Here is a 114,801-nt window from a genome sequence, read left to right as displayed (position 1 = left end):
CGTCGGCATCGGTGACATGTCCGGTGACGTGTTCGGCAACGGCATGCTGCTCAGCGAGCACATCCGCCTGGTCGCCGCCTTCGACCACCGGCACATCTTCATCGACCCGAACCCGGACTCGGCGACCTCCTACGCCGAGCGGCGCCGCGTCTTCGAGCTGCCGCGCTCCAGCTGGGCCGACTACAACGCCGAGCTCATCTCGGCCGGTGGCGGCGTGTTCCCGCGGACCGCCAAGGCCATCCCGCTCAACGCGCACATCCGCGAGGCCCTCGGCATCGAGGGCAAGGTCTCCAAGATGACGCCGGCCGACCTGATGAAGGCGATCCTCAAGGCGCCGGTCGACCTGCTGTGGAACGGCGGCATCGGCACGTACGTGAAGTCGAGCGCCGAGTCGCACGCGGACGTCGGCGACAAGGCCAACGACCCGATCCGCGTCGACGGCGCCGACCTGCGCGTCAAGGTCGTCGGCGAGGGCGGCAACCTGGGCCTGACCCAGCTCGGCCGGATCGAGTTCGCCCTGCACGGCGGCAAGATCAACACCGATGCCATCGACAACAGCGCGGGCGTGGACACCTCCGACCACGAGGTGAACATCAAGATCCTGCTCAACGGCCTGGTCACCGAGGGCGACATGACGGTCAAGCAGCGCAACAAGCTGCTCGCCGAGATGACCGACGAGGTCGGCCACCTGGTGCTGCGCAACAACTACGCGCAGAACACCGCGATCGCCAACGCGCTCGCCCAGTCCAAGGACATGCTCCACGCCCAGCAGCGCTTCATGCGCCACCTGGTCAGGGAGGGCCATCTCGACCGGGCCCTGGAGTTCCTGCCCACCGACCGCCAGATCCGCGAGCGCCTGACCAACGGCCAGGGCCTGACCGGCCCGGAGACGGCCGTACTGCTGGCGTACACGAAGATCACGGTCTCCGACGAGCTGCTGCACACCTCGCTGCCCGACGACCCGTATCTGCGCACCCTGCTCGACGCGTACTTCCCGACCGCGCTGCGCGAGAAGTTCGCCGAGCAGATGCACAGCCACCCGCTGGCCCGCGAGATCATCACGACCGTCCTCGTCAACGACACGGTCAACACGGGCGGTACGACGTACCTGCACCGCCTGCGCGAGGAGACCGGGGCCTCCCTGGAGGAGATCGTCCGGGCGCAGACCGCGGCCCGCGCGATCTTCCGCTCGGCCGCCGTGTGGGACGCGGTGGAGGCCCTCGACAACCGGGTCGAGGCCGCCGTGCAGACCCGTATCCGGCTGCACTCGCGGCGTCTCGTCGAGCGCGGCACGCGCTGGCTGCTCAACAACCGGCCGCAGCCGCTCCAGCTCGCCGAGACCGTCGAGTTCTTCGGCGAGCGGGTCGAGCAGGTGTGGTCGCAGCTGCCGAAGCTGCTGCGGGGCGCGGACCTGGAGTGGTACCAGCGGATCTACGACGAGCTGTCGGGCGCCGGCGTCCCGGACGAACTCGCCACGCGCGTGGCCGGGTTCTCCTCCGCCTTCCCCACGCTCGACATCGTCTCCGTGGCGGACCGCAACGGCAAGGAGCCGCTGGACGTCGCCGAGGTCTACTACGACCTCGCCGACCGGCTGCACATCACGCAGCTCATGGACCGCATCATCGAGCTGCCCCGCGCGGACCGCTGGCAGTCCATGGCTCGCGCCTCCATCCGCGAGGACCTCTACGCGGCCCACGCGGCCGTGACCGCGGACATCCTGGCGGTGGGCAACGGCACCTCCACTCCTGAGCAGCGCTTCAAGGCCTGGGAGGAGAAGAACGCGGCGATCCTCGGCCGGGCGCGCACCACCCTGGACGAGATCCAGAGCTCGGAGACGTTCGACCTCGCCAACCTGTCGGTGGCCATGCGGACCATGCGCACGCTGCTGCGAACGCATTCGTAGGCCGTACGAGCTCGTAGTGCGGTACGAGCAACTGGGCGCCCCGGGCCGGGAATCGGCTCGGGGCGCCCTTTTCTTGGCTTGCTTTAGGCAAAGGGAAGGGCCACGAATTACCGTTTCCCGCTAAGAGTTGTGACGTGAATGCGTGGGTGGTCGGCGGCAGCGGTGCCGTGGTGAATTTCGCCGTCTTCAATGTGCTGCTGCACGGTCTCGACGGGCAAGCCCTGGTGGCGACGGTGCTCGCGAGCGTCATCGCCGTGTTCACGAACTACCTGGGCCTGCGGCTCCTCGCCCACCGCGACCACGTGGCGGGCATCGGCGAGGGGCCCACCCTGTTCTTCGCCTTCCGCGGGATCGGAGTGGTGATGGAGAGCGGCCTGTTCTACGTCGGCTATCACGGCCTCGGCCTTCACGGACCGCTCGGGTCGAACGCCGTGAAGGCCGTGTCCCTGGTGCTGGCGTCGGCTTTCCGGTTCCTGGTCCGCCGCACGTGGGCGGTGCCGCACGAAGCGCTCAGCCGCTCCTAGACGGTGACCTTCGGCTTCGGCTTGGCCTTGGGCTTGGTGGGTGTCTTGTCGCCGGTGAAGGCCTCGTACTCCTTCAGGACGTCCTCGGTGGGGCCGTCCATGCGCAGCTCGCCGCGCTCCAGCCACAGCACCCGGTCGCAGGTGTCGCGGATCGACTTGTTGTTGTGGCTGACCAGGAACACCGTGCCGGCATGCTTGCGCAGCTCGCGGATGCGCTGCTCGGAACGCTTCTGGAAGGAGCGGTCGCCGGTGGCGAGGGCCTCGTCGATCAGGAGGACGTCGTGGTCCTTGGCGGCGGCGATGGAGAAGCGGAGCCGGGCGCCCATGCCGGAGGAGTACGTGCGCATGGGCAGGGTGATGAAGTCGCCCTTCTCGTTGATGCCGGAGAAGTCGACGATCTCCTGGTAGCGCTCCTTGATCTGCTCGCGGGACATGCCCATCGCGAGGCCGCCGAGGTAGACGTTGCGCTCGCCGGTGAGGTCGCCCATCAGGGCCGCGTTCACGCCGAGGAGGGAGGGCTGGCCGTCGGTGTAGATGGCGCCGCTCTCCACGGGGAGCAGGCCCGCGACCGCCTTCAGCAGGGTCGACTTGCCGGAGCCGTTGGTGCCGATGAGCCCGATGGCCTCGCCCTTGTAGGCGACGAACGACACCTTCTTGACCGCGTGCACCTTGCGGACGCCGGACGCCTTCTCGGTCTGCTTGCGGCGCATGATCCGGTTGAGGGCGGCGGTCGCGGAGCCCTTGCCGGCGCCGGTGCCGTTGACGCGGTAGACGATGTCGACGTTGTCGGCGATGACGGTGGGGGCGTTCGTGTCGATGACGGTGGGAGCGTTCGCGTCGATGACGGTGGGGAAGTTCTCGTCGATGTTCTCAGCCACGGCCGTACGTCTCCTCAGCCTTCCAGAAGTAGATGAAGCCGCCGACTCCGGCGAGCAGGGCCCAGCCCGTCGCGATCAGCCACACGTGGGCGGGCAGTTGGCTGGAGTGGAAGCTGTCGATCAGCGCGAAGCGCATCAGGTCGATGTAGACCGCGGCCGGGTTGGCCTGGAGGACGGGGACCACCCACGACGGCCAGTCGCTGTGCTTGCTGGCCAGGTGCTCGATGCTCCACATGACGCCCGAGACGTACATCCAGGTGCGCAGGACGAACGGCATCAGCTGCGCGATGTCCGGGGTCTTGGCGCCGAGCCGGGCCATGACCATCGAGACGCCGGCGTTGAACACGAACTGCAGGACCAGCGCCGGGACCGCCAGCACCCAGGACACCGCCACCGGCACCCCGAAGCAGAGCAGGATCACGGCCAGGGCGCACATGGAGAACAGCAACTGCTGGAGCTGCTGGAGGCAGAACGAGATCGGCAGCGCGGCCCGCGGGAAGTGCAGGGCGCGCACCAGGCCGAGGTTGCCGGAGATCGCGCGGGTGCCCGCCAGGATCGAGCTCTGCGTGAACGTCCAGATGAACACGCCCGTCACCAGGAACGGGACGTAGTCCGGCACGCCCTTCTTGGTGCCGAGGAGCACACCGAAGATGAGGAAGTAGACCGCCGCGTTGAGCAGCGGGTTCATCACCTGCCAGATCTGGCCGAGCTTCGCCTGGCTGTACTGGGCGGTGAGCTTGGCGGTCGAGAACGCGGTGATGAAGTGGCGCCTGGCCCACAGCTGCCGGATGTACTCGGGCAGGGTCGGGCGGGCACCGCTGACCGAGAGACCGTGGCGGGCGGCGAGGGCCGCGAGGTCGGCCTCGACCGGGGGTGCCGGTGCCGAGGGCGGTGTGTGGAGGACCTGGCTCACATCCGCTGCTTTCACTTGGGGGGTACGGAAGGGGTCGGCGCCCGGCGTTTCCTTACGCTTCTCTTTGCGTTCTCTTACGTCGGGACGGGACCGTATCGTCGCAACGTGAGCGTAGGCCGATTCGACGTCGGAACGCAACCGTTTCGTCGTAACGCCCTATGCTGGACGGCATGACGACGAACGCCGACGAGCCTCAGACGCGTCCGCGCCGCCGGGCGCCCGCCGGAGCGGCCGTCCTGCGGGAGGATGTGACGGAAGCCATCCGGGCGGCCGTCTTCGAGGAGCTCGCGGCGGTCGGCTACGCGCGGATGTCCATCGAGGGGATCGCGCGGCGGGCGGGCGTGGGCAAGACGGCGGTGTACCGCCGCTGGCGTTCCAAGCTGCATCTGGTGCTGGACGTGGTGTCGGCGCTCGCCGTGCAGGGGCTGCCGGCTCCGGACACGGGCGCGCTGGAGAGCGACCTGCGGCTGCTGTACGAGCTGACGTCCCGGGCGCTGCGGCATCCCGTGGCCTCGCAGATCCTGCCGGACCTCCAGGCGGAGGCGGCGCGCAATCCCGAGATCGCGGAAGCCGTGCAGAAGGCGCTGCGGGACGGGCAGGAGGGCGTCGCCAGCAAGATCATCGTGGCGGCGGAGCAGCGCGGTGAGGTCCGGGTGGGCCCCGACGACGAACTGGCCCTCGACCTGATCTCCGGGCCGCTGTACTGGCGCTCGGTCGTGATCCGCAGCCCGAAGCTCCCGAAGGGCTACCTGGACGCGCTGGCGCGCTCCACCGCGGCGGCGATCAAGGCGCTGTAGGTGCGGTGGGTGCGGTGGGTGCAGTAGGTGCGGTAGGTGCTACAGGCGCTGTAGGTCTCGGCGCCGGGGGTGTCCGGCCGCCCAGAGCCGCCGTGTGAGGTCCGCCAGGTCCGGTGTGCGCAGGGTCCGCCCGGCGAAGCCGGGCAGCGGGACGTGGAGCGCCTCGGTCCAGCGTTCGGGGACGGCGCCCAGCCCGTGCACGGCTCCCGCCAGGGCCCCGGTCACCGCGGCGACGGTGTCCGTGTCGCCGCCGAGGTCGATCGCGGCGCGTACGGCGTCCTCGTAGGAGGAGGTGGTGCGCAGGGCCCACACGGCCGAGCCGAGGCAGGGCCAGACGGCGCCGTTGAACTCGGTCGCGTGGTCGGGGTGCCAGTCGGGGGCGAGGACGGTGGCGTAGCGGGCGCGGTGGTCGGGGTGGACGGCGGCGAGGGTGGCCGGGAGCGCGGCCAGCGGGTCGGCGCCGGAGAGGGCGACGCGGATCGACTCGTGCAGGACGGCGGTGCCTTCCCAGGCGGCGCGGTCGCCGTGGGTGAGGGCGGAGAGCCGGCGGGCGGCGGCCATGGTGGCCTCCCGCCCCTGGCGCGCGAAGTAGACGGCGGAGGGGGCCGCCCGCATCAACGCACCGTTCCCCGCCGCCCGTTGGTTCGTCTGGAAGTGCAGGGCGGCGGCCAGGTCCCAGGGATCGCCGCTGGTCAGCACGGCTTCTGTCTGCAAGCCGATGTCCTTCGGCTCCGCCGCCGCCCAGCGCCGGAACCGGTCGAACACGTCCGGCGGTTCGAGGCCGCCGCACTCCAGCAGCGACTCCGCCGTCAGGACGGCCAGCTGCGTGTCGTCCGTGGCCTCGCCGGGGTCCCAGCCGCCGCCCCCGCACATCTCGCCCCCGTGCCCCGGCCGCGGGAAACGCGCCGAGAAGGCGCCCTCGGGGCCGAACTCGAAGGGCGCGCCCAGCGCGTCCCCGACGGCCGAACCGATGACACAGCCAAGGGCGCGGTCGAGGGCGGGATCGGGAGTGCGGTCGGGGGCGGTCTCGCCGAGGTCGGTCATCCGGGCAGGCTAGCCGGGCGGCGGGCCGTTGGGGCTGGGGGCTGGGGGCTGGGAGCTGGAAGCCGGGGTCGGGCGGCGGGCCGCCGGGCCCGGGCGGCCGGTCGTCCGGGGCCGGGAGGCCGGTCGTCCGGGGCCGGGAGGCCGGCCGTCCGGGGCTGGGAGGCCGGCCGCCGCGCTCAGTCGCGGGCCGCCTCCGGGTGCAGTCGTACCCAGCCCTCCCAGGCCGACGTGATCATGTCCTGGACGTCGTGTCTGGCCTTCCAGCCGAGTTCCGTCGTGATGCGGTCGGCGGAGGCGACCACGCGGGCCGGGTCGCCGGGGCGGCGGGGGTGAACGGTCGGGGGGCGGTGATGGCCCGTCACGGCGTTGATGTGGTCGATCATCTCGCGGACGGAGACGCCCTCGCCGCGGCCGATGTTGAGGGTGAGGTCGCGGCCGGGGGCGGAGCGCAGCGCGCGGGCCGTCGTCACGTGGGCCTCGGCCAGGTCGACCACGTGGATGTAGTCGCGGACACAGGTGCCGTCCGGCGTCGGGTAGTCGTCGCCGAAGATGCGGGGGGCCGCGTTCTCCGTGAGCTTCTCGAAGACCATCGGGACGAGGTTGAAGACGCCCGTGTCGGCGAGGGCGGGGGTGGCCGCGCCCGCCACGTTGAAGTAGCGCAGGGAGGCGGTGGCGAGGCCTGTCGCCCGGCCCGTCGCGCGGACCAGCCATTCGCCCGCCAGTTTCGTCTCGCCGTACGGCGACAGCGGCACGCACGGCGTCTCCTCGGTCACCAGCTCCACGTCCGGCATGCCGTACACCGCCGCCGAGGAGGAGAACACGAAGGACGGCACCCCGGCCGCGGTGACCTGCTCCAGCAGGACGCGCAGGCCTTCCACGTTCTCCCGGTAGTAGTGCAGCGGCAGGTCGACCGACTCGCCGACCTGCTTCTTCGCCGCCAGATGCACGACCCCGGTGACCGCGTGGTCGGTCAGCGCGCGCGCCACCCGCTCCGCGTCCAGCGTGGAGCCGACCACCAGCGGCACCCCGTCCGGCACCCGCTCGGCGATCCCCGTCGACAGGTCGTCGTACACCACCGTGCGCTCGCCCGCCTCGGTCATCGCGCGCACGACGTGTGCCCCGATGTATCCGGCGCCGCCGGTGATCAGCCAGGTCATGTACGGCCGTCCCCTCGTCAGGTGGAGCATGGTGGAGCTGCTGTCAGTCAACCAGGCGCGGCACCCCGCCGGGGACGCCTGTGGATCTGTCCTGTGAACGCGTGTGAGCGGGCAGCGGTGCCCGTCCGGCGGCCGTGGTGCGCCACAGCCGGGTGTACGACAGTGCCGCCGCCCACACCAGCAGGCCGTTGCGGACGACCATCAGCGCGCAGCCCGTCCAGGTCGCCGCCGCCACCTCGGCGTACAGCACCGGGTACACCACCGCACTGACCGCCGTCGCCGCCACGATCAGCGCGGCGACCGGCCGCTGAGCGGTGTGCCGCGAGGTCAGGCACACGGCCGCCAGGCCCAGCAGCCAGATCATGTACTGCGGGCTGATCACCCGGCTGGTGACCGTGAACAGGAGTACGGCCGTGAGCGCCGCGTCGCAGGGGGTCGTCGGGGTCCGGTGCCGTGCCCGCACCCGCCACCACAGCAGGAGTGCGAAGGCGACCGCCGTGGCGGCCAGCGAGGCGTGCGCGACGAGGGGCACGTACGGGCCCGTGTACTCCAGCGCCCCGTACTGGTAGCGGACCGTGCCCGGCCAGTCGGCGTGGGTCGCGAGGCCGAGGGCCGTGCCGCCCAGCGACTCGATCTGTATGCCCCGCCCGCCCTGTTGGCGCAGGAACGCGAAGCTGTTGTCGAAGCGGGCCAGCAGGACGGCCAGGGCAGCCGCTCCCGTCAGCGCCGCCCACCGCCCCACCGACCGCGTCGCACGGCCCGGCTCCACGCCCAGCAGCACCAGCACCGGCCACACCTTCACCAGCGCGCCCAGCGCCGCGAACGCGCCGCACGCACGCGTGGAGCGCGGCAACGTCAACAGCGCGATGACGGCAAGGGCGGTGACCTGCACGTCGTAGCGGGCGAGCGGGACGTGGAGGAGGAGCGGGAGGCCGCCGGTCCACAGGGCCGCGCCGCGCAGGCTGCGCCCCGGACGCGTGCCCGCGCGGGACAGCGCGTACGTGATCGCCGCGTCGGAGAGGAGCGTCAGGGCCACGAACGCCCGGAAGTACGTCAGGCCGGGCAGGAGGGCCGGGGACAGCAGGACCGGGGCCGCGCCCGGCGGGTACTGCCACAGCGGGTCGTGCGCGGGGAAGGCGCCGGCGGACAGGACGCCGTACCAGTGGCCGTACAGCCGCCACACCTCACGGGCGACGCCACCGCCGCCCAGCAGCGGCAGCGTGTCGTGGGCGAGCAGCCACAGCATCAGGGCGCGGGTGGCGAGCCAGGCGGCGCCGAGCCGGAGCAGGGGGCGGTTCATCACGGCGGATCGTAAGCCGTACGAATGCCTCATTCACGCCCATACGTGCGCGTACGGGGTGCGATTCGCTCAGGCCTTCTCTTCCAGCGCCGCCGCGTCCAGTGCCGTCGTCAGCTCGTCCAGCCGGGACCGCAGGGCCCGGATCTCGTCGACGTCGAAGCCGGTCGCGGCGGCGATGCGGCGGGGCACCTGGAGGGCGGACTCACGCAGGGCCGTGCCCTCGTCGGTGAGCCGTACCTCCACCGACCGCTCGTCGCGCGCGCTGCGCTCCCGGCGGACCAGGCCGGCCGCCTCCAGCCGCTTGAGCAGCGGCGAGAGGGTGCCGGAGTCGAGGCGCAGGTGCTCGCCCAGCTTCTTGACCGGCAGGTCGCCCCGCTCCCACAGGACCAGCATCACCAGGTACTGGGGATACGTGAGCCCCAGGTCCTTGAGGATCACGCGGTAGACGCCGTTGAAGGCGCGGGACGCGGCGTGCAGGGAGAAGCAGATCTGCTGGTCGAGGCGGAGCCAGTCGCTCGTGGGCGTGGTCATGTCTCCAGAATAGCTCGTGGACTCAATTTAGTTGTGTGCAATTGAATTGTGTGCTCTACTTGTGGTCGTCGGTTCGAGGCCCCCGGGTCGCGAACACCGAGTCACGACCTCCGAGAGGACTGGTTTTCCATGGACGCGCTCTACACCGCTGTCGCCACCGCCACCCACGGCCGCGAGGGTCGCGCCGTCTCCAACGACGGCAAGATCGACCTCCCGCTGAGCATCCCGGTGGAGATGGGCGGCAACGGTCAGGGCACCAACCCCGAGCAGCTCTTCGCCGCCGGTTACGCCGCCTGCTTCGGCAGCGCCCTCGGTCTCGTCGGCCGTCAGGCCAAGGTCGACGTCAGCGACGCCGCGGTGACCGCCGAGGTCGGCATAGGCAAGCAGGGCGAGGGCTTCGCCCTCCAGGTGACGCTCCGCGTCGAGCTGCCCGACAGCGTCGACGAGGCCACCGGCCGCAAGCTCGTCGAGACCGCCCACCAGGTCTGCCCGTACTCCAACGCCACCCGCGGCAACGTCGAGGTCGAGCTCGTCATCGAGTAGTCGTCGGGCATGCGCGAAGGGCCGGTGCTGACCGCACCGGCCCTTCGCGTTTTCTCAGCGGCCGGGCCGCCCGGCCGGACGCCAGGTGGACGGCCGGGTCGGGGTGGGCCGGGACGGGCTGGACGGCATACGGACTCCGGTGGCGAGGGGTCGGTCAGATGTTCTCGGTGAGCGCGGCGGCGGGCGACGCCGGCCGCGGCACCGTCGTCAGCGGGGAGTGCCCCAGTTCCGCCGCCGCGGACGGCACCGGGTACCGCTCGGCGAGCGGCACCACCGGCGGCAGCTCCGTCTCGCCCAGCACGACACGGCGTACGACCCGCTCGGCGGCGCGCCCGTCGTCGTACGGGCAGAAGCGCTCGCGGAACGCCGAGCGCAGCTGGGCGGAGCGGGAACCGCGCCAGTGCCCGGTGGCGAAGATGTCGATCAGCTCGTCCTCGCTGCGCGCGACCGCGCCCGGCGGGAAGGAGCGCAGGTCGAAGTAGGTGCCGCGGGCCGCCTCGTACGCCGCGTAGTCGTCGTCGGTGGCGTGGATCACGATCGGCCGGTCGAGGCCCGCGTAGTCGAACATCAGGGACGAGTAGTCGGTGACCAGGGCGTCCGAGGCCAGGCAGAGGGACTCCACGCTCGGATGACCGGTGACATCGAGGACCCGGGCCGAGTCGGCGGCGAGCGGACCCTCGTAACGGTGGTGGGCGCGGGCCAGCACGACGAAGCGGGGGCCCAGTCGGCGCAGGACGCGGTCGAGATCGAGAGTGGCGCGCTGGGTGCGGCGGTAGTCGCGGTGGGTCGGCGCGTACAGGATCGCGACCGTCCCCTCCGGGATGCCGAGCCGCTCGCGCAGCCGTCGCACGTCCTGCGAAGTGGCCCGCTGGAACACGTCGTTGCGGGGGCTGCCGTACGGAAGGGTGGTGTAGCCGCCGGGGAAGACGCGCTCCCAGGTCAGGGTGGAGTGCCGGTTGGCGGACAGGACGTAGTCCCACTTGTCGACGTCGTCGAGGAGGGCCGTGACGTCCATGTCCTGTGCGGCGGCGGGGTGTTCGAGGAGGTCCAGGCCCATGTGCTTGAGGGGCGTGCCGTGTCGGGTCTGGACGACGGTCTGGCCGGGGCGCTTGACCAGGCGGGGGTCGAACTCGGCGTTGCCGACGAGGTACTTGGAGCGGGCCAGCGCCGTCCAGTAGGCGGCGGTGCCGGGGCGCAGCCGGCGGGTGGCGGTCGGGATCGTGTGATGGTGCTCGGGGGCGGCGATCCACGCGGTGCGGATGTGCGGGGCGAGCTCGCGGAACGCCGACTCCAGGGCGCCCGGGTCGCCGCCGTGGCCGCGGTCCCCGTACGCCGAGAAGACCGCGCGGTCCTCGTGCAGCGGGAGGCGAAGCTGGACGCGATAGTGGAGCCGGAGGGACGCGGTGCGCAGGGCGCCGGCCAGGCGGGCGGTGCGGGCCGTGGTCCGGTGGCTGAGCCTCTTGGCCAACTCCAGCGCGCGGTAGACGCGGTGCAGGTTCAGTCGGACCAGGGTGTGGCGCAGGCGTGCGCGCAACGGCACCCGGTGGCCCGGGGCGCGGTAGCGGCGGTAGTGGTCGCGGGCCCGGCCCAGGAACTCGGCGCGAGCGGCCCGCGGCAGCCGGTGCCGGTCGGTGAACACCGCCGTCAGCCGGTCGACCATGCGGCGGAACAACACGGGCCGCCACCGGCCGAGTTCGGGGTGCTGGTCGAGGAACGCGAAGAGCCGGTCGTACTGGTCGAAGAGTTCGAAATGATCGCGGGTGTCGGTGACGCGCCGCTGCCGGTGGTGCACACACACCCGGTCCAGCGTCGCGATCGTCTCCGCCGTCATCAGGACCGGACACGTCCAGGGCGTGTCCTCGTAGCGGCCCGGCGGGAAGCGGAAGCCCTCGCGCTCCACGAACTCCCGGCGGTACACCTTGTCCCACACCACCGTGGTCGCCCGCAGCAGCCCGGGACGGTCCTCCAGGCGGAACGGCGCCGGACCCTGCTCGGTGAGCAGGAGCGCCGGCGCCGTCCGGGCGGTTGCGCCTCGCCAGTCGACGATCGCGTGGTCGTGGACCAGCACGTCCGGCTCGCCCGTCTCCTTCAGCCGGTCGGAGATCGCCCGCAGCGCGTCCGGGGTGAGGGTGTCGTCGCCGTCGAGGAACACCACGTAGTCACCCGTCGCCACCGCGAGACCGGCGTTGCGCGCCGGGCCGGGCCCCCGGTTCTCGGCGAGGTGGACCGGCCGCACCCGGGGGTCGCGGGCGGCGAACTCGTCGACGATCTCCCCGCAGGCGTCCGGCGAGCGGTCGTCGACGGCGATCAGCTCCAGATCGGGGTACGACTGGGAGAGCACCGACTCCAGACACTCGTGCAGATACGCCTGAACCTGGTACGCGGGGACGATGACACTGAACCTGGGCAAGGCACATCCATGGGGGAGGGGTCGGCGCGGGCGTACGGCCCCGGGAACGGCCGGTGCGGTGACTTGGTTACGTCCCTTGCGGCATACGGGGGATTCCGGGGGAACGCGAAGGGGCGGACCGCTGCCGGCCCGCCCCTCGAAGGCGTCAACGCGTGTGCCGTACGCGCTACTTGACCGCGCCCGCCATGACGCCGGACACGAACTGCCGCTGGAACGCGAAGAACACGATCAGCGGGATGACCATCGAGATGAAGGCGCCGGTCGCCAGGATCTCGATGTTGCTGCCGAACTGCCGTACCTGCTGCTGGAGGGCGACCGTCAGCGGCTGCGAGTCGGCGTTGGTGAACACCAGCGCCACCAGCATGTCGTTCCACACCCACAGGAACTGGAAGATGCCCAGCGAGGCGAGCGCGGGTGCGGCGAGGGGCAGGACGACGGTGGCGAACAGCCGCGCCTCGCCCGCCCCGTCCAGGCGCGCCGCCTCCAGGAGCTCCCTCGGGATCTCCGCGAAGAAGTTGCGCAACAGGAAGATCGCGAACGGCAGTCCGAAGCCGACGTGGAAGAGGACCGCGGCGATGATGTCGCCGAAGATCCCGAGCTCCCGGAACAGCACCGTCAGCGGGATCAGCGCCACCTGCACCGGCACCACCAGCAGCCCCACCACGACCATGAACCAGGTGTCGCGGCCCTTGAAGTCCATCCACGCGAAGGCGTAGCCCGCCATCGCGCCGATGAGCACCACCAGCAGGGTCGCCGGGACCGTGATCCACACGGTGTTGAACAGGGAGTCGGTGATCGTCTCGTTCTTCAGGAGGGTCTCGTAGCTGTGCGCGGTCAGCTGGCCCGGTGCGCTGAACACCTTCCACCAGCCGGAGGCGGCGATGTCGGTCGGGTCGCGGAACGACGAGACCAGCAGCCCGAAGGTCGGCACCAGCCAGACCAGCGCGATACAGATCAGGAAGATCCGCAGAGCGCCGCCGGCCGCCGAACTCGCCACCCGGGAGGCGAGGGAACGCTTGGCGCGCACGGTCGTGTCGAGAGTGGTCACCGCTCACGCTCCTTCCGCAGCCGGCGCAGATTGACCCACATCACCGGCAGGACGAGCAGCAGCAGGATGACGCCGATCGCGCTGCCGATGCCGTAGCTCGCGCCGCCGCCGAAGGACGACTGGAACAGCTGGAGCGCCAGCACGTTGGCGTCGTCCATGGTGGGCTGCGGGGCGATGATGTAGACCAGGTCGAAGATCTTCATCACGTTGATCATCAGGGTGACGAGGACGACGACCAGGACCGGCGCCAGCATCGGCACCGTGACCTTTCTGAACACCTGCCACTCGTTGGCACCGTCCACCCGGGCCGCCTCCAGCAGATTGCGGTCCACGCCCGCGAGGCCGGCCGCGATCAGGATCATCGCGAAGCCCGCCCACATCCACACGTACGCCCCGATGATCGCCGGGGTGACCAGGGTCGGGCCGAGCCAGTCGATGCCGTTGTAGGGGGCCGCGAAGTTCGAGCCGGGCAGCCGCAGTTGGGCGCCGTCCGCCTCGCCGGGCAGATGGAAGGTGCCGTCGGCGCCGCTCGTCGTCGAGGCGACGACCTCGCCGTCCTTCACGGCCTCGATCTTCACGCCCTTCAACGCCTTCTCACCGGGATCGATCCGGCCCTTCGTGCCACCGCCGCCCAGCTTGAAGTCCAGCCACACCGTGCCGTCGATGCCCTCGCCGGTGGCCGCCTTGGCGTCCTCGGGGCTGCCGGGGAGCCGGTTCGGGGCGATGCCGACCAGCGGCAGCAGAGCCGGGGTGCCCGCGTGCACGGTGCCGGTCGACGTGAACGAACCCCCGCCCGAGGCCTTCAGGTCGCTCACCGCCGCGTTCGGCCGGGCCTTCGGATAGACGGACGAGTCCACGAACGCGTCGTGCACGCTCGTCACCACCGCGTTCGCGACGCCCTGGTCCGGGTCCGCCGCGTACACCAGCCGGAAGATGATGCCCGCCGCCAGCATCGAGATCGCCATCGGCATGAAGACGATCAGCTTGAACGCCGTGCCCCAGCGCACCCGTTCGGTGAGCACCGCGAAGATCAGGCCGAGCGCGGTGACCACGGCCGGGGCGACCGCGACCCAGATCGCCGTGTTGCGTACGGCCGTCAGGGTCGCGTCATTGCTGAAGATGTCGCCGTAGTTGCCCAGACCCACGAACTTCGAGCCGTCGGCGTCGTAGAGACTGCGCCAGATCGAGTACCCGATCGGGTAGACCACGAGCGCGCCGAGCAGGACCAGCGCGGGCAGCAGGAACAGCACCGCCACCCACAGTCTGGTCCGCGTCACGCTCTTGCGCGGAGACGCGGAGGGCGTCGGCAGTGCGCCGGCGCCCTCTGCCGAGTTCGCCACCGAGGCCATCGGCGTCAGCTCGACCCGTAGGCCTTGGCCGCGTCGGCCTCCAGCTTTTGCTGGGCGCCCGCGACATCGCCCGGGTTGCTCAGGAAGTCCTGGAGGTCCTTCCACTCGCCGGTGCCCTGGGTGCCGCCGAAGGCCGCCGGGGCCTGGTCGGACATGTCGAACCGGAAGTCGTCACCGGCGTCGATCAGCGCCTTGGCGATCTGCCGGGTCACGTCGTCCTTGTACTTGCTCTGGTCCATCTCCTTGTTGGGGGAGAGGATGCCGCCCTGCGCCGCCCAGATCTCGGCCGCGTCCGTCGAGGCGAGGAACGTCAGCAGCGCCTGCGCGCCCTTGCCGTCCTTCAGCGCCACGGCCACGTCACCGCCGCTGACCACGGGGGAGTCGGCGCCCACCGCCGGGAACGGGAAGACCTTGGCGTCCGTGCCCACCTTCGCCTTGGTGTCGGCGTTGATGTTCGCGGTCACGAAGTCGCCCTCGAAGACCATCGCGGCCGGGGTGTCACCGGTGAAGGCCTGGGTGACCGACTTCGGGAACTCCGTGTCCAGCGCGCCCTTGCGGCCGCCCGCGAGCAGCTCGTCCTTGCCCCACAGCTCGGCGAGCGTGGTGAGGGCCTGCTTGACGGACGGGTCCGTCCACTTGATCTTGTGCTGGGCGAGCTGGTCGTACTTCTCCGGCCCCGCCTGGGACAGATAGACGTTCTCGAACCAGTCCGTGAGCGTCCAGCCGTCGGCGCCGCCGACCGACACGGCGGGCGAACCGGCGTCGGAGAGCGTCTGCGCGGTGGAGATGAACTCCTTCCACGTCTTCGGCGTCTCCGTGATCCCGGCCGCCTCGAAGGCCGCGGTGTTGTACCAGATCAGGGACTTGTTGGCGGCCTTCGCGTACACGCCGTACTGCCGGCCGTCGACCGCCCCGAGATCCCGCCACCCCTGCGAGAAGTTCTTGTCCAACTGGGCCTTGGCCTCCGCCCCGAGGGGCTTGAGCCAGTTCTTCTGCGCGAACTGCTTCAACACGCCGACCTGCGGCAGGAACGCCACGTCCGGCGGCTGACCGCCCTCGATCTTGGCGCCGAGGAAGGTGGAGGTGTTGTTGCCGGTCGGTACGAACTTCACCTTCGCGCCGGTGCGCTTGGTGAACTCCTTCAGGACCTGGGTGAAGTTCTCCTGTTCGGCTCCGGTCCAGACGGCGGCGACCTCCAGGGTCTGGCCGTCGAGCTTGGGGAGGGTGACGGAGGTGTCGGTCCCCGTGCCCTTGCTTTCGTCGTCGCTTGCCTTGTCGTCGTCTCCGCCGCACGCGGTGAGCACGAGGGCTCCCGCGAGGAGGGCGGCTGCCGTCGCCGCGGCCCTACGTGTCCGGTATGTGCTCGTGCTGCGCATCACTGCCCCGTTCTTCGTCCTCGTCGAACGTCGAGCGCTGTCCCGTGGGCTCTGGTCTACGCCGGGGGCATGGGGTCGGCAAGACCGCGTGCGGTGTCAAGTGGGAGATCGTTGCGCCGTCGTAACGCTGCGTTCCGGCAAAGGCGCTAGAGGAGGGACGGCACCTCCGTGGCCGCGACCTCCCGGGCCGCCCGCTCCAACGCGCTGGCCAGCAGGGCCAGGTCCGTCGGGCCGTTCCCCAACTCGCGTACCGGGCGCCGGGTCGGTGGGTCGCCCATCCGCTGCCAGTCCAGGGGGACCACGGTCGGCCGCAGCGTCGCCGTGCGCGGGATGCGGCCGGTGACCCGCCCGCCCTGGAACGCGGTCGTACGACCGTCCGCCCAGGTCAACCGGCCACGCCCCGGCGCCGGTTCGTCCGGCCCCGCCGTCACCGCGTCCAGCACGATCCGCAGCGGCGCCCGCCGCGCCGGTTCCGACTCCGCCGTACGGCCGCCGGAGGCCGCCGCCGCGACCAGATGGACGCCGAGCCGCTCGCCCTCCCGCGCGACGGCTTCCAGGGCCCGCATCACCGAGCCCGCCGACGGTCTGCCGGGGGAGCCCAGCGGGGGCGAGACCAGCGCGTCGAGGTCGTCGACGACGACCACGAGGCGGGGCAACGGGGGCGCCGGCTCGGTGCGTTGACGGGCCGCGCCCGGGCGCAGGCGCATCGTGGAGCTGGGCGGGCTGTCCAGGTCGCCGGTGCCGGCGGCGCCGCGCTGGGCGACCATACGGCCCGACAGCTCACGGCCGGTGTGCCACTCGGCGAAGTCGGACCGGCCCAGCAGCTCCGCCCGCCGCTTCAGCTCGGCGCTCAGCGACTGCGCGAACTCCCGCATCCGGACGGGGTCGTTGGCGGCGAGGTGGGTGGTCACATGCGGTACGTCGGTACAGACCCGCAGCCCTTCCCCGTGCCCCGCGCCCGCGCTGACGCCGTCCCGGCCGTCCATCAGGACGATGCTCAGCCGGTCGGGACGCTCGGCCGCCGCCAGCGAGGCGACGACCGCCCGCAGCAGTTCCGTACGGCCGCTGCCCGCCGGTCCCTCGATCAGCAGATGCGGGCCGTCCGCCACGAGGTCCGCGCCGACCGGCCCGCGCGGTCCGGCGCCGAGCACGGCCCAGGCCCGTCCGCCGAGCGCCTCGGGGTCGTCCGCCGCGGCCGCCCAGCGGGCCATCAGCGACGCCGGGGTGGCCCTGGCCAGCCCCAACTCGTCCAGCAGTCGGGCCATCTGGGGCAGCGGCGCGGACACGCGCGCGTGCCGCTCCGCTCCGACCCCGTCCGTGCGCAGCGGGGCGAGCGCCCGCGCGAACCGCTCCGCCCAGGCGGGGGAGACGGCGTCGACGGCGGCGACGGTGCCATGGCCCACGGGGCCGGCCGGGGGCTCGCCGGCGGAGGCGTGGTCGCCGGTGACCCGCGCGACCCGCAGCAGCCGCAGGGCCGTCGCGACATCGCCGCTGAGCAGCGCGACCGCCCCGCACGCGCGGAACGTCGGCGCCGCCGTGCACGCCGCCTCGTACGTCTCCGTCACCGGCGACGCGGGCGAGGCGGGTGACGTCTCGGCGAGGCACAGCACATGGATCCCGGCCCGCGGCCCCTCCAGCGCCAGCCGCGCCACGGCCTCGCGCACATCGGCGCCGCCGGGGTCGCCGTCCACGACGAGGACGGTGTACGGCCCCGCGAAGCCGCTCGCGTCGGCGGTGTCGTCGTCCTGCGCCCAGGAGGGGCGCCGGGGCGCCACCGCCGGGGGCGGTGCGGGCGCGTCCTCCAGGCGTCTGAGCAGCTCCTCCGTGCGCGCCGTCGCCTGTTCGCGGTCGTAGGCGAGGAGGAGACGGCAGTCCTGGCCGTGGCCCGGGCGCAGATGCGGGAGCCAGCCGAGCCAGGACCACTCGGCGGCGCGCTCCGCGGCCGGGCGGGAGCGGTCCGCACTGAGCAGGACCATCTCCAGGGTGTCGGGGGAGTGCAGCGCGGCGAGCTGGGCCAGCACCGCGCGGGCCAGTCCGGCGAGCCGCGCGCGGGGGCCGGCCAGCCCCAGCGAGCCGACCTCGCGCAGATCGGCGGTCACCGGGACCGCGGGCAGCAGCCCCGAGCCGTCGGGCGCCGCCCGGTCGGCCGTGCCCAGCCGCGCCGTCAGCGCCTCCGGATGCCCCGGGCCGCGCTCCCACAGCCGGGGCCCGGGGCCCAGGGCCGTCAGCAGCAGCGCCGCCGGGTCCGGCCAGGTCTCCGGCAGCTGGGACGCACCGGCCACGGCCTCCGTCACCGGGTCGGCCCTCTCCTCGTCGTACGCCTCGCTCCGGTCCGTCGCCACGCTCTGCTCGCCGCGCCCGCCGGCCAGCCGCCGTGCCCACGCGCCGAGCCCGCCGCGCTTGCGCAGGCCCTGCGGTACGTCGGTGCCGCGCAGGGGGGTGCCCTTGCGGCGGCCGCCGTCGGGAAGGTCCGCGGCGTCATCGATCCGGGCGTGCTCGGCGGAGTCGGCGCCCCGGCGGGAAACGCCGCCGGGGGACGGGTCGTCGCCGGACGGGCGGTGCTGTGACGGGCTGCCGTGGGGCGCGGGGGCGCCGGACGGGCCGTGCTGCGCGGGGCTGCCCTGGGCCCGGGAGGCGGCGGTACGGCCGCCCCGCGCCGGGTCGGCCGACGTCCCGCCGCGGGCCTGGGCGGGGTCGGAGGGGGAGTGGTTCCCTCTCGCGCCGCCGAACTCCCCGCCCCGCGGGGTGCCGGTGCCGGAAGGGTCGCCGAAGGCTGTCGGGTCCTCCAGGGCGCCGCCGCGGGTGTCGCCCGCGCCCAGCCGGCCCCCGTGCGTCCCCCCGCTGTCCCCCGTGTCCGGCCGGGCAGCCGCCGGCGCCGAGCCCGAGGCTCCGGTGCCCGCGCCGCCGCGTGCCGCGTCCGCCACGCCGGACACGCGGCGTCGGGAGCCCTTGCCGCGCGTCTCGTACGGCAGCGCCCCCTCGCTCTCGATCCGGGGCGCGCCGCCCTGGCCCGGTACGACGGCCTCCTCGGCGCCGGTGCGGCCCTGGCCCTGGGTGGCCCACCCGGTCGTGCCGGTGGTACGCCGGGTCGGGCCGGTGGGGGCCGTCGGGCCACCGGTCGCGACCTCGTCGTCCGTCGGCGCCGGTACGCGTACGTGCCCTTCGCCGTCCGGGGCCGTGCGCAGCCGGGAGCCGGGGCCGCCGGGGGGCGCGAGGCGGAGCGCCGACTCGCCGATGCGCAGGAGGGCGCCCGGTGGGAAGCGGACCGGACGGGTGCCCACGCGGGTGCCGTCCAGGACCGTGCCGTTCGTGGAGTCGAGGTCGGCGACCGAGACGCGGCCGTCGCCGGCGACCGTGACCGCGCAGTGCAGCCGGGAGACGTCCGGGTCGTCGAGCGGGACGTCGGCGTCGGCGGAGCGGCCGATCTCGACCCGGCCGCCGTGCAGGAGATGGACGCCGCCCGCGTCGGGCCCGGCGACCACGTCGAGGCGGGCCGGGGCGTCGTCGACCTCGGGGTGCGGCTCGGGGTCGCTGGGGGCGCCGAGGGACAGCACCGCGCCGTCGGTCAGCGGGGGCTCGCCGAGGGTGCAGCGCTGGGCGTCGAGCCGCTCGGCACCCGCGTAGAGCACGGGCTGGCCGGAGCCGGGGGCGCCGTCGCCGGAGACCGCGGAGGCGAGCGCGGAGGTTATCGCCGCCAGGGCCGTCCCCGCAGGGGCCGTGACCAGCACGTCGCGGCTCGGGGTGCGGCCCCGGGCCGCCTCGGCGGGCGGGGCCAGCGGGTCTACGACGGTCAGCCGGATCTGCATCGCCGTCAGCGGTCCCTTCTGCCCGGGCGCGGATAGTCCCCCACCCCACACGAGCACATCGGCCAGTACTGAAGGCATCCTCGCACCTGCCACTGACAGTCTGCCCGCCCCCCGGCGGCAAGTGATCTTGATTGGTCAGCTCTGCCCCCAAAAGTGCCTGACCAAGGCCGCGCCGGTGATCACTTGAGATCGGTCACGTACGACTGTGGCAACCGGTCGACCGGGTCGAGCGTCTTTCCTTCGAACAACCACGGGAACCGGTAGGTAAGACGCACAGAAAGACGACAGGCTGCTCCTACGGGAGGCGGCACTACAGTGGGTCGGAACATACGCAAGCAAGCTCGGAACATACGCAAGCAAGCAGGGAGCGCATGACGTGCGGCCGGTAGGCAGCAAGTACCTCCTCGAGGAGCCGCTCGGACGCGGCGCCACGGGCACCGTGTGGCGCGCCCGGCAGCGCGAGGCCGCGGGCGCCGAGGCGGCCGTCCAGGGGCAGCCCGGTGAGACCGTCGCGATCAAGGTCCTCAAGGAGGAGCTCGCGAGCGACCCGGACATCGTGATGCGGTTCCTGCGGGAGCGCTCCGTCCTGCTCCGGCTCACCCACCCCAACATCGTCCGGGTCCGCGACCTGGTCGTCGAGGGCGATCTGCTGGCCCTGGTCATGGACCTGGTCGACGGTCCCGACCTGCACCGCTACCTCCGCGAGAGCGGCCCCTTCAGCCCCGTGGGCGCCGCCCTGCTCACCGCGCAGATCGCCGACGCGCTCGCCGCCAGCCATGCCGACGGCGTCGTCCACCGCGACCTGAAGCCCGCCAACGTCCTGCTGAAGCAGAACGGCGGCCAGATGCACCCGATGCTGACCGACTTCGGCATCGCCCGGCTGGCCGATTCACCCGGTCTGACGCGCACCCACGAGTTCGTCGGCACGCCCGCGTACGTCGCCCCCGAGTCCGCCGAGGGCCGCCCGCAGACCTCCGCCGTCGACATCTACGGCGCCGGCATCCTGCTGTACGAGCTGGTCACCGGCCGCCCGCCGTTCTCCGGCGGCTCGGCCCTGGAAGTCCTTCACCAGCACCTCAGCTCGGAGCCGCGCCGCCCGTCCACGGTCCCCGACCCCCTCTGGACGGTCATCGAGCGCTGCCTGCGCAAGAACCCCGACGACCGGCCCAGCGCCGAGAACCTCGCGCGCGGCCTGCGTGTCGTCGCCGAGGGCATCGGGGTGCACGCGAACTCCGCGCAGATCGCCGCCGCCGAGAACGTCGCCGCGCTCCTCGCGCCCGACCCCGCCCCGGCCGCCGTACCGGGCTCCGCCGACCCCACCCAGGTGCTGCCGCACGGCGCGGGGGCGTACGACCCGAACGCCGCGACCAACGTGCTGCCGCACGTGGGCGCCGCCGACCCCACCGCCGTGCTCCCCAACCGGGGCGCGGCCGACCCGACGGCCGTCATGCCGCCGGTGCCGCAGGGCCAGCCCAGCGGACCCGGCCCCGAGGACCCGCACCCCTGGCAGAACCAGCTGCGCGCCGCCCGGGACCGCAACGAGCAGACGCAGGTCCAGTACCTCGACCCCAACCAGGACCCGCTGCGCCGCCGCCCCCAGCGGCAGGTCGCCCGCCCGCAGCAGCAGCCGCGCCCCCAGCAGCGCCCGCAGCCCCAGCAGGGCTACGGCGGCTATCCGCAGCCCCAGCAGCAACAGCAGCCGCAGCGGTACGCCCCGCAGCCGCAGCCCCAGCAGCCTCCGCAGCGGTACGCGCCGCCGCCGCCCCAGCAGCCGCAGCAGCCTCAGCGCGAGCCCCGGCAGCCGCGCCAGCGCAGCGCCAACCCGATGAAGATCCCCGGCCTTGGCTGCCTCAAGGGCTGCCTGTTCACGATCGTCATCCTGTTCGTCGCGGGCTGGCTGATCTGGGAACTGAGCCCGCTCCAGGACTGGATCGGCACCGGCAAGAGCTACTGGCAGCAGATCGGGGACTGGATCGGGACGGTGTCCGGGTGGATCGGTGACCTGGGCGGCGGTTCTTCCGGGCAGTAGGGCCTCGGGCCGCCCCTGGTGAGGGCAGGTCTGTTGATTTGTCGACACCCAGCGGGTGATTTCGGCCTCCGCGGTGAAGGTCGGCTCTTCGGACGCGTATTTTTGTCGCCAAGTCGCGTCGGTAGGAGCAGCCTTGGCACGGAAGATCGGCAGCCGGTACACCGCCCACCAGATCCTGGGGCGGGGCAGCGCCGGCACGGTGTGGCTGGGCGAGGGGCCCGAGGGCCCCGTCGCCATCAAGCTGCTGCGCGAGGACCTCGCGTCCGACGAGGAACTGGTCGGACGGTTCGTGCAGGAGCGCACGGCGCTGCTCGGCCTGGAGCACCCCAACGTCGTCTCGGTCCGTGACCTGGTCGTCGACGGCAACGACCTCGCGCTCGTCATGGACCTCGTCCGCGGCACCGATCTGCGCACCCGTCTCGACCGCGACCGGCGGCTCGCCCCCGAGGCCGCGGTGGCGATCGTCGCCGACGTCGCCGACGGGCTCGCGGCCGCCCACGCGGCGGGCGTCGTGCACCGCGACGTCAAACCGGAGAACGTCCTCCTCGACATGCAGGGCCCGCTCGGCCCCGGCGGCTCGCACCGCGCCCTGCTCACCGACTTCGGCGTCGCGAAGCTGATCGACACCCCGCGCCGGACCCGCGCCACGAAGATCATCGGCACGCCGGACTACCTGGCGCCGGAGATCGTCGAGGGACTGCCCCCGCGCGCGGCGGTGGACATCTACGCGCTGGCGACCGTGCTGTACGAGCTGCTGGCGGGCTTCACGCCGTTCGGCGGCGGGCACCCGGGCGCGGTGCTGCGCCGCCATGTGACCGAGACGGTGGCACCGCTGCCCGGCATCCCCGACGAACTGTGGCAGCTCATCGTGCAGTGCCTCGCCAAGGCACCGGCCTCCCGGCTGCGCGCCTCCGAGCTGGCGGCGCGGCTGCGGGAGCTGCTGCCGATGCTGGCCGGGATGCCGCCGCTGGACGTCGACGAGCCGGACGCGGAGGACGACGAGGCCGAGGAGGCCGCGCTGCCGGCGGAACCGGCGCCGAACTCGGGGTCGCCGGTGCGGCGGGGAGCGGTGCCGCTGGTGCCGGGGGCGAAGCCGGCCGACTCCAACCGGGACACGCACACCTCGATGCGGGTGCCGGCGCCCGATGAGCTGGCGGGCGGTGCGCGCGGGACGGCGCGGGTGCCGCGGGCCGTCGGGGCGCCGCGGCCGGGGTCGGCGCGGAACCGGGCGACCACGCGGCGGCGCCGGGTGGTGGTGAGCGTGGCGGCGGTGGTGCTGGTGGCCGCGGCCGGGGTCGGTACGTGGGCGGCCGTGTCGGGGGACGACGCGGGGGCGACTCCGCAGGACACCAAGAACTCGGCGCCGGTCTCGCCGTGACGGGCGGCCGCGCCGGACGGGCTGACGGGTGGCCGGGCGAGGTCGGTTGCCACAGCCGTTAGGCTGGAGGCGTGGCAGTCGTCGACGTATCCGAAGAGCTCAAGTCCCTCTCCTCGACCATGGAGTCGATCGAGGCCGTTCTGGACCTCGACAAGCTGAGGGCAGACATCGCCGTGCTCGAGGAGCAGGCGGCCGCGCCGTCCCTGTGGGACAACCCGGACGAGGCGCAGAAGATCACCAGCAAGCTGTCCCACCTCCAGGCGGAGGTGCGGAAGGCCGAAGCCCTGCGCGGACGGATCGACGATCTCTCCGTGCTCTTCGAGATGGCCGAGGAGGAGGACGACCCGGACACCCGCGCCGAGGCCGAGTCCGAACTCGCGTCCGTCAAGAAGGCGCTGGACGAGATGGAGGTCCGCACGCTCCTCAGCGGTGAGTACGACGCCCGTGAGGCGCTCGTCAACATCCGCGCCGAGGCCGGTGGCGTGGACGCCGCCGACTTCGCCGAGCAGCTCCAGCGCATGTACCTGCGCTGGGCCGAGCGGCACGGCTACAAGACCGAGGTCTACGAGACGTCGTACGCCGAAGAGGCCGGCATCAAGTCGACCACCTTCGCCGTGCAGGTGCCGTACGCCTACGGGACGCTCTCCGTGGAGCAGGGCACCCACCGGCTCGTCCGGATCTCGCCCTTCGACAACCAGGGCCGCCGCCAGACCTCCTTCGCCGGTGTCGAGGTGCTGCCCGTCGTCGAGCAGTCCGACCACGTCGACATCGACGAGTCCGATCTGCGCATCGACGTCTACCGGTCCTCCGGGCCCGGCGGCCAGGGCGTCAACACCACCGACTCGGCGGTGCGCATCACGCACCTCCCGACCGGCATCGTCGTCTCCTGCCAGAACGAGCGCTCGCAGATCCAGAACAAGGCCACGGCCATGAACGTCCTTCAGGCCAAGCTGCTGGAGCGGCAGCGCCAGGAGGAGCGGGCCAAGATGGACGCCCTCAAGGACGGCGGCAGCTCCTGGGGCAACCAGATGCGCTCGTACGTCCTCCACCCGTACCAGATGGTCAAGGACCTGCGGACGGAATTCGAGGTCGGCAATCCGCAGGCCGTGCTCGACGGCGAGATCGACGGTTTCCTCGAAGCCGGAATTCGCTGGCGCAAGCAGCAGGAGAAGTAACCGGCAGGCAGTCGGCAGAGATTTATCGACAAGGCAACTACCGCTTCCGAGGCGGTAGTTGCCTTTTCTATGACCGGATGTCTGGGTTTTACATCACACTCACAGGTTCCATCCCCCGGCAAAGAACCCGTACCCGGACATCGCGTACGCAACGGCCTTGACGTTGCTTTGAAAAATGGGAAGGGTAAAGCGTGGCATGCGTATCTCTGGGGCGCATGTGAACCGGGGGAGAGTCGAGTACCGCCACCCCCGTTGATCACGGCCCCGAGCGCCGCCTCACTGACGATGAGCTACTGGGGGTAGCAACCTTATGACCAAGAAGACGCGGATCCGGATCGCGCGCATAGCCGCCGGTGCCGTGATCGCGGCCGGTGCCTCGCTGACTGCCGCCGGCGCCGCTTCCGCGCTGGACATCGGCGTGAACGTGGACGAGAGCGGCGTCGGCGTCAACGTCGACACCGGCCTCGGCGACGACCCCACGGACCCGCCGACCGAGCTGCCGACCGACCCGCCCACCGAGCCGACGGAGCTGCCGACGGAGCCCACCGAGGAGCCGACGGAGCCCACGGAGGAGCCCACCGAGCCCACGGAGGAGCCCACCGAGCCGACCGAGGAGCCCACCCAGGACCCGACGGACGAGCCGACCGCGGACCCGACCGACGACGGCGGCAACGGCGGCGGTAACGGAAACGGCAACGGCGGCGGCAATAACGCCGACCCCGACGGCGGCTCCGACACCTCCGCGCAGGAGGAGGGCACCTCCGCCCTCACCGACACCGGCTCCGACACCACCGCCCAGGGCGGCGGCGACGAGCTCGCCGAGACCGGTGCCGGCCAGACCGCCTTCCTGCTGGTGGGCGCCGCCACGATGATCGCCGGCGGTATCGGCTTCCGTGTCCTGCCGCGCCTCATGGGCGGCCGCGGCGGCGCCGTCGCCTGACGGTAGCCGTACGCACGCGCAGCGTGCGCCTGCTCGCACGACGAGAGGCCCGGAGCGTGTCCTTCGCTCCGGGCCTCTCGGGCGTCCGTACCGGTGCTACGCGGTCTGGTGCGCCAGCAGTGCCACCGCCGCGATCAGCACCGCGAGCAGGGCGATCAGCGTCATGGGGTTGAGCTGCGCGAACGGGTTCTCCTGCGAGAGCCGCTCGCGGTTGGCGCGGCACACGGGGCAGCGGCCCTCATTGACGGGCGCCGCGCAGTTCGCGCACACCAGCCGGTCGTACGTCATGCGCTCGCCCTCCTCATACCGGTTCTCTCCACAGAACGCTCCCGGGGCGGAGAACGTTCCCCCTCCACTGTGCCAGGTTCCCTCGGAATCGGCTCGGGCGCTGTCGGATGGGTGGGCACAAAAGGCACAACAGGCGCGCAACCGCAACCTGTGCCTGCGCTCACACACCCGGTTCGCGTATGGTCACGCTCATCTACCCCCGGCTACCCGTGGTGCATCCGTGATCCGATTCGACAACGTCTCCAAGGTCTACCCCAAGCAGACCCGCCCCGCACTCAGGGATGTCTCCCTGGAAGTGGAGAAGGGTGAGTTCGTCTTCCTCGTCGGCTCCTCCGGCTCCGGGAAGTCCACCTTCCTGCGGCTGATCCTCCGCGAGGAGCGGTGCAGCCACGGGCAGGTGCACGTCCTGGGCAAGGACCTCGCACGCGTCTCCAACTGGAAGGTGCCGCAGATCCGGCGCCAGCTCGGGACGGTCTTCCAGGACTTCCGCCTGCTGCCCAACAAGACGGTCGCGGAGAACGTGGCCTTCGCACAGGAGGTCATCGGCAAGTCCAAGGGCGAGATCCGCAAGTCCGTGCCGCAGGTGCTCGACCTCGTCGGGCTCGGCGGCAAGGAGGAGCGGATGCCGGGCGAGCTGTCCGGTGGTGAGCAGCAGCGCGTGGCCATCGCACGGGCCTTCGTCAACCGGCCCAAGCTGCTGATCTGCGACGAGCCCACCGGCAACCTCGACCCGCAGACCTCCGTCGGCATCATGAAGCTGCTCGACCGCATCAACCGGACGGGCACGACCGTGGTGATGGCGACGCACGACCAGAACATCGTGGACCAGATGCGCAAGCGCGTCATCGAGCTGGAGCAGGGCCGCCTCGTCCGTGACCAGGCGCGCGGCGTCTACGGCTACCAGCACTGACCGCGACCGTCCACGGAAAGGCCTGACCCACCCGCCATGCGCGCCCAGTTCGTACTCTCCGAGATCGGTGTCGGTCTCCGCCGCAACCTGACGATGACGTTCGCCGTCATCGTCTCCGTCGCCCTGTCACTCGCCCTGTTCGGCGCCTCGCTCCTGATGAGCGACCAGGTCAGCACCATGAAGGGCTACTGGTACGACAAGGTCAACGTCTCGGTCTTCCTCTGCAACAAGAGCGACGCCGAGTCCGACCCCAACTGCGCCAAGGGCGCGGTGACCGACGACCAGAAGAAGCAGATCCTCGCCGACCTGGACAAGATGTCGGTCGTCGAGAAGGTCACGTACGAGTCCCAGGACCAGGCGTACAAGCACTACAAGGAGCAGTTCGGCGACTCCCCGCTGGCCGCCTCCCTCACGCCGGACCAGATGCAGGAGTCGTACCGGATCAAGCTGAAGGACCCGGAGAAGTACCAGGTCGTCGCGACCGCCTTCGACGGCCGGGACGGCGTGCAGTCGGTGCAGGACCAGAAGGGCATCCTCGACAACCTCTTCGGCCTGCTGAACGGCATGAACTGGGCGGCGCGCGCGGTCATGGCGCTGATGCTGGTCGTCGCGCTGATGCTGATCGTCAACACGGTGCGCGTCTCGGCGTTCAGCCGACGGCGCGAGACCGGCATCATGCGCCTGGTCGGTGCCTCGGGCTTCTACATCCAGGCCCCGTTCATCATGGAGGCCGCGGTGGCCGGCCTGATCGGCGGCGGCGTCGCCTGCGCGTTCCTGGTGGTCTCCCGCTACTTCATCATCGACCACGGCCTGGCCCTCTCCGAGAAGCTGAACCTGATCAACTTCATCGGCTGGGACGCCGTCCTGACGAAGCTTCCCCTGATCCTGGCGACCAGCCTGCTGATGCCGGCACTGGCGGCGTTCTTCGCGCTGCGCAAGTACCTGAAGGTGTGACGCATGCCAAGAGGGCCGTGCGGTCAACCGACCGTGCGGCCCTTCGCGTTGTCCTAGACTCACCCGCATGTCAGGCCGTGAGCTGTTCTGTCAGCCCCGCCGTATCGGCCGCGGGGCGGCTCTGACGTTGGTGTTCGCGAGTGTGCTGGTCGCGGGGGCGGCGACGGGGTCGTTGCCGGGGCCCGACCGGAAATCCTCGCCCGACGCGGCCCGTTCGGCCGCGCCCGCCGGGCATCACCAGGACGTGGCGCAGGCCGCCGAGGAGGCCATGGCCGACGGCAAGTCCCCCATGGAGGCCGCCGAGCGGGCCGTCAGCCGCAGCGGTGACCGGTGGGGGGCGGTGTACTCCCGTGGGGAGTACGAGGAGTTCGAGGAGGCCCTCGACGGTGAGTACACCGGCGTCGGGTTGTGGGCGCGACGGGAGCGGGACGGCCGGATCGAGGTGACCAAGGTGCGGGCCGGGTCGCCCGCCGCCGGGGCCGGGATCCGCGCCGGGGACCTGGTGCGCAGTGTCGACGGGGCCGATGTCGACGGACGGCCCGTCACCGAGGTCGTCTCCTTACTGCGCGGTGACGCCAAGGATGCCGCCGCCGGGACCGCGGTGACGCTGGGGCTGGAGCGCGGCACGCGCGCGTGGACCGAGACCCTGCGGCGCGCCCGGCTGTCCACCGACTCGGTCACCGTGCGAAGGCTCACCGACCGGATCACCGTCATCAAGATCGACTCCTTCACGAAGGGCTCCGGCGGCGCGGTGCGGGCCGCCGTGCGGCAGGCGCCCGCCGGTGCCGGGATCGTCCTCGACCTGCGCGGCAACTCCGGCGGACTCGTCACCGAGGCCGTCACCGCCGCCTCCGCCTTCCTCGACGGCGGTCTCGTCGCCACCTACGACGTGGACGGCGAGCAGCAGGTCCTGCACGCCGACCCCGGCGGCGACACCACCAGACCCCTCGTCGCGCTCGTCGACGGCGGCACCATGAGCGCGGCCGAACTGCTCACGGGCGCGTTGCAGGACCGGGGCCGGGCCGTGGTCGTGGGCTCCCGGACCTTCGGCAAGGGCTCGGTGCAGATGCCGAGCCGGCTGCCCGACGGGTCGGTCGCCGAGCTGACCGTCGGCCACTACCGCACCCCCTCCGGCCGGGGCGTCGACGGCAAGGGCATCACCCCGGACCTGGAAGCCGACGAGCAGGTCGTCGAGCGGGCGGAGACCGTCCTCAGCGGCCTCGGCCCCGAGTAGCGGCCGACCGGGCCCCGAAGAGCGGCCGACCGGTGTCCGGGCCGTAAACGACTTCCCCCGCACCCCCTCCGTAGTGCGAAAATGGACGGCACTATGAGCAAGGGAATGTACGTACCGAAGGAGTCCCAGCCCAAGCAGGGCGGGGCGGCCGCCAAGGGCCGGGACGGCGAGAAGGGCGGCAAGAAGAAGATCGTCGCCCAGAACAAGAAGGCCCGGCACGACTACGCGATCATCGACACCTACGAGGCCGGCATCGTGCTGACCGGCACCGAGGTGAAGTCGCTGCGCCAGGGGCGGACGTCGCTGACCGACGGCTTCGTCCAGATCGACGGGGGCGAGGCGTGGCTGCACAACGCCCACATCCCGGAGTACGCCCAGGGCACCTGGACCAACCACTCCGCGCGCCGCAAGCGCAAGCTGCTGCTGCACCGCGAGGAGATCGACAAGCTGGAGTCCAAGTCCCAGGAGACGGGTCACACGATCGTGCCCCTCGCCGTGTACTTCAAGGACGGCCGGGCGAAGGCCGAGATCGCGCTCGCGCGAGGCAAGAAGGAGTACGACAAGCGCCAGACCCTGCGGGAGAAGCAGGACCGTCGGGAGTCGGACCGGGCGATCGCGGCCGCCAAGCGGAAGCAGCGGGGCCAGTAGGGCGAGCCCCCTGGGAATACGGTGGCATCGGCGTGCGTTGGTCACGTACGATGGCATCAACACCGGCCACGGTCGGTGTGCGCATTGAAAACACAACATGGGGATGATCGGTTTCGACAGCGGATGTCGAAGCAGGGGAAGCGTGTCGAGGAAGCGGCCATGATCTCGTAAACCACAGGCCGAAAAAAATAATCGCCACTATCAAGAGCGATTCTCCCAAGGCGACGCAGTTCGCCCTCGCTGCCTGATTTCAGGTAACTAGGCAACTGCCCCTTACTTAAGGGAGTGTCAGCCCGGGGCTGTTCCCGACCCGGTTCCTGGCATCAGCTAGGGGACTAAACCTTGATCCCGGTCACGGGGTGAAGAGGGAAATCAAACAGTGACTGGGCCCGTTCCGGACTTGTCTGGGTGATCCGGAGGGCCGAGAAACTCGTACCAGACTGCACACGGAGAAGTCCTGATTCCGCACCGTTGGACGCGGGTTCGATTCCCGCCATCTCCACTCGCCCAGACCGATGGGCACCCCATGTGGGCTCAGCCCCGCTGCTCCTGAGCAGCGGGGCTTTGTCATGCACGCTTGGCCATGGTGGGGTGGGCGGATGCCTGCCGTCATACGCGTCCTTCCCGCACTCGCCGGTGCCGTCCTGCTCCTCGCCGCCTGTGGTTCCGAGCAGGCCTCGCCGGGAGCCGAGCGGACGGAGGGGGCCCCGAAGGCCCCGGTCGGCGGCGAGTCGTTGTGCCGGTCCCTTCCGGTGCCCTCCGCCGGCGGGCCCGACGAGGACGGCCTGACGATCACCGGTCTGTATGCCTGGGGGACGGGGAGCGAGTGCGCGAGCGCCGACTACTCCGCCGCCTTCGAACTCACCAACCAAGGGCCCAGGAAGGCGACTTACACGGTCACCTTCGGGTTCCTGTCCGCGTCCGGCGGCTCGGTGGACAACGTCGAGCGGACCGTCGAGGCGGTCGCGTCGGGGGCCACCGTCAAGGACGTCGTGGCCATGTCGGCGATGGCGGCCGCGGAACCGCCCCAGGTGACGGGCGTGAAGGTGATCAAGGTGCGCAGCGTGCCCACCGCCGAGGCCTCGTCCGCCTCGGGCCCCTGCCCGGCGTCCGGGGTGCACCTCTACGCCGATGAGGGCGACGCCGCCATGGGCCTGCGCGTGGTCGGCCTGCACCTCGTCAACTGCGGCACCGACCCCTACGAACTCAACGGCTACCCGCAGCTCGAACTCCTCGACGAGGACCACGAGAAGGCCGACGGCGTGCGGATCCTGCACGGCACCGACGCGATCAGCACCGGCGCGGGCGGCGGAGGCAGCCCGCGGCCGGTCGTGCTCAAGCCGGGCGAGGCCGCGCGGACGACGCTCGCGTGGCGGAACACGACCCTGGCCGGTGACGCCGTGAACGCGCCGTACGTCCGCGTCCGCCCGAAGCCCGGCGCCGCACCCGTGACGGTCGTGCCGGAACTGGACCTCGGGACGACGGGCCAACTCGGCGTGGGCCCCTGGGAGAGGGACGAGTCGTCCTCCCGCTGAGCCGCGAACCACCATGGCGGACCGGCCCGTTGTGGTGTGCGGCCCCATATCGAGGGGTCGTTCACGCTTCTACGGTCCCTGCCCATGACACACACCAGAGCCGCAAGCCTTCTCGCCGTCCTCACGGCGCTCCTCGCCGTCCTGCTCACTCCCACACCGGCGTCCGCCGCGTCCCTCCAGGAGGTCACCGGGTTCGGGACCAACCCGGGGGCGCTGCGGATGTTCCGGTACGTGCCCGACGGGCTGCCCGCCGGGCGGCCGGTCGTCGTCGCGCTGCACGGGTGCACACAGAACGCCTCCGGGTACGGCACCGGCAGCGGGTGGACGCAGCTCGCCGACCGGTGGGGGTTCTCCGTCGTGCTGCCGCAGCAGCAGAGCGCGAACAACTCCTCGCTGTGCTTCAACTGGTTCCAGACCGGGGACATCACCCGCGGCCAGGGCGAGGCCGCGTCCGTCGCGCAGATGGTGGACCGGCAGGTCGCGGACGTCTCCGGGGGGCCGGTGTACGTCACCGGGCTGTCCGCCGGGGGCGGGATGGCCGCCGTGCTGATGGCCGCGTACCCGGAGAAGTTCACGGCGGGCGGGATCGTCGCCGGGCTGCCGTACGGGTGTGCGCAGGCCGCCGGATCGCCGTACGTGTGCATGTACGTCGGGGCCACGCAGACCGCCGCGCAGTGGGGTGACCGGGTGCGGGCCGCCCGCCCCGGGTACACCGGGCCCTGGCCGACGCTGGTCGCCTTCCAGGGCACGGCCGACTACACGGTGAAGCCCGTCAACATGACCGACCTGGTCAAGCAGTGGACCAACGTGCAGGGCGCCGACCAGACGGCGGACGTCAGCGACACCGTCGCCGGGTATCCGCACCAGACGTACAGGAACGCGGGCGGTGCCGCCGTCGTCGAGACGTACAGCATCACCGGGATGGGGCACGGGCAGCCCGTCGACCCGGGGAGCGGGAGCGGGCAGTGCGGGACCGCCGGGGCCTACCTCCTCGACGTGAACCTGTGTGCCGCGTATCGGATGGGTGCCGCGTGGGGGCTGGACGGCTGAGAGGCGTTCTGGTGACGGGCGCCGGCATCCGGAATGCTCGGCCGGTATGAACTCCCACAGAGGCAAGTGGACTTGGGCCGTGGCCGGGGTGCTCGTCGCCGCCGTCCTCGGACCCGGTGCGCAGGCCGGGGCGGACTCCGACCGCTCCGGCCTGTCCGAGGCCATCGACACCGTCCTGGGCGATCCCCGGATGGAGGGCGGGGTGGCGAGTGTCGTCGTCGCCGACGCCGACAGCGGTGAGCTGCTGTACCAACATCTGCCGAGTACGCGTCTGATGCCCGCCTCCAACACCAAGCTGACCACCTCGGCCGCCGCGATGGAGATCCTCGGGCCCGGCCACCGGTTCACCACCGATGTGCTGGCCGACGGCCGGCGCCACGGGTCCGTGCTCCGCGGGGACCTGTATCTGCGCGGCACCGGGGACCCGACCCTGCTCGCCGCCGACTACGACGAACTCGCGGCCCAGGTCGCCGCCGCCGGGGTCACCCGCGTCCAGGGGCGGCTCATCGCCGACGACACCCGGTTCGACGCCCAGCGACTCGGCCGCTCCTGGGCCGCCGACGACGAGTCCTCGTACTACTCCGCGCAGATCAGCGCCCTGAGCGTGGCGCCGGACACCGACTACGACACCGGGACCGTCATCGTGACGGTCGCGCCGGGCGCTGCGGCCGGGGACGCGCCGGTCGTCACCGTCACGCCCGACACCGGCTACGTCGACATCGACGTGCGGGCCACGACCGTCGCCGCCGGGGGCGCGAACGACCTCACCGTCGAGCGGGTGCACGGCAGCAATGACATCGTCGTGAGCGGTACGACGCCGGTGGGCGGCTCGGGGGCCAAGGAATGGGTCACGGTCTGGGAGCCCACCGGGTACGCCGCCGCCGTCTTCCGGGACGCGCTGAAGGCGCACGGGGTGAAGGTCACGGGCCCGACCCGGCTGGGGCGTCGGACCCCGGACGGCGCGACGGAGTTGGGCAGCCACTCCTCCATGCCGCTGAAGGACCTGCTCATCCCGTTCATGAAGCTGTCCAACAACATGCACGCCGAGATCCTCACCAAGACCATGGGGTACGAGGTGTCGCAGCAGGGCAGTTGGAGCGCGGGGCTCGCCGCGATCAGCGGCTATCTCAAGGGCGTCGGCGTCGACGCGGCCAAGGTGCGGCAGGTGGACGGTTCCGGGCTGTCCCGGATGGACACCTTCCCGGCCGGCCAGTTCGTCAGGCTGCTGCGCGCCGTGCGCGCCGAGCCCTGGTACCCGGACTGGAAGCGCTCGTTGCCGGTGGCCTGCGCTCCGGACCGGTTCGTCGGCGGCACGCTGCGGTCGCGGATGTGCGGTACGGCCGCCGCGCTCAACGCCCAGGCCAAGACCGGGTCGTTGACGGGCGCCTCGGCACTGTCCGGGTACGTCACCGGTGCCGACGGCCGCGAGCTGGTCTTCAGCATCGTCCTCAACAACTATCTGGCGTCCTCCGTGAAGCCGTTGGAGGACGCCATCGTGGTGACGCTCGCGAAGTCCACGGCGGAGGCCGCCGCCCCGGTCGAGCCGAAGGCGGCCCGGGGCGACGGCCTCGAGTGCGCGTGGCGCAAACCCGCGCTCTGCTGACGTGGCGAGCCGCCTCAGCGCAGACTGAACGTCGACAGGCGCAGACCCGCCCCCTTCAGCACCAGATAGACGTCGGTACGGCCCTTCGCCGCCCGGGACAGGTCGGCGGTCACCGTCTCGTAGGTGTACGGGGAGGCGGTGCCGCCGAAGGTCGCCGTGCCGGCGAGGGTGCCGGTCGGGGAGCCGAGCCGTACCTCGACCGTGCCGGACGAACCGGCCACGCGAGCCGTGAACTGCGCGGCACCGGTGCCGAGTCGGGCATCACCGAACTTCAGCCACGCCCCGTCGGACGCCGCCGACACCGCCGTACCGCGCTCCTTGGACTCGTCGACGAGGTGGGTGCGGTCGTAGTCGTCGAAGTTCTCGGCGCGGGTCGTGCGGGTGAGGTCGCGGGCCGGGATGGTCTCGCCGGCCACCTTCCAGGTGGTGCGGGCGCGGATGTCGGCGGAGGAGGCGCCGGCCAGGACGTCGTAAGTGCCCTTCTCCGTGACCCACTTGGAGCGGGTGACGTCCCAGTGGGCGAGGTCCTTCGGCGACAGCTTCAGGCGGACCGTCTTCGTCTGGCCCGGCTTCAGCGCGACCCGCTGGAAGGCCTTCAGCTGCTTCAGCGGCTGCTTGTCGCGGGAGACGCGCTGGTGGGTGTAGAGCTGGACGACCTCGTCGCCCGCGCGGCCGCCGGTGTTGGTGACCTTCACCTCGAAGCCGTCGGCCGTCCTGCGCAGGTCGCCGTAGCGGAAGGACGTGTAGGAGAGGCCGTAGCCGAACGGGTAGAGGGCCTGGCCCTTGAAGTACTGGTAGGTGCGGTCGGACTTGATGATGTCGTAGTCGAGGATCGACGGGAGGTCGGACTCGGAGCGGTACCAGGTCTGGGTGAGGCGGCCGGAGGGGTTGGCGTCGCCGTACAGCAGGTCCGCCAGGGCGTTGCCGGTCTCCTGGCCCGCGTGGGACGTCCACAGGAGCGCCGGGACGTCCTGCTGGAGGGCGCCGAGGGTGGTCGGGTAGCTGTTCTCGACGACCACGACGGTCTTCGGGTTGGCCTTGCGGACCGCCTTGACCAGGGCTTCCTGTGCCGGGGCGAGGCCCATGTCGGTGCGGTCGTGGCCCTCGCGGCCGTTGATCGACGGGGTGGAGCCGACCACGACGACCGCCGCGTCCTTGCCCCGCACCGCGGCCACGGCCTCGTCGACGCCGCTGCGGACGACGTCCTTCGTGTAGTGCGCGGCCTGCTCCTTGGAGACCAGGCCGAGGGTGCCGTCCGCGCCGGTCGGGCCGACGTAGACCGGGTTCGTCCACCAGGACTCCTCGGTCTCGTAGCCCGCGTAGCGCAGCAGATAACTGCCGTCGGCCTGCTGCTCCAGCTTGAACTGCTGCTGGACGAACCAGCCGCCGGGCTGCGTCTGGTCGTCGGCGAATCCGGACCAGTTGTAGCCGACGTACTTGCCGCTGACCGCCGAGCGCAGGGTCACCACGCCCGCGCCCCAGTCGGAGACGTCGAACTGTGCCGGTGCGGTGGGGGTTTGGGCGGTCTCCTTCAGGAGGGCGTCACCCGTGGTGATGTACTTCCCGGTCGCCGTGTTCTTCAGCGCGATGCGGTCGACGCCCTCGCTGGTCGCCACGTCGGTGCCGAGTTTCGCCGCGATGCCCTTCGCCGGGGTGACGGCGTAGGGCAGGGTGCCGGAGTACCAGTCGGTGTAGAGGGTGTCGGCGAGGGGGCCGACCACGGCGATGTCCTTCTGCGACGTCTTCAGCGGCAGCGTGCCCGACTGGTTCTTGAGCAGCACCGCGCCCTCGGTCGCCGCCTTGCGCGCCAGCCGCTGGTGGGCCGGGCTGTTGATCACGGACTTGTCGATCGAGCCGTACCTGCCGCCGCCCGGGTCGAACTCGCCGAGCCGGACGCGGACGGACAGGATGTGCCCGGCCGCCTCGTTCACGTCCGCTTCCTTCAACAGGCCCTTTTCCAGCGCCGACTTGACGGCGCCGGTGGTGACCGAGGAGTCCGCGTCGTTGTCCGTGAAGCTGTCGATGCCGGCCTTGATCGCGGCCGCGTCGCCCTCCATCACGCTCGGGTAGTACTTCTGGTCGCCGTGGAGGTTGCCGGGTCCGGCGGCGTCGGTGACGTTGAGGAGGTCGTGGGAGGACCAGCTGCGGACGAGGTCGTTCAGGTCCGGGTTCACCGTGTTGGGGCGGCCGTTGACGAGGTTGTACGACGACATCACGCCCGTGGCCGCGTCCGCCTCGATGGCCGGTTTGAAGGCCGCCTCGTCGTACTCCTTCGCCACGCGCGGGCGCAGTTCGGAGTCGGTGGTGGTGCGGTGCCACTCGTTGTTGTTGGCGAGGTAGTGCTTGATGGTCGGGGCCGTCTTGAGGTGGTCGGGGTCGCCGCCGGTCAGGCCCTCGCCGTACGCCGTGGAGAGCGCGCCGGTCAGCTGGGGGTCCTCGCTGTAGCCCTCCTCGTTGCGTCCCCAGCGCGGGTCGCGGAGGGGGTTGACCACCGGCGCCCAGAGGTTGAGGCCCCAGCCGGCGGGGCGTTCCTGCTGGAAGCCGCGGGCCTCGTCGCCGACCGCCGAGCCGACCTGTTCAAGGAGGGCCGGGTCCCAACTCGACGCAAGGCCGATGGCCTGCGGGAAGACGGTGGTCTCGCCGAGCCAGGCGACGCCGTGCAGGGCCTCGGTGCCGGTGCGGAAGGACGGGATGCCGAGGCGGGGGATGGCGGGCTGGTACTGGTGGAGGAGGGAGATCTTCTCGTCGAGGGTCAGCCGGCCCAGGAGGTCGTCGACGCGCTGGTCCACGGTCAGGGACGGGTTCCGGAAGGGGTACGCGGGGTCGTCGGCGTGCGCGGGGACGGTGGCGCCGAGCCCCGCCACCAGGGCCAGCGCCACCACGAGCGTGGATCTACGTCTCCTGCTGCCTCTCATCGAGCGGCTCCTTCGAGTAGGTCCTTGCATCAACGGGGGTCATCTCAGGGCGTGTTGCGCGGTGCCGTGCTCGCGCGTTCCGTCATCCGGGGCGGCAGCAGCGTGGCCTCGGGCGTGGTCTTGGCATCGAGCTTGCGCATCAGCAGCTCCACGGCCCGCTCGCCCACCTCGGCGGACGGCAGGGCGACCGAGGTGAGGGGGACGCGGAGGTTCTCGGCGAGTTCGTCGGGGCAGATGGCGGTGACGGACAGATCGGTGGGGACGCGCAGACCGAGCTGCTCGAAGGCGTCGACGAGCGGCTCCAGGACCGCCTCGTTGTGCACGACGACCCCGGTCAACGCGGGCTGCTCGCGCAGCAGGTGCTCGGCGACCTCGCGGGCCGCGGCGGGGGTGGCCTCGCAGGGATGGACGGAGGAGGCGAGGTGGCCCCGGGCGGCCGCCGCGGTGAAACCCTGGACCACGCGCTGGGCGAACGCGGTCTGGCGGACGTAGACCTCGGGCGGCGAGCCGACGAGGGCGACCACCCGGTGGCCCAGCCTGGCCAGATGCTCCACGCACGCCTCGCCGGCCGCCTTGAAGTCGAGGTCGATGCAGGTCAGGCCCTCGGCGTCGGAAGGGAAGCCGATCATCACCGACGGCCGCTCCAGGGAGCGCAGCAACGGCAGCCGGGGGTCGTCGAGTTGGACGTCCATGACGACGAACCCGTCCACCAGTGCGGTGTCGGCGACCCTTCGGAGGCCCTCCTCGCCCTCCTCCTGGGTGAGGAGCAGCACGTCGTGGTCATGGCGCCGGGCGGTCGTCACCACCGACACCGCGAACTGCATGACGACCGGGACGTGGATGCCGGCCCGTAAGGGCACGACCAGGGCCAGCACGTTGGACCTGCTGCTGGCCAGGGCGCGGGCGCCGGCGTGCGGGCGGTAGCCGAGCCGGCGGATGGCCGCCTCGACGCGCTGCCGGGTCTCCTCGGAGATGGGGCGCTTGCCGCTGAGGACGTAGGAGACGGTGCTGGGGGAGACACCGGCGTGCCGGGCCACGTCGGTGATCTTCACCATCAGTCCAGCTCCAGCGAGAGGAACCCGGTGCCGGCCTGCGCCCGCACGGTCCGCTCCCCGGCCGCCAGCCCCCACGGCGCCGACGGATCGCTGCACGACGCCCGCAGGGTGTCCCCTTCGCGTACGACGGTGAAGGCGACCTCCCCGACCCGGACGACCACCCGGTCGCCCCGCCGCAGCCGGTAGGCGTGCAGGGTCACCCCGTCGACGTGGTCGTAGTCGGGCCGGTCGGCCACCGCGCCCACCGGGATCACCGCACCCGGCCGGACCAGCAGCGGCACGCTCTGGAAGCCGTGCTTCTCGCGCACCCAGCGCGGCCCGGTCACCGTCTCGCCGGTCAGGTAGTGGGTCCAGGTGCCCTCGGGCACGTAGTACGCCACCTCCCCGCCGTCGGAGAACACGGGCGCCACCAGCAGGTCGGGGCCGAGCATGTACTGCCGTTCCAGATGGGCGCACGCGGGGTCGTCCGGGAACTCGAGGACCATGGCCCGCATGACGGGCGTGCCCTCGGTGTGGGCGGTGCGGGCGGCCTCGTAGAGGTAGGGCATGAGGCTGAGCTTCAGCCGGGTGAAGTGCCGCAGTACGTCCACCGACTCCTCGTCGAAGAGCCACGGGACGCGGTAGGAGGAGCTGCCGTGCAGCCGGCTGTGGGAGGACAGCAGGCCGAACGCCAGCCACCGCTTGAACAGGGCGGGGGTCGGTGTGCCCTCGAAGCCGCCGATGTCATGGCTCCAGAAGCCGAAGCCGGACAGTCCGAGGGACAGCCCGCCCCGCAGCGACTCGGCCATCGACTCGTACGTCGCCTCGCAGTCGCCGCCCCAGTGCACCGGGAACTTCTGGCTGCCGGCCGTCGCCGAGCGGGCGAAGACGACCGCCTCCTGCTCGCCGCGGTGCTTGCGCAGCACGTCGAAGACCGTCCGGTTGTAGAGGTACGTGTAGTAGTTGTGCATCCGCTCCGGGTCGGAGCCGTCGGCCCAGGCCACGTCCGTCGGCACCCGCTCGCCGAAGTCCGTCTTGAAGCAGTCCACCCCCTGCGCGAGCAGCGCCTCCAGCTTGCCCGCGTACCAGTCACGGGCGGCCGGGGAGGTGAAGTCGACCAGCGCCATGCCCGGTTGCCACAGGTCCCACTGCCAGACGCTGCCGTCGGGCCGCTTCAGCAGATGCCCGAGCGCCTTGCCCTCCGCGAACAGCGGGGAGCGCTGGGCGATGTACGGGTTGATCCAGACGGAGACCCTGAGATCCCTGGAGTGCAGCCGGGACAGCATGCCCGCCGGGTCGGGGAAGACCCGCGGGTCCCACTGGAAGTCGCACCAGTTGAACTCGCGCATCCAGAAACAGTCGAAGTGGAAGACGGACAGCGGCAGTTCACGCTCCCGCATGCCCTCGATGAACGACGTCACCGTCTCCTCGTCGTACGACGTCGTGAACGACGTCGACAGCCACAGGCCGAACGACCAGGCGGGCGGCAGCGCGGGGCGGCCGGTGAGGGCGGTGTACTTGCGGAGGATGTCCTTCGGCTCCGGGCCGTGGATGACGTAGTACGTCAACTGCTGGGTCTCGGCGCTGAACTGCACCCGGGACACCGCCTCCGAGCCGACCTCGAAGGAGACCTTGCCCGGGTGGTCGACGAAGACGCCGTAGCCGGCGTCCGTGAGGTAGAACGGCACGTTCTTGTAGGCCTGTTCGGTGGCGGTGCCGCCGTCGGCGTTCCAGATGTCGACGACCTGGCCGTTCTTCACCAGCGGGCCGAAGCGTTCGCCGAGGCCGTAGACCGAGGTGCCGACGGTGAGGTTCAGCTGCTCGCGCAGGTAGTGGGCGCCGTCCGCGTCCCGCATGATGCCCATGCCCTTGGGGCCGCTGGAGGTGAGCGTGCGGCCCTCGGCGAGGAACTCGACGTGCCAGGAACCCGTGCGGGCCACCCGGACCGACAGCGCGCCGGAGGTGAGGGTCGCGTGCTCCTCGTCGTACTCCGTGTGGACGGAGAACTCCTCTTTGCTCACGTCGAACTGGGGTCCGCGCGGCTGCTCGCCCTCGAAGTGGGTGAAGGTGAGGCCGATGACGTCCGGCATCGGGGAGTGGGCGCTGATGGTCACGACCGGTCCCTTCAGCAGGTCGCCGCGGTGGCGGATGGGCTGCGTGGGCGCGTGGATCTCCAGCGCCCCCTCGGCGGCGGTGACGTCGAGGACCTCGACCGGGTGGGCCGCGGTGACGCCCTCGCGCAGCAGCCAGTAGCCGTTGGTGAACTTCATGTGGGGGTTCCTTACTTCACGGCTCCCACGGCGATGCCGCGGGTGAGCGTGCGCTGGAAGAGGAGGAAGAACACGATCGCGGGCAGCACGCCGAGCAGGGCGGCCGCGTTGGTCATCGTCGCGTCCATCAGACGCTGGCCCTGGAGGACGCCGAGGGCCACCGACACCGTCTGGTTGTCGTTGGAGATCAGCATGACCAGGGGGAGCAGGAACTCGTTCCAGGTCCAGATGAAGAAGAACACCGCCAGCACACCGAGGGTCGGGCGGCTCACCGGGACGACGATCCGCCACAGGATCTGCCACTTGTTCGCGCCGTCGATCCGGGCGGCCTCGATGATCTCGCGTGGGAACTCGCCGAGCACGGAGGAGAGGAGATACGTGCCGAACGCCGCCTGGATGACCGTGAACACGATGATCACGCTCAGCCGGGTGTCGTACAGGCCGGCCTGCTTGCTCAGGTAGTAGACCGGGTAGACCAGCGCCTCCTGCGGCAGCATGTTCGCCAGGACGAAGAAGGCGAGGACCCAGGTGCGGCCCCGGACCCGGCCGACGCCGATCGCGTACGCGTTCAGGACCGACAGGGCCACCGCCAGGATCGCGACGAAGCCGCTGATCAGCAGGGAGTTGAAGAGCTTCTGGCTGTAGTCGACGCGCTCCCAGAAATCCTTCAGGCCGTCGACGTAGAAGCCGTCGGGGAAGCTGAGCGGGCCGTTCTGGCTGTACTCCGCCGGGGACTTGAAGGCGTTCAGGGCGACGATCAGGAACGGCACGATCATGAAGAGGGCGGCGACGCACAGGGCGATGAGGACGGGGTAACGCCTAAGCGCGGTGCTCATGCTCGTTCCTCCGCGCGGGTCTGGAGTTTCAGGCCGATGAGGGAGAGCGCCAGGATGATCACCGTGAGCACGGTGGAGATCGCGGCGCCGTAGCCGACCTGCGTCTTCTCGAAGAACGTGGTGAAGGAGAAGTAGGAGGGGACGTTCGTCGCCCCGCCGGGGCCGCCCTTCGTCAGGACGTACACCGCCCCGAACACCTTCAGCGCGGCGACCGTGCACCAGGTCAGCACGACGTAGATCTCCGGGCGGATCTGCGGCAGCGTGACGTGCCAGAAGCGCCGCCACCAGCCGGCCCCGTCCAGCTCGGCCGCCTCGTGCAACTGCGGGTCCACGCGCTGGAGTCCGGCCATGAAGACGACCAGCGGGAAGCCGATCTGCACCCACACCATCACGCCCATCACGCTGTAGAGCGCGAGGTCGGGGTCGCCGAGCCAGTCCTGCTGCCAGGACCCGAGGCCGACGGCCTTGAGCAGCGCGTTCAGCGATCCGTTGTCGGGGGCGAGGATCCAGCTCCAGACGATGCCCGCGACGGCGATCGGCAGCACCTGCGGAAGGTAGAAGCAGGCGCGCAGCACGGCCACGACCTTCGAGCCGAAGTGCTTGCCGATGTAGTCGAACAGCGCGGCGGCCAGGACCAGTCCGACCGCCGTCGGTACGGCCGCCATCGCGACGACCATGAACAGGCTGTGCCGGAAGGACGCCCAGAAGTCGGAGTCGTCCATCAGCTCCCGGTAGTTGGCGAGCCCGGTCCAGCTGGGGGAGCCCACGCCCTGCCAGTCGGTGAAGCCGACGTACGTGTTCATCAGGAACGGGACGATGATCACGGCCAGGAAGGCGAGAACACCGGGGAGCAGGAACAGGGCGTAGGAGTCGCGGCGGCGGGGGCGACCGGCCGGTGCCGCCTTGCCGGTCACCCCGCGCTTCTCGACGGTCATCGTCATTGCTTCGGCGCGCCCTTGTCATAGGCGTCCTGGAGGGCGTCCAGATAGCCGTCCGGCTTCTCGCTGTCGGTGATCAGCTTCTGGGTCTGGGAGACCAGGACGTCGTAGTAGCCGGGCACCGGCCAGTCCGGGTAGAAGGCCAGGCCGTCGCGCTGGGAGAGGGCGTTGAAGTTGTCGATGAGCGTCTTCGACTTCGGGTCGGTGATCGCGCTCGCGTCGGCGGCGACCGGGACACCGCCCTTGTTGCCGAGCAGGTTCTGGATCTTCTTCGACATGGTGATGTCGATGAAGTCGTAGGCCAGTTCCTTGTTCTTGGCGCCCTTGGGGACGACCCAGATGTTGCCGCCGGAGCCGGGGCTGAGCTGCGTGTCGGGCCACAGGAAGGTGCCCCAGTCGAACTTCACCTCGTCGATGAACCGGCCGTACCACCAGCTGCCGGAGAAGAAGATCGGCGACTTGCCCTGGATGAAGGAGACGCCCGCGTCCTCGGCCTTGGTGCTGCTGGAGGTCTTGGCGATGTAGCCCTTCTTCACCCAGTCGGCGAAGGTCTCGGCGGCGTAGGTCCAGGCGGGGTCGTGGAAGTCGGTCTTGCCCTTGTAGAGCTGGTAGGAGTCGACCCAGGCGCGGTCGGCCTTCGACAGGGCGAGCTGGTAGAGGTACTGCTGGGCCGGGTACTCGGCGCCGGCGTTGGCCAGCGGGGTGATCTTGTTCTGGACGAACTTGTCCATCGCGGCGGTCAGTTCGTCGAACGTCTTCGGCTCGGCGATCCCGTACTTCTTGAAGAGGTCCTTGTTGTAGTACACCATCGTGTACTCGGCGTAGTTGGGCACGCCGTACCACTTGCCGGAGCCCATGACCCCGTTGGTGTCGTACACGCTGGTGGTGCGGACGCTCGCGCTGAGCTTCTTGTCCCAGCCGCGGGCCTTGGCCTCCTGCGTGAGGTCCGTGAGCAGCCCCTGCTTGGACAGCAGGCCGGCGCTCGCGTTGCCCTTGAGGTACTCCATGACGTCGGGCGCGTCGGAGGAGTTGAGGACCATCGGGGCGGTCTTCTGGATCTGCTCGAAGCCCTTCTCCTCGAACTCCACCTTCACGCCCGGGTGGGTGGCCTTGAACTCCTTGATCGCCTCGTTCCAGGCCTGGCCCATCGCGCTGTTCGGGCCCTCGTAGTGCCAGAGCTTGAGTGTCTTGCCGTCTCCCGAGGACCCGCTGTCGGAGTCCCCGCAGGAGGTCAGGAGCAGTGCTCCGGCGGTCAGGACCGCCGTCGCCACCACACGCCTTCGTGTTGTCAACATCCCGTGCCTCCAGGGGGAGTCGGAGCCGGATGGCTCTCCGGGTCGTTCTTGGGGCGTCGCATCGTCGAACCGTTTCGACGACTTATGTCGAAGCGCTTCGACGATGGAAGGTATGTGCGGGCTGTGGACGAGTCAATGGATCGCGCGAGAATTGCCGGGACCGCGCTCGCCGGCAGGGGGAGACGACATGGCGATGACGACCGAGGCGCGCGAAGCGCCGACAGTGACCGCGAACCCCGTGCTGGGTTCGATGAACGACCTGCTCACAGACCCGCTCGGCACCTACGAACGGGCCCGCCGCGACCACGGTGACGTGGTGCGCTTCCGGGCCGGGCCGCCGGGCCTGCGGGCGGACATCTACGCCGTCTTCTCGGCGGAGGGCGCACAGCAGGTGCTGGCCGGGCAGGCCGCGAACTTCCGCAAGGACAACGTTTTCTACGAGGAGTTGCGCGGCTCCATCGGCAACGGGCTGCTCACCAGCCAGGACGAGACGTATCTGCGGCAACGCCGGCTGGTGCAGCCGCTGTTCACCCGGCGGCGGGTGGACGGATACGCCGGGCAGGTCGCGGCCGAAGGGACGGCACTGGCCCGGGAGTGGCGCGAGCGGGACGGGGGTGTCGTCGAACTCGTCGCCGAGATGCACCGGTTCGCGTTGCGGATGGTCGGGCGGATCCTGTTCGGCACGGACATGGAGAAGGCGTTCGACGTCGTCGAGCGCACGCTGCCGCCGCTCCAGGCGTACTCGCTCAAGCGGGGCCTGTCCCCGGTCAAGCCGCCCCGTTCCTGGCCCACCCCGGCCAACCGCCGGGCGGCCCGGCTGCAAGGCGAGCTGTTCGCGCTGTGCGACGAGATCATCGCCAGCCGGCGGGGTGGCGGGGGCGGGGTGGACGACCTCGCCAGTCGGCGGGGTGGCGGGGGCGGGGTGGACGACCTCGCCAGTCGGCGGGGCGGCGGGGGCACGTCGGACGACCTCGCCAGTTTGCTGGTGCACGCCCGCAACGCCGAGGACGGCAGCCTCGACGCCGACGAACTACGGGAGCAGGTGCTGATCTTTCTGGTCGCCGGGCACGAGACGACCGCCACGGCGCTGGCGTTCGCCCTGCACCTCCTCGCCCGGCATCCGGACGAGCAGCGGCGGGTTCAGGAGGAGGTCGACGAAGTGCTGGGTGGGGGGCGGGTGCCGACGGCCGCGGACATGGCGGCGCTGCCCCGGCTCACCAGGGTGGTCAAGGAGGCGATGCGGTTGTATCCGTCGGCGCCGGTGATCGGACGGCGGGCGGTCGGCGACGCGTCGATCGACGGCGTGCGGATTCCTGCCGGGGCCGACGTGATCGTCTGTCCGTGGGTCACTCATCGGCATCCCGCGTACTGGGCCGAGCCGGAGCGGTTCGATCCGGACCGGTTCCTGGCGGAGGCGGAGGCCGGGCGGCCGCGGTATGCGTGGTTCCCGTTCGGGGGCGGGCCGCGGGCTTGTATCGGGCAGCACTTCTCGATGCTGGAGTCGGTGTTGGGGATGGCTGTCTTGCTGCGTGACTTCACGTTCGAGGATGTGGAGGCGGGGGAGGTGCCGGTGGGGGCTGAGGTGACGTTGAGGGCCAGGGGGGCGGCGCGGGTGCGGATCAGTTCGCGGGGGTGAATGTGGTTTCGCGGGTGCGGGTGCGGGTGCGGGCGCCGTCGTGGCTGGGCGCGCAGTTCCCCGCGCCCCTTCAGGGCGTCGCTGTCAGCGAAATCATCAAGGCGAGGGACGCTGCTGTGAGCGGTACGCCGTATGCCGCCGTTGCCGATAGGTGCTCGGTGATCCAGCCGCCTGCCGCGCTGCCCGCTGCTATGCCGCCCAGCAAGCCCGTCACCGCGAGAGTCATGCCCTCGTTCAGGCGGCCTGTCGGCGTGCGGTCCTGGACCAGTGTCATCGTGGTGACCATCGTCGGAGCCGTTGCCATGCCCGCGATCAGCAAGGCGCCCGCGAGGAGGAGCAGGGAGCCCGTGGTGGCCGCCGTCAGCAGGGGCAGGGTCAGGAGGGCCGTCATCGCGGCCAGGCACCACGGCTGGCGGGTCTCGGGTCGGCCGTGCGGTTTCAGTGCGCCGAACGCCAGGCCCGCCGCGCACGACCCCGCAGCCTGAAGGCCGAGGACGACCCCGGCCGCCGACGCATGGCCGCGCGCGTCCGCGAACGCGATCGTGACGACCTCCATGGAGCCGAACACCGCGCCCATGGCCAGGCAGCAGAGAAGGAGCGGGGGCATTCCCGGCGCCCGTAGCGGTGCCTTCGTGCGGGTCTGTTCCTGGACCGGCGGTTCCGTCGCGCGCTGGGCCGTGAACAGGAGCATGCCCGTCACCAGCAGTGCGGCCGCGACCAGCGTGCCCGCCTCCGGGAAGAGGGTTCCGCACAGCAGGGCCGCGAGCACCGGGCCCAGCATGAAGCAGAGTTCGTCGGCGGCCTGTTCGAAGGAGTTCGCGGTGTGCAGGGACGTGTCGTCGCCCTTGAGGAGGTGGGCCCAGCGGGCCCGGGACATGCCGCCGATGTTGGGGGTCGTGGCGGTGGCGGCGTACGCGGCGAACAGGGTCCAGACCGGGGCGTCGTAGCGCACGCAAAGGAGGAGGGCGAGTGAGCCGAGGGCCGCGAGGAGCGTGGCCGGTACGGCGACGCGGGCCTGGCCGTGGCGGTCGATGAGGCGGGCGGTGAAGGGGGCCAGTACGGCCGTCGCCGCGAGGCCCGTCGCGGTGACGGCGCCGGCGAGGGCGTACGACCCCCGCGTCCCGGCGATCATGACGACCGCGCTCACGCTGAACATGCCCATGGGGAGCCGGGCCAGCAGGTTGCCGGCGGTGAAGGCGCGGGTGCCGGGGTGGGTGAAGAGGCGGCGGTAGGGGCCGGGTGCGCGGGGTGGGCGGGGGGTGAAGTCGGCGATGACCAGGGTTTCGCCGGTGGTGGTGAAGAGCGGGCGGTGGGTCGGTTGCGGCATGGGTCCACCGTCGCCGGTGAGTGATCTTGCGGTCCAACACCTTCTGTGCGGTGATTGACGCACTGCTGTTGTCAATCGCCGTGGGCGTTGTAGGTTCACCGGATGCCCGGACCCGTCCATCTCGATCCCCGTCTGCTGCGCGCCTTCCTCGCCGTCGCCGAGGAACTGCACTTCACCCGCGCCGCGGCCAGGCTCTACGTCGCCCAGCAGGCGCTCAGCCGTGATGTACGGCGGCTGGAGCGGGAGTTGGGTGCCGAGCTCTTCGTGCGGACCACCCGGCAGGTCACGCTGACCGGCGACGGGGAGCGGCTGGTGCCGCACGCGCGCCGGGTGCTCGCGGCGCAGGACGAGCTGATCGCCGCCTTCGGACAGGCTCGGCCGCTGCTCGTCGACGTCAACTCGCCGGGGCTCGGCACCGGGAGCCGGGTGTTGCGGCGGGCCCGCGAACTCGCCCCCGAGCAGGAGCTGATGGCCCGCTACGAGAGCGGTCTGACGGGCGCGGCGGCCGATATCCTCGCCGGTCGTCTCGATGTGTCGTTCGGCCGGTTCGCCGGGCTGGACCCGGCGCTGCGCTCGGGTCTCGACCATCTGCTTGTCCGTCTCGAACCCATGGCCGTCGTGCTGCCCGAGGACCACCGGCTGGCGGCGCTGGACGCGGTGCCGCTGGCCGAGCTGGCCGGCGAGGAGGTGTACGCCGGGGCCGGGAATCCCCGGACGCCCGAGTGGACCGACCTCGCCCGGCACCTGTTCGAGGGACGCGGGATCGAGGTGGCGTCACCCGCGCCGATGGCGGTCGGTCACGAGGAGTTCCAAAGGATCATGGCGAAGACGAGGACCCCGATTCTCGCCGTGGTGGACTTTCCGGCCATGCCGTCGACCGTGTTGCGCCCGTTGATCGATCCCGTGCCGCTGTCGCCGGTGTCCCTGGTGTGGCGAAAGGGGCTGGTGCACCCCGGTTTCGATGCTCTTCGGCGTGCGGCGGTCGAGCTGGCGGCGGCGGAGGGGTGGCTGAACCGGCCCGCCGATGGGTGGTTTCCGGCCATCGACAAGGCGGTCGAAAATGTCCACAAGTGACACACGGCAAACACGCCTCCCTCGTGTGCGCTACATTCGTGGCCTGAGCACCGTGTGATAAAGGGGGCGCTCGGGCCGGGTGGGGGCCTGGTTCGGCCGACGGGTGCCCGGAGTCGTATGCGCACCCGGAACTGTCCCGTGGGGGGATTGCGTGCGCGAGAACAAATGGCGGGAAGACGCCCAACCGGAATGGCCCGATGCGGCATCCGGGGGCGGGGAGTTCCCTGCGACGGGCAGCGGCACCCAGGCGCTCCCGGAGACGAGAGGAACCGAAGTCCTCGCGTCCGGGGACGAGACCGAGGCGCTGTCGAAGTTCCCGTTTCCGGCCACCACCCGGCCGCCCGCGGGGCCGGTCTCCGAGCCGCTCGTCGGATCGCCAGGGGGACCGACGGCCGAGCCGTTCGGCGGACCGTCCGCGGGGCCGATCGCCGAGCCGCCCGCGGGATCGCTCTCCGAGCCGCTCGTCGGACTGCCCGGGGGACCGCTCTCCGAGCCGTTCGGCGGGCCGTCCGTCGAGCCGAGCCCCGACGCCCCCGCCTTCCGTGACCCGTGGGACCCGAGCGGTGCCGTCGGCGAGACCGGGGGCGAGGCCGGGGGCAACGCGCACGACCCGCACGAGGTGACCGTCCAGCTGGACGCCGTCGCCCTGCGGGCCGACCACCGTCTCGTCGGCCAGGCCGGTGGCGGCGCCGTCGGTGACGCCGACGGCTCCGACGGGCCCGTGTTCGTCGACGAGTCGGGCCGGCGCAGCCGCAGATTCCGTCGTATCGGCATCTTCGTCGGCATCGCCTGCGCGATCTACGCCGTCGTCATCGTCGCCACCATGCTCTCCGGCAACTCCAACGCGCCCTGGCTGCCCGTGCCGGGCCAGGAGGGCCAGGAGGCCGGGCAGGTGGAGACCTCGCCGCTGCCCACCGACTCCGTCGCGCCCACCGACGCCACCGGCGTCACGCCCGGCGTCTCGCCGACCCCCGGCGACGGCACCGCCCCGTCGCCGGGCGCCAGTGCCACCGCCCCCGGTGCCTCCGCGACCGCCACCACCCCGGGCGCGTCCGCCGACCCGAAGCCGACGCCGACCAAGACCGCCACCAGCCCGGTCACCCGCCCCTCCGTCTCGGCGAAGCCCACCGACGAGCCCACCACCAGCTCGCCCGACCCGTCGCTCACCCCGTCGACCACCCCGCCCGGTCCGTCCGACTCCCCGGCCGGCGGCACCGGCACCGGCACGGACAACCTCGCCGACGGCGCGGACAGCGCGCCCGGCCTCTCCACCGCACCACCCCTGGAGAACTCCCTCTGATGGCCTCCCGCTCAAGCCGTCCCGGGCCCGCGACCGGAGCCCGTGACGGCTCCCGTCGCCGTCTGCCCCTGCGCCTGCTGCTGCCGCTGCTCGTCCTCGTCGCGATGACGGCGATGCTGATGCTGCGCGGCTACGTCCACAGCGAGATCCTCGCCGACTACCGGGTGGCGCCCGCCACGGCCAACGACAAGGTGCCGCAGGACATCCTCAAGGGCGGCCCGGTCATCGACACCCGCAGCGGCCGCAGCACCACCATGACCGTGCCGGACGACAGTGTCGTGCTCACCTTCGACGACGGCCCGGACCCGACCTGGACCCCGAAGGTGCTGGACACCCTGAAGAAGAACGACGCGCACGCCGTCTTCTTCATCACCGGCACCATGGCCTCCCGCTACCCCGACCTCGTCCGGCGCATGGTGGACGAGGGCCACGAGATCGGGCTGCACTCCTTCAACCACCCCGACCTGTCCTACCAGTCGAAGAAGCGCATCGACTGGGAGCTGTCCCAGAACCAGCTCGCGCTCGCGGGCTCGGTGGGCATCCGCAGCTCGCTGTTCCGGCCGCCGTACTCCTCCAAGGCCGCGAACATGGACAACAACTCCTGGCCGGTCACCCAGTACATCGGCAGCCGCGGCTACCTCACGATCGTCAACGACACCGACAGCGAGGACTGGCGCAAGCCGGGCGTCCAGGAGATCGTCCGCAACTCCACGCCCAAGCCCGGCCACGGCGCGATCGTCCTGATGCACGACTCCGGCGGCGACCGCCACCAGACCGTCCAGGCGCTGGACCAGCTCCTTCCCCAGCTCAAGGCGAAGGGCTACAAGTTCCAGAACCTCACCGAGGCCCTCAACGCGCCGAGCGCGCACACCCCGGTCACCGGTGTGGAACTGTGGAAGGGCAAGGCCTGGGTCCTCCTGGTCGACGCCTCCGACCACGTCACCGGTGTCCTCGTCGTCTGCCTCGCGGTCATCGGCTTCCTCGTCCTTGCCCGCTTCGCCCTGATGCTGCTGCTCTCCGGCATCCACGCCCGCCGCACCCGCCGCCGGGACTTCCGCTGGGGCCCGCTGCCGGTCACCGAACCGGTGTCGGTGCTGGTGCCCGCGTACAACGAGGCCAAGTGCATCGAGAACACCGTGCGTTCCCTGATGCGCAGCGAGCACCCCATCGAGGTCATCGTCATCGACGACGGCTCCAGCGACGGCACCGCCCGGCTGGTGGAAGGGCTTCAGCTGCCCAACGTACGCGTGATCAGACAGCTCAACGCGGGCAAGCCCGCCGCCCTCAACCGGGGTCTGGCCAACGCCCGTCACGACCTGATCGTGATGATGGACGGCGACACCGTCTTCGAACCGGCCACCGTCCGCGAACTCGTCCAGCCCTTCGCCGACCCGCGCGTCGGCGCCGTCGCCGGCAACGCCAAGGTCGGCAACAAGGACACCCTCATCGGTGCCTGGCAGCACATCGAGTACGTGATGGGCTTCAACCTCGACCGCCGGATGTACGACGTCCTGCAATGCATGCCGACCATCCCCGGCGCCGTCGGCGCGTTCCGCCGCTCCGCCCTGGAGCGGGTCGGCGGGATGAGCGACGACACCCTCGCCGAGGACACCGACATCACCATGGCGATGCACCGGGACGGCTGGCGGGTCGTCTACGCCGAGAAGGCCCGCGCCTGGACCGAGGCGCCGGAGTCCGTCCAGCAGCTGTGGTCCCAGCGCTACCGGTGGTCGTACGGCACCATGCAGGCGATCTGGAAGCACCGCAGGGCGCTGGTGGAACGCGGTCCCTCGGGGCGCTTCGGCCGCGTCGGGCTGCCGCTCGTCTCCCTCTTCATGGTCGTCGCGCCGCTGCTGGCGCCGCTGATCGACGTGTTCCTCGTCTACGGCCTGGTCTTCGGGCCCACCGACAAGACGATCCTCGCCTGGTTCGGCGTCCTCGCCGTCCAACTGGTGTGCGCCGGTTACGCGTTCGTCCTGGACCGAGAACGTCTCACCCCGCTGATCTCGCTGCCGCTCCAGCAGATCCTCTACCGCCAGCTCATGTACGTCGTGCTGCTCCAGTCCTGGATCACGGCGCTCACCGGCGGCCGGCTGCGCTGGCAGAAGCTGCGCCGCAAGGGCGGCGTCTCCGCCCCGCCGAGCGCGCCCGCCGGACGCCGGCAGGTCATGGACGGGAGGCCCGTCTGATGAGCACGCCGTACCACCCCTCCTTCTCTTCACCGCAGAAAGCCGTGGACGTGACCGTTCCCCTCGTGCCGACCGTCCCCGAGCAGCCCCAGCCCCCGGCCGCCGCCCGGCCCAAGGGCCCCGTCCGCGACCGCTACTTCGACCTGCTGCGGGCCCTCGCCCTGTTCCGGGTGGTCCTCTACCACCTGACCGGCTGGGCCTGGCTGCCGCTGGTGTTCCCGTCCATGGGCGTGATGTTCGCCCTCGCCGGCAACCTCATGGCCCGCTCGCTCAAACGCCCGGCCGTGCAGGTCATCAAGAGCCGCGTCCGCCGGCTGCTGCCGCCGCTGTGGCTGCTGGGCGTCGTGGGCGTCACCGGCATGGTCGTCCAGGGCTGGGGTCCGTCGGACGACGGCCACCCGGGCTGGTGGTGGCTCCACCTCGTCTACTGGGTCCTGCCGTTGAGCGACCCGCCGTACGCCGAGGGCCTGCCCGGAGTGCACGGCTACCTCGCCGAGAACTGGGCCGTGGACCTCGCCGGACCGCTCTGGTACATCCGCGCCTACCTCTGGTACGTCCTGCTGTCGCCGTTCCTCCTCAAGGCGCTGCGCGCCCTGCCGGTCGCCACCGTCCTCGCGCCGATCGTGCTGTCGGCCGCCTTCGAGTTCGGCTACATCACGCTGCCCGGTGAGCGCATCCCCTCCGCCCTCACCGACTTCAGCACCTTCGGCGCCTGCTGGATCCTCGGCATGGCCCACCAGGAGGGCATCCTCAAGCGACTGCCGCGCTATGTCGTCCCGTCCGTCGCGCCCGCCATCGCCCTGCTCGGCCTCTGGTACGCGACCAAGCACGACTTCTCCCAGGGCAACGACCTCGACAGCATGCCCTTCGCGCAGGCCCTGTGGTCGCTGGGCACGGTCATGATCCTGCTGCACGTCAGCCCGTCCTGGTCCGAGTGGCCGGGGCGGCTGAAGCGCTTCGACCGGCCGATCACCCTGCTCAACTCCCGTGCCGTGACGATCTATCTGTGGCACAACACCTGCATCGTGGTCGCGATGACGATCTGGGACCGGCTGTGGGGCATCGACCTGATGTGGCAGCACTTCTCCTGGTTCCTGGAGAGCCCGTGGCCGGTGCTCGTCTTCACCTGGATCCTCATCGGCAGCTGCATCGTCTGGTTCGGCTGGGCGGAGGACCTCGCCGCCAAGCGCAGGCCGCAGCTGTGGCCGGACGGTTCCCAGGGGAAGCGGACCCGCGCCAAGTCCGGTTCCCACCGGGCCTGATGACGCACTCTCAATTGAGCCTCAAATAAACCCTCAATTGCAGCTCAAGCATATGGATCAGCCTCAATTGAAGCTCAGAACACCTGAGTAGCTCTCGCTCGCGGCCATGACCCCGTGGAAGGATCATGCCTGCGCGGCAACGCCGAAGGGGAAAGGCGGAACCGTGCCCGGTGCAACGCCAGGGTAATTCACGGTAATTCGCCTTTTCTCTATTCGGCCCGCATGTTTCGTCATGCCCGCGCATTGTTGAGAGTGACGATGAAGAGACAGATATGGGCTACGGTCGCCACTGTGCTGATGACCGTGAGCCTCGGGGTGATTCCCGCATACGCCGCCACGGACATCTCGACCACGGCGACGGAATCCGACCCGATCGATCCGCCGCTCTACGACGAGACCGCCGACGGCGGCACCGTACGCGTCAATGTCGTCACCGAGGACCGCGGAGATATCGCCACTGCGGCGAGCGCCGGTGAGACGGTGCTGTCCTTCAAGACGCTGCCCGTGGTCACCCTGGAGGTGGACAAGGGCGGCCTGGACGAACTGGCGGCCCAGCCGGGCGTCGTCAGCGTCACCGAGGACGAGCTGGTCGCGCCGTCGCTCGACGAGAGCGTGCCGATCATCGGCGGCGACAAGGCCATCGCGGCCGGAAAGACCGGCAAGGGCAGCGCGATCGCGATCCTGGACACCGGGGTCGCCGCCGGCCACCCGTTCCTGAAGGGCCGGGTCACCACCGAGGCCTGCTTCTCGCCCGTCGACGCCAACTACGGCGCCACCAGCCTGTGCGGGAACGGCGCGGCCACCCAGGAGGGCACCGGCGCCGCCAACGCGAGCACCTGCGCAGCCATCGCCGAGTGCGACCACGGCACTCATGTCGCCGGTATCGCCGCCGGTGACGGCACCGGCCTGAGCGGCGCCCCCGCCACCGGTGTGGCCCCGGGCGCCGACATCGTCGCCATCCAGGTCTTCTCCAAGCTCGACTCCACGAAGTACTGCGGCGCCACCAACCCCTGCATCCGCAGCTTCACCAGCGCCCAGATCGCCGCGCTGGAGAAGGTGCTGGCGCTCAAGCAGGCCGGCACCCCGATCGTCGCCGCCAACCTCAGCCTGGGCTCGGCGAGTTACTCCACCGCCTGCACCAAGGACGCCCGCAAGACCGTCATCGACAGCCTCTACGAGGCCGGAGTCGCCACCGTCGTCGCGGCCGGCAACAACGGCAGCCCCACCGCGGTGACCGCCCCGGCCTGCGTGCCCAACGCGGTCTCGGTCGGCGCCACGACCGACGACGACCAGATCGCCTCCTTCTCCAACCACGGCCCGCTGCTCGACGTCCTCGCTCCCGGCAACGGCATCATCTCCTCGGTCCCCGGCGGCGGTTACGACTCCATGAGCGGCACCTCCATGGCCACCCCGCACGTCGCCGGTGCCTTCGCCGTCCTGCGCCAGGCCTACCCGGACAAGACCCTCGCCGAGCTGGAGGCGCTGCTGAAGTCGACCGGTACGCCGGTCACCGACGAGGCGGGCGTGACCGTCCCCCGGATCGACGTCGGCAAGGCGGTCGGTGCCGCGACGCCCCAGCCGGACCCGGCGCCCGCCGACACCACCCGCCGTACGAAGATCCTCAACGACGCCTCGTACGCCATCCCGGACCTGGGCACCGTCCGGTCGCCGATCACCGTCTCCGGGGTCACCGGCAACGCGCCCAAGACCCTCCAGGTCTCCGTGGCCGTCACCCACGAGTGGCTCGGTGAGGTGAAGATCGACCTGGTCGCCCCCGACGGTCAGACGTACGCCCTGAAGGCCACCAACGGCACCGACCCGGGCGGCACGCTGACCAAGACGTACACGGTCGACGCGAGCGTCTCCCCGGCGAGCGGCACCTGGAAGCTCCAGGTCGCCGACAAGTCCGCCGGCGGCACCGGGACCATCGACGACTGGGCGCTGACGTTCCCGACCCCGTTCGCGAGGACGACCGCCGCCGCCGTCCCGGACGCGGCCACCCTCACCTCCGAGATCACCGTGGACGGCGTCACCGGCAACGCCTCCGGCGCGCTCCAGGCGTCCGTGAACGTCACCCACGAGTGGCTCGGCGAGGTGAAGATCGACCTGGTCGCCCCCGACGGCCGGACGTACGCCCTGAAGGCCACCAACGGCACCGACCCGGGCGGCACGCTGACCAAGACGTACACCGTCGACGCGACCGCCTCTCCGGCCAACGGCACCTGGAAGCTCCTCGTCGCCGACAAGTCGGCGGGCGGCACCGGCACCCTGAACAACTGGTCCCTGACCTTCCCGTCGATCGAGAGCCAGTCCACGTACGCGATCCCGGACGCGGGCACGCTCCAGGCGCCGATCACGCTGACCGGCATCTCCGGCAACGCGCCGAAGACCCTGAAGGTCTCCCTCAAGCTCACCCACGAGTGGCTCGGCGAGGTGAAGATCGACCTGGTCGCCCCGAACGGCCTGGTCTACGCGGTGAAGGCCACCAACGCCACGGACCCGGGCGGCACGCTCACCAAGGTCTACACGGTCGACGCGAGCGCCTCCCCGATCGCCGGCACCTGGAAGCTCCAGGTCGCCGACAAGTCGGCGGGCGGGACGGGCACGCTGGACGACTGGGCGCTGACCTTCTGACCTGACCGCACCACCGAAACGCCCGGCCGGGATGACCCGGCCGGGCGTTTCGTTCTGCGCTGCGGCGAACTAGCTGTTCGTGCCGTGCTTCCACTCCTCGGCGAGCAGTCCGAGGACCACCTCGTCCATGAACTCGCCCAGCACCCAGGCCGAGGAGCGCAGGACGCCCTCGCGGACGAAGCCGTTGCGCTCGGCGGACCGCAGCATCCCGACGTTGTCCGGCAGCGTCTCGACCTGTAGCCGGTGCAGGCCCCGCACGACGAAGCCGTAGTGGCACAGCACCGCGACCACGTCGGTGCCGTAGCCCTTGCCACGGGCGGACGGCAGCAGGCCGAGGCCGACGTGCGCGCACCGGTGGTGGGTGTCGATGCCCCACAGCGTCGCCGCGCCGACCAGCTCGCCGCTCTCCAGGTCCACCACCGAGAACGGGAGGTTCTCCTGGTCCGTGGGATCCACCACGAACTTCCCGTCGGTGGTGCTGGGCGGGAGCGGCCGCCACGGCCGGCCGTCGGCGCGCGAGGTGGTGACCACGTCGTCGTAGAGCTCGGCCTGGAGAACCGGGATGTCGTCCTCGTGCCGGGCCCGGAGCCCGACCTTGCTGCCTCTAAGCATGCAGGCTTCTTATCGGGCCGGACCGGCCTGCGGCAAACCGTTTTGCACGCGCGTTCGAGCATGGAGGTGCGCACGGTGGAGGTGCGCACGGTGGAGGTGTGCACGGTGGAGGTGCGCACGGTGGAGGTGTGCACGGTGGAGGTGCGCACGGTGGAGGTGCGCCCGATGGATTGGCGCCCGATGGATTGGCGCACAGAAAACCGGCAGAGCCGGCCGCACCGAGCGAGAAGCTCGACACGACCGGCTCTGCCGGTGCGGGACGGGAGGGGCCTACTTCAGGTAGCCGCCCTTGAAGCCGCTCTGGTCGGCCCAGATGCGCTCACGGGCGTCCCAGGAGAACCCGGACCACTTGCCCTGCCAGATGGTCTGCGCGGTGGCGTTGTTCGCCGGGTCGGCGGAGATCCACGTCTGGACCGGGCTGTTGGAGAACTCGGCGAACGGCACGAAGTTGCGGTGCGAGGCCCAGCCGCCGTAGACCTTCACGACACGGGACGAGGTCGTGCGGTAGTTGACGCCGATCTTCACGGTCGTCACCTTCACGCCGAAGATGGTGTCGGAGACGGAGTACCAGGCGCTCCGGTCGTAGTACCGGGCGCTCGGGTCGGCGAGCTCCTCGTCGGTGGTCGGGGGCGTCTCGGTCTCCTCGACGGCGAGGGTGGCCTCCAGGACGACGTCGCCGTCCGCGGCCTCCTTTCTCGTCTCGGTGGTGTAGTGCTCCTCGTCTATGGACTCGATGTCGGAGACGTCCGAGATGAAGTCGCCCAGCTCCTGGCCGCGCTGAGGATCGTTCAGCAGATCGACGAACTGTTCCTTGTCGCCGTCGGAGAGCGCCGAGTACTGGTCCAGGGTCTCCTGCGCGTCCGAGTCGCCGAGCTCCACCTGCTCCACCAGGTAGGCCTCGTAGGCCTCGGGCGTGGTGCCGGTGGTGTCGTCGGCGAACGCGGACCCCGGCAGGGCCGCCATCGTGATGGCCGCCGCGGTGGCGACGGCGATCCCGACGAGCCGCTGACGGTTCATCTTCGACGTGGTACGCATATCTACTGCCTCCGTTACGTGAAATGAGTACACGAACTGAAATAAGCAGTAGGGAAAGCGCGATGATTCGCCCCCCTACAAGCGATTCCGCCTTTCCCCTTCGGCGTTCTCGCTTGCCTTGATCCTTCCGCACGGAATGGGGGCGCGGGAAGCTCAAATGGCCTTTCCTGAGGATCAATTGAGCTTGCGGGGAACTCAAGTCGGTTTACTTGAGGCGCAATTGAGCTTTCCGCGGTTACTTCTTCGCGAGCCAGCGGCCGAGCAGGATCACGCCCGTGACGAGAGCGGCCGCGACGACGGCGATGACTATCTTCATGCTGGTGTCCATGACGCCGAACATGTCCTGTCTCCTTATGACTTGGGGCGGTAGCTGAGCAGATCACCCGGCTGGCAGTCCAGGACCTCGCAGATCCGGGTGAGGGTGGTGAAGCGGATCGCCTTGGCGCGCCCGTTCTTGAGGACGGACAGGTTGACGTTGGTGACGCCGACGCGGTGGGCGAGTTCGGTGACGGTCATCCCGCGCTCGCTGAGGAGCCTGTCGAGATGGACCTCGATGTCGTGGCCCTCGTGCTCGTCCTCGGCCATCAGACGACCCCTTCGAGGTCCTCGCGCATGGCGGCGCCGGCGCTGGTGATACGGGCGAAGGTGAGGAGGCCGAGGCCGGTGAGGATGAGCAGGTAGGGGGTGGACCACATCTCCAGCCAGGAGGCGGCCGAGAAGGTCTCTACCGTGGTCAGCTCGGCGAGGACGGCGGCCTTGAGGTTGGACTCGATCAGCTCGGCGACCACGCTGCCGGCCAGCAGCCACCAGCCGAGCACCCGCATCCGGGAGGCCGTACGCGTGGTGTAGATGCCGTCGCGGGCGGCGCCCTTGAGGAGCTGGTGCAGCAGGAAGAGGCCGCCGATCAGCAGCACTGCCGAGGGCAGTGTGCTGAACTCGTCCATGAGGTGCAGGGACATGCTGGGGGAGTCCGCGCAGTAGTGGGGGATCGTGTCGACCGACACCCCCTTCTCGGGGAAGAAGCGCTCGGCGCCCGTAGATCCGGACATCGAGTCGTCGGTCATGCAGACGAGGCCGCCGCCCCAGCCTCCGTGCACGGTTCTGAAGACGACCCCCAGCGTCACCAGCGCCAACAGCACCCGCAGCGCTATCGACACCACCGTCGCCATCGGCTCCAGCATCTTCCGGTCCTCGGACATGGTCCCCCGCCTCACTTATCGTTTTTCGATGTATCGAGTTTCGATGTTATCGAGAAACGATAAGCCCCGCAAGCGACTGCGCCCCCGCACCGGAACAGGTGCGGGGGCGCAGTCGCAGGGCGGTTGACCGGGCGTCAGAACCTCACGACGAAGTTCCGCACCGTCCCGGTGTCACCCGTGGCCACGTCGTCGACGCGGAGCTTCCACCAGCCGTTGACCGGCAGATCCGTGGCGTCGACCGTGTAGACCTTCTGCAGGGTCCCGCCGGGTTCCTCGCCGTTGTCCTTGAGCAGGTGCATCGAGCCGTCCGGCGCGATCAGGTCGATCTTGAGGTCGCCCAGGTACTTGTGCTCGACGTCCACGTACACCTTGAGCTTGCCGGAGCCGACGCCCGACAGACCGTCCGCCTTGGTCCAGATCTCCGTGTAGTTCTTGTCCGGGATGGCCTTCACGGTCTGGTTCTCGTACGACGGGAAGCCGAGCGACCAGCCGGTGAGGGTGCCCGTCGAACCGGTCGCGGAGTCGGTGACCTTGAGCGTCCAGGTGCCGTTGGCGACCGCGTCCGTGGCGTCGACGCCGTACGTCGTCTGAAGGGTGCCGCCGGCCTCGGAGCCGTACGGCTTGAGGGTGTACGACTTGCCGTCCGGGCTGGTCAGGGCGAGCTTCAGGTCACCGATCCTGGTGTGGGTGAGGTTCGCGTAGACCTGGAGCGGCCCGGCCGCGTTGCCGTCGATCTGGGAGACGGCGATGGTGGAGCTGAGGGTGCCGGAGTCCGGGATGGTCTGGGCGGTGGTGTTCTCGAACGGCGTCGGGAAGATCAGCGACCAGGTGGTCAGCGTGCCGGCGTCCCCGTCGTCCGTGTCGGTCATCCGCAGCTTCCACTCGCCGTTCGCGACCGAGGCGGAGGCGTCCACGGTGTACGTGGCGATGATGTCATCGGCGCCGTCGGAGGCGCTCGCGGCCTTCAGCAGGTGGGTCGTGCCGTTCGGCGCGATCAGCTCCAGCTTCACGTCACCGCGGAAGGCGTGGGTGATGTTGACGTACGCCTTGAGGTTCTTCGGCGCGTTGCCCGGGTATTCGGCGACGGTGATCGGCGAGGTCACCGCGGTGCCGGTGGCGCCGGTCGGCGCGTCCGGGATGGCGACGTCCTTGTCGTTGTCGACCTGGAAGGCGCGCGGCTTCTTGTCCGCCTCGGGCTTCGGCTCGACCGCGGCGACGGCCTTGGCCACGTCGATCCGGGGTACGGTCACGCCCGCCTCGTCGGTGACCGGCTTGCCGGTGGTGGCGAGCAGCGAGATCAGGCTGGCCAGCCCCTCGGTCGGGTAGGCCTGGCGGAGGACGGCGAGGGCACCGGCGACGTGCGGGGTGGCCATGGAGGTGCCGCTCTTGGAGTCGTAACCGCCGCCGGGGACCGAGGAGATGATGCCGTTGCCGGGGGCGAGGACGTCGAGCAGCGGGCCGTGGTTGGAGAAGGAGGCGATCTGGTCGTCGTCGGTCGTGGCGCCGACCGAGACCGCGTTGGGCACGCAGGCCGGGGCGGTCACCGCGGTCGCGCTGCCGTTGTTGCCGGCCGCGACCACCGTGGCGACACCGGCGGCGTAGAGCTTGTCGATGGCCGCGGCGCGGGCGTCCTTGGTGCAGGCGGTGGAGTAACTCGCGGAGCCCAGGCTGAGGTTGGCGGCGACGATCGGGGTGCCGGCCTGCTTGAGCGCCAGCACCTTCTCCAGCGCGGCGATCTGGGCGCTGGTGAAGCTGCGGATGCAGGGGTTGGTGGTGCCGCAGTACTTCGTGGAGTCGAGCTTGGAGAAGACCTGGATGGCGACGATGCCCGCGTCCGGGGCGACACCGGTGGCGGGGGCGCCGCTCAGGCCGGTGCCGTCACCGGCGGCGATACCGGCGACATGAGTGCCGTGGTCGCAGCCGTCGAGGGTGGCGCAGGCGCCGGCCGCGGAGTTGGCGGCGCCGGTGCCCTCCTGGGCGGCGGCGCCGTTCCCGCACAGGCTGGTGGCGCCGTAGGCGGCGTCGATCGGCGAGAAGCAGGCCTCGGCGACGATCCGGTCCTTGAAGAACGGGTGGTTCGTGGCGACCCCGGTGTCGATGATCGCGATGTCGCTGCCCGCGCCGGTCTTGCCGGCCTTGTGCGCGGTGTCGGCGCCGATGACTGGGATGCTCTGGTCCAGCGAGGGCGCGGAGAGCCCGTCCTCGGTGACGCTCACGACGCCGTCCTGGGCGGCGAGTTCGGCCAGCCCCGACCTGTCGACGCGCAGGGTGACGAGGGGCAGGGTGGCGAAGGACTGCAACGTGTCGCCGACGCTCGCCGCGCCGGCGAGGTCGGCGCGGGTCTCGGTGACGACGTTCACGCGGACGGTGTCGCCGTCGGCGGTCTCGTCGTAGAGGGGCGGGTCGATCGGGTCGTCGGCAGTGGTGGCCGTCGAGGTGGTGGACGTGGAGTCGGTGGCGTGGGCGGGTATCGCGCTGAGGGTGGCGGCCATCACGGACGTGATGACGGCAGCCCAGATCCGTCTGGTCATGTCGCTCTCGAGGTGAGGGAATGCCGGCGCACAGAAAAGGCACCGGAGGAAGGGAAGAGAAGAAAAGAAAAGAGAGAACTGCCTGCGGACGTCACGCACTTGGCGTGTTCCGTCGGGAGGCCGTAGGGGAAAGCGGCGGCAGAGCCGACCGCAGCGGCGGAGAAAGACGGATCCGCTTGATCACCGCAGACCCTAGGCGAGCCGTGATCACCCCGGCAAGACCCGGATATCCGGAGCAAGTGCCTCCGCGCGGTTGCTCCGGCAAAAGGTGCGGGCTCACCCTGTAAGCGCAACTGAACGTCCCTGCACGTGAGTTGCTCACGCCAGCAAAACGGAGGAGTCTGCTTCCACTTTCTCGCCCGCCCTGGAACACCTCACGCACCCCACCCGTCGCTCTGGTGCCCGCTCCGAGCCCCCGCTACCGTGGCGCTGCCCGCACCACCACCGAGAGACCGACGAAATTGAGCCAGGAACCCGCCCTCGCCCCGCCCGCCGCAGCCGCGCCGGTGTTCGGGCTGGTCACGCCCGTGGACTGGTACCGCATGCCGCTCCAGCCGCGGGACCGCCGTGAGGCGTCCATCGCCGCGCTGATCAGACGGCAGTTCGCCGGCGTCGACGACCAGCCCGTCCTGCGCCGCAAGGCGGAGGAACAACTGCGCGACACCGCCGAGGCCGGCGTCGAGCAGGGCGGCGTCGTGCTGTACCTCTCCTTCCTGGAGGTCGGCGGCATCCCGCTGTCCGCCTCGCTGCTGGTCTCCCGCCTGCACCAGAGATTCGACGCGCTCGACGCCGTGGCCGCGCTCGCCGGCTCCGGCGAGGCCGGGCTGACGAAGCTGCCCGCGGTGGGGCGGGCGGCCCGGTTGGTGCGGCGGGAGCAGTCGAGGCAGTCGCGGAAACTGGGGTCGGAGTTCCAGGACACGGTCGTCGAGTACTTCGTACCGGTCCCGGGCCGCGACGAGGTGCTGATGCTCACCTTCAGCACACCGCTGGAACCGATCGCCGACGCCATGGTGGAACTGTTCGACGCGATCGCCGGAACACTGCGCTGGCAGCGGCAGGACGACACGGGGGATGACGAGACATGGGCGAACGACTGAGGGTCTCCACGGACGACCTGGAGACGGCCGGCACCGGACTGCGGACGGTGGCCACCGAACTCGAAGGACTCGACAAGCTGATGGACCAGTACGACCGCCGCACGGTCGGCCACCAGCAACTGCACGAGCGGCTCCAGGACTTCTCCGACGGCTGGGACGACAACCGCAAGAAGATGATCGAGGAGATCCAGGGCCTCGGCCAGGTCGCCCACGAGTCCGGCAAGGCGTACAAGGAACTCGACACCGCGCTCTACAACGCGCTCATCGGCAAGGGGAAGAAGAAGTGACCCGCCCCGCCGACCCCCGCTGGGAGGTGCTGGGGGAGAGCGGCGACCCGGTCCCCGGCGACGTCACCGACCTCAAGGCGCTCTCCCGCCGCTTCGAGGCCACCGCGAAGACCATCACCGAGACCGCGGCCGCGCTGCGCCGCCTCGGCAACCAGGAGAGCTGGGACTCCGAGGCGGGCCGCGCCTTCGCCGACAAGGCGAACGACACCGCGAAGACGGTGAGCAAGGCGCACGACCGCTACGCCGACGCCGCGTCCGCGCTGAAGACGTACTACACCGACCTGGAGACCATCCAGGAGGACGCCGACAAGCTGCTGCGCGCCGCGGAGACCAAGGCCGGCGACCTGAGCAAGGCGAAGTCGAGCGCCGAGAACCCTCCCAAAGGCACCGAGGACGCCGACCAGAAGAAGCTCGACAAGAAGGTCACCGACCTCCAGGACGGCCTCGCCGACCTGCGCGGTCAGCTCGCGGACGTCAAGCGGCGCCACCAGGAGGCCGGCGACAAGGCCGCCAAGAAGATCCACGACACCACCGAGGGCGACGGCCTCAACGACTCGTGGCTGGACGACCTGCGCGACGCCCTGAAGATCATCAGTGACATCACGGGGGCGATCGCCGCGGTCTGCGGCATCCTCGCGCTGCTCGTCGGCTGGATCCCGGTCATCGGCCAGGCGCTGGCGGGCGTGCTCGGCACGATCGCGCTGGTGATGACCGTGATCTCCCTGGTCTGCCACGTCCTGCTGGCCATCAACGGCGACGGCTCCTGGGGCGACGTGGCCATGGACGCCCTGGGCCTGGCCACCTTCGGCATCGGCCGGGTCTTCTCCGCCGGTTCCAAGCTCGCCGCGACCGTCGGACGCAGCCGCGTGTGGGCGGCCGCCGACGACTACGTCCGTGCCTGGAACCGGGGCATGAACTCCGCCGCCCGCCGCCGCCTCGTCGAGGCGATGGTCGGCCCGCGCGCCGGGGCGAACGGCGCCGGCGCCCTGCCCGACGTCTCCCTCGCCGCCGCCTTCAAGGGCCTGCCCCGCTCCTTCGCCGACGACCTCGGCACCATCCGCGGCAACTGGCGCGACCTCTTCAAGGTCGGCGACAACCTCACCGCCGCCCGCAACGCCTACAACACCGCCGGCGCCCGCGGCCTGGCCAGCATGTACGTCGGCCCCGGCATGGTCGACGAACTCGGCCGCATGAAGAACATCGACCCGACCGACCTGAACTTCATCGGCACCCCGGACGCCTTCAAGCAGGCCCTCTCCTACAACTCCTGGGCCCTCGGCGCCACCGGCACCGGCGCCGGCTCCGACACCAACAGCTTCATCGGCCTGTTCGGCGGCGACGAGGACATCGACGTGACGGGCCCGGACGCGTCGCTGGCGGGTCGGTGACCCGCATGGCGACCGACTGGACCGAGTGCCGCGTGGACCTGCCCGCCCCGCACAACTGGCTGGTGCTGGACCTGCGCACGGAGGACCCGGAGACCTGGGCACGGCAGGTGGCCGGGGAACATCTGGCGCAGGGCACAGGACCGGACCTGTACGACGCCTTCGCCACGGACGTCCTCTGGTACTGGGGTGCGGCCCGCCGCCAGAACGCCCTGTGCGCGTCCCTGCTCACCCCGCCGGACGCCCCGGTCCTGGCGAGCTACACGGTCCGCGAGGTGAAGGTCCCGCCGGAGGCGGCGACGGTCGCGGCCCTGCGCGCGGAGGTCGGACAGACGGAGGGCCCGTTCTTCGGCACCCAGCTGCTGGAGGAGGTGGACCTCCCGCTGGGCCCGGCGCTCCGCGTCCAGCGCATGGAGCCCACGGCCCCCGAGGCCGCGTCCGGCGAGATCGTGGAGGGCGTCGCCCACTACGTCCTGCCCACCCGCTTCACGGGCACGGCACTGGAGTGCCGTCTCCTCTGGAGCTCCCCGGGCCTCGGCGAGGCGCTGGCCAAGATGGCCGACGAGCTGGCGGAGTCACTCCGCCTGACGTGACCGCCGCTTGATCGGAGGCTCCCCGAGCCCGAACCGCTCCCACGGCAGCATCGCGAGCGGCATCCAGCTGAAGCCGACGGCGAAGACGCCGAGGACGTTGACGAGCCCCTTGGGCAACACCCAGCCGAGCTGGCTGACCAGGAGGGCGACGACCAGCAGATACACGTCGAAGACGAGCACGGCGAGGATCTTCCGCAGGGCGGCCCCGAGACCGACCCGCTCCTCGCCCCCCTTGAACATCCCGAAGACGATCACCGGCACCATCAGCCCGGTGACGCCCCCGACGGCGATCCCGCCGATGACGAAGGCGATCCGCCCGTCCTCCGGCACGACATCGGACAGCGGCGCCCGATCCACCGCGTCCCCGAGCAGCGCCACGGCCGCGTACACGCCGAGCGCCATGGCCGCCAGCACGACGACGACACCGACCCCGAAGGCGACATTTCCGGCAACAGAGCGCCGCGCACCGGACTGCGTCGCGCGCGGCCCCTCGGCCCTCGACTCGGCGGACATGGACTCTCCCATTCCTCTGCGGGGTCCGGTAGAGGATAGCCGCGCGGCGGTCCGTCGACATCAGCCGATACCGATGCGCTTCTGCCAGTAGTCGTTGGCTCCGACGACCTCCGTTCCGGGGCCCGTCCCCGCGGTCTTGCTGCCGACGTAGAACCGTACGGAGCCGTTGGGCCGCACGGCCCAGATGTCGGGAGTGCCGTCACTGTTGGCGTCCGGCGTGCCCATGAGCAGCGGAATGTCGGTGCTGAACCAGCCGGAGGCGCCGTACTCGGTGTCGACGCCGCCCGAGGAGTTCGCCGCGGACGCCAGCGAGTCGAGATCGGTCCCGCCACCGGCGGCGGCGATGCCCTTGCGGAACAGCAGGCGCCCCGATGCGTCGGTGCGGTAGATCATGTCGGCGACACCGTCCCCGCTGACGTCCATGACGGTCACCAGGTCCCGGCTGGTCCATCCGGTGGCGGACAGGCGGATCGCCTGGTCGACGGTGGCCCCGTGGTACCCGGTGAAGGCCCACAGCTCGTCGCCTGCGGTGGCGAAGAAGTCGGTACGGCCGTCGCCGGTGATGTCGCCCGCCGCAAGGATCTGGGTGAGGACCGAAGGGCTCGGGGCCCCAGCGGGGAGCAGGATCTCCTGCCGCCGGTCGATGTTGACGGCGCCGTAGCCGTCGCCCGGGTAGACCCAGAGTCTGCTTCCGAACCGTACGACGAGGTCTTGGAGGCCGTCACCGCCGTAGATGTCGCCGTTGTGGGTGATCAACGCCCCCTTGAAGTGGCCCTTGGGCGCTGCGACAAAGGGCGGTAGATCGTCGGTGCCGTTGTCATCGTCACCGGGAACCGGGGCTTCAGCGGAGATGCGCGTACGTACAACCTGACGGTTGATGACCTGCATACGTACTATGTACTCGCTGGGCAGACGCCGGTTCTCGTTCACAACAGCAACTGCAACTCGCTCACGCGTGCACAGTCCGACGATGTTGCGAATTTCTTGGGGTACACGAAGACCAAAATGAAGTCTGCAGGCGGGGCCCCAATTTGGGAGAACAAGAAGGCTGGAGGTGGTCAACCTCGATATATCACCTACGATCGGACCGGGCATAACAAGCAGGCGGTATTCAAGGGTGCCAGCTTCCGTAATCCTTTCCAGTCGACGAAGGATTCGGCTCGGGACGGAACGTATGGGCTGGATGTATCCCCGACAGGAGAGGTGTTGGGTCTCAAGTGGCTAGCCAAATGACAGCCGAGCTAGTCGTCAGCCCGAGCGACCAGCATGTGCGCGCCTCCCTGGCAGAGGCGCCGGCCTGGAGTGCCTACGCGGCGGATTTGCGGAGGTTGCTCAACGTGGTGATCGAGGAATGCGGAGCTGACCATCTTGAGGTCAGTGAGCTGCTGGTCAGCGAACCGCTCCCTGACCGGTACTGGAGGCTCCGCAACGGGATGCAGGCCAGCCCGGCGGAGGCGATAGATCTCGCTGAGCGGATGGCGGCTGGGTTCGGGCCGTACTGCCGACTGATCACGCCGGGGCGGCTTCGCGTCGAGTCGGGATGGGATGGGGCCATCCATCTCTCAATGGATCCAGCGGTAGCCAATTCGCTTACCGGGCTCACTGGCGACAACCTGTCTCTTGAGTGGCGCACATCGGAACCGGACCCGGAGGAGGAACCAAGACTTGTCGATGGCGTCGTGGATGACGAGTTTTGGGACTCGGTTCGAGCGGCGGCTGATGGGCTAGTGCTCTTGTGCGAGCGCTGGGCGCACGGCGCTTACGGCTGCCGATGGTTCCGGGTGACTGCGGGAAATATGACGGAGGTGGCACAGGTTGTACGGTCTCGCTCGCTCCTCTGCGTCGTCGCAAACCCGGACCTGCGGCTCGATGCAGGGCTATTGGACGAAGATTTCACTGCGTTCGAAGCCCCGCTCACGCCTGGCCAACTTATTTACCGCGCCCACCCAGGAGGGGCCGATAGTCTCGCCGAAGTAGCTGGCAGGGGATTTTCGTTCATGCTGGCGGATGCGGCCTTGGCTGGGTGGTGCGCCGTGGTGCCGGATTCAGATGGCGTAGTCAGAGCAGCATGGGAGAGCCCTGGTGAGGGGTGAGGCGGAGTAGCAGCTCTCTCAAGGAATAGCCGATTCGCGATCGAAGTGATCGGTTATCCCGCCTCGGAGGGTGGCGTCTCGTCGCCTTCCGAGGCTACCGGTAGGGTCACGGTCGGGGATTTCTCAGAATAATTCCCGATGGACCTGATCTTCTGGACGGTGGCTGACTACTCTCGAAGTTGGGAGAGAGCCCTGAGGGAGCTTGAGGCGAGCGACAATTCGACCTCGTGCCTCATCTCTTCGATCACAGACCCGGAGACCGCTAACTTCATCTTCTGCTGGCCCATTTACCGGGAAGGGGAATCTGTCCACGTGCAAAATTCGATCATCTTCCTGGATGGCCTCGAAGAAGAGTTCAATCCGCAAGAGCCTTGGCGATATGTGGAGGCTCGGAGTTTGGTTGACGAGGACGGGAACCAAATTTCTGAGTGGTCGACGACCGTCTCTGAGGTGCGGCGGTTCCGCGAGTCCATCGGGGGCCAGTAGCTCACGTACACACGCAAATCTGAAGCCCCGCCAGGCAGTGCCCGGCGGGGCTTCAGCGTGCCGTGACGGCAGTAGTTGACGGCAACGTCAGCGGACGGGGGCCGCGCAGAGCGGTGGTGCGTCGCCATCGTCGGGCTTGCCGGTGATCTCGGCGGGGTTGCGGAGGGCGTGGCCGAGGAGGTCGATGGCGTCGCGCTGGAGACGGAGCCGGACGTGGGCGTAGACGGTAGCGGTGGCGCCGATGTGGGCGTGGCCCAACAGTTCCTTGATCACGACGAGTTCCACTCCTTGTTCCAGGAGGAGGGTGGCCGCCGAGTGGCGGAGGTCGTGGAACCGGATGCGGCGGAGTCTGGCCCGGCGGAGCAGGGCGTTGAAGTGGCGGGTGAGGGTGGACCTTTCGACCGGGGCACCGTCGGGGCTGGTGAAGACGTAGCCGCTGTCCTTCCAGCCCGTCCCCGCCGCTTCGCGTTCCTGGAGTTGTCGGGCGCGGTGCTGTTTGAGAGAGCGCAGGCACGGCGTCGGTAGGGCGATGCGGCGTTCGGAGGCCCGGGTCTTGGTGGGCAATGTGGTGAGTCCGCCCGTGTTGGTGCGCTGGAGGGTGCGGCGGATGGCAGTCGTGCTCCGGTCGAGGTCGAGGTCTTCCCAGCGCAGGCCGAGGAGTTCGCCTTTGCGGAGTCCAGTGTGGAGCGCGAGTTCGAACAGGGCATGGAGCCGGTGTCCGCGGGCGGCTGTGAGGAACTGGCGGGCTTCGTCGGTGGTGAGGGGTTCGAAGCGTCGGGGGCGGAGTGTGCCGGTGCGGCTGTTGCGGGCGACGTTGCGCGGGATCTCTTCCTCGCGGAGAGCGTGTTCAAGTGCGGATTGAGCACGGAGTGGATGTAGGTCAGTGTCAGCGGAGAGAGCCGCTTGGAGCAGCATGCTCCGACGGCGCAGCAACGGGGTTCATTACGCCGGGCGTCGATGCCGCGCCAGCAGCACTGGCAGGTGGTGCGGAGCTGGTTGAGCCGGGTGCGGACGTCCTTGGCGGTGAGCTTGGCGAGCTTCTTCTTGCCCTGGCCGGGGACGAGGTACCGGTTCACGCAGGCCGTGTAGCGGGTGTGGGTGTTCTCGTGGAGCTGGTGGACGCCGACGTTCTCCAGCCAATTAGGTCAGGTACGCGGACACGCTGCCTTGCGCGGAGAGTACGGGGAGGCCGCGGTTGCTGGCGGCGATCTTCGCGGTGAGTTTGGCCAGGGCACCCGGTGATCGGGTTCCGCCCGTCGCGGTCGAGGCCGAGGGTGGGCGGGGGCTGCTGCTCGTCCAGGAGTACGCCGACTCCTGGGGTGGGTGGGCTCTCGGCGACGGGTTGCTCGATCGGGGGGCCGGGAAACTGCTCTGGTTCGAGGTGGGTGGGAGGTAGGCCGGGCGCTGAATCGGCTCTCACGAAGGGTCCAAGGCCCCCGTGTCCAGCACCTTCGTCGGCGGCTTCACGTCCAAGGGCTTGTTGAAGGCGCCGTACGTGGTCGTCGTGTGGAAGTCCGTCCCCTTGTACACGACCTTCAACAGGTACGGCTTGCCCTCCGTCGCCACGTAGAACGTGTACTTCCCCGTCCGCACCGACTTGTCCGTCACGATCACCGCGATCGCCGCCTTGCCGTCGACCTCGGTCGGCTCGCCCCTCTTCGCCGTGCCGAAGGAGGAGAAGTCCCGGGGACAGGCGGCCAGCCCGTCGCCCGGCTCGGCCTTGCTCGTGGGGGTCTTGATCCAGGTGTTCTGGGGTCCGCTCATGGGCTTGTCCGACCACCACTCGATGTACGCGCGGTTCGGGCGGACGTAGTCCGTCTTGCCGATCCGGATCTGTTCCAGGGCGGCCTTGTTCCAGTTCCAGGTGGTCTTCGAGGTGCACCTGCTGTGGAGGTCGGTCGTGATGCGGCCGGTGAAACCCTTGCCCTCCGGGTTGGTGGTCGTCCCCTCGACGGTCACGGACGTCAGCCCGCTCATCGTCTTGTTCGCCTCGTCGAGGATCTCCTGACCGGAGCGCTTGTCCTCGCCGCCGCCTGAGCACCCGGCCACCAACAGGCACGCCAGCACCGCCACCGCTCTACTTCGCACAGTCCCCCCACAGATCACACGTGACCCAGAGATTACCGGCATGGGTGCGCACGCCAAGATCCCGTAAACCGCGGGGGACAGCGGTGTCCCCGTGGCATACGGCATGCGAGACTGCCCCGGTTGCGGAAGTGAACGGGGTGGCCCGAAGGGGCCGGTGGGGAGCGGGACGGCGATGAGCAAGCGGCAAGTGCAGAAGATGCTGCGGCTGATGGCGAGCGGCGAGCCAGTCGAACTCACCAGCCCCATGGCCTCGGTGAAGAAGCTCGCCCGACTCGCCTTCATCGCCCAGCAGTTCGGGTACGAGTACGCCGACGTACGCCAGGGCGGCGGCCGCAACAACGCCCTCGTCATGCTCCTCGTCCCCGACCCCAGCCCGCAGGCCCGCGCCCGCGCCGCGCAGAACTGGGCGCAGTATCCGAACGCCGGTGACGGGGTTTCCGTGCCGCCCCTCGTCCCCGACGCCTTCGAACTCCTCAAGGCCCGGATCAACTTCGACCTCACCGGACAGGCCAAGAAGCGCCTGGGCTACGCCGTCGCCGGTGCCAGCGTCGCCTGCCTGGTCCTCGCGTACCGCTTCGGCGGCCAGTCCGAGGACTTCGTTGCCGCGGCCGTCATCTGGGTCGTGCTCCTCGCGGTGATCGGCGTCGGCTTCGTCGTCAACGGCAAGCGCAACGTCAAGTTCGCCGGCCGGCTCCAGGCCGCCGGGTTCATGCCGGTCACCGACGAGGGCGGGCGGGTGCGGTATCTGCCGCCGGGCGCTCAGGTGCCGGGGCAGGCGAATCCCTTCGCCGCCGGTCCGTACGGTCAGCAGCCCCAGCCCGGGTACGGTCAGCAGCCGGGGTACGGCCAGCAGCCCCAGCCCGGGTACGGTCAGCAGCCGTACCCGCCTCAGCCCGGCTACGCCCAGCCCCAGCCCCAGCCCCAGGCCTACGGCTACCCCCAGCAGCCCCCGGCCGCCCCCGGCCCGTACGCCCCCCAACAGCCCTACCCCCACCAGCAGCCGTACCCGCAGCAGCCGCAGGCCCCGCAGCCCTACCCCCAGCAGAACCCCAACTGGCAGGCGCCTCAGGGCTGACCTCGGGGGTGACCTCCGGGGGCGGCCCGCGCCGCTGGGAGCCGTTCGTAACAAAGGGCCGCAAGTACCTCTCATCCCGCCCACCCGCCGGGTGAGAGCAAAGTTCCCTTCCGGTCACTCACTGCCACAGCGAGGAAACGCGCCCTCCCTACCTTCGGGAACCAGCCGCTCAGAGAGCCCCGAGCCCCGAAGCACCGTGGAGGCGTCATGACAGCCCCTAGCACAGCCCCCGCACCCCCGAGCAGGGGCGGCCGCTGGATCCAGCAGTGGGATCCGGAGGACGAGACCTTCTGGAACGAGACGGGAGAGAAGGTCGCCCGCCGCAATCTCCTCTTCTCCGTGCTCTCCGAGCACATCGGATTCTCGATCTGGACCATGTGGTCCGTGCTGGTGCTCTTCATGGGCCCGGAGTACGGCCTGACCCCGGCCGACAAGTTCCTGCTGACCTCGATGGTCACGCTCGTCGGCGCCGTCGTCCGCGTGCCGTACACCTTCGCCGTGGCCCTCTTCGGCGGCCGGAACTGGACCATCGTCTCCGCCGGGCTCCTGCTCGTCCCGACCATCGCGGCGTTCACCGTGATGGAGCCGGGGACCTCCTTCTCCACCTTCCTGCTGGTGGGTCTGCTGGCCGGCATCGGCGGCGGCAACTTCGCCTCCTCGATGACCAACATCAACGCCTTCTTCCCGCTGCGTAAGAAGGGGTGGGCGCTCGGCCTCAACGCGGGCGGCGGCAACATCGGCGTCCCGGTCATCCAGCTGATCGCCCTCGCGGTCATCGGCGCCAGCGGCGGCCCGCGCGTGCTGCTCGGGATCTACATCCCGTTCATCGTCGTCGCCGCCGTCCTCGCCGCGCTGTACATGGACAACCTCGCCACGGTGAAGAACGACACCGGTGCCGCCATCGACTCGGCGAAGGACGGCCACACCTGGATCATGTCCTTCCTCTACATCGGCACCTTCGGCTCCTTCATCGGCTTCTCCTTCGCCTTCGGCCAGGTGCTCCAGGTCCAGTTCGGCCGTACGCCGCTCCAGGCCGCGTACGTCACCTTCATCGGCCCGCTGCTCGGCTCGCTGATCCGGCCGGTCGGCGGCTGGCTCGCCGACAAGTACGGCGGCGCGAAGATCACCCTCTACAACTACGTCGGCATGGGCGCCGCCACCGCCGTCCTGGTCTTCGCCAGCATGCAGAAGTCGCTGCCGCTGTTCACCACCGCCTTCGTGGTGCTGTTCGTCCTCAGCGGGGTCGGCAACGGCTCGACGTTCAAGATGATCCCCGGCATCTTCCACACCAAGGCCCTCGCCAAGGGGCTCCAGGGCGACGAGGCCGTCGCCTACGGCCGCCGGCTCTCCGGCGCCTCCATGGGGCTCATCGGCGCGGTCGGCGCGCTCGGCGGCGTGGGCATCAACCTGGCCTTCCGGCAGTCGTTCCTGTCGAACGGCTCCGGCACCGGCGCCTTCGTCACCTTCCTCGTCTACTACGCCCTCTGCTTCGCGGTGACGTGGGCCGTATACCTTCGCCGCACGGCCGCCAAGACGGAGGCGACGGCTGCCGCCGAGACGAAGCCCCAGCTCAGCTACGCCGAGGTGTGACGTAACACCGGCGCAATGAAGCCGAACCGAGCCTGTCACGCGCCGTTGACAGGCTCGGTCGGCATGCAGGTGCCGCCACACCCGGTGTAGGTGCTAACGACTCGACTGCGGGACGAGAGTTATGTACGACGAACAGCAGCGACCAGAACAACACGGCCCCCTGGCCGGCTTCACCGTCGGGGTGACAGCCGCGCGCCGGGCCGACGAGCTGGGCGCACTGCTGCAGCGACGGGGAGCCGCCGTCCTGCACGCACCGGCCCTGCGGATCGTGCAGCTCGCCGACGACAGCGAGCTGCTCGCCGCGACCAAGCAGGTCATCGACGACGTACCGGATGTCGTGGTGGCCACGACCGCGATCGGGTTCCGGGGCTGGATCGAGGCCGCCGACGGCTGGGGGCTGGGCGAGGACCTGCTCGAGCGGCTGCGGGGCGTCGAGGTGCTGGCGCGCGGTCCCAAGGTGAAGGGCGCGATCCGGGCCGCCGGGCTGACCGAGAACTGGTCGCCGTCGTCCGAGTCCATGGCCGAGGTGCTGGACCGGCTGCTGGAGGAAGGTGTCGAAGGGCGCCGTATCGCCGTCCAGCTGCACGGCGAGCCGCTGCCCGGTTTCGTGGAGGCGCTCCGTGCCGGGGGAGCGGACGTGCTCGGGGTGCCGGTCTACCGGTGGATGCCACCGGAGGACATCGGCCCGGTGGACCGCCTCCTGGACGCCACCGTCTCCCGGGGCCTGGACGCCCTGACCTTCACCAGCGCCCCCGCGGCGGCGTCGCTCCTGAGCCGGGCCGAGGAGCGGGGCCTGCTCCCAGAGCTGCTGGCCGCCCTCAACCACGACGTCCTCCCGGCCTGCGTGGGCCCGGTGACGGCCCTTCCCCTCCAGGCCCGCGGCGTCGACACCGTCCAGCCCGAGCGCTTCCGCCTCGGCCCGCTCGTCCAGCTCCTCTGTCAGGAGCTCCCGGCCCGGGCCCGCATCCTGCCCATCGCCGGCCACCGCGTCGAGATCCGCGGCCACGCGGTCCTCGTCGACGGCGCCCTGCGCCCCGTACCACCGGCCGGGATGTCCCTGCTGCGCGCGCTGTCCCGCCGGCCCGGCTGGGTGGTCGCCCGCGCGGAACTCCTGCGGGCCCTGCCGGGCGCGGGCCGCGACGAACACGCGGTGGAAACGGCCATGGCCCGCCTCCGTACGTCCCTCGGCGCCCCGAAGCTCATCCAGACGGTGGTGAAACGGGGCTACCGCCTCGCCCTGGACCCGGCAGCCGACGCCAAGTACGCGGACACGTAGAAGTCGGCGAGGTCACCCGCCGACGCTCGCCCCGGTCGCCGACACCGAGGCCGCCGACGCGTAGGACCGCCCCCGCACCAGCAGCGCCCTCGCCAGGAACCCCACCGCCACCGTCGACAGCACCGACCGCACCACGTTCCACGCCACCCACGCGTCCTCGAAGTCGGTGCGTGCGGCGGTCGGGTCGGTGGACGTGTCCAGGGCGTTGTTGAGCGGGATGTTGAAGGCGACCGTCACCAGGAAGGCGAGGGCGTACGCGGCGAGGGCCGCCCACACCCACCGGCGGTGCGGCTCCCCGCGGCCCTGCCACGCCGCCACCCCGGTCAGCAGCAGCGCCCCGAGGAAGCTCAGCATGAACACCGGGTTCTGGATGACGTCGTTGATGTTCCGCATCACCTCGACGTAGACCCGGTCGTCGCTGCGGGCCAGCCCCGGCATCACCGCGCACGCGAAAACGTAGAACGTCCCCGCGATCAGCCCCATGGCGACCGTGGCCGCCCCCAGTACCCCGCCCGTCGTCCCGCTTCGCTTCGTCATGTCCTCCAGTCAACGGGCCCGGAACCGCCGCTGACATGGCCGAGACGCCCAGCCCCATACGCCTGCGTCCACGCGCCTCCGGTACGAGGACTTCCGGCGGCGCGGACGGGAGGGCACTGTGAGAGGGAACCGTTTCTCCCGGGACCGTTTCTCCCGACCGTTTCTCACGGCACCCCTAGGCGGTGACAGGCACATGGCACTTGATACGGCCGCGGCCCCGTACGAGCTGCGGTTCGACGCCGGACGGATCTGCCTCGATCTCCTCGCGACCACCCACCCCGTCGAACGGCTCGACTCGGTCGAGGTGCTGTGCGCCTGGATCGTCGCTTCCGGGCTGGTCCCGGCGGACACCCCCCTGACGCACGCCGGCGTCTCCTGGCTGGTGGGCTTCCGTGAACTGAGGGGCCGCCTGGGACAGTTGGTGCGCACGGGGTCCGCCGGTACGGACATCGCGCTCGCCCGCGTCAACGAGCTCGCCCGGGTCGCGCCCCCGGCCCCGCGCGCCGTGTCGGCCGAAGACGGCACGCTCGTACGGCGATTGGACGGCCCACCCGAACTGGCCGCGCTGCTCGGGGCGATCGCCCGGGACGCCGTAGAGCTGCTCACCGATCCGCTCGCGCGGGCGGGGCTGAGGCAGTGCGCCGGCGACAACTGCCCGATCGTCTACCTGGACACGTCACGGGGACGCAGGAGGCGCTGGTGCTCCAGTGAGGTCTGCGGGAACCGCGAAAGGGTCGCCCGGCACCGCCGTCGAGCGGCCCTCGCCCGCGCTTGAGGGGGTCACGGCGGAAGCCGGGAGTCCGTTATGCGGCTTCTGTGGAGCGGGCGTCGAAGTGATTTCGATTACACGCCGTTTACTCCGGCCGCGTCCCGGGCAGCCGAGCCGATCTTGCCGATGTGGTGGAAATGTAAAGATCGCACGGTGGGAATGTGCGTGCATGTCCCCCCTCGTCACGTCACCCGGAAGAAAACTGTCACGTCACTTTGAACACTCAACGGCCCACGTCCGTACCCCGTGTTGAGCGACCGGTCGGGGGAACCCCCGGACATCGGAGGTGGGCGTGCGCAAGGATTCCGTCGTGGCCAATGAACGTGGATCGAGGGCCCGACATCGCATGTCCCAGCCCTCGGAACCTGATGAGGAGCTCATGCGTGCTCTGTACAGAGAGCACGCGGGACCCCTGCTCGCGTATGTGCTCAGGCTGGTCGCCGGAGACCGGCAAAGAGCCGAGGACGTCGTGCAGGAGACGCTGATCCGTGCCTGGAAGAACGCCGGTCAGCTCAATCGAGCGACCGGATCTGTACGCCCCTGGCTGGTGACGGTCGCCCGGCGCATCGTCATCGACGGCCACCGAAGCCGGCAGGCCCGGCCGCAGGAGGTCGATCCGTCGCCGCTGGAGGTCATCCCCGCGGAGGACGAGATCGACAAGGCGCTGTGGTTGATGACGCTGTCGGACGCGCTCGACGACCTGACTCCCGCCCACCGGGAGGTGCTCGTCGAGACGTACTTCAAGGGGCGTACCGTCAATGAGGCGGCCGAGACGCTCGGAATACCCAGCGGCACCGTCCGCTCGCGGGTCTTCTATGCCCTGCGGTCGATGAAGCTGGCACTGGAGGAGCGGGGGGTGACGGCGTGATGAGTGTTTACGGGGGAAACCAGGGATTCGGCACAGGTGGTTCGGGTATGTCTGGTGCTATGCAGGGATCACCGGTGCCGAGCGAGCACGAGACCGTCGGCGCCTACGCCCTCGGGATCCTCGACGACGCCGAGGCAACCGCTTTCGAGATGCATCTCGCCGGATGCGAGTGGTGCGCCCAGCAGCTCGACGAACTCGCCGGGATGGAACCGATGCTGGCCGCGCTCGCGGACCTGCCCGGGACCGGATCGCCGGCGATCGGTGAGTCGCTGTCCGCCAAGCCCAGCCCGCGGTTGGTGAACAAGCTGGTCGACGAGGTCGCCGAACGCCGCGCCCAGAAGCGCCGGCGAAGCTTCTACATGGTCGCCGCGGCCGCCGCGCTGATCATCGGCGGTCCGCTGGTCGCCGTGGGAGCGACGGGCGACGACTCGGGTGGGAACGTTTCTGCGCACACCACCGTCAGCCCCGCCAAGGAAGCCTTCGACGTCATCAAGGACAAGGTCACCGCGACCGACCCCAGCACCGACGTCACCGCGACCGTCGCGGTGGAGAAGAAGGACTGGGGCACCCACGCGGTCCTCCAGCTGAAGAACGTGACGGGTCCCGAGAAGTGCTCCCTGATCGCCGTCGGCAAGAACGGCGAACGCGAGACGGTCACCTCCTGGTCCGTCCCGAACTGGGGCTACGGCATCCCGAACGCCAAGTCGGAAGAGGCCAAGCAGCCCCTCTACGTCCACGGCGGCGCGGCCTTCGACCCCAACCAGATCGACCACTTCGAGGTCATGACCTTCGACGGCAAGAAGCTCGTCCAGGTCGACGCGTAGAACGCGTGACGGCCGACGCGTAGCTTCCACCGGCCCCCTTCACTTAGGGTTGACGGCTGCCCAGCACGTCAGAAGGGGGCCCGGTGGCCGCTCAGGCTCAGCAGGAAACCGCGGTCGATCCGGATCACGACTCCGTTCGTGACCGGGAGATCAGCGTCGAACAGGACCATCTCGACCGGGTCTACCGGCGCCTTGAGGAGAAGATCCACGAGGCCGAGTTCCTCATGAACGACGCGGCCAAGCGAGGCCAGGTCGGCACGCCCGGCGCGCTCGCCGAGCGGGACGCCCAGGTCTTCCGGGCCGGCGTCCACCTCAACCGCCTCAACAACGAGTTCGAGGACTTCCTCTTCGGCCGGATCGACCTCCTCCTCGGCAAGGACGGCAAGAAGGGACCCGACGGCGCCTACACCGCCGTGGAGCCCGCCGAAGGCGCCGTGCGGGAGGACAACACCGCCGACATCGCCGAGACCCTGCACATCGGGCGCATCGGGGTCCTCGACTCCGAGTACGCCCCGCTCGTCATCGACTGGCGGGCCCCGGCCGCCGCCCCCTTCTACCGGTCCACCCCGGTGGACCCGGGCCGGGTCGTGCGCCGCCGGGTCATCCGCTCCAAGGGCCGCCGCGTCCTCGGCGTCGAGGACGACCTGATGCGCCCCGAGCTCAGGGCCTTCCTCGACGGCCACGAACTGCCCGTCATCGGCGACGGCGCCCTGATGGCCGCCCTCGGCCAGGCCCGCAGCCACACCATGCGGGACATCGTCGCCTCCATCCAGGCCGAGCAGGACCTGGTCATCCGCGCCCCCGCCGCGTCCGTGACGTACGTCGAGGGCGGCCCGGGCACGGGCAAGACGGCCGTCGCCCTGCACCGCGCCGCCTACCTCCTCTACCAGGACCGGCGCCGCTACTCGGGCGGCATCCTCATCGTCTCGCCCACGCCCCTGCTCGTCGCCTACACCGAGGGCGTCCTGCCCTCCCTCGGCGAGGAGGGCCAGGTCGCCATCCGCGCCATCGGCTCCCTCGTCGACGGCGCCGAGGCCACGCTGTACGACAGCCCGGCCGTCGCCCGCGCCAAGGGCTCGTACCGCATGCTCAAGGTCCTGCGGAAGGCGGCCCGAGGGGCGCTGGAGACCAGGCCGGCCGCCGGACAGCTCACCCTCGGCGAGGACGAGAGCCGTCCTTCGGAGGCGCCGACCCGCCTCCGCGTCGTCGCCTTCGGCCGCCGCCTGGAGCTGGAGTCCGCCGAGCTGGACCGCATCCGGCAGAGCGCCCTCGGCGGCACCGCGCCCGTGAACCTGCTGCGCCCCCGCGCCCGCAAGCTCCTCCTGGACGCCCTGTGGGCGCAGTCCGGCGCGGCCGGCCGGCACACCGACCCCGAGCTCGCCGCCGAGCTGCGCTCCTCCTTCGACGAGGACGTCAGCTCCGAGGACGCCTTCATCGACTTCCTGAACGCCTGGTGGCCCGAGCTCACCCCGAAGGACGTCATGGCGGCCATGGCCGACGAGCGGCGGCTGGGCCGCTGGGCCCGGCGCATCCTCAACCCCGGCGAGGTCCGCAGGGTCGCCCGCTCGCTGAAGCGCGACGGGTACTCCGTGCACGACATCGCCATGCTCGACGAGCTCCAGGCCATCCTCGGCACCCCGGCGCGCCCCCGGAAGAAGCGCGAACTGGACCCGCTCGACCAGCTCACCGGCCTGGAGGAGCTGATGCCGGTGCGCGAGGAGTCGCAGCGCGAGCGTGCCGAGCGGCTCGCCCAGGAGCGCACCGAGTACGCCCACGTCATCGTCGACGAGGCGCAGGACCTCACGCCGATGCAGTGGCGCATGGTCGGCCGCCGCGGCCGGCACGCCACCTGGACGGTCGTCGGCGACCCGGCCCAGTCCTCCTGGTCCGACCCCGACGAGGCGGCCGAGGCCCGCGACGAGGCCCTCGGCACCCGTCCCCGCCGCCGCTTCCAGCTCACGGTGAACTACCGCAACCCGGCCGAGATCGCCGAGCTGGCCGCGAAGGTACTGGCCCTGGCCATGCCGGGGTCCACCTCCCCCTCGGCCGTCCGCTCCACCGGGGTGGAGCCCCGCTTCGCCGTCGTACGGGACTCGCTCGCGGCCACCGTCCGCGCCGAGGCCGCCCGCCTCCTCGACCTCGTCGACGGCACCGTCGGTGTCGTCGTCGCCATGCAGCGCCGCGAGGAGGCCACCCGCTGGCTCGCCGGGCTCGGCGACCGGGTGGTGGCCCTCGGCAGCCTGGAGGCCAAGGGCCTGGAGTACGACGCCACGGTCGTCGTCTCCCCGGCCGAGATCGCCGACGAGTCCCCGGCCGGCCTGCGGGTGCTGTACGTCGCCCTCACCCGGGCGACCCAGCAGCTGACGATCGTGTCGGGCGACCGTGACCAGCCGGACGGGACCGGGGTGCCTGACCTGCTGAGGGATTAGCGCTCGAAGAACTCTCGAGACGGGAATGGCCTTACGGGATCCGTTTGTTAGCCTGGGTGTGGCACCGGCCCGATCCAAGCCCCCGGGCCCAACCTTCGTCCCTTAGAGGGACCACTTGCCGCGAGGCGAGCATGGCGGGTCGGTGTCACTGAGCGGAAGAAGAGGTCCACGTCACGGAAAACGTGACGTGGGCCTCTTTTGCTGTGAACACAACGATCGCAATCCAGCGCGGCTAACGCCTACTCATCAGTAGGTGCGACGATCGGACGGCATACAGCGTCACGTTGAAAGCAGAGGAAGTCGGCCATGGCAACGGCGCCCAGCGTCTCCTACTCGATGACGGTCCGGCTGGAGGTGCCCGCGAGCGGAACCGCGGTCTCCCAGCTCACCGGGGCCGTCGAGTCCCACGGAGGCTCGGTGACCGGCCTCGACGTGACCGCCTCCGGCCACGAGAAGCTCCGGATCGACGTCACCATCGCGGCCACCTCCACGGCGCACGCCGACGAGATCGTCGAACAGCTGCGCGGCATCGAGGGCGTCACGCTCGGCAAGGTCTCCGACCGTACGTTCCTGATGCACCTCGGCGGCAAGATCGAGATGCAGTCCAAGCACCCCATCCGCAACCGCGACGACCTCTCGATGATCTACACCCCGGGTGTCGCCCGCGTGTGCATGGCGATCGCCGAGAACCCCGAGGACGCCCGCCGCCTCACCATCAAGCGCAACTCCGTTGCGGTCGTGACGGACGGCTCGGCCGTGCTGGGCCTGGGCAACATCGGCCCCAAGGCCGCGCTGCCGGTCATGGAGGGCAAGGCGGCCCTCTTCAAGCGGTTCGCCGGCATCGACGCCTGGCCGATCTGCCTGGACACCCAGGACACCGACGCGATCGTCGAGATCGTCAAGGCGATCGCCCCCGGGTTCGCCGGCATCAACCTGGAGGACATCTCCGCCCCCCGCTGCTTCGAGATCGAGGCGCGCCTGCGCGAGGCCCTCGACATCCCCGTCTTCCACGACGACCAGCACGGCACCGCGATCGTCGTCCTCGCCGCCCTGAAGAACGCACTTCGCGTCACCGGCAAGGCAATTGAGAACATCCGCGTCGTCATGTCCGGCGCCGGCGCGGCCGGTACGGCCATCCTCAAGCTGCTGCTCGCCGCCGGTGTGAAGAACGCCGTCGTCGCCGACATCCACGGCGTCGTGCACGCCGGCCGCGAGGACCTCGTCGACGCCGCCGCGGACTCGCCGCTGCGCTGGATCGCCGACAACACCAACCCCGAGGGCCTGACCGGCACGCTGAAGGAAGCGGTGCGCGGCGCCGACGTCTTCATCGGCGTCTCCGCGCCCAACGTCCTCGACGGCGACGACGTGGCCGCGATGGCCGAGGGGGCGATCGTGTTCGCGCTCGCGAACCCGGACCCCGAGGTCGACCCGGCAATCGCCCGGCAGACGGCGGCGGTTGTCGCCACCGGCCGCTCCGACTTCCCGAACCAGATCAACAACGTGCTGGTCTTCCCGGGTGTGTTCCGCGGTCTGCTGGACGCCCAGTCCCGCACGGTCAACACGGACATGATGCTGGCCGCCGCGACGGCCCTCTCGGACGTGGTGAGCGAGGACGAGCTGAACCCGAACTACATCATCCCGTCCGTCTTCAACGACAAGGTCGCGGGCGCGGTCGCCGGTGCGGTGCGCGAGGCGGCGAAGGCGGCGGGCGCCACCGCCTGACCCGGGCGCCGGGGCCCGGTGACGCCGGGCACCGCGGGCCGTTGTCGTAGCCGTGTCGTACTGTGCAAGGGCTGTGGGTGGTTGTGCGGCTTGTGAGCATCACCACCACGGCCCCTGCATCGGCGCGTCGCGGAACCCCTGGCCGACGGCCGCCCGTTAGGTTGGCGGGCACGCTCAGGCCTTTCGTGTGACTCCCTAGGGTGTTCTCACGACTCCTACGGGTGCCGGATTGGCTTTCCCGCCGCAGGTAGGGGCAGGATGCGTCTCTGGGCGCGGCGCATCGGCAAACGACAGCGCCCAACATGCGGCTCCGCCGCGTGGCACGCCTCAACGGCAAGAAGAACACGGGAGTAAGAACATGAACCGCAGTGAGCTGGTGGCCGCGCTGGCCGACCGCGCCGAGGTGACCCGCAAGGACGCCGACGCCGTTCTGGCCGCTTTCGCCGAGACCGTTGGCGAGATCGTCGCCAAGGGCGACGAGAAGGTCACCATCCCCGGCTTCCTGACCTTCGAGCGCACCCACCGTGCCGCTCGCACCGCGCGCAACCCGCAGACCGGCGACCCGATCCAGATCCCGGCCGGCTACAGCGTGAAGGTTTCGGCGGGCTCCAAGCTCAAGGAAGCCGCCAAGGGCAAGTAAGCGAAAGCGCTCCGCTTTGAGCGCCGGGTAACTGCGGGCCGTCCTTCGGCCGACGGGACCGCCGTGGCTGGTCGCGCAGTTCCCCGCGCCCCTGAGGGGCGCGCCGCTGTCAACGCCGATGGGGCGGTCACCCGGACTCGGGTGACCGCCCCATCGGCGTTCGTACGACTGCCTGTTACCCGAGCGCCTTGCCCGGCAGCTCCACCTTCGCGCCCAGCTCCACGAGCTTCTCCATGAAGTTCTCGTAGCCGCGGTTGATCAGGTCGATGCCGTGCACCCGCGAGGTTCCCTGGGCCGCGAGGGCCGCGATGAGGTACGAGAAGCCGCCGCGGAGGTCGGGGATGACCAGGTCGGCGCCCTGGAGCTTGGTGGGTCCGGAGACGACCGCCGAGTGGAGGAAGTTGCGCTGGCCGAAGCGGCAGTCGGAGCCGCCCAGGCACTCGCGGTACAGCTGGATGTGAGCACCCATCTGGTTCAGCGCGGAGGTGAACCCGAGCCGGGACTCGTACACCGTCTCGTGGATGATCGACAGACCCGTGGCCTGCGTCAGCGCGACCACCAGCGGCTGCTGCCAGTCCGTCTGGAAGCCCGGGTGCACGTCGGTCTCGAGCGCGATGGACTTCAACTGGCCACCGGGGTGCCAGAAGCGGATGCCCTCGTCGTCGATCTCGAAGGCACCGCCCACCTTCCGGTAGGTGTTGAGGAACGTCATCATCGACCGCTGCTGGGCGCCGCGGACGTAGATGTTGCCCTCGGTCGCGAGCGCGGCGGAAGCCCAGGACGCGGCCTCCAGGCGGTCCGGCAGGGCCTTGTGGGTGTAGCCGCCGAGCGAGTCCACACCGGTGATGCGGATCGTGCGGTCGGTGTCCATCGCGATGATGGCGCCCATCTTCTGCAGAACGCAGATGAGGTCCTCGATCTCGGGCTCCACCGCGGCGTTGGACAGCTCGGTGACGCCCTCCGCCAGCACGGCCGTCAGCAGCACCTGCTCGGTCGCGCCCACCGACGGGTACGGCAGCCGGATCTTCGTACCGCGCAGCCGCCGCGGCGCCTCCAGGAACTGCCCGTCCGCACGCTTCTCGATGGTCGCGCCGAACTGCCGCAGCACCTCGAAGTGGAAGTCGATGGGACGGCCGCCGATGTCACAGCCGCCGAGGCCCGGGATGAAGGCGTGCCCGAGGCGGTGCAGCAGCGGACCGCAGAGCAGGATCGGGATACGGCTGGAACCCGCGTGGGCATCGATGTCAGCGACGTTGGCGCTCTCGACGTGCGTCGGGTCCATCACCAGCTCGCCGGGCTCCTCGCCCGGACGGACCGTCACACCGTGCAGTTGCAGCAGACCGCGTACGACACGCACGTCACGGATGTCCGGAACGTTGCGCAGTCGACTCGGCCCGCTGCCCAGCAGGGCGGCGACCATGGCCTTCGGTACGAGGTTCTTCGCACCGCGGACACGGATCTCGCCCTCCAGCGGGGTTCCGCCGTGGACAAGCAGTACGTCGTCATTGCCGTTGACGGTCATGTATCTCGCGTTCCGATTGGTGGGGCAGGGGCCAGAAGGGAAAGGGTAATCGCCGTCCACCCCCCTTCCGTAAGCCCAAGTACCGCCCAGCTACGTCATAGCTGTGTCACAACACCCACCGTTCGCTCACGGGTACATGGGGTCACCGGCCCGGCCGTGCGCCGGGCATGCCTCTTTCAGCCCTGAGCTGCATTCCCTCCCGTCCCCGCATTGCCTCCCCCTTCGAGGGGAAGATGCGGGATCATGTCTGGCATGACCGAGGTGTCCTCGCTCACAGGGCGGTTGCTCGTGGCAACGCCCGCCCTGGCGGACCCGAACTTCGACCGTGCGGTGGTGCTCCTTCTCGACCACGACGAGGAGGGCTCCCTCGGTGTCGTCCTCAACCGGCCGACCCCGGTGGACGTCGGCGACATCCTGGAGGGCTGGGCGGACCTCGCCGGTGAGCCCGGGGTCGTCTTCCAGGGCGGCCCGGTCTCCCTCGACTCGGCGCTCGGGGTCGCCGTCATCCCGGGCGGCGCGTCCGGTGAGAGAGCCCCGCTGGGCTGGCGCCGGGTGCACGGCGCGATCGGCCTGGTCGACCTGGAGGCCCCGCCGGAGCTGCTCGCCTCGGCCCTCGGCTCCCTGCGGATCTTCGCGGGGTACGCCGGCTGGGGCCCCGGCCAGCTGGAGGACGAGCTGGTGGAGGGCGCCTGGTACGTCGTGGAGTCCGAGCCCGGTGACGTGTCCTCGCCGTCCCCGGAGAGACTCTGGCGCGAGGTCCTGCGCCGCCAGCGCAACGAGCTGGCGATGGTGGCCACGTATCCGGACGACCCTTCGCTCAACTGAAGGGTGTGACCTTAAGTACCCTGGCTTTCATGAGCACTCTTGAGCCCGAGCGCGGGACTGGTACGGGGACCCTCGTAGAGCCGACGCCACAGGTGTCCCACGGCGACGGCGACCACGAGCGCTTCGCCCACTACGTCCAGAAGGACAAGATCATGGCGAGCGCCCTCGACGGCACCCCCGTCGTGGCGCTGTGCGGCAAGGTGTGGGTGCCGGGCCGCGATCCGAAGAAGTACCCCGTGTGTCCCATGTGCAAGGAGATCTACGAGTCCATGGGCGCCGGCGGGGACGGCGACGGCAAGGGCGGCGGCGACAAGTAGGTCCGTCTGCCCGGCTGAGTCCCCCTGAGGCCTCCAGGCGCGTTTCGGCGTGCCTTGGGGGCCTTTGTGCTGTCCGCCGTTGCACGGGGTGCGTCGGCCGGTCACGAAGTGGTTGAGACCTCTTGTGGGCATGTTCATGGAGTCCCTAGCCTCCGTTGTGCAGAGCGAAATCGCCATTGCATATGTTGCAACGCACTTCGGAGGCCCCACTCCATGAAGCTCTCCCCCCGGCTGACCGTCCTCCTGACCGCCCTCGCCCTCACCGCCTGCGCACCCCAGACCTCCTCCAACTCCTCCTCCGACAAGGACGACACCTCCGGCACCCTGCGGGTCTGGCTCTTCCAGGAGGTCGGCAACACACCCAAGGAGAAGGTCGTCGACTCCGTGGTCGCCGCCTTCGAGAAGGCCCACGACGGCACGAAGGTCGAGGTGGAGTACATCCCGGTCGACACCCGCGCCCAACGCGTCAAGGCCGCCTTCAACGACCCGGCGTCCGCCCCCGACGTGATGGAGTACGGCAACACCGACACCGCCGGCTATGTGAAGGACGGCGGACTCCTCGACGTCACCCGGGAGTTCGGCGCCTGGCCCGAGGCCAAGGACACCGACCCCACGGCGAAGGCGTCCGTCACGGTGGACGGCAAGGTCTACGGGGCGCCGCTCTACGTCGGCGTCCGCGCGCTGTACTACCGCACGGACGTCTTCAAGGAACTGGGACTGCAACCGCCCCGGTCGATGACCGAGTTGGCGGCCACGGCCCGCAAGATCCGGTCCGCGAAGCCCGAGTTGTACGGCCTGGTCGTCGGCGGCGCCTACACGTACGGCGCGATGCCCTTCGTCTGGGCCGACGGCGGTGAGATCGCCACGGCCGAGGGCGGCTCGTACACCTCGGCGATCGACGGCGCGGCGGCCCGGAAGGGCATCAAGGCGTACACGTCCCTGTTCTCCGACGACAACTGTCCCGCCGCGAAGTGCGCCGGCTTCGGCGGCAACGACACGGTCTCCGCGTTCGCCGCGGGCAAGGCGGGCATGGCGATCGGGGGCGACTTCAGCCACGCGGCGGTCGAGGCGGGCAAGGTGAAGGGCAAGTACGCGGTCGTACCGCTGCCGGGGGCCACGGCCGGCTCGATCGCTCCCGCCTTCGCGGGCGGCAACAACATCGGCGTACTGAAGAGCACCTCGCACCGGACGCTGGCCGTGCAGCTGATGGAGCAGCTCGCGTCGAAGAAGACGCAGGGCGCGCTGTTCGACGCGATGGGCTTTCTGCCGACGTACTCGGACGTGCGGCAGCGGGCGGCGGAGAAGGAGCCGTTCGTGAAGCCGTTCGTGCAGACGCTGGGGGCGGGGACGAAGTTCGTACCGGCGTCGCCCGCCTGGTCCCAGATCGACTCCTCGCTGGTGCTGCCCACGATGTTCCAGGAGGTCATCAGCGGCAGGAAGTCGGTCGCGGCGGCATCGAAGGACGCGGCGAAGAAGATGAACGACGCGTTCGGCTCCGCCGGATGACCTCCGTGACGCGCCGCACCCCCTGGACACCGTGGCTCTATCTCACCCCCGCTCTCGTCGTCCTCGGTGGCCTGCTCGCCTACCCCATCTACCAGCTCGGCCTCATCTCCCTCTTCCGGTACACCCAGGCCCAGGTCAGTGGCGGTGAACCCACCACCTTCGCAGGGGTCGGGAACTACTCGGCGCTCTTCGGCGACCCGCAGTTCTGGCAGGTGCTGCTGGCCACCGTGGTGTTCGCGGCCGCCTGTGTCGTCTGCACCCTCGCGGTCGGCTGCGCGCTCGCCGTGCTGCTCACGCGCGTGCGAGCGGTGCCGCGGCTGGCGCTGATGCTGGCCGCGCTGGGGGCGTGGGCGACTCCGGCGGTGACCGGGTCGACGGTCTGGCTGTTCCTGTTCGACCCGGACTTCGGCCCGGTCAACCGCGTCCTCGGTCTCGGTGACCACTCCTGGACGTACGGGCGCTGGTCCGCCTTCTTCCTTGTGCTGCTCGAAGTGGTGTGGTGCTCCTTCCCGTTCGTGATGGTGACCGTCTACGCCGGTATCCGCGCCGTCCCCGGCGAGGTGCTGGAGGCCGCCGCCCTCGACGGTGCCTCGCAGTGGCGGATCTGGCGGTCCGTGCTGGCGCCGATGCTGCGGCCGATCCTGGTGGTCGTCACCATCCAGTCGGTGATCTGGGACTTCAAGGTCTTCACGCAGATCTACGTCATGACGAACGGCGGCGGCATCGCGGGCCAGAACCTCGTCCTGAACGTCTACGCCTACCAGCAGGCGTTCGCCTCCTCGCAGTACGGCCTCGGCTCGGCGATCGGGGTCGTGATGCTGCTGATCCTGCTCGCCGTGACCCTCGGCTATCTGCGGCTGCTGCGCCGACAGGGGGAGGAACTGTGAATCTTGTACGGGCCCAACTGCACCGTCCCTGGCGGCTTGCGGCGGAGTTGTCGGCGCTGCTGGTCGCGGCCGTCGTCGCCTTCCCCCTCTACTGGATGGTGCTGAGCGCCTTCAAACCGGCCGGGGAGATCGAGTCGAGCGAGCCGCGGCCGTGGACGCTTTCGCCTTCTCTGGATTCCTTCCGGAGGGTGTTCGGCCAACAGGATTTTGGTCGGTATTTCGTCAACAGCCTTGTCGTGGCAGGCAGTGTGGTGATCGTCTCGGCGCTCGTCGCGTTTCTCGCCGCGACCGCCGTGACCCGATTCCGGTTCCGCTTCCGGACCACCCTGCTGATCATGTTTCTGGTGGCCCAGATGGTGCCGGTGGAGGCGCTGACGATTCCGATGTTCTTCCAGATGCGGGACTTCGGTCTGCTGAACTCGCTGGGCTCGCTGATCCTGCCCCACATCGCCTTCTCGCTGCCCTTCGCGATCTGGATGCTGCGGGGGTTCGTGAAAGCCGTGCCGGAGGCCCTGGAGGAGGCCGCGTACATGGACGGGGCGAGCCGGGGGCGATTCCTGTGGCAGATCCTTTTCCCGCTGGTGTTCCCGGGGTTGGTGGCGACGAGCGTGTTCTCCTTCATCTCGGCCTGGAACGACTTCCTCTTCGCCAAGTCGTTCATCATCAGCGACACCTCTCAGTCGACCCTGCCGATGGCGCTGCTGGTCTTCTACAAGCCGGACGAGCCGGACTGGGGCGGGGTCATGGCGGCCTCCACGGTGATGACGATTCCGGTGCTGGTGTTCTTCGTACTCGTACAGCGACGTCTGGTCTCGGGGCTGGGCGGAGCGGTCAAGGACTGAAAGGTCTGATCACTCATGGATCTCATTCCGGCCCCTGACCGGGTGGAGCGGACCGAGCGCTACCTGGAGCTCGGCGACGGCTTCGGGATCGAGGCCGGGCCGGGCACCGAGGGCACCGCGCGCTGGCTGCGCGCGACGCTCGGCGCGGCGACCGGACTCGCCCTGCCGCCCAGGCAGGGGGACGAGCACGACGTCCTGCACCTGTCCGTCCGGCCCGGGCTGGGGGAGGAGGCCTACCGCCTCGTCGTCGATCCCCACGGCGTCCACCTCCAGGGCGGCTCGCCCGCCGGTGTCTTCCGGGGCGCCCAGACGCTGCGTCAGCTCCTCGGCCCCGACGCCTTCCGGCGCGCGCCCCTTCCCGGCCGTACCTGGCGGCTGCCCCTGACGGAGATCCAGGACGCGCCCCGATTCCGCTGGCGCGGCCTCATGCTCGACGTCGCCCGGCACTTCATGCCCAAGGACGGAGTGCTGCGCTGGCTCGACCTGATGGCCGCCCACAAACTCAACGTCTTCCACTTCCACTTGACGGACGACCAGGGCTGGCGCGTCGAGATCAAGCGGCACCCCCGGCTCACCGAGATCGGCTCATGGCGGGCGCGAACGAAATTCGGCCACCGGGCCTCGCCGCTGTGGGAGGAGAAGCCGCACGGTGGCTACTACACCCAGGACGACATCCGCGAGATCGTCGCCTACGCCGCCGAGCGGCATATCGCCGTCGTCCCGGAAATCGACGTACCCGGCCACTCGCAGGCCGCCATCGCCGCGTACCCGGAACTCGGCAACACCGATGTGATCGACACGACTTCCCTCTCCGTCTGGGACAACTGGGGGATCTCTCCGAACGTACTCGCCCCCACTGACAACACCCTGCGCTTCTACGAAGGGGTCTTCGAGGAAGTGCTGGAGCTGTTCCCCGGGGAGTTCGTCCACATCGGCGGTGACGAATGCCTCAAGGACCAGTGGCGGCGGTCGGCCACGGCACAGGCCCGTATCAAGGAACTCGGCGTCGGGGACGAGGACGGACTTCAGGCCTGGTTCGTACGGCACTTCGACAAGTGGCTCTCCGCGCGCGGGCGCAGGCTCATCGGCTGGGACGAGATTCTCGAGGGCGGGCTCGCGGCGGGCGCGGCGGTGTCCTCCTGGCGCGGCTACGAGGGCGGGGTGACGGCCGCGCGCGCGGGCCACGACGTCGTCATGTGCCCCGAGCAGCACGTCTACTTGGACCACCGGCAGGCCGACGGCCCCGACGAGCCGGTGCCCATCGGCTACGTCCGCACCCTGGAGGACGTCTACCGGTTCGAGCCCGTTCCGGCGGAGCTGACCCTGGACGAGGCGGCGCACGTGCTCGGCACCCAGGCCAACCTGTGGACCGAGGTGATGGAGGACCCCGCGCGCGTGGACTACCAGGCGTTCCCCCGGCTCGCGGCCTTCGCCGAGGTCGCCTGGAGCGGCCTGCCGGCCCCCGCCGAGCGGGACTTCGCCGACTTCGAGCGGCGGATGGCCGCCCATTACCGGCGACTTGACGCCCTCGGCGTCGGCTACCGGCCGCCCACGGGTCCCCTGCCCTGGCAGCGGCGCCCCGGTGTGCCGGGTCGCCCGATCGAGGGGGCGCCGCCGCACAAGTAGCGGAGAAACCCCGGCAGGATCACTGAAGAGAGGCAATTCGCTCACACCGGTGATGCCGTACGAAAACGGACCATCTCCCTGATGAGGTGGGCGAATGCCTCCTACCGGACCCCGTTCTTCGGGCCCTGCGAAGATGTGCCAGAGTTGCCACGTCCGCCCTGTCAGCACGTACCGTACGGCAGCAACAGGCGGGACCAGCTGGGACCAGGTGGGGCAGCGGGAAGGGGCAGCCGGTTTGACCACGCACGCACCGCAGGCGGCGCAGGCCGTCACGCTGCCCACGACGCTCGACGAGGCCGTGGCGGCACTGGCCGCCACGCCCGCCGCCGTGCCCGTCGCGGGCGGCACCGATCTCATGGCCGCGGTGAACTCCGGCCAGCTCAGGCCCGCCGCGCTGGTCGGCCTCGGCCGGATCAGCGAGATCCGCGGCTGGCAGTACCTGGACGGGCACGCCCTGCTCGGCGCCGGGCTCACGCACGCGCGCATGGGCCGCCCCGACTTCGCCGCCCTCATCCCCGCGCTCGCCGCCTCCGCGCGCGCCGCGGGCCCGCCGCAGATCCGCAACGCGGGCACCCTGGGCGGCAACATCGCCACCGCGTCCCCCACCGGCGACGCGCTCCCGGTGCTGGCCGCCCTGGAGGCGACGCTGATCATCGCGGGCCAGGGCGGAGCCCGCCGGGAGATCCCGGTGTCGCATCTGCTGGCCGGGGTGGACATGCTGCGCGGCGGCGAGCTCATCGGCTTCGTGCGCGTGCCGCTGCTGCACGCGCCGCAGGTCTTCCTCAAGGCCACCGGCCGCACCGGCCCCGGCCGGGCCATCGCCTCCGTCGCGCTGGTCCTCGACCCCGCCCGGCGCGGAGTCAGGTGCGCCGTAGGAGCCATAGCGCCGATGCCGCTGCGGCCCCTGGACGCCGAGCAGTGGGTCGGCCGGCTGATCGACTGGGACAACAACCGCGCGCTCGTCCCGGAGGCGCTGCACGCCTTCGGCGAGTACGTCGCCGCGGCCTGCATCCCCGACCCGGCCCCGGAGCCCGACGGCTCCGTGCAGCAGCTTCCGCCCGCCGTACTGCACCTGCGGCGCACCGTCGCCGCGCTGGCCCGACGAGCACTGGGGAGGGCACTGTCGTGACCGACGACCAGCACGGAGAAGGCGCCGCGCCCCACGGCGGCGGCCGCTGGGACCCGCTGCCCCAGGGCGACTACGACGACGGCGCCACCGCCTTCGTGAAGCTCCCCGAGGGCGGCATCGACGCGCTGCTGGCCTCCGACAGCCCGCTCGCGGCGCGAGGCCACGGCTATGTGCCGCCGCAGATAACGGCGGCGCCCGGCGGCACGGCGGACACCGACCCGGCGGCCACCGGCGGCTGGGCCGCGACCCCGGCCGGTGGCGCGCAGTGGCCCGACCCCAACGCCGTGCCGCAGGACGGGCACCAGACCGGGAACGACCAGTTCACGTACCACCCGGGGGCGACCGGGCAGTGGACCTTCCAGGACGCGTCGGACTCCGCCCCGGCGCCCGGCCACGACGTCACGGGACAGTGGTCCATCCCCGTCGCCGGGGGTGACCTTCCGGACGAATCGGGCGAGTTCACCACGTCGTCCCTCGTCGAGCAGTGGGGCGGCGGCACGCCTCCGGCCACACTGCCCGGCGGCGCGCCGGCCCCCTGGGCGACGCAGACGGGACAGCCGTGGGACACCGGGGCGGTGGACGCCGGGCAGCCGGCGGCTCCCGGAGCCGAGCTCGGACACGCGCACGTCCCCGCCGACGGCGGTCATGGCCTGCCGGCCGGCGACGAGCACGTACACGTGCCGCCGGAGGCCGCGGGTGACGCGGACGTCCACGCGCGCGTGGAGGCGGGCTTGGACGAGTCCGCCCCGGACGCGGTGCACGCCTCCGCCGAGCCATCGGACCACCCCTCCGACGCCGCCCCCGCCGCAGCCGCCTCACAGCCCTCTGCGGGCGACGGTGAGGACGCCGTCGCGGCCGAGGCCCCCGAGGGCTCCCAGGGGGCCGTGGAAGCCGCTGAAGAGGCGTCCGAGCCGCCCGTCGAGCACGCCCCGGACGGCGACACCGCTCCCGCGGCCGAGGACGCGGAAGAGAACACCGCCGAACAGCCCCCCGCCTTCCCCGGCGAGGAACACCCCCTCGCCGCCTACGTCCTGCGCGTCAACGGCGTCGACCGGCCCGTGGCCGACGCCTGGATCGGCGAGTCGCTGCTCTACGTGCTGCGTGAGCGGCTCGGCCTCGCCGGGGCCAAGGACGGCTGCTCGCAGGGCGAGTGCGGGGCCTGCAACGTCCAGGTGGACGGGCGGCTCGTCGCCTCCTGCCTGGTCCCCGCCGTCACCGCCGCCGGCAGCGAGGTCCGGACCGTCGAGGGCCTCGCCGAGGACGGCCGCCCCTCCGACGTGCAGCGGGCGCTCGCCCGGTGCGGCGCCGTGCAGTGCGGCTTCTGCGTGCCGGGCATGGCGATGACCGTGCACGACCTGCTGGAGGGCAACCCGGCGCCGACCGAGCTGGAGACCCGCCAGGCGCTGTGCGGCAACCTGTGCCGCTGCTCCGGCTACCGGGGCGTCGTCGACGCCGTCAAGGAGGTCGTCGCCGAGCGCGAGGCACACGCCGCCGCGAACTCCGAGTCGGACGGCGACGAGGCACGTATTCCCCACCAGGCGGGCCCGGGAGCCGGCGGTGTGAATCCGTCGGCCTTCGAGCCGCGGCACGACCAGGCGTACGGAACGGACGGAGGCCAGGCGTGAGCAACGAAGCCGCCACGGCGACCACTCCCGCGGAGGCAGCCCCTGCCCCCGAGCCGATCCCGCACGGCCTCGGCGCCTCCCTCCCGGCCGCCGACGCGCGCGCCAAGTCCGAGGGCACGTTCCCGTACGCGGCCGACCTGTGGGCCGAGGGCCTGCTGTGGGCGGCCGTGCTGCGCTCCCCGCACCCGCACGCGCGCATCGTGTCCATCGACACGACCCACGCGCGGGAGATGCCCGGCGTCCGCGCGGTCATCACCCACGAGGACGTCCCCGGCCACCCGCTGTACGGCCGCGGCAAGGCCGACCGCCCGGTCTTCGCCTCCGAGGTCGTACGCCACCACGGCGAGCCCATCGCGGCCGTCGCCGCCGACCACCCCGACACCGCGCGGATGGCCGCCGCGGCCGTCATCGTCGAGTACGAGGTGCTCGACCCGGTCACCGACCCCGAGCTGGCCTTCGAGGCCGAGCCGCTGCACGCCGACGGCAATCTGATCCGGCACATCCCGCTGCACCACGGCGACCCGGCCGCGACCGGCGAGATCGTCGTCGAGGGCCAGTACCGCATCGGCCGCCAGGATCCGGCCCCCATCGGCGCCGAGGCCGGACTCGCCGTGCCCCGCCCCGACGGCGGCGTCGAGCTCTACCTCGCCTCCACCGACCCGCACACCGACCGGGACACCGCCGCCGCCTGCTACGGCCTGGAACCCGAGCGCGTCAAGATCGTCGTCACCGGCGTCCCCGGCGCCACGGCCGACCGCGAGGACCAGGGCATCCAGCTCCCGCTCGGCCTGCTCGCGCTCAAGACGGGCTGCCCGGTGAAACTCACGGCCACGCGCGAGGAGTCCTTCCTCGGCCACGCCCACCGCCACCCCACCCTCCTGCGCTACCGCCACCACGCCGACGCCGACGGCAAGCTGGTGAAGGTCGAGGCGCAGATCCTGCTCGACGCGGGCGCCTACGCCGACACCTCCTCCGAGGCGCTCGCCGCCGCCGTCGGCTTCGCCTGCGGCCCCTATGTCGTCCCGAACGCCTTCATCGAGGGCTGGGCCGTGCGCACCAACAACCCGCCCTCCGGCCATGTCCGCGGCGAGGGCGCCATGCAGGTGTGCGCCGCCTACGAGGCCCAGATGGACAAGCTGGCGAAGAAGCTGGGCATCGACCCCGCGGAACTCCGGCTGCGCAACGCCATGGCCACCGGCGACGTCCTGCCGACCGGCCAGACCGTGACCTGCCCGGCCCCGGTCGCCGAACTCCTCCAGGCGGTACGGGACTTCCCGCTGCCCGCGCTGCCCAAGGACACCCCCGAGGACGAGTGGCTGCTGCCCGGCGGCCCCGAAGGCGCGGGTGAACCGGGCGCGATCCGCCGCGGCGTGGGCTACGGCCTGGGCATGGTGCACATGCTCGGCGCCGAGGGCGCCGACGAGGTCTCCACGGCCACCGTCAAGGTCCACGACGGCATCGCGACCGTGCTCTGCGCGGCCGTCGAGACCGGCCAGGGCTTCACCACGCTGGCCCGCCAGATCGTCCAGGAGACCCTCGGCATCGACGAGGTCCACGTGGCCCCCGTCGACACCGACCAGCCCCCGGCCGGCGCGGGCTGCCGAGGCCGCCACACCTGGGTCTCCGGCGGCGCGGTGGAACGCGCGGCGAAGATGGTCCGCACCCAGCTCCTCCAGCCGCTGGCGCACAAGTTCGGGATGTCCACCGAGCTGCTCCAGATCACCGACGGCAAGATCACCTCGTACGACGGCGTCCTGTCGACCACCGTCACCGAGGCCCTGGACGGCAAGGAGCTGTGGGCCACCGCCCAGTGCCGCCCGCACCCGACGGAACCGCTCGACGCGCAGGGCCAGGGCGACGCGTTCGTCGGCATGGCCTTCTGCGCGATCCGCGCGGTGGTCGACGTCGACATCGAACTCGGCTCCGTCCGGGTCGTCGAACTCGCCGTCGCCCAGGACGTCGGGCGGGTGCTGAACCCGGCGCAGCTGGCGGCCCGAATCGAGGCCGGTGTCACCCAGGGCGTGGGCATCGCGCTGACCGAGAACCTGCGCACCGCGCGCGGGCTGATCCGGCACCCGGACCTCACCGGGTACGCGCTGCCGACGGCCCTGGACGCGCCGGACATCCGGATCGTGAAGCTCGTCGAGGAACGGGACGTGGTCGCGCCCTTCGGCGCGAAGGCGGTGAGCGCGGTGCCGGTGGTGACGTCACCGGCGGCCGTCGCCTCCGCCGTACGGGCCGCGACCGGCCGCCCGGTGAACCGGCTGCCGATCCGCCCGCAGGCCGCGGTGGTGACGGGACAGTGAGCTCCCAGGACCCCGACCTGGACCCGCAGCGCTACGAACCGCCGCCCAGCGTCGGGAAGTTGCTGGTGTGGATCCTGGTGTTCGCGCTCGCCGCGCTGGTGGTCGTGCTGGGCGGTGTGTACCTGACGTGACCCGCGGGGGCGGTCTCGTGATGCGCGGGTGCGTGTGACGTGATGCTCGGCGGGGAGCGGTGGAGGCGATTCTGGCGGGGAGGCAACGCGCCAGGGTGGTTCGAGCGTCTCTGTGTCGTGGGGCGTTGCCGTGTCGCCCGGCGGTCCGGCTGTCGGGGCCGTTGTCAGTGGTGCGGCGTAGTGTTCCGGTCAGTGGGGAACGACGGCGAGATCTTCACGACGAACCCGCCCTGCCCTGCCCTGCCCTGCTCGGGGACACGGAGCCCCGCTCGGGGACACAGAGCTCGCACGCACGGGGGAACGATGAGCACGACCGGCACCGCACCCGCGGTGATCACCTTGACCGACGACGACCTGGAGCGCCTCGTCACGCACGCGTCCACGCGCACCTGGCTGACGGGCCCCGGACTGCCCACCGAGATCGGCCTGTTGAGCTTCGCGGAGCTCGGCCGCGAGGGCCTGCGGACCCTGACGGACGCGACCGGCGACCCCGACGGGCGGCTGGCCGTGGACATGCGGGACCAGCTGGTCATAGGCGGACTGCTCGACGACGAGGGCCGGGAGACCGAGTCGGTCCTGCTCGACGGCGTGACGGGCGAGGTGTCGACGACCGAGTTCTGGTGGGACCGCCCGGACCTGATGGAGCGCCGCCCGCTCGCCCCGTCGCTGGAGAAGCTGGTGCGCTTCGCGACGGCGACGGAGGAACTGACTCAGCTGCGCGGCCAGTTCGCGGCCTACGCCGACCGGCACGGCCCGCAGGTGGCGGCGGAGGCCTCGCGGCAGCTGCTCGCGATCTTCGAGGAGGGCACGGGCGGCGAGGTGCCGGCGTTGTGGCGGGCGGCTGCCCTGATCCGTCCGCTGTCCCTGACGGCGGGTCCCGGCAGGGCCTCGGGGCTGGCGCTGGACCTTCCGTCCCGGTTGCTGGACCAGGAGTTCGGGCAGGGCGAGATCTGGCGCTTCGAGGAGGTCGACTTCCCCGCGACGCTCACCCATGAACCCACCCGCCGCTTCCTGCGCGACACGGGCCTGCCCGAGGACACAGCGCTCTTCCGTCTGGACACGGACGTCCCGCTGCCGACCCTGGCCGAGCACCACGCAGACGACCCGGCGGCCGAACTCCCCGACGGCGCCGACCACTTGATACGCCTCGGCCATCTCGTCGAGGACAGCAGCCTGGTGGTCGACGGCCGGACCGGCGCGGTCCTGCACTGGAGCGAGCCCGAGGCGGTGCTCCACCCGCTGAACACGGACGTCTCCACGCTCGCCTTCACGCTCTGGCTGCTGAGCCGCGAGGCGACGCTCGACGAGGAGCTGTCGCAGGGCCGCGACCGCGTGCTGGGCGAGCCGCTGGGGCCGCACGCCCAGCTGGCGGCCACGATGATCCAGGTCCTGTCGACCGTCGACCGCACCGGCAGCGCACCGGACGCCGACTGGCACTACTGGACGGAGGCGCTGCGGGACGAGGCGGGCGGCCTGCTCTGACCGCACCCGCCTCGGCCCTTCCAGCCCACTCCTCCGGCGACTCCGGTGCCGGTGCCTCGGGTGACTCCAGGACCGGATGGGGCCGGGTACGGGCCGCGGCCTCCCTCTTTAATAATCAGTCAACTCCCGTTCCCCTCAGGTAAGTTCGGGCGCGACCGGTTGTTCGAAGAGAGGACCGCTGCTGTGCGCAAGCTCCACCGTCGAATGACGACCGCCCTCGGGGTGGCCGCGGCCTCCGCGTCGGCGCTCGCCCTGGGCATCGCCCCCGCCCAGGCCGCCGGTGAGGTCTACGAGGCCTCCAACTCCATCGTCTCGTCGGACGTCACCGCGAAGACGTACTTCGCCGCCGACGGCGAGATCCTCACCGCCCTCGACATGCTGAAGGACGGCCACGGCACGGCCGCCCAGTGGCGCTACAACTCCAGCTCCTCGACCCACTCGTACTACAACGGCAACGGCTACGCCGTCGCCAAGGACTGGGACCTGTCCTTCGCCGAGGGCACCACCCTCCAGATCCGCGCCTGCCTCCAGGACGGCTCGGACGGCACCCCGTACAGGTGCGGCGGCTGGGAGTACGCCAGGGCCTGACCCCGACCAGCCGAAAGGGCGGCACCCCCACCGGGGCGCCGCCCTTTCGGCGCGCTCGACACAGAGGCCGTGGCGGGAATTGAACCCACGTACCTCGCTTTGCAGGCGAGTCCCTAAGCCACTCGGGCACACGGCCGTTCACCGGGATCAGAGCCTCGGACTCCGTTCCGACCTCGGTGAGACGACCGTACGGGCGGGGCGAGAAGGGGCTCAAGGGAATCGCCCGCCCTGCAACGGGACTGCCATACGCCGTTCATGAAAGGCGCGGGCACGGCCCTGGTCGTACGACCAAGGTCCCAGCGTCAGCCCGCCCCCCGACAGGGGTCAAACCCGGCTTCGGCCCTTACCCTGGCGACCATGACCACCCTCGAACCGCGCGACGCCGACGTCGCGGAAACCGCCCCTGACCTGCCCGCCGGTATCGAGGACGGAGTGCTGAGCCGGTCCTACCGGGCGCTCAGTGTCGGGATCGTGTCGGTCGTGCTGCTCATCGCCTTCGAGGCGACCGCGGTCGGGACGGCGATGCCGGTGGCGGCGCGGGAGCTGGACGGGGTGTCGCTGTACGCGTTCGCGTTCTCGGGGTACTTCACGACCTCGCTGCTCGGGATGGTCCTCTCTGGCCAGTGGTCCGACCGGCGGGGGCCGCTCGGCCCGCTGACCACCGGGATCGCCGCCTTCGCCGCCGGGCTGATGCTGTCCGGCACCGCGGGGGCGATGTGGCTGTTCATCCTCGGGCGGGCCGTGCAGGGGTTCGGCGGCGGGCTGGTCATCGTCGCGTTGTACGTCGTCGTCGGGCGGGCCTACCCCGAGCGGCTGCGGCCCGCGATCATGGCCGCCTTCGCCGCGGGCTGGGTGGTGCCGTCGATCGTCGGGCCGCTCGCGGCGGGCGCGGTGACCGAGCATCTCGGGTGGCGGTGGGTGTTCGTCGGCATCCCCGTACTCGTCGTCTTCCCCCTCGCCCTCGCGCTGCCGCAGATCCGCCGGCGGGCGGCCGGGCCGGTCGACGGCAAGGCCGGGGGCGCGTTCGACCGGCGTCGCATCCGCCTCGCCCTCGGCATCTCGCTGGGTGCGGGACTGTTGCAGTACGCCGCCCAGGATCTGAGGTGGCTCTCCCTGCTCCCGGGCGTCGCGGGCGCCGCGCTCCTCGTGCCGGCCGTGCTGGGGCTGCTGCCCCGCGGCACCTACCGGGCCGCCCGCGGCCTGCCCTCCGTCGTACTGCTGCGCGGGGTCGCCGCGGGGTCCTTCATCGCCGCCGAGTCCTTCGTACCGCTGATGCTGGTCACCCAGCGGGGGCTCACGCCGACGCTCGCCGGGTTCTCGCTCGCGGCGGGCGGGCTGACATGGGCGCTGGGGTCGTGGGTGCAGTCACGGGCGCGGGTGGAGCCGTACCGGGAGCGGCTGATGACGGCCGGGATGGTGCTGGTGGCGGCGTCGATCGCGGCGGCGCCGAGTGTGCTGATCGACTCGGTGCCGGCCTGGACGGTCGCGGTGGCGTGGGCCTTCGGGTGCTTCGGCATGGGCCTGGTGATCTCGTCGACCAGCGTGCTGCTGCTCCAGCTCTCCGCCCCCGAGGAGGCCGGCACCAACTCCGCGTCCCTCCAGATCTCCGACGCCCTCGCCAACGTCGTCCTGCTGGCCGCGGGCGGCGCCGCGTTCGCGTCCCTGGGCGGCGGCGCGGTGAGCCATACGGCGACGGAGGCGACGGAGGCGTCCGGTGCGGGGTCTCATCCGGCGGCGTTCGCGGCGGTGTTCCTGCCGATGGCGGGGGTGGCGTTGGTGGGGGCTTGGGTGACGCGGCGGTTGCGGGTCGAATCTCGATGACACCGAGTGGTACCGCGTAGTACCGTCGAGGTATGGCTGGACTGAATCTGCGTTTCACGGACGAAGAGCTTGATGCCCTGCGTGAGCGTGCGGCGGCGGAAGGACGCAGCATGCAGGCGTTCGCGCACGACGCGGTGATCGCGGCCATAAACGAGCACTCACGTCTGTTCAACGAGGCGGCGGATCACGTCCTGAAGGCGAGCGCCGAGCTGAACCGGAGGCTCGCCTGATGCACTACCTCACGTTGCCCGAGCTGCTGAACCTGGCGATGCGGCTCGGGGCAGATGAGGTGCGTGACTACGGGCTGCTGGACTCGGCCTCGGCCCGTCCGCAGTCCAGCGTGTTCGGGCAGGACGCCTATCCGGACGTATGGCAGAAGGCTGCCGCACTGATGGAGTCGCTGGCCCGCAACCACGCGCTCGTCGACGGGAACAAGCGCATCGCCTGGTACGCGACCTGGGTTTTCCTGCACATGAACGGGCACCCCTTGGACGCCGGCTTCGACGTGGACGAGGCCGAGCGCTTCGTTTTCGACGTCTGTCAGGGCGCCCTGGACGTGCCCAAGATCGCGGCCCATCTGCCGCGCTTCGCGCGCTGACTGTGACCTCGGTCCCACCCACCGGCGACCCGGCCCCGTCCGCGCGTTGACACCGCCGGGGCGCCGGTAAGGTGACCCGGTCGTCATACGCACCGGACCCCTACGGAGACCGTGACTACCACCGCCGCCTCCACCACCACGTCCCACCACCTCTCGCCCGCCTTCCCCGGCCGTGCCCCCTGGGGCACCGCCAGCAAGCTGCGTGCCTGGCAGCAGGGGGCGATGGAGAAGTACATCCAGGAGCAGCCGCGTGACTTCCTCGCGGTGGCGACCCCGGGCGCCGGCAAGACGACCTTCGCCCTCACCCTCGCCTCCTGGCTGCTGCACCACCACGTCGTGCAGCAGGTGACCGTGGTCGCGCCGACCGAGCATCTGAAGAAGCAGTGGGCCGAGGCGGCCGCCCGGATAGGGATCAAGCTGGACCCGGAGTACAGCGCGGGCCCGCTCGGCAAGGACTACCACGGCGTCGCCGTGACGTACGCCGGCGTCGGCGTCCGCCCCATGCTGCACCGCAACCGCGTCGAGCAGCGCAAGACCCTCGTCATCCTCGACGAGATCCACCACGCCGGTGACTCCAAGTCCTGGGGCGAGGCCTGCCTCGAAGCCTTCGAGCCCGCCACCCGCCGGCTCGCGCTCACCGGTACGCCGTTCCGGTCCGACACCAACCCCATCCCCTTCGTGACGTACGAGGAGGGGAACGACGGGATCCGGAGGTCCGCCGCCGACTACACCTACGGCTACGGGAACGCGCTCGCCGACCATGTCGTGCGCCCGGTGATCTTCCTGTCCTACAGCGGCAACATGCGCTGGCGGACGAAGGCCGGCGACGAGATCGCCGCCCGGCTCGGCGAGCCCATGACCAAGGACGCCATCTCGCAGGCCTGGCGTACGGCGCTCGACCCGCGCGGTGAGTGGATGCCGAGCGTGCTGCGCGCCGCCGACCAGCGGCTCACCGAGGTCCGCAAGGCCATCCCGGACGCGGGCGCGCTCGTCATCGCCTCCGACCAGGACTCCGCACGTGCGTACGCCAAGCTGATCCGTGAGATCACGGGGACGAAGGCGACGCTCGTGCTCTCCGACGACGCGGGCGCGTCCAAGCGCATCGACGACTTCAGCGAGAGCAACGACCGCTGGATGGTGGCCGTCAGGATGGTGTCGGAAGGCGTCGACGTGCCGCGCCTCGCCGTCGGGGTGTACGCCACCACCATCTCCACGCCCCTCTTCTTCGCGCAGGCCGTCGGGCGTTTCGTGCGGTCCCGGCGGCGTGGTGAGACCGCCTCCGTGTTCCTCCCGACCGTCCCCGACCTCCTCACCTTCGCCAACGAGATGGAGGTGGAGCGGGACCACGCCCTCGACAAGCCGAAGAAGGAGGGCGAGGAGGACCCGTACGCCGAGTCCGAGAAGGAGATGGAGGAGGCGAACAAGGAGCAGGACGAGGACACCGGCGAGCAGGAGCAGTTCGCCTTCGAGGCGCTGGAGTCGGAGGCCGTCTTCGACCGGGTGCTGTACGACGGCGCCGAGTTCGGCATGCAGGCGCACCCGGGCAGCGAGGAGGAGCAGGACTACCTCGGCATCCCCGGCCTCCTCGAACCCGACCAGGTGCAGCTGCTGCTCCAGAAGCGGCAGGCCCGGCAGATCGCGCACAGCCGCAAGAAGCCGGACGCCGAGGCGGACCTGCTGGAACTGCCCGCCGAGCGGCGGCCCGTCGTCTCCCACAAGGAGATGATGGAGCTGCGGAAGCAGCTCAACACGATGGTGAGTGCTTACGTCCACCAGAGCGGCAAGCCGCACGGCGTCATCCACACCGAGCTGCGCCGGGTGTGCGGCGGACCGCCGAGCGCCGAGGCCACGGCCGGGCAGCTGCGGCAGCGCATCGCCAAGGTGCAGGAGTGGGCCACCCGGATGCGCTGAGCCGCTGGCCGAGGGGGCGCGGGGCGTGTCAGATGCTGTGCCCGCAGGATGCTGTGCGCCGTACGTATCAGGACAAACAGAAGTACTCCGTACCGGCCAGTGACCGGATTCTGGACGGAGCCTTCCGCTCAGCGAACCGGCTTCGCTAATGTCCCGCTACGCACACGCCCCGTGGCAGCGCCGCCGCGGAGCGCAGCCGTGAAGCGACGCGGCCCGGTACGCATGCCGGGCCGCCGGCCGATCGGCGGCCTCTGACGCGCGTCACCGACGGGACTCGATGACGCACCGCCGCGACAAGGCCGCCGACCTCACCACTTGGAGGAGTGGGCGTCGTGACCGCGGAGACCTCTCAGACGCTCGACCGAGGACTGCGTGTCCTCAAGCTGCTGGCCGATACGGACCACGGGCTGACCGTCACCGAGCTATCCAACAAACTGGGCGTGAACCGGACTGTCGTCTACCGGTTGCTCGCCACCCTCGAACAGCACGCTCTCGTACGACGTGATCTGGGCGGACGTGCCCGGGTCGGCCTCGGCGTGCTCCGCCTGGGCCGCCAGGTGCATCCGCTGGTGCGCGAGGCCGCGTTGCCGGCCCTGCGTTCCCTCGCCGAGGACATCGGGGCCACGGCCCATCTCACGCTGGTGGACGGGGCGGAGGCGCTGGCCGTCGCCGTGGTCGAGCCGACGTGGACGGACTACCACGTGGCCTACCGTGCCGGGTTCCGCCACCCCCTGGACCGGGGCGCCGCGGGCCGGGCGATCCTGTCCGCCCGCACCCAGCCGCCCGGCGAGCCGGGCTACACCCTCACCCACGGCGAACTGGAGGCCGGAGCCAGCGGCGCCGCCGCCCCGCTGCTCGGCGTCACGGGCGTCGAGGGCAGTGTCGGCGTGGTGATGCTGGCGGACGCGGTGCCCGAACGGGTGGGCCCGCGCGTGATGGACGCGGCACGGGAGGTGGCGGAGGCATTGCGCTGAGGGGTTCGGCGAGGGGAACGGGGTGGCCGCGGGCCACCCCGTGGCCGGAAGTGACCGTCGCGTTAGATTGATCCCGTGCTCTCTCGCCTCACGCGCCCCCGGGCCGTCGCCGTCTGCGCCCTGCCCGTCGTGGCCCTGCTCGCCACCGCGGCGTTCGCGCCCCTGCCGTTCTCGCTGACGCAGCCCGGCATGACGGCGAACGTCCTCGGCGAGAACCAGGACACCCCGGTGATCACGATCACGGGTGCCGAGACGCGTAAGACGACCGGGCAGCTGCGGATGACGACCATCGAGGCGACCAATCCGGACACCCGGGTCTCGCTCGGGGACGTGCTCGACGCGTGGTTCGCCACGGACCAGGCGGTCATGCCGCGCGACTCGGTCTACCCGAGCGGCCAGTCCACGCAGCAGATCGAGCGGCACAACACCGAGCAGATGAAGCAGTCCCAGGACGCGGCGACCGAGGCCGCGCTGAACTACCTGGACCTCTCCGACAAGAACATCAAGGTCACCCTGAAGCTGGCGGACGTGGGCGGCCCCAGTGCCGGGCTCCTCTTCTCCCTCGGCATCGTCGACAAGCTGCACGGCGACGGCAACGGCGGTGACCTCACGGGCGGCCGGGTGATCGCCGGTACGGGCACGATCGACGCCGACGGGACAGTGGGCGCGGTGGGCGGCGTCTCCCTGAAGACGCAGGCGGCGAAGCGGGACGGGGCGACGGTGTTCCTCGTCCCCGAGGACGAATGCGGCGACGCGAAGGCGGAACTCCCGAAGGGGCTGCGACTCATCCCGGTGACGACGCTGAAGGGGGCGGTGGGCTCCCTCGTGGCGCTGGAGTCGGGGAAGGGTTCGGTTCCGAGCTGTTAGGCGAGGGCGGGGCGGGGGCTCGCCGCGAGACGCAGACCGAGCTCTACGAGGGTCCAGCCGACGCGGGAGCGCAGGGCGCGTGGGGGCTTGGCCTCGGTGGCGAGGCGGTGGGCCTCGGCTTGGGCGCGGAGGTCGGCGGCGCGGAGCTGGTGCAGGGCGAGGTGGGTCTCGGGGTCTATCACTGGGGTTCCTTTCCGTCCGTCGTGATGGGGAAGGCGTGGGTGTGGATGCGTACCTGAGCCGTGTCGTCGCTCGCGGGTAGATCGCGGTAGGTCTCGATCAGCGCGTGCATCTTCTCGATGAGCTCGCGGCTCTGCTCCGGCGTCAGCTGTAGCGTCGCGCTGCTCATGTCCCAGACCCGGTTCCATGCCTCCGGCCAGGTGGCGCGGTTTCCCAGCCAGGTGGAGAGGTTCTGGACCTGGGTGGTGGCGACCTCATGGAGGTACAGGTCGGCGGCCCCGCGGACGGCAGGGTCGCTGTCCGTGAGGAGGGCGTCGTCGAAGGTCAGCCCGGTGTGGACTGCTTTCCACCAGCGCTCCCGACCCTTACCGCGCTCGGGATCGTCGGCCACGAAGCCGTGCGCGGCGAGCTGGCGCAGGTGATAACTGGTGGCCCCGCTCGACTCGCCCAGCTTCTCGGCGAGTTGGGACGCGGTGGCGGGCCCTCCGAAGCGCAGGGCGTCGAGCAACTGCATCCGCAGGGGATGCGCCAGCCCCCGCAGTGAACGCGCGTCTAGTTTCCGTAGGTTCGGCTCTTCCGGCATGCGTACAAAGATAGCTATGCAAAGGTTCCTTTGCAACGCCTTCTTTGTAAGTCGCCGGAAGTCGGGTCACCGCCGGAGGCCGGGTCACCCCTCCTTCACGAACCCCTCCGCCTTCATCCAGTCCAGCGCCACCTGGTGCGGATCCTCCCCGTCCACGTCCACCCTGGCGTTCAGCTCCTGCGCCACCGTGTTGTTCAGTTTCTTCGTGACCGGGTCCAGGACCTTCTCGATCGCCGGCCACTTCTTCAGGGCCTTGGAGTTGATCTCGGGAGCGGCGTTGTAGTTGGGGAAGAACTTCCTGTCGTCCCGCATGACCGCGAGGTTCATGGACCTGATGCGGCCGTCGGTCGTGAAGACCTCGCCGTAGGTGCAGCTGCCCTTCTTCACCTGGGTGTAGATGATCCCGGTGTCCATCTGCGTGATGTTCTTCGCCGGCACGCTCATCCCGTACGCCTTCTCCATGCCCGGCAACCCGTCCGCGCGGTTGGCGAACTCGCTCTCCACGCACAGCGTCACCGCACCGGGATCGGACTTCGACAGCGCGGCCACGTCCGACAGCGTCTTCGTGCCGTACTTCTGGGCGTTGGCCGCGTTCATGGCCAGCGCGTACGTGTTGTTCAGTGCCGCGGGGGGCAGCCATGTCAGGCCGTTCCTCAGGTCGGCCTCGCGCACCGCCTCCCACTGCGCCCGCGGGTCGGCGATGGGCTCGCTGTTGCCCTGGTACGTGATCCACGCGGTACCGGTGTACTCGTACATCCCGTCCGCGTCACCGGACTTGACCGCCTCCCGCGCTCCGATGGATCCCTGGATGCCGGTGCGGTCGAGTACGTCCGCGCCCGCCGCCTCGAACGCGATCCCCATGATCGCGCCCAGGATCAGCTGTTCCGTGAACTCCTTCGAGGTGACCGTCAGGCTCGCGCCCTTCAGTGGTTCCCCGGCGCCGATCGACCCCGGCCGCACGTCGTCGACCATGGGGGAGCCGCTCGTCAGACCGCAGGCAGAGGCCAGCAGCAACACCACGCCGGTGAGAGCAACCGCCCGCTTCATCGCCCCACCTCCAACCCCCGGGGCCTGAGCACCAGTTCCGCGAGCGAGGCCAGCCAGTCCACCAGCAGCGCCAGAGCCACCGTGAGGATCGAGCCCAGCATCAGCACCGGCATGCGCTGGTTGGTGATGCCGGTCGTGATCAGGACCCCCAGGCCACCACCGCCGCCGAACGTCGCCAGCGTCGCCGTACCGACGTTGAGGACCAGGGCGGTTCGGACGCCCGCGAGGATCAGGGGGACCGCGAGCGGGAGTTCCACCCGGGTCAGCACTCCCACCGACGACATCCCGATGCCCCGCGCGGCCTCCAGCAGCGTCGGGTCGTTGGCCTTCAGGCCCGCGATCGTGTTCGACAGCACCGGGAGCACCGCGTAGATGATGATGCCGATCAGCGCCGCCTTCGTCCCCGTGCCCAGCCAGATCACCAGCAGCGCGAGGAGGCCGATCGCCGGGGTCGCCTGGCCCATGTTGGCGACGGCCATGGCGACCGGGGTGGCCTTCCGGAACATCTTCCGGGTCAGCAGGATGCCCAGCGGGATCGCGATGATCAGTACGAAGAAGGTGGAGATCACCGTCAGCTTCACATGCTGCCAGAGGGCCTTAGACACCTGCCCGTTGGACAGCGCGTTCTCGGAGATCGAGTCCAGGTCCGCCTGCTGGAACCACAGCCAGGTCGCCAGCAGCACCGCCACCAGGACGGCCGGCAGGAAGGTCAGCTTCTGCCAGGTGATCCTGCGCCGCAGGTCCACCTGCGGCGCAGGCGCCTCCCGCTCCTCCAGGGATTCCAGGGATTCCAGGGACTCCGGGGAGTCCGGGGAGTCCTCCTGCCGCTCCAGGTCGGGGACGCTCACGCCTTCTTCTCCCCTCCGTCGCCCTCCTGTTCGGCGTGGGTCTGCGCGGCCCTGGCCTCCTCCAGCTCGTGCTGGTGCTCCATGGCCTCCAGCCGGTCCGCCTCCAGCAGTTCGTGCACGGAGTTCATCAGCGTCTCCATGTCGACGACGCCCGTGTACTCCCCGCGCCGCCCGGTCACCGCCACCCGCCCCGCGTTGTCCGTCAGCACGGCCTCCAGCGCGTCCCGCAGGGTCGCGTCCCGCGTCACCGTGTCGTGGACCAGCGTCCCGGCCCGCGCCAGCGAACCCTTCGCCCGCATCAGGTCGCCGCGCCGCAGCCACTTGTAGGGGCGGCCCCGCTTGTCCAGGAGCAGGATCTCGTTCGTACCGCTGTCCCGGAGCCGGTTGAAGATGTCCTGGAGCGGGTCGTCGACGGTCACCGTGGGGTAGTCGGTGATCTCCACGTTCCGTACGCGGGTCAGATTCAGGCGCTTCAGCGCCGCGCCCGCCCCCACGAACCCCGACACGAAGTCGTCCGCCGGGTTGGTGAGGATCGCCTCCGGGGTGTCGAACTGCGCGATGTGCGAGCGTTCGCGCAACACGGCGATACGGTCGCCCAGTTTGATCGCCTCGTCGAAGTCGTGCGTGACGAACACGATCGTCTTGTGCAGCTCGTGCTGGAGCCTGATCAACTCGTCCTGGAGATGGTCCCGGGTGATCGGGTCGACCGCGCCGAACGGCTCGTCCATCAGCAGCACCGGTGGATCCGCCGCCAACGCCCGGGCCACGCCCACGCGTTGCTGCTGGCCGCCGGAGAGCTGACGCGGATACCGGCCGTGGAACTCGCCCGGGTCGAGCCCCACCAGGTCCAGCAGCTCCTCCACCCGGTCCTTGATCCGGGTCTTCCCCCAGCCGACCATCTTCGGCACCAGCGCGATGTTCTGCGCGACCGTCATGTGCGGGAACAGCCCTGCCGACTGGATCGCATAGCCCACCTTGCGGCGCAGCTTGACCGGATCGATGTCGGTCACGTCCTCACCGTTGATCCGGATGCGGCCACCCGACGGCTCGATCAACCTGTTGATCATCTTGAGCGTCGTCGACTTACCGCAGCCGGACGGACCGACGAAGATGACGATCTCGCCCGCCTTGATCTCCATGGAGACGTTGTCGACGGACGGCTGCGGATTGCCGGGATACCTCTTGGTCAGGTTCTCCAGCTCGATCGACGCGCCGGAGGCGGTGGACGTGGACGTCTCAGACACGGATCCCCCTGGGAATGGTCAGCCGCCCGATCAGGACGTACGCGGCGTCGAACAGCAGGGCCAGGACGATGATCCCGAGCGTGCCCGCGAGCACCTGGTTGAGCGCGTTCTTGCTGCCCAGCGACGCGATCCCGCGGAAGATCTCGTTGCCGAGGCCGGGGCCGGAGGCGTAGGCGGCGATGGCCGCGATGCCCATCAGCATCTGCGTGGAGACGCGGATCCCGGTCAGGATCGGCGGCCAGGCCAGCGGCAGCTCGACCCGCACCAGCCGCATCGGCCGGGACATCCCGATGCCCGTCGCCGCGTCCACCAGCGACGGATCGACCCCGCGCAGGCCGACGATCGCGTTGCGCACGATCGGCAGCAGCCCGTACAGGGTCAGCGTGATCACCGTGGGGGGTACGCCGAGACCGACCATCGGGATCAGCAGACCGATCATGGCGAGCGACGGGATGGTCAGAATGGTCGACGTGGTCAGCGTGGCGAGGTTCCCGGCCCATTCGCTGCGATAGGTGACGACCCCGATCAGCACCCCGAGCAGCGTCGCCACCACCATGCACTGGAAGACGGCGCTGGCGTGCTGATAGGCGTCGGTGAGCAGCTGCTGATGGCGGTTGCCGAGATACTCCCAGAAGCTCACACGCGGTCACCCCAGGTAGGTCAGGTCCTCTCCTCGTCCTCCGCCGCCTGTTCCACCAGCGGGATGATCCGCAGCGGAACCGGGTTCTCCATCACGATCGCCGTGGCGGCCCGGACGATCCCATCGAAACCGACAACCCGGTCGATCACCCGCTGAAGATCCGCGTTGGACCGGGCCACCAGGCGGCACAGCATGTCCCCGGAGCCCGTGGTCGTGTGCAGTTCCAAAACCTCCGGCACGGTCGCCAAGTGGGCGCGTACGTCCGGGCCTTGCCCCTGACGGATCTGGAGCGTGGCGAACGCGGTCACCGGGTAGCCCAGGGCCGCCGGGTCCACCTCGGGACCGAATCCGCGGATGACGCCATTCGACTGAAGGCGGTCCAGGCGCGCCTGCACCGTCCCGCGGGCCACCCCCAGCCGCCGGGACATCTCCAGCACCCCGATCCGGGGCTCCCGCGCCAGCAGCACGATGATCCGTCCGTCCAGTCCGTCGATCCCCACGAGCGTCACCCTTCCCGGTGGTCATCCTGTACAGAGAGCCTGCCGACAAGGACCCGGCATCGGACAGATTGTCCAGCGAATTCGCATTCCATTGCTCATCTTGCCGCCACGGGGGAACGCTGCCTATATGACGCAGACCACACACCAGACCCCCGACACCGCCCGGCGGGCCGACCCCTTCCCGGTCAAGGGAATGGACGCGGTCGTCTTCGCCGTCGGCAACGCCAAGCAGGCGGCGCACTACTACTCCAGCGCCTTCGGCATGCGGCTGGTCGCCTACTCCGGACCGGAGAACGGCAGCCGCGAGACCGCGAGCTACGTCCTGGAGAACGGCTCCGCCCGGTTCGTCCTCACCTCCGTCATCAAGCCCGCCACCACCTGGGGCCACTTCCTGGCCCGGCACGTGGCCGAGCACGGCGACGGCGTCGTCGACCTCGCCATCGAGGTCCCGGACGCCCGCCGCGCGTACGCCTACGCGATCGATGACGGCGCGACGAGCGTCACCGAACCCCACGAGCTGAAGGACGAGCACGGCACCGTCGTCCTGGCCGCGATCGCCACGTACGGCGAGACCCGCCACACCCTCGTCGAGCGCGCGGAGTACGACGGCCCCTACCTCCCCGGCTTCGTCGCCGCGAGCCCCCTCGTCGAGCCGCCCGCCCACCGCACCTTCCAGGCCATCGACCACTGCGTCGGCAACGTCGAACTCGGCCGGATGAACGAATGGGTCGGCTTCTACAACAAGGTCATGGGCTTCACGAACATGAAGGAGTTCGTGGGCGACGACATCGCCACCGAGTACAGCGCGCTGATGTCCAAGGTCGTCGCCGACGGCACGCTCAAGGTCAAGTTCCCGATCAACGAGCCCGCCGTCGCCAAGAAGAAGTCCCAGATCGACGAGTACCTGGAGTTCTACGGCGGGGCCGGCGTCCAGCACATCGCGCTGAACACCGGCGACATCGTCGAGACCGTACGGACCATGCGGGCGGCCGGGGTCCGGTTCCTCGACACCCCCGACTCGTACTACGACACCCTCGGCGAGTGGGTCGGCGACACCCGGGTCCCCGTCGAGACCCTGCGTGAGCTGAAGATCCTCGCCGACCGCGACGAGGACGGCTATCTGCTACAGATCTTCACCAAGCCGGTCCAGGACCGGCCGACCGTGTTCTTCGAGATCATCGAGCGGCACGGCTCGATGGGCTTCGGCAAGGGCAACTTCAAGGCCCTCTTCGAGGCGATCGAACGCGAGCAGGCCCGCCGCGGCAACCTGTGAAGCCGCGACAACCTGTGACGCCGCTGCAACCTGTGAAAGTGCCGTGAATCCACAAGCGCTTTCGCATCATCTTGAAACCGGTGAACGGGAGTTGACACTCTCTGGTCCTGTGGATGCCGTCAGGGCGTCCGTGGCACCCGGGGAGCACCACCGTGACCGACCGCGTCGACCTCGACGTACCGGCGAAGCGCCGGCTGAAGGAGAAGGCCCTGCACGAGGGCACGGTCCTCCAGTCCTTCGCCTTCGACGAGGTCCACCAGCACCTGTACGTCCTCCAGGTCCGCCGCGGCGGCATCGGCGCCGGCAACCTCTGCCTCAACAAGCTCGAGTACGACGGCACGTTGCTCGGCCACATGCACCTCCAGGGCTTCGGGCACGGCGTCAGCATGGGTGTGCAGAACGCCGCCGACGGCAAGGTGTGGATCTGGACCGAGAGCGAGGCGAAGCGCGGCTACGGCCAGTCCGTCACCCGCTTCCAGTTCGCCGCGGGCGCCACCCGCACCGTCGCGGACGTCAACACCCGCAAGCCGATACCGGGTTCGACCAACAACCAGCCCACGGTCTGCATGGCGAGCAAGCGCATAGCCGTCCGCTACCGCATCAAGGGCAAGCCCCGCTACCGGGTCTGGGACCTCGACGCCTTCGTCCACCGCGCGTACGACGACCCCATCACCGACATCGCCCAGCCCGCCCCGCACCCCGACCCCAAGATCCCCTTCCAGGGGTACGCCCTGCACGGCGACCACCTCTACCAACTCGCCGGCACCGCCTACGACCCCAAAACCAACCCGGCCGCCAAGTTCGGCAACGCCCACCTCTCCTGCGTCGACCTCACCACCGGCGAACTGCTCCAGCGCATGCGCACTCAGGCCGGCCGCTCCCTCACCCACCGCGAGCCGGAGGGCCTCGCCGTCCGCCACCGGACCGGGAAGGGCCTCTACCTCGGCCTCGCGTCGGGCGCGGCCGGCGCCCGCCGGTTCTCCCTGTACGCCAAGCCATTGGCCTAGCCGAGCCACTGTCGTAGTCGAGCCACCGTCGTAGCCGAGCCACCGTCGTAGCCGAGCCACCGTCGTCGTACGGCCGTAGGCTGGCCCCATGGCGAGGATCAACGACGTGGGCGGCACCCAGGGCTTCGGCGCGATCGACACCGCCGACGACACCGAACCCTTCCACGCGGACTGGGAGGCCCGGGTCGTCGGCCTCTTCAACACCCTGCGCGCCCAAGGCCTGTTCAACACCAACGAGTTCCGGGACGCCATCGAGTCGATGCCGCCCGCCGAGTACCTGGCGGCCTCGTACTACGAGCGCTGGTTCACCGCGATCGTCACCCTGCTGGAGGCCAAGGGCGTGCTGGAACGGGGCGAGTTGGATGACTGACGGCGACCGCTTCCCGCCCGGCACCCGGGTCCGCACCTTCCCCCACGACCCGCCGCACCACACCCGTCTGCCCCGCTACGCCCGCGGCAAGCGAGGCGTGGTCGTCGAGCCCGAGGGCCCCGCGGAGCTCGCCGACATCAGCGCACAGGGCCGCGGGGACGCGCCGGTCGAGCAGATCTACGCGGTCCGCTTCGCGGCCCGTGACCTGTGGGGCGAGGGCGACCACCACGTCGTACTGGACCTGTGGGAAAGCTACTTGGAGGAGGACCCCGACCGTGACCGGTGAGCACCTGGACGCGACGATCGCCCGGCGGGTACGGCGCCTCGAAACCCTGCTGGAGGAGAAGGGCCTGATCACCGGAGAGCGGGTGGACGAGGCCATCGACGCCTTCCTCGCCTCCTCCGCCCCGGCGAACGGCGCCCGGGTGGTGGCCCGTGCCTGGACCGACGAGGCCTTCAGGTCCCGCCTCCTCGCCGACGGCACGGCCGCCGTGCGGGAACTCGGCTACATGGAAGGCTCGTACCAGCGCCTGCGCGTCGTCGAGAACACCGCCGACACGCACAACGTCGTCGTCTGCACCCTCTGCTCCTGCTACCCGCTGCGCCTGCTCGGTCCGTCGCCCAGCTGGTACAAGTCCGAGGCGTACCGCTCCCGGGTGGTCCGCGAACCCCGGTCCGTGCTGCGGGAGTTCGGCCTGGAGCTGCCCGACACCGTCGCCGTCACGGTGTGGGACTCCAGCGCCGAGAGCCGCTACATGGTCCTGCCGCGCAGGCCGGAGGGTACGGAGGGGCTGGCGGAGGAGGAGCTGGCGGCGTTGGTCACGCGCAACGCGCTGATCGGCACGGCTGCCCTGTGACCGACTCCGGTACCTCCGAGGACGGTTCGGCGCCCAGCTCCGTCAACGCCTCCCGAGCCGCGCGCACATGGAGCGGCGAGAAGTACGGGTTGATCCGCAGCGCCTCCTGAAGATGCCGTCGCGCGGGCCCCTGCTGCTCCAACTCCCGCTCGATCATGCCTCGATGGAAGGCGTACAGCGCACTGCGGACGCCGCCCCCGTGCACCTTGTCCGTCGCCCGCACCGCGTACCGCAGTGCCTCCTCGTCCTCCCCGGCCCGGTGCAGCGCCCACCCCAGTGCGTCGGCCACCGCGATCCCCGGCTGGCGCCGCCACTCCGCCCGCAACCGCCGTACAGCGGACGCGGGATCACCGTGGTCGGCCTCGAACACCCCGAGCACGAGTTCCTCGTCGGCCCCGCCCGCGGCGGCGCTGCGCACCCGCGCCCGCAGCAGGTCGTACTGCGCCCGCGCCGCCTGCCGCAGCCCCAGCGACTCGTACAACTCACCCAGTTCCAAGGCGTATTGCGGGCTCGGCTGGTTGGTCAGCGCCAACCGGTACGCGCTCAGCGCCTCCGACGTCCGCCCCAGCGCCGCCAGCGCCCGCCCCTGCCCGGCCTGCGCGGCCCGCAGGTCGGGGTCGAAGCGCACCGCCTCCCGGAAGTTCCGCAGGGCGACCTCCCGTTCCCCGCGCTCCCAGGCCAGCTGCCCCACCCGCTCCAGGTACGCCGCCCGCTCGGCCGGCGCCTTCGCGCCCGCCGCCGCGTCGGAGAGCTGCGCCATCGCGTCCTCACGCCAGCCCCGGTCCCGGTACACCGCCCCGGCCCTCGCCATCACCGCCGGCCCGCCCCGCAGTTCCTGGAGCCGCTCCAGCGCCCGCCCCGCGGCCTTCCAGTCGCCGAGCCCGGTGTAGGCGTCGATCAGCAGCGGATACGTCGTCCAGCGCTTCGCGTCCAGCTTCCGCGCGGCCTCACCCCACGTCCGCGCCGCCCGGAAGTCCCGCCGCGCGTTCGCCAGCGCCGCCATTCCGTCGTAGGCGGCGGCGCTCCTCTCCACCCGCAGCGAGGTCCGCAGCGCCCGGTCGGCCTTCGGGTAGTACGCCGACTGCGCCGTCCGCCGCCCCTGCTCGACGTACGCCGCCCCGAGCAGCGCCCACGACTCGGCGTCCCGCGGGTTCCTCCGCAGATGCGTCTCCCGCTCACCGATCAGCACCGCGAGGTCCGGCAGCGCGGCCGGCACCCCCGCCGACACCGCCGTGAGCGCCTGCGCGCCCGGCGCCGGCGGCACGGCCGCCCGCGGGCCCGTCCGCTGCACCGGCACCACCATCAGCGTCCCGCCGAGCACCAGACACCCGGCGAGGGCGGCGACCAGTCCCCAGCGGCCGACGCGTCCGCCCCGCCGGGCCTCCTCTTGGTTCTCCATGGCGCTCACTGTGCGTCAGTACGACGACCACATCCCCGTATGCGAAGGCCGGTGCGGACGGGGTTCACACCGATGGCCCCGGGTGCGACGCTGTGATCATGAGCCGTATCGAAGCGCCACGAGACGAAGTCACCGGAAACCTCGTCGACCGGCTCCTGGCCGGCCTGCCCGCCGAGGCCGTCCTGACCGACCCCGACGTCACGGCCTCCTACGCCAACGACATGGCCAGCTTCTGCCCGGCCGGCGCTCCCGCCGTCGTCGTCCTGCCGCGCACGGTCGAGCAGGTCCAGCACGTCATGCGCGTCGCCACGGAACTGCGCGTCCCGGTCGTCCCGCAGGGCGCCCGCACCGGGCTGTCCGGCGGCGCCAACGCCACCGACGACTGCATCGTGCTGTCCCTGACCAGGATGGACCGCATCCTGGAGATCGACCCGGTCGAGCGCATCGCCGTCGTCGAGCCGGGCGTCATCAACGCGACCCTCTCCCGCGCGGTCAACGAACACGGCCTCTACTACCCGCCGGACCCCTCCAGCTGGGAGATGTGCACCATCGGCGGCAACATCGGCACCGCCTCCGGCGGCCTGTGCTGCGTGAAGTACGGGGTGACGGCCGAGTACGTCCTCGGCCTCGACGTCGTCCTCGCCGACGGCCGCCTGATGTCCACCGGCAAGCGCACCGCCAAGGGCGTCGCCGGCTACGACCTCACCCGCCTGTTCGTCGGCTCCGAGGGCTCCCTCGGCATCGTCGTCAAGGCGATCCTCGCCCTCCGGCCCCAGCCGCCGCAGCAGCTGGTGCTGGCCGCCGAGTTCGCCTCCGCCGCCGCGGCCTGCGACGCCGTGTGCCGGATCATGGCGGGCGGGCACGTCCCGTCCCTCCTCGAACTGATGGACCGTACGACCGTCAAGGCCGTCAACGCCATCGCCCACATGGGGCTCCCGGAGACCACCGAGGCCCTGCTGCTCGCCGCCTTCGACACCCCGGACCCGGCCGCCGACCTCGCCGCCGTCGGCGCCCTGTGCGAGGCCGCCGGCGCCACCCAGGTCGTCCCGGCCGACGACGCCGCCGAGTCCGAGCTCCTCCTCCAGGCCCGGCGGCTCTCGCTGACCGCGCTGGAAGCGGTCAAGGGCACGACGATGATCGACGACGTGTGCGTGCCCCGCTCCCGGCTCGCCGACATGCTCGAAGGGGTCGAGCGGATCGCCGGGAAGTACGACCTCACCATCGGGGTCTGCGCCCACGCCGGCGACGGCAACACCCACCCCACCGTCTGCTTCGACGCCGCCGACCCCGACGAGTCCCGGCGCGCCCGCGAGTCCTTCGACGAGATCATGGCCCTCGGCCTGGAGCTCGGCGGCACGATCACCGGCGAGCACGGGGTGGGCGTGCTGAAGAAGGAGTGGCTGGCGCGCGAGCTCGGGCCCGTCGGGGTGGAGATGCAGCGGCAGATCAAGCAGGTCTTCGATCCGTTGGGCCTCCTCAACCCGGGCAAGCTGTTCTGACCCTTCGCGATGCCGGCTCACTGGGCGAGCAGCTGGTCGAGCGCGTCGTCGATCCCCAGCTGCTCGCCCTCAGTCCCCGGGGGCACCACCCGCAGCGTCCGCTCCAGCCAGGCGGACACCTGGGCGCTGGGCGCCTCCAGCAGCGCGTCCCCATCAGGTGAACTCAGCGCCATCAGGACGACGCTGCGGCCCTCCGCCTTCGTCGGCCACACCCGCACGTCACCGTGCCCGCACGGCCGGAACACCCCCTCCACCAGCAGCTCGCGGGAGAACGTCCAGTTCACCGGGTGGTCGGAGTTGATGTGGAAGGTGACGTGGACGGCGTACGGATCGTCGGTGCGGTAGCTCAGCCGGGCCGGCACCGGGATGCTGCGCTCCGGTGACAGGATGAGTTTGAGCTCCAGCTCGCGTTCCACCACGGTGTAGTGCATGTCGGTCGTTCCTCTCCGCTCGTGCGCGGCCCTGTGGTGGGCCCGCACGGGTGGAGAGCGGGGAGGGGGCGGAAGCATTACGCGGGTTCGGAGAACTTTTTTTCCGGACCCTCGAACGTATGGGTCCGGTGGGACTGGCGGTGGAGGGTTGCGCCGGTCTGATAGATGTGGAGCCCCCTCTATTCACCCCCGAGCAGATACGGGACGACGGACATGAGCGCCCCAACCCCGGCCCCCGGTGACGACAGGCCCCGCGAGGGCTACTACCCGGACCCGTCCATCCCCGGCTACGTCCGCTATTGGAACGGCGCCGCCTGGGTCCCGGGCACCAGCCGCCCGGCCCCGACGGACGGCACCCCGCCGACACCGCCGGGTTCGGGTACGGGTTCGGGTACGGGGGGCGCGGTGCCGCCCGTGGAGGAGACGGGCCCGCACTTCTTCGACGAGGACCCGCGGCCGCAGGCCTCCCCGTCCGACGCGCAGCACGGCAGCCGTCCCGAGCCCGCGTCGGCCTGGGGCGCCGACCGGGGACACCAGTCCGGCTTCGGCGGCGACCAGGACCGCCGCGTCTCCTGGGGAGCACCGACCGGCCCCGACCCCCGCGTCCCGTCCGAGACGTCCAGCACGGACGGCACGGCAACGATCCCGCCCGCCCAGGACGCCTCTGACGTCCCGTCGGGCAACACGTTCGTGTTCCGCAGGCCTACGACGGGACAGCAGGGGGATTCCGGGCAGGGCGGCGCGGGCGCGTCCGGTGGACCGGCCTTCGGCGCCGCGACTCCCGGTGTCCCCGGCCCCGGTGGCCCCGTGGGTGACGAGGGGACCATGACCTTCCGGGCGGTCCCCCCGCGCACGGCCCAGCAGGGCGGGGCGCAGGGAGGGAGCACGGGCGGCGCACACGGGGCCGGTCCGACGGCGGGCACGTTCGGCACCCCGGGCCCCTCCGGCACCGGCGGCCCCGCTTTCACGGGCCCCGGCGCCTCCACGTCGGGCGCCCCCGCCTCCGGTGGTCCCGGCGCCTCAGCGTCCGGCACCCCGGGCTCTTCCGGCTCCGGCGGCCCCGCTTTCACGGGCCCCGGCGCCTCCACGTCCGGCGCCTCAGCCTCCGGTGGTCCCGGCGCCCCGGCGTCCGGCACCCCCGCCTTCACCGGCCCCGGCATCTCAGCTTCCGGCGCCCCCGCCCCCAACACCCCCGGCTTCGGCGCCGGCAAGGCCGCTGCCGAGCGGGCCGCCGCCTCGCAGGCGCAGGCAGGTGCCGCTGCTCAAGCCCCCGCCTCCGCCGCCCCGACCGCCCTCTCCGGCCCCCAGCAGCCCACCCCGGCCGCCGGTGCCGCCGCCCCCGCCGCGCCCTCCGTCCCGCAGCAGCCCACCCCCGCCTCCGCCCCTATGAGCAGCGGCCCCGGCGGTGGGCAGCCCTCCTGGGCGCAGCAGGTGCATCGGCTGGCCGGGGCGTCGGGGGAGGACCAGCCCGTCGTGCCCTGGAAGCCGCCCGTCGACGACATCTTCCAGGCCGCCGCCCGGCGTCAGGCCTCCGCCCGTCCGGCCGGCCTCGGCAAGCGGCTGGCGGCGCGGCTGCTGGACACCGTCGTGGTGCTCGGCGTCACCGCTGTCGCGGCCGTACCGCTCGGCACCAAGGCCCTCGACCACGTCGACGAGAAGATCGACGCGGCGAAGCTCAGCGGCGAGACCGTCACCGTCTGGCTGCTGGACGGCACGACGTCGACGTATCTCGGCGTCATCCTCGCCGTCCTGCTCCTCTTCGGCGTGCTCTACGAGGCGCTGCCCACCGCCAAGTGGGGCCGCACCCTCGGCAAGAAGCTGCTCGGCCTGGAGGTGCGGGACATCGAGGGCGGCGAACCCCCGTCCTTCGGCGCGGCCCTGCGCCGCTGGCTGGTCTACAGCGTCCCCGGCCTGCTCGCGATCGGTGTCGTGGGCGTCGTATGGGGCCTGTTCGACAAGCCGTGGCGCCAGTGCTGGCACGACAAGGCCGCACATACGTTCGTAGCCGGATAGTCGCATACGACAGACGGAGCAGCCGATTCCGTACTCCGGACGGCCGCTCGCCGGATGCGGAGCCCGGGGGTTCGCGGTCGACTCGGGCCATGAGCAGCGAACCGCCCCCCGGCTCCGGTCAGCAGCCGCCGGAAGACGACCCGTTCAGGAAGCAGCCCCCGCCGTCGGGCGACTCCGGTTCGCCGTACGGCAGTCAGCCCCCGCCGTACGGAGGTGATCCGTACGGCGGAGGCAGCCCCTACGGCGGTGGCGGCTATCCCGCCGACCCCCT

Annotated in this window: 99 protein-coding genes, 1 tRNA gene, 1 other RNA gene and 5 pseudogenes (2 of these 106 running past the window's edge); 65 read left to right on the top strand and 41 right to left on the bottom strand. The window is 70.8% G+C overall.

What is annotated here, in order from left to right:
- Positions 1–1,903 carry the 3' portion of an NAD-glutamate dehydrogenase gene (locus EJC51_RS20440; RefSeq protein WP_126272411.1) on the top strand. It extends 3,038 nt beyond the left edge of the window, so the window shows 1,903 of its 4,941 coding nt (coding positions 3,039–4,941); its start codon lies beyond the left edge, outside the window; the stop codon is at positions 1,901–1,903.
- A 134-nt stretch (positions 1,904–2,037) separates the two neighbouring features.
- Entirely contained in the window at positions 2,038–2,427 is a 390-nt protein-coding gene (locus tag EJC51_RS20435) for a GtrA family protein (protein WP_126272410.1), read from the top strand.
- Here EJC51_RS20435 and EJC51_RS20430 read toward each other — a convergent pair.
- Together EJC51_RS20430 and EJC51_RS20425 are read right to left on the bottom strand one after the other, a co-directional pair.
- On the bottom strand, positions 2,424–3,269 hold the full coding sequence (locus EJC51_RS20430) for an ABC transporter ATP-binding protein (protein ID WP_126277057.1): 846 nt from the start codon (positions 3,267–3,269) through the stop codon (positions 2,424–2,426). The two genes, EJC51_RS20435 and EJC51_RS20430, sit on opposite strands and share 4 nt — an antisense overlap.
- A 28-nt stretch (positions 3,270–3,297) precedes the next feature.
- Positions 3,298–4,218 carry an ABC transporter permease gene (locus tag EJC51_RS20425; protein WP_126272409.1) on the bottom strand — a complete coding sequence of 307 codons (921 nt, stop codon included), beginning with the start codon at positions 4,216–4,218 and terminating at the stop codon, positions 3,298–3,300.
- Positions 4,219–4,388: 170 nt separating this feature from the next.
- Between EJC51_RS20425 and EJC51_RS20420 the strand changes: the two genes are divergently transcribed.
- Entirely contained in the window at positions 4,389–5,015 is a 627-nt protein-coding gene (locus EJC51_RS20420; RefSeq protein WP_097274134.1) for a TetR/AcrR family transcriptional regulator, read from the top strand.
- 39 nt (positions 5,016–5,054) lie between these two features.
- Here EJC51_RS20420 and EJC51_RS20415 read toward each other — a convergent pair whose 3' ends face one another.
- The 4 genes from EJC51_RS20415 to EJC51_RS20400 form a co-directional block, all read right to left on the bottom strand.
- Positions 5,055–6,059 (bottom strand): ADP-ribosylglycohydrolase family protein, encoded by a 1,005-nt coding sequence (locus EJC51_RS20415; RefSeq protein ID WP_126272408.1) that lies wholly within the window; start codon positions 6,057–6,059, stop codon positions 5,055–5,057.
- Positions 6,060–6,235: 176 nt separating this feature from the next.
- Positions 6,236–7,216, bottom strand: coding sequence for a UDP-glucose 4-epimerase GalE (gene galE, locus EJC51_RS20410; RefSeq protein ID WP_126277056.1), 981 nt, complete (start codon positions 7,214–7,216; stop codon positions 6,236–6,238).
- A gap of 43 nt (positions 7,217–7,259) precedes the next feature.
- Positions 7,260–8,516 (bottom strand): glycosyltransferase family 87 protein, encoded by a 1,257-nt coding sequence (locus EJC51_RS20405; RefSeq protein WP_126272407.1) that lies wholly within the window; start codon positions 8,514–8,516, stop codon positions 7,260–7,262.
- Between the two features lie 69 nt (positions 8,517–8,585).
- Entirely contained in the window at positions 8,586–9,047 is a 462-nt protein-coding gene (locus tag EJC51_RS20400) for a MarR family winged helix-turn-helix transcriptional regulator (RefSeq protein ID WP_126272406.1), read from the bottom strand.
- A gap of 129 nt (positions 9,048–9,176) precedes the next feature.
- On the opposite strand from EJC51_RS20400, the gene EJC51_RS20395 reads away from it, so the two are divergent.
- Positions 9,177–9,590 (top strand): organic hydroperoxide resistance protein, encoded by a 414-nt coding sequence (locus tag EJC51_RS20395; protein ID WP_126272405.1) that lies wholly within the window; start codon positions 9,177–9,179, stop codon positions 9,588–9,590.
- Between the two features lie 154 nt (positions 9,591–9,744).
- Here EJC51_RS20395 and EJC51_RS20390 read toward each other — a convergent pair whose 3' ends face one another.
- The 5 genes from EJC51_RS20390 to EJC51_RS20370 form a co-directional block, all read right to left on the bottom strand.
- Positions 9,745–12,000: a bifunctional glycosyltransferase/CDP-glycerol:glycerophosphate glycerophosphotransferase gene (locus EJC51_RS20390; protein WP_126272404.1), complete on the bottom strand. Its 2,256-nt coding sequence runs from the start codon at positions 11,998–12,000 to the stop codon at positions 9,745–9,747.
- Positions 12,001–12,166: 166 nt separating this feature from the next.
- A complete protein-coding gene (locus EJC51_RS20385; protein ID WP_126272403.1) occupies positions 12,167–13,048 on the bottom strand; it encodes a carbohydrate ABC transporter permease in 882 nt (293 codons plus the stop codon).
- Positions 13,045–14,397, bottom strand: a complete 1,353-nt coding sequence (locus tag EJC51_RS20380; RefSeq protein WP_208870728.1) for a carbohydrate ABC transporter permease — start codon at positions 14,395–14,397, stop codon at positions 13,045–13,047. Before EJC51_RS20380 ends, EJC51_RS20385 begins: the two co-directional genes overlap by 4 nt.
- 5 nt (positions 14,398–14,402) lie before the next feature.
- Complete coding sequence (locus EJC51_RS20375) at positions 14,403–15,773, bottom strand: ABC transporter substrate-binding protein (RefSeq protein ID WP_126272401.1); 1,371 nt, start codon at positions 15,771–15,773, stop codon at positions 14,403–14,405.
- A 146-nt stretch (positions 15,774–15,919) separates the two neighbouring features.
- Complete coding sequence (locus EJC51_RS20370; RefSeq protein WP_126277055.1) at positions 15,920–19,579, bottom strand: FHA domain-containing protein; 3,660 nt, start codon at positions 19,577–19,579, stop codon at positions 15,920–15,922.
- Between the two features lie 376 nt (positions 19,580–19,955).
- Between EJC51_RS20370 and EJC51_RS20365 the strand changes: the two genes are divergently transcribed.
- From EJC51_RS20365 to EJC51_RS20350, 4 genes are all read left to right on the top strand, one after another.
- The gene (locus EJC51_RS20365) at positions 19,956–21,608 is read left to right on the top strand and encodes a serine/threonine-protein kinase (protein ID WP_126272400.1); all 1,653 of its coding nucleotides are present in this window, start codon (positions 19,956–19,958) and stop codon (positions 21,606–21,608) included.
- A 133-nt stretch (positions 21,609–21,741) separates the two neighbouring features.
- On the top strand, positions 21,742–22,986 hold the full coding sequence (locus tag EJC51_RS20360; RefSeq protein ID WP_126272399.1) for a serine/threonine-protein kinase: 1,245 nt from the start codon (positions 21,742–21,744) through the stop codon (positions 22,984–22,986).
- Between the two features lie 71 nt (positions 22,987–23,057).
- On the top strand, positions 23,058–24,161 hold the full coding sequence (prfB, locus tag EJC51_RS20355) for a peptide chain release factor 2 (RefSeq protein WP_126272398.1): 1,104 nt from the start codon (positions 23,058–23,060) through the stop codon (positions 24,159–24,161).
- 310 nt (positions 24,162–24,471) lie between these two features.
- Positions 24,472–25,101 (top strand): hypothetical protein, encoded by a 630-nt coding sequence (locus EJC51_RS20350; RefSeq protein WP_126272397.1) that lies wholly within the window; start codon positions 24,472–24,474, stop codon positions 25,099–25,101.
- Between the two features lie 96 nt (positions 25,102–25,197).
- On the opposite strand, the gene EJC51_RS20345 is transcribed toward EJC51_RS20350, so the two are convergent.
- The gene (locus EJC51_RS20345; RefSeq protein ID WP_059192144.1) at positions 25,198–25,389 is read right to left on the bottom strand and encodes a hypothetical protein; all 192 of its coding nucleotides are present in this window, start codon (positions 25,387–25,389) and stop codon (positions 25,198–25,200) included.
- A 220-nt stretch (positions 25,390–25,609) separates the two neighbouring features.
- Here EJC51_RS20345 and ftsE point away from each other — a divergent pair, with 220 nt between their 5' ends.
- From ftsE to dacB, 8 genes are all read left to right on the top strand, one after another.
- Positions 25,610–26,299, top strand: a complete 690-nt coding sequence (gene ftsE, locus EJC51_RS20340; protein ID WP_059192143.1) for a cell division ATP-binding protein FtsE — start codon at positions 25,610–25,612, stop codon at positions 26,297–26,299.
- A gap of 36 nt (positions 26,300–26,335) precedes the next feature.
- Complete coding sequence (gene ftsX / locus EJC51_RS20335) at positions 26,336–27,253, top strand: permease-like cell division protein FtsX (protein ID WP_059192142.1); 918 nt, start codon at positions 26,336–26,338, stop codon at positions 27,251–27,253.
- A gap of 67 nt (positions 27,254–27,320) precedes the next feature.
- A complete protein-coding gene (locus tag EJC51_RS20330; protein ID WP_208870727.1) occupies positions 27,321–28,487 on the top strand; it encodes a S41 family peptidase in 1,167 nt (388 codons plus the stop codon).
- Positions 28,488–28,592: 105 nt separating this feature from the next.
- Positions 28,593–29,135 carry an SsrA-binding protein SmpB gene (smpB, locus tag EJC51_RS20325; RefSeq protein WP_097264823.1) on the top strand — a complete coding sequence of 181 codons (543 nt, stop codon included), beginning with the start codon at positions 28,593–28,595 and terminating at the stop codon, positions 29,133–29,135.
- 99 nt (positions 29,136–29,234) lie between these two features.
- Positions 29,235–29,640: a transfer-messenger RNA gene (ssrA, locus tag EJC51_RS20320) on the top strand.
- Between the two features lie 94 nt (positions 29,641–29,734).
- Positions 29,735–30,670, top strand: a complete 936-nt coding sequence (locus tag EJC51_RS20315; RefSeq protein WP_126272396.1) for a DUF4232 domain-containing protein — start codon at positions 29,735–29,737, stop codon at positions 30,668–30,670.
- An 84-nt stretch (positions 30,671–30,754) separates the two neighbouring features.
- Entirely contained in the window at positions 30,755–31,720 is a 966-nt protein-coding gene (locus EJC51_RS20310) for an extracellular catalytic domain type 1 short-chain-length polyhydroxyalkanoate depolymerase (protein ID WP_126272395.1), read from the top strand.
- Between the two features lie 46 nt (positions 31,721–31,766).
- Complete coding sequence (gene dacB, locus EJC51_RS20305; protein WP_126272394.1) at positions 31,767–33,323, top strand: D-alanyl-D-alanine carboxypeptidase/D-alanyl-D-alanine endopeptidase; 1,557 nt, start codon at positions 31,767–31,769, stop codon at positions 33,321–33,323.
- Between the two features lie 14 nt (positions 33,324–33,337).
- Here dacB and EJC51_RS20300 read toward each other — a convergent pair whose 3' ends face one another.
- The 6 genes from EJC51_RS20300 to EJC51_RS20275 are packed head-to-tail and all read right to left on the bottom strand — an operon-like array spanning position 33,338 to position 42,611.
- Entirely contained in the window at positions 33,338–36,238 is a 2,901-nt protein-coding gene (locus EJC51_RS20300) for a glycoside hydrolase family 3 protein (protein ID WP_126272393.1), read from the bottom strand.
- 44 nt (positions 36,239–36,282) lie between these two features.
- Positions 36,283–37,293 (bottom strand): LacI family DNA-binding transcriptional regulator, encoded by a 1,011-nt coding sequence (locus EJC51_RS20295; protein ID WP_207924956.1) that lies wholly within the window; start codon positions 37,291–37,293, stop codon positions 36,283–36,285.
- Positions 37,293–39,542, bottom strand: a complete 2,250-nt coding sequence (gene yicI, locus EJC51_RS20290; RefSeq protein ID WP_126272392.1) for an alpha-xylosidase — start codon at positions 39,540–39,542, stop codon at positions 37,293–37,295. Before yicI ends, EJC51_RS20295 begins: the two co-directional genes overlap by 1 nt.
- Positions 39,543–39,553: 11 nt before the next feature.
- Positions 39,554–40,378 carry a carbohydrate ABC transporter permease gene (locus tag EJC51_RS20285; protein ID WP_126272391.1) on the bottom strand — a complete coding sequence of 275 codons (825 nt, stop codon included), beginning with the start codon at positions 40,376–40,378 and terminating at the stop codon, positions 39,554–39,556.
- Positions 40,375–41,319: a carbohydrate ABC transporter permease gene (locus EJC51_RS20280; protein WP_126272390.1), complete on the bottom strand. Its 945-nt coding sequence runs from the start codon at positions 41,317–41,319 to the stop codon at positions 40,375–40,377. Before EJC51_RS20280 ends, EJC51_RS20285 begins: the two co-directional genes overlap by 4 nt.
- Positions 41,316–42,611, bottom strand: coding sequence for an ABC transporter substrate-binding protein (locus EJC51_RS20275; protein WP_207924955.1), 1,296 nt, complete (start codon positions 42,609–42,611; stop codon positions 41,316–41,318). The genes EJC51_RS20280 and EJC51_RS20275 overlap by 4 nt, the downstream gene beginning before the upstream one ends.
- A 187-nt stretch (positions 42,612–42,798) precedes the next feature.
- On the opposite strand from EJC51_RS20275, the gene EJC51_RS20270 reads away from it, so the two are divergent.
- On the top strand, positions 42,799–44,247 hold the full coding sequence (locus EJC51_RS20270; RefSeq protein ID WP_126272388.1) for a cytochrome P450: 1,449 nt from the start codon (positions 42,799–42,801) through the stop codon (positions 44,245–44,247).
- A 70-nt stretch (positions 44,248–44,317) separates the two neighbouring features.
- Here the strand turns inward: EJC51_RS20270 and EJC51_RS20265 are convergent, their stop codons facing one another.
- Entirely contained in the window at positions 44,318–45,574 is a 1,257-nt protein-coding gene (locus tag EJC51_RS20265; RefSeq protein ID WP_126272387.1) for an MFS transporter, read from the bottom strand.
- Positions 45,575–45,676: 102 nt separating this feature from the next.
- Here EJC51_RS20265 and EJC51_RS20260 point away from each other — a divergent pair, with 102 nt between their 5' ends.
- The 5 genes from EJC51_RS20260 (at position 45,677) to EJC51_RS20240 (ending at position 54,033) form a co-directional block, all read left to right on the top strand.
- A complete protein-coding gene (locus tag EJC51_RS20260; RefSeq protein ID WP_126272386.1) occupies positions 45,677–46,648 on the top strand; it encodes a LysR family transcriptional regulator in 972 nt (323 codons plus the stop codon).
- A gap of 151 nt (positions 46,649–46,799) precedes the next feature.
- Positions 46,800–47,948 (top strand): hypothetical protein, encoded by a 1,149-nt coding sequence (locus EJC51_RS20255; protein ID WP_126272385.1) that lies wholly within the window; start codon positions 46,800–46,802, stop codon positions 47,946–47,948.
- The gene (locus tag EJC51_RS20250; protein WP_126272384.1) at positions 47,948–50,137 is read left to right on the top strand and encodes a bifunctional polysaccharide deacetylase/glycosyltransferase family 2 protein; all 2,190 of its coding nucleotides are present in this window, start codon (positions 47,948–47,950) and stop codon (positions 50,135–50,137) included. Before EJC51_RS20255 ends, EJC51_RS20250 begins: the two co-directional genes overlap by 1 nt.
- Entirely contained in the window at positions 50,137–51,399 is a 1,263-nt protein-coding gene (locus tag EJC51_RS20245; RefSeq protein WP_126272383.1) for an acyltransferase family protein, read from the top strand. The genes EJC51_RS20250 and EJC51_RS20245 overlap by 1 nt, the downstream gene beginning before the upstream one ends.
- A 297-nt stretch (positions 51,400–51,696) precedes the next feature.
- Positions 51,697–54,033 carry a proprotein convertase P-domain-containing protein gene (locus EJC51_RS20240; protein WP_244363419.1) on the top strand — a complete coding sequence of 779 codons (2,337 nt, stop codon included), beginning with the start codon at positions 51,697–51,699 and terminating at the stop codon, positions 54,031–54,033.
- Between the two features lie 69 nt (positions 54,034–54,102).
- Here EJC51_RS20240 and EJC51_RS20235 read toward each other — a convergent pair whose 3' ends face one another.
- The 6 genes from EJC51_RS20235 to EJC51_RS20210 form a co-directional block, all read right to left on the bottom strand.
- The gene (locus EJC51_RS20235) at positions 54,103–54,645 is read right to left on the bottom strand and encodes a GNAT family N-acetyltransferase (RefSeq protein WP_126272381.1); all 543 of its coding nucleotides are present in this window, start codon (positions 54,643–54,645) and stop codon (positions 54,103–54,105) included.
- 9 nt (positions 54,646–54,654) lie between these two features.
- Positions 54,655–54,864 (bottom strand): pentapeptide repeat-containing protein, encoded by a 210-nt coding sequence (locus EJC51_RS49595; protein WP_126272380.1) that lies wholly within the window; start codon positions 54,862–54,864, stop codon positions 54,655–54,657.
- A 51-nt stretch (positions 54,865–54,915) separates the two neighbouring features.
- A complete protein-coding gene (locus tag EJC51_RS20225) occupies positions 54,916–55,680 on the bottom strand; it encodes a hypothetical protein (RefSeq protein ID WP_126272379.1) in 765 nt (254 codons plus the stop codon).
- A gap of 351 nt (positions 55,681–56,031) precedes the next feature.
- Positions 56,032–56,265 carry a helix-turn-helix domain-containing protein gene (locus tag EJC51_RS20220; RefSeq protein ID WP_059192123.1) on the bottom strand — a complete coding sequence of 78 codons (234 nt, stop codon included), beginning with the start codon at positions 56,263–56,265 and terminating at the stop codon, positions 56,032–56,034.
- Entirely contained in the window at positions 56,265–56,879 is a 615-nt protein-coding gene (locus tag EJC51_RS20215) for a hypothetical protein (RefSeq protein ID WP_126272378.1), read from the bottom strand. Before EJC51_RS20215 ends, EJC51_RS20220 begins: the two co-directional genes overlap by 1 nt.
- Before the next feature lie 134 nt (positions 56,880–57,013).
- The gene (locus tag EJC51_RS20210) at positions 57,014–59,410 is read right to left on the bottom strand and encodes a proprotein convertase P-domain-containing protein (protein ID WP_126272377.1); all 2,397 of its coding nucleotides are present in this window, start codon (positions 59,408–59,410) and stop codon (positions 57,014–57,016) included.
- A gap of 461 nt (positions 59,411–59,871) precedes the next feature.
- On the opposite strand from EJC51_RS20210, the gene EJC51_RS20205 reads away from it, so the two are divergent.
- Genes EJC51_RS20205 through EJC51_RS20190 form a run of 4 tightly spaced genes read left to right on the top strand, consistent with a single transcriptional unit; the run spans position 59,872 to position 62,772 of the window.
- A complete protein-coding gene (locus EJC51_RS20205; RefSeq protein ID WP_126272376.1) occupies positions 59,872–60,507 on the top strand; it encodes a hypothetical protein in 636 nt (211 codons plus the stop codon).
- On the top strand, positions 60,492–60,794 hold the full coding sequence (locus EJC51_RS20200) for a hypothetical protein (RefSeq protein WP_059192120.1): 303 nt from the start codon (positions 60,492–60,494) through the stop codon (positions 60,792–60,794). Before EJC51_RS20205 ends, EJC51_RS20200 begins: the two co-directional genes overlap by 16 nt.
- The gene (locus tag EJC51_RS20195) at positions 60,791–62,182 is read left to right on the top strand and encodes a hypothetical protein (protein WP_126272375.1); all 1,392 of its coding nucleotides are present in this window, start codon (positions 60,791–60,793) and stop codon (positions 62,180–62,182) included. Before EJC51_RS20200 ends, EJC51_RS20195 begins: the two co-directional genes overlap by 4 nt.
- Before the next feature lie 5 nt (positions 62,183–62,187).
- Positions 62,188–62,772, top strand: coding sequence for a hypothetical protein (locus EJC51_RS20190; protein ID WP_126272374.1), 585 nt, complete (start codon positions 62,188–62,190; stop codon positions 62,770–62,772).
- Here EJC51_RS20190 and EJC51_RS20185 read toward each other — a convergent pair.
- Complete coding sequence (locus EJC51_RS20185) at positions 62,755–63,285, bottom strand: hypothetical protein (RefSeq protein ID WP_126272373.1); 531 nt, start codon at positions 63,283–63,285, stop codon at positions 62,755–62,757. The genes EJC51_RS20190 and EJC51_RS20185 overlap by 18 nt on opposite strands.
- A gap of 60 nt (positions 63,286–63,345) precedes the next feature.
- Positions 63,346–64,116, bottom strand: a pseudogene (locus EJC51_RS20180) (DNRLRE domain-containing protein); the annotation flags it as partial.
- Between EJC51_RS20180 and EJC51_RS49590 the strand changes: the two are divergent.
- The 4 genes and pseudogenes from EJC51_RS49590 to EJC51_RS20165 form a co-directional block, all read left to right on the top strand.
- Positions 64,093–64,228: pseudogene (locus EJC51_RS49590) on the top strand (hypothetical protein); the annotation flags it as partial. The pseudogenes EJC51_RS20180 and EJC51_RS49590 sit on opposite strands and share 24 nt — an antisense overlap.
- 38 nt (positions 64,229–64,266) lie before the next feature.
- A pseudogene (locus EJC51_RS49585) lies at positions 64,267–64,518 on the top strand (toxin C-terminal domain-containing protein); the annotation flags it as partial.
- 104 nt (positions 64,519–64,622) lie between these two features.
- Positions 64,623–65,378: a hypothetical protein gene (locus EJC51_RS20170; protein WP_126272372.1), complete on the top strand. Its 756-nt coding sequence runs from the start codon at positions 64,623–64,625 to the stop codon at positions 65,376–65,378.
- Positions 65,379–65,516: 138 nt separating this feature from the next.
- Complete coding sequence (locus EJC51_RS20165) at positions 65,517–65,864, top strand: hypothetical protein (RefSeq protein ID WP_126272371.1); 348 nt, start codon at positions 65,517–65,519, stop codon at positions 65,862–65,864.
- Positions 65,865–65,951: 87 nt separating this feature from the next.
- Here the strand turns inward: EJC51_RS20165 and EJC51_RS20160 are convergent.
- A pseudogene (locus EJC51_RS20160) lies at positions 65,952–67,115 on the bottom strand (tyrosine-type recombinase/integrase); the annotation flags it as partial.
- Positions 67,116–67,280: 165 nt separating this feature from the next.
- The gene (locus tag EJC51_RS20150) at positions 67,281–67,952 is read right to left on the bottom strand and encodes a hypothetical protein (protein WP_244362757.1); all 672 of its coding nucleotides are present in this window, start codon (positions 67,950–67,952) and stop codon (positions 67,281–67,283) included.
- 172 nt (positions 67,953–68,124) lie between these two features.
- On the opposite strand from EJC51_RS20150, the gene EJC51_RS20145 reads away from it, so the two are divergent.
- The 3 genes from EJC51_RS20145 (at position 68,125) to EJC51_RS20135 (ending at position 71,893) form a co-directional block, all read left to right on the top strand.
- Positions 68,125–69,027 carry a hypothetical protein gene (locus EJC51_RS20145; RefSeq protein ID WP_126272370.1) on the top strand — a complete coding sequence of 301 codons (903 nt, stop codon included), beginning with the start codon at positions 68,125–68,127 and terminating at the stop codon, positions 69,025–69,027.
- A gap of 207 nt (positions 69,028–69,234) precedes the next feature.
- Positions 69,235–70,617, top strand: a complete 1,383-nt coding sequence (locus tag EJC51_RS20140) for a nitrate/nitrite transporter (RefSeq protein WP_126272369.1) — start codon at positions 69,235–69,237, stop codon at positions 70,615–70,617.
- A gap of 121 nt (positions 70,618–70,738) precedes the next feature.
- Positions 70,739–71,893 (top strand): uroporphyrinogen-III synthase, encoded by a 1,155-nt coding sequence (locus EJC51_RS20135; protein WP_126272368.1) that lies wholly within the window; start codon positions 70,739–70,741, stop codon positions 71,891–71,893.
- Positions 71,894–71,905: 12 nt separating this feature from the next.
- Here EJC51_RS20135 and EJC51_RS20130 read toward each other — a convergent pair whose 3' ends face one another.
- Positions 71,906–72,430 carry an anthrone oxygenase family protein gene (locus EJC51_RS20130; RefSeq protein ID WP_126272367.1) on the bottom strand — a complete coding sequence of 175 codons (525 nt, stop codon included), beginning with the start codon at positions 72,428–72,430 and terminating at the stop codon, positions 71,906–71,908.
- A 193-nt stretch (positions 72,431–72,623) separates the two neighbouring features.
- Between EJC51_RS20130 and EJC51_RS20125 the strand changes: the two genes are divergently transcribed.
- The 6 genes from EJC51_RS20125 (at position 72,624) to EJC51_RS20100 (ending at position 79,682) form a co-directional block, all read left to right on the top strand.
- Positions 72,624–73,205, top strand: coding sequence for a CGNR zinc finger domain-containing protein (locus EJC51_RS20125; protein ID WP_126272366.1), 582 nt, complete (start codon positions 72,624–72,626; stop codon positions 73,203–73,205).
- A 340-nt stretch (positions 73,206–73,545) separates the two neighbouring features.
- The gene (locus EJC51_RS20120; RefSeq protein WP_010039908.1) at positions 73,546–74,067 is read left to right on the top strand and encodes a sigma-70 family RNA polymerase sigma factor; all 522 of its coding nucleotides are present in this window, start codon (positions 73,546–73,548) and stop codon (positions 74,065–74,067) included.
- A complete protein-coding gene (locus EJC51_RS20115; RefSeq protein ID WP_126272365.1) occupies positions 74,067–74,891 on the top strand; it encodes a zf-HC2 domain-containing protein in 825 nt (274 codons plus the stop codon). Before EJC51_RS20120 ends, EJC51_RS20115 begins: the two co-directional genes overlap by 1 nt.
- 83 nt (positions 74,892–74,974) lie before the next feature.
- Positions 74,975–77,320: a HelD family protein gene (locus EJC51_RS20110; protein WP_126272364.1), complete on the top strand. Its 2,346-nt coding sequence runs from the start codon at positions 74,975–74,977 to the stop codon at positions 77,318–77,320.
- A 306-nt stretch (positions 77,321–77,626) separates the two neighbouring features.
- Entirely contained in the window at positions 77,627–79,042 is a 1,416-nt protein-coding gene (locus EJC51_RS20105) for an NAD-dependent malic enzyme (RefSeq protein WP_126272363.1), read from the top strand.
- A gap of 358 nt (positions 79,043–79,400) precedes the next feature.
- Entirely contained in the window at positions 79,401–79,682 is a 282-nt protein-coding gene (locus tag EJC51_RS20100) for an HU family DNA-binding protein (RefSeq protein ID WP_007382399.1), read from the top strand.
- 175 nt (positions 79,683–79,857) lie between these two features.
- Here the strand turns inward: EJC51_RS20100 and murA are convergent, their stop codons facing one another.
- Positions 79,858–81,204: a UDP-N-acetylglucosamine 1-carboxyvinyltransferase gene (gene murA, locus EJC51_RS20095; protein ID WP_126272362.1), complete on the bottom strand. Its 1,347-nt coding sequence runs from the start codon at positions 81,202–81,204 to the stop codon at positions 79,858–79,860.
- 252 nt (positions 81,205–81,456) lie between these two features.
- Between murA and EJC51_RS20090 the strand changes: the two genes are divergently transcribed.
- The 12 genes and pseudogenes from EJC51_RS20090 to EJC51_RS20035 all read left to right on the top strand — a co-directional run bounded on the left by EJC51_RS20090 (position 81,457) and on the right by EJC51_RS20035 (position 94,468).
- Positions 81,457–82,029, top strand: coding sequence for a YqgE/AlgH family protein (locus tag EJC51_RS20090; protein ID WP_059192108.1), 573 nt, complete (start codon positions 81,457–81,459; stop codon positions 82,027–82,029).
- Between the two features lie 29 nt (positions 82,030–82,058).
- Entirely contained in the window at positions 82,059–82,346 is a 288-nt protein-coding gene (locus EJC51_RS20085) for a DUF3039 domain-containing protein (protein WP_079309856.1), read from the top strand.
- Positions 82,347–82,781: 435 nt separating this feature from the next.
- Positions 82,782–83,852 (top strand): annotated as a pseudogene (locus tag EJC51_RS20075) (extracellular solute-binding protein); the annotation flags it as partial.
- Positions 83,849–84,739: a carbohydrate ABC transporter permease gene (locus EJC51_RS20070; protein ID WP_126272360.1), complete on the top strand. Its 891-nt coding sequence runs from the start codon at positions 83,849–83,851 to the stop codon at positions 84,737–84,739. The pseudogene EJC51_RS20075 and the gene EJC51_RS20070, both read left to right, overlap by 4 nt.
- Positions 84,736–85,581: a carbohydrate ABC transporter permease gene (locus EJC51_RS20065; RefSeq protein ID WP_126272359.1), complete on the top strand. Its 846-nt coding sequence runs from the start codon at positions 84,736–84,738 to the stop codon at positions 85,579–85,581. Before EJC51_RS20070 ends, EJC51_RS20065 begins: the two co-directional genes overlap by 4 nt.
- Before the next feature lie 15 nt (positions 85,582–85,596).
- Positions 85,597–87,207 (top strand): beta-N-acetylhexosaminidase, encoded by a 1,611-nt coding sequence (locus tag EJC51_RS20060; RefSeq protein ID WP_126272358.1) that lies wholly within the window; start codon positions 85,597–85,599, stop codon positions 87,205–87,207.
- A gap of 235 nt (positions 87,208–87,442) precedes the next feature.
- Positions 87,443–88,336 carry an FAD binding domain-containing protein gene (locus tag EJC51_RS20055; protein ID WP_126272357.1) on the top strand — a complete coding sequence of 298 codons (894 nt, stop codon included), beginning with the start codon at positions 87,443–87,445 and terminating at the stop codon, positions 88,334–88,336.
- Positions 88,333–89,961: a 2Fe-2S iron-sulfur cluster-binding protein gene (locus tag EJC51_RS20050; RefSeq protein ID WP_126272356.1), complete on the top strand. Its 1,629-nt coding sequence runs from the start codon at positions 88,333–88,335 to the stop codon at positions 89,959–89,961. Before EJC51_RS20055 ends, EJC51_RS20050 begins: the two co-directional genes overlap by 4 nt.
- Entirely contained in the window at positions 89,958–92,267 is a 2,310-nt protein-coding gene (locus tag EJC51_RS20045; RefSeq protein ID WP_126272355.1) for a xanthine dehydrogenase family protein molybdopterin-binding subunit, read from the top strand. The genes EJC51_RS20050 and EJC51_RS20045 overlap by 4 nt, the downstream gene beginning before the upstream one ends.
- Positions 92,264–92,398, top strand: coding sequence for a hypothetical protein (locus EJC51_RS49190; RefSeq protein ID WP_279631353.1), 135 nt, complete (start codon positions 92,264–92,266; stop codon positions 92,396–92,398). Before EJC51_RS20045 ends, EJC51_RS49190 begins: the two co-directional genes overlap by 4 nt.
- Positions 92,399–92,701: 303 nt before the next feature.
- Positions 92,702–93,880 (top strand): SUKH-4 family immunity protein, encoded by a 1,179-nt coding sequence (locus tag EJC51_RS20040; protein WP_126272354.1) that lies wholly within the window; start codon positions 92,702–92,704, stop codon positions 93,878–93,880.
- Between the two features lie 204 nt (positions 93,881–94,084).
- Positions 94,085–94,468, top strand: coding sequence for a hypothetical protein (locus EJC51_RS20035; protein ID WP_126272353.1), 384 nt, complete (start codon positions 94,085–94,087; stop codon positions 94,466–94,468).
- A gap of 64 nt (positions 94,469–94,532) precedes the next feature.
- Here EJC51_RS20035 and EJC51_RS20030 read toward each other — a convergent pair.
- A tRNA-Cys gene (locus tag EJC51_RS20030) sits at positions 94,533–94,604 on the bottom strand.
- Positions 94,605–94,825: 221 nt separating this feature from the next.
- Between EJC51_RS20030 and EJC51_RS20025 the strand changes: the two genes are divergently transcribed.
- The 6 genes from EJC51_RS20025 to EJC51_RS20000 all read left to right on the top strand — a co-directional run bounded on the left by EJC51_RS20025 (position 94,826) and on the right by EJC51_RS20000 (position 100,639).
- Positions 94,826–96,289, top strand: coding sequence for an MFS transporter (locus EJC51_RS20025; protein WP_126272352.1), 1,464 nt, complete (start codon positions 94,826–94,828; stop codon positions 96,287–96,289).
- 32 nt (positions 96,290–96,321) lie between these two features.
- Positions 96,322–96,519 carry a hypothetical protein gene (locus tag EJC51_RS20020; protein ID WP_123761049.1) on the top strand — a complete coding sequence of 66 codons (198 nt, stop codon included), beginning with the start codon at positions 96,322–96,324 and terminating at the stop codon, positions 96,517–96,519.
- Positions 96,519–96,887, top strand: coding sequence for a type II toxin-antitoxin system death-on-curing family toxin (locus tag EJC51_RS20015; RefSeq protein WP_126272351.1), 369 nt, complete (start codon positions 96,519–96,521; stop codon positions 96,885–96,887). The genes EJC51_RS20020 and EJC51_RS20015 overlap by 1 nt, the downstream gene beginning before the upstream one ends.
- Positions 96,888–96,998: 111 nt before the next feature.
- Positions 96,999–98,798: a DEAD/DEAH box helicase gene (locus EJC51_RS20010; RefSeq protein WP_126272350.1), complete on the top strand. Its 1,800-nt coding sequence runs from the start codon at positions 96,999–97,001 to the stop codon at positions 98,796–98,798.
- Positions 98,799–99,130: 332 nt separating this feature from the next.
- Entirely contained in the window at positions 99,131–99,772 is a 642-nt protein-coding gene (locus EJC51_RS20005; RefSeq protein ID WP_126272349.1) for an IclR family transcriptional regulator, read from the top strand.
- 75 nt (positions 99,773–99,847) lie between these two features.
- The gene (locus EJC51_RS20000; protein WP_126272348.1) at positions 99,848–100,639 is read left to right on the top strand and encodes a YlbL family protein; all 792 of its coding nucleotides are present in this window, start codon (positions 99,848–99,850) and stop codon (positions 100,637–100,639) included.
- On the opposite strand, the gene EJC51_RS19995 is transcribed toward EJC51_RS20000, so the two are convergent.
- The 7 genes from EJC51_RS19995 to EJC51_RS19965 all read right to left on the bottom strand — a co-directional run bounded on the left by EJC51_RS19995 (position 100,636) and on the right by EJC51_RS19965 (position 105,681).
- Positions 100,636–100,818 carry a hypothetical protein gene (locus tag EJC51_RS19995; RefSeq protein ID WP_126277050.1) on the bottom strand — a complete coding sequence of 61 codons (183 nt, stop codon included), beginning with the start codon at positions 100,816–100,818 and terminating at the stop codon, positions 100,636–100,638. The two genes, EJC51_RS20000 and EJC51_RS19995, sit on opposite strands and share 4 nt — an antisense overlap.
- Complete coding sequence (locus EJC51_RS19990) at positions 100,818–101,402, bottom strand: ArsR/SmtB family transcription factor (RefSeq protein WP_126272347.1); 585 nt, start codon at positions 101,400–101,402, stop codon at positions 100,818–100,820. Before EJC51_RS19990 ends, EJC51_RS19995 begins: the two co-directional genes overlap by 1 nt.
- Positions 101,403–101,486: 84 nt before the next feature.
- Positions 101,487–102,449, bottom strand: a complete 963-nt coding sequence (locus EJC51_RS19985) for a glycine betaine ABC transporter substrate-binding protein (RefSeq protein ID WP_126272346.1) — start codon at positions 102,447–102,449, stop codon at positions 101,487–101,489.
- Positions 102,446–103,234, bottom strand: coding sequence for an ABC transporter permease (locus EJC51_RS19980; protein ID WP_244363405.1), 789 nt, complete (start codon positions 103,232–103,234; stop codon positions 102,446–102,448). The genes EJC51_RS19985 and EJC51_RS19980 overlap by 4 nt, the downstream gene beginning before the upstream one ends.
- Before the next feature lie 59 nt (positions 103,235–103,293).
- Positions 103,294–104,541 carry a betaine/proline/choline family ABC transporter ATP-binding protein gene (locus tag EJC51_RS19975; protein WP_126272344.1) on the bottom strand — a complete coding sequence of 416 codons (1,248 nt, stop codon included), beginning with the start codon at positions 104,539–104,541 and terminating at the stop codon, positions 103,294–103,296.
- A complete protein-coding gene (locus EJC51_RS19970; protein WP_126272343.1) occupies positions 104,534–105,181 on the bottom strand; it encodes an ABC transporter permease in 648 nt (215 codons plus the stop codon). The genes EJC51_RS19975 and EJC51_RS19970 overlap by 8 nt, the downstream gene beginning before the upstream one ends.
- Before the next feature lie 20 nt (positions 105,182–105,201).
- Positions 105,202–105,681, bottom strand: a complete 480-nt coding sequence (locus EJC51_RS19965; protein WP_126272342.1) for an Lrp/AsnC family transcriptional regulator — start codon at positions 105,679–105,681, stop codon at positions 105,202–105,204.
- Between the two features lie 127 nt (positions 105,682–105,808).
- Between EJC51_RS19965 and hppD the strand changes: the two genes are divergently transcribed.
- From hppD to nthA, 5 genes are all read left to right on the top strand, one after another.
- The gene (gene hppD / locus EJC51_RS19960) at positions 105,809–106,954 is read left to right on the top strand and encodes a 4-hydroxyphenylpyruvate dioxygenase (RefSeq protein ID WP_126272341.1); all 1,146 of its coding nucleotides are present in this window, start codon (positions 105,809–105,811) and stop codon (positions 106,952–106,954) included.
- 152 nt (positions 106,955–107,106) lie between these two features.
- Entirely contained in the window at positions 107,107–107,961 is an 855-nt protein-coding gene (locus tag EJC51_RS19955) for a phage baseplate protein (protein WP_244362755.1), read from the top strand.
- Between the two features lie 88 nt (positions 107,962–108,049).
- Positions 108,050–108,331 (top strand): SH3-like domain-containing protein, encoded by a 282-nt coding sequence (locus EJC51_RS49185; protein ID WP_126272339.1) that lies wholly within the window; start codon positions 108,050–108,052, stop codon positions 108,329–108,331.
- A complete protein-coding gene (locus EJC51_RS49180) occupies positions 108,324–108,617 on the top strand; it encodes an SH3-like domain-containing protein (protein ID WP_126272338.1) in 294 nt (97 codons plus the stop codon). Before EJC51_RS49185 ends, EJC51_RS49180 begins: the two co-directional genes overlap by 8 nt.
- Positions 108,607–109,188, top strand: coding sequence for a nitrile hydratase subunit alpha (nthA, locus tag EJC51_RS19940; protein ID WP_126272337.1), 582 nt, complete (start codon positions 108,607–108,609; stop codon positions 109,186–109,188). Before EJC51_RS49180 ends, nthA begins: the two co-directional genes overlap by 11 nt.
- Here the strand turns inward: nthA and EJC51_RS19935 are convergent.
- Positions 109,151–110,587 (bottom strand): tetratricopeptide repeat protein, encoded by a 1,437-nt coding sequence (locus EJC51_RS19935; RefSeq protein ID WP_126272336.1) that lies wholly within the window; start codon positions 110,585–110,587, stop codon positions 109,151–109,153. The two genes, nthA and EJC51_RS19935, sit on opposite strands and share 38 nt — an antisense overlap.
- A gap of 92 nt (positions 110,588–110,679) precedes the next feature.
- Between EJC51_RS19935 and EJC51_RS19930 the strand changes: the two genes are divergently transcribed.
- A complete protein-coding gene (locus EJC51_RS19930; protein WP_126272335.1) occupies positions 110,680–112,086 on the top strand; it encodes an FAD-binding oxidoreductase in 1,407 nt (468 codons plus the stop codon).
- Between the two features lie 17 nt (positions 112,087–112,103).
- Here EJC51_RS19930 and EJC51_RS19925 read toward each other — a convergent pair whose 3' ends face one another.
- Complete coding sequence (locus tag EJC51_RS19925; protein ID WP_126272334.1) at positions 112,104–112,517, bottom strand: SsgA family sporulation/cell division regulator; 414 nt, start codon at positions 112,515–112,517, stop codon at positions 112,104–112,106.
- 213 nt (positions 112,518–112,730) lie between these two features.
- Here EJC51_RS19925 and EJC51_RS19920 point away from each other — a divergent pair, with 213 nt between their 5' ends.
- Together EJC51_RS19920 and EJC51_RS19915 are read left to right on the top strand one after the other, a co-directional pair.
- Positions 112,731–114,530, top strand: coding sequence for an RDD family protein (locus EJC51_RS19920; RefSeq protein WP_126272333.1), 1,800 nt, complete (start codon positions 112,731–112,733; stop codon positions 114,528–114,530).
- 89 nt (positions 114,531–114,619) lie between these two features.
- Positions 114,620–114,801, top strand: partial view of an RDD family protein gene (locus EJC51_RS19915; RefSeq protein ID WP_126272332.1) — the beginning only. 454 nt of this gene lie beyond the right edge of the window; the window shows 182 of its 636 coding nt (coding positions 1–182); it begins with the start codon at positions 114,620–114,622; its stop codon lies beyond the right edge, outside the window.

This window comes from Streptomyces aquilus, from assembly GCF_003955715.1.
Lineage (GTDB): Bacteria > Actinomycetota > Actinomycetes > Streptomycetales > Streptomycetaceae > Streptomyces > Streptomyces aquilus.
This window is presented reverse-complemented; position numbering and strand designations above follow the sequence as displayed.

Excerpts from the sequence above, each read along its gene's own strand:
- EJC51_RS20280 (WP_126272390.1), bottom strand. The coding sequence starts at position 41,319 with ATGACGATGACCGTCGAGAAGCGCGGGGTGACCGGCAAGGCGGCACCG.
- EJC51_RS49185 (WP_126272339.1), top strand. The coding sequence starts at position 108,050 with ATGGCGAGGATCAACGACGTGGGCGGCACCCAGGGCTTCGGCGCGATC.
- EJC51_RS20295 (WP_207924956.1), bottom strand. The coding sequence starts at position 37,293 with ATGGTGAAGATCACCGACGTGGCCCGGCACGCCGGTGTCTCCCCCAGC.
- EJC51_RS20395 (WP_126272405.1), top strand. The coding sequence starts at position 9,177 with ATGGACGCGCTCTACACCGCTGTCGCCACCGCCACCCACGGCCGCGAG.
- EJC51_RS20215 (WP_126272378.1), bottom strand. The coding sequence starts at position 56,879 with ATGTCCGAGGACCGGAAGATGCTGGAGCCGATGGCGACGGTGGTGTCG.
- EJC51_RS20235 (WP_126272381.1), bottom strand. The coding sequence starts at position 54,645 with ATGCTTAGAGGCAGCAAGGTCGGGCTCCGGGCCCGGCACGAGGACGAC.
- EJC51_RS20210 (WP_126272377.1), bottom strand. The coding sequence starts at position 59,410 with ATGACCAGACGGATCTGGGCTGCCGTCATCACGTCCGTGATGGCCGCC.
- EJC51_RS20015 (WP_126272351.1), top strand. The coding sequence starts at position 96,519 with ATGCACTACCTCACGTTGCCCGAGCTGCTGAACCTGGCGATGCGGCTC.
- dacB (WP_126272394.1), top strand. The coding sequence starts at position 31,767 with ATGAACTCCCACAGAGGCAAGTGGACTTGGGCCGTGGCCGGGGTGCTC.
- EJC51_RS20245 (WP_126272383.1), top strand. The coding sequence starts at position 50,137 with ATGAGCACGCCGTACCACCCCTCCTTCTCTTCACCGCAGAAAGCCGTG.
- EJC51_RS20120 (WP_010039908.1), top strand. The coding sequence starts at position 73,546 with ATGTCCCAGCCCTCGGAACCTGATGAGGAGCTCATGCGTGCTCTGTAC.
- EJC51_RS19925 (WP_126272334.1), bottom strand. The coding sequence starts at position 112,517 with ATGCACTACACCGTGGTGGAACGCGAGCTGGAGCTCAAACTCATCCTG.
- EJC51_RS20370 (WP_126277055.1), bottom strand. The coding sequence starts at position 19,579 with ATGCAGATCCGGCTGACCGTCGTAGACCCGCTGGCCCCGCCCGCCGAG.
- EJC51_RS20225 (WP_126272379.1), bottom strand. The coding sequence starts at position 55,680 with ATGCGTACCACGTCGAAGATGAACCGTCAGCGGCTCGTCGGGATCGCC.
- murA (WP_126272362.1), bottom strand. The coding sequence starts at position 81,204 with ATGACCGTCAACGGCAATGACGACGTACTGCTTGTCCACGGCGGAACC.
- galE (WP_126277056.1), bottom strand. The coding sequence starts at position 7,216 with ATGACCTGGCTGATCACCGGCGGCGCCGGATACATCGGGGCACACGTC.
- yicI (WP_126272392.1), bottom strand. The coding sequence starts at position 39,542 with ATGAAGTTCACCAACGGCTACTGGCTGCTGCGCGAGGGCGTCACCGCG.
- EJC51_RS20375 (WP_126272401.1), bottom strand. The coding sequence starts at position 15,773 with ATGCGCAGCACGAGCACATACCGGACACGTAGGGCCGCGGCGACGGCA.
- EJC51_RS20300 (WP_126272393.1), bottom strand. The coding sequence starts at position 36,238 with ATGAGAGGCAGCAGGAGACGTAGATCCACGCTCGTGGTGGCGCTGGCC.
- EJC51_RS20400 (WP_126272406.1), bottom strand. The coding sequence starts at position 9,047 with ATGACCACGCCCACGAGCGACTGGCTCCGCCTCGACCAGCAGATCTGC.
- ftsX (WP_059192142.1), top strand. The coding sequence starts at position 26,336 with ATGCGCGCCCAGTTCGTACTCTCCGAGATCGGTGTCGGTCTCCGCCGC.
- EJC51_RS20310 (WP_126272395.1), top strand. The coding sequence starts at position 30,755 with ATGACACACACCAGAGCCGCAAGCCTTCTCGCCGTCCTCACGGCGCTC.
- EJC51_RS20020 (WP_123761049.1), top strand. The coding sequence starts at position 96,322 with ATGGCTGGACTGAATCTGCGTTTCACGGACGAAGAGCTTGATGCCCTG.
- EJC51_RS20115 (WP_126272365.1), top strand. The coding sequence starts at position 74,067 with ATGAGTGTTTACGGGGGAAACCAGGGATTCGGCACAGGTGGTTCGGGT.
- EJC51_RS20070 (WP_126272360.1), top strand. The coding sequence starts at position 83,849 with ATGACCTCCGTGACGCGCCGCACCCCCTGGACACCGTGGCTCTATCTC.
- EJC51_RS20315 (WP_126272396.1), top strand. The coding sequence starts at position 29,735 with ATGCCTGCCGTCATACGCGTCCTTCCCGCACTCGCCGGTGCCGTCCTG.
- EJC51_RS20125 (WP_126272366.1), top strand. The coding sequence starts at position 72,624 with ATGGCACTTGATACGGCCGCGGCCCCGTACGAGCTGCGGTTCGACGCC.
- EJC51_RS20250 (WP_126272384.1), top strand. The coding sequence starts at position 47,948 with ATGGCCTCCCGCTCAAGCCGTCCCGGGCCCGCGACCGGAGCCCGTGAC.
- EJC51_RS20415 (WP_126272408.1), bottom strand. The coding sequence starts at position 6,059 with ATGACCGACCTCGGCGAGACCGCCCCCGACCGCACTCCCGATCCCGCC.
- EJC51_RS20420 (WP_097274134.1), top strand. The coding sequence starts at position 4,389 with ATGACGACGAACGCCGACGAGCCTCAGACGCGTCCGCGCCGCCGGGCG.
- hppD (WP_126272341.1), top strand. The coding sequence starts at position 105,809 with ATGACGCAGACCACACACCAGACCCCCGACACCGCCCGGCGGGCCGAC.
- EJC51_RS20345 (WP_059192144.1), bottom strand. The coding sequence starts at position 25,389 with ATGACGTACGACCGGCTGGTGTGCGCGAACTGCGCGGCGCCCGTCAAT.
- EJC51_RS20105 (WP_126272363.1), top strand. The coding sequence starts at position 77,627 with ATGGCAACGGCGCCCAGCGTCTCCTACTCGATGACGGTCCGGCTGGAG.
- EJC51_RS20220 (WP_059192123.1), bottom strand. The coding sequence starts at position 56,265 with ATGGCCGAGGACGAGCACGAGGGCCACGACATCGAGGTCCATCTCGAC.
- EJC51_RS20140 (WP_126272369.1), top strand. The coding sequence starts at position 69,235 with ATGACAGCCCCTAGCACAGCCCCCGCACCCCCGAGCAGGGGCGGCCGC.
- EJC51_RS20265 (WP_126272387.1), bottom strand. The coding sequence starts at position 45,574 with ATGCCGCAACCGACCCACCGCCCGCTCTTCACCACCACCGGCGAAACC.
- EJC51_RS20405 (WP_126272407.1), bottom strand. The coding sequence starts at position 8,516 with ATGAACCGCCCCCTGCTCCGGCTCGGCGCCGCCTGGCTCGCCACCCGC.
- EJC51_RS49180 (WP_126272338.1), top strand. The coding sequence starts at position 108,324 with ATGACTGACGGCGACCGCTTCCCGCCCGGCACCCGGGTCCGCACCTTC.
- EJC51_RS20200 (WP_059192120.1), top strand. The coding sequence starts at position 60,492 with ATGGGCGAACGACTGAGGGTCTCCACGGACGACCTGGAGACGGCCGGC.
- EJC51_RS20350 (WP_126272397.1), top strand. The coding sequence starts at position 24,472 with ATGACCAAGAAGACGCGGATCCGGATCGCGCGCATAGCCGCCGGTGCC.
- EJC51_RS20085 (WP_079309856.1), top strand. The coding sequence starts at position 82,059 with ATGAGCACTCTTGAGCCCGAGCGCGGGACTGGTACGGGGACCCTCGTA.
- EJC51_RS20025 (WP_126272352.1), top strand. The coding sequence starts at position 94,826 with ATGACCACCCTCGAACCGCGCGACGCCGACGTCGCGGAAACCGCCCCT.
- EJC51_RS20035 (WP_126272353.1), top strand. The coding sequence starts at position 94,085 with ATGACGACCGCCCTCGGGGTGGCCGCGGCCTCCGCGTCGGCGCTCGCC.
- EJC51_RS20260 (WP_126272386.1), top strand. The coding sequence starts at position 45,677 with ATGCCCGGACCCGTCCATCTCGATCCCCGTCTGCTGCGCGCCTTCCTC.
- EJC51_RS20100 (WP_007382399.1), top strand. The coding sequence starts at position 79,401 with ATGAACCGCAGTGAGCTGGTGGCCGCGCTGGCCGACCGCGCCGAGGTG.
- EJC51_RS20135 (WP_126272368.1), top strand. The coding sequence starts at position 70,739 with ATGTACGACGAACAGCAGCGACCAGAACAACACGGCCCCCTGGCCGGC.
- EJC51_RS19990 (WP_126272347.1), bottom strand. The coding sequence starts at position 101,402 with ATGCCGGAAGAGCCGAACCTACGGAAACTAGACGCGCGTTCACTGCGG.
- EJC51_RS20040 (WP_126272354.1), top strand. The coding sequence starts at position 92,702 with ATGAGCACGACCGGCACCGCACCCGCGGTGATCACCTTGACCGACGAC.
- EJC51_RS20185 (WP_126272373.1), bottom strand. The coding sequence starts at position 63,285 with ATGTCCGCCGAGTCGAGGGCCGAGGGGCCGCGCGCGACGCAGTCCGGT.
- EJC51_RS20060 (WP_126272358.1), top strand. The coding sequence starts at position 85,597 with ATGGATCTCATTCCGGCCCCTGACCGGGTGGAGCGGACCGAGCGCTAC.
- EJC51_RS20330 (WP_208870727.1), top strand. The coding sequence starts at position 27,321 with ATGTCAGGCCGTGAGCTGTTCTGTCAGCCCCGCCGTATCGGCCGCGGG.
- EJC51_RS20275 (WP_207924955.1), bottom strand. The coding sequence starts at position 42,611 with ATGTTGACAACACGAAGGCGTGTGGTGGCGACGGCGGTCCTGACCGCC.
- EJC51_RS19935 (WP_126272336.1), bottom strand. The coding sequence starts at position 110,587 with ATGGAGAACCAAGAGGAGGCCCGGCGGGGCGGACGCGTCGGCCGCTGG.
- EJC51_RS20270 (WP_126272388.1), top strand. The coding sequence starts at position 42,799 with ATGGCGATGACGACCGAGGCGCGCGAAGCGCCGACAGTGACCGCGAAC.
- EJC51_RS20130 (WP_126272367.1), bottom strand. The coding sequence starts at position 72,430 with ATGACGAAGCGAAGCGGGACGACGGGCGGGGTACTGGGGGCGGCCACG.
- EJC51_RS20240 (WP_244363419.1), top strand. The coding sequence starts at position 51,697 with ATGACCGTGAGCCTCGGGGTGATTCCCGCATACGCCGCCACGGACATC.
- EJC51_RS19985 (WP_126272346.1), bottom strand. The coding sequence starts at position 102,449 with ATGAAGCGGGCGGTTGCTCTCACCGGCGTGGTGTTGCTGCTGGCCTCT.
- EJC51_RS20165 (WP_126272371.1), top strand. The coding sequence starts at position 65,517 with ATGGACCTGATCTTCTGGACGGTGGCTGACTACTCTCGAAGTTGGGAG.
- EJC51_RS20190 (WP_126272374.1), top strand. The coding sequence starts at position 62,188 with ATGGCGACCGACTGGACCGAGTGCCGCGTGGACCTGCCCGCCCCGCAC.
- EJC51_RS20145 (WP_126272370.1), top strand. The coding sequence starts at position 68,125 with ATGAGCAAGCGGCAAGTGCAGAAGATGCTGCGGCTGATGGCGAGCGGC.
- EJC51_RS20090 (WP_059192108.1), top strand. The coding sequence starts at position 81,457 with ATGACCGAGGTGTCCTCGCTCACAGGGCGGTTGCTCGTGGCAACGCCC.
- EJC51_RS20285 (WP_126272391.1), bottom strand. The coding sequence starts at position 40,378 with ATGAGCACCGCGCTTAGGCGTTACCCCGTCCTCATCGCCCTGTGCGTC.
- EJC51_RS20380 (WP_208870728.1), bottom strand. The coding sequence starts at position 14,397 with ATGGCCTCGGTGGCGAACTCGGCAGAGGGCGCCGGCGCACTGCCGACG.
- smpB (WP_097264823.1), top strand. The coding sequence starts at position 28,593 with ATGTACGTACCGAAGGAGTCCCAGCCCAAGCAGGGCGGGGCGGCCGCC.
- EJC51_RS19920 (WP_126272333.1), top strand. The coding sequence starts at position 112,731 with ATGAGCGCCCCAACCCCGGCCCCCGGTGACGACAGGCCCCGCGAGGGC.